The organism is Prevotella sp. ICM33, assembly GCF_000517825.1.
GTDB classification, from domain to species: domain Bacteria; phylum Bacteroidota; class Bacteroidia; order Bacteroidales; family Bacteroidaceae; genus Prevotella; species Prevotella melaninogenica.
In genome coordinates this window covers 1-110,790 of record NZ_JACD01000006.1, presented here as the reverse complement: position 1 = coordinate 110,790, position 110,790 = coordinate 1, and the positions used below count along the sequence as shown (strand labels likewise).

The following is a 110,790-nucleotide window of genomic DNA, read 5'->3' as shown; positions in this document are numbered from 1 at the left end:
GGCACCTATTGCAAGTCAATTAGGCGTCTTTTAGAAGCCAAAAGAGCATATATTGATTTCGAATTGCATGAAAATAGCTTACAAATATCTATCGATATAAGAACAACTTGTTTATAAAAGATGGATAGACATGATAATTGGTAGATATTTAACCCAAGTCGGTCATTAGAGCCTAAAAGGTTTTATATTATATAAAAAGGTGTATGCAACCTCTTTATATGATATTATAGAAGATAGAATGGCATCAAAACAACTCTAACAAACCGACTTATATATCAAAACTTGCACCTTCTTGTGTCAGGAAACTATTAGGAAATATTTCTTTAGCTTCATCTAATAGCTGCTGTTCATTACCATAACGGGCTGAGTAATGCCCTAAAAGAAGTTTCCCTGCAGCTGCATCCAGAGCCACCTGTGCTGCTTGCTGTGACGTACTATGCCAATAAAGACGAGCTCGATCAGCATCTTGCGCTGCGTATGTACTTTCATGATAGAGCGTACTTACCTCTTTTACAAGATTATGGAGTGTTTTAATGTATCGCGTGTCAGAGCAATAAGCATAGCTACGAGCAGGTGCAGCAGGGGTTGTTAGCTTATTATTAGGAATCACATCACCCTCTGGCGTTACCCAATCAGCCCCAGCCTTTATATTATTAATCTGACTGATAGGAATATGATAAAAGTCTATCATGTCACGACGAATATGTGGTAGTGTTGGTTTCTCACGGAACAGATAACCACAACAATCAATACGATGCTGCAAAGGGATTGTTTCAACCGTCAGACTCCTATCCTCGTAAACCACCTTATTCTGCTTTGTATCAACAGCATGAAACACTACTTCAAACTCTAAACCCTGACAAAAAAAGTTCAGTGTCTGGTCAAGAATAGGCTCAAACGCAGCGGGAGCGTAGATATGTAACGGAGCCGTACGCCCTGTCATACCAAAGGTTGAAATCATACCAGGCAAACCAAAACAATGGTCACCATGCAAGTGGCTAATAAAAACAGCTATAATCTTTGAGAAATGTATGCGCGACCGACGAAGTTGTATCTGTGTTCCCTCCCCACAATCAATCATAAAAAGCTTCTCCCTAAGCTCAACTACTTGGGAAGAAGCATTATGTTGCAAAGTTGGTAACGCACTACCGCAACCAAGAATATGTACTTTGAATGGTTCCATATAGACTACCTCATGTCTTCTCATTCCACCCTTTTAAGAGAGGAATGAAAAGATTAGTTTTCTAATAATAGTCGTCACATTCTCTTTAAAGAGAGTATAGCGAAGAACTTACTTACCCCTTGTAAAGACAAAAAGTCCCGATTTATTCTCTAATGACAATGTGTCCGCACCAAGGCTTTCTACGTCAAAGGTGTCTTTTGACAGAATCAGCTTACCATTCCATATTTTCCATGCTGTCCATGGATTCTTCTCAGACTGCAAGCTTGAAGTAACGCTTCCTCCTTCTTTTATCTCAAAGTTGCGATCAAGACTACTCCAGTTACCTAACAAAGAGGTAAGATTAATCGCTGAACGCATAAAATTATCACCATACTCTTTATAACCAATAATGGCAAATCGGTCACCATTAATCTTTCCACCTTTAACAACTTCAAATGTATCATTTGGGTTTACAAGATATTCAAGTGTATCACCATGATCGGTAAGCAGAACAATAGAGTTCATACCACCATCCACCATCGTACCATAGATAGTACTATCGTTTGTGGCAACAGAGTCTTCAGCCTCTTCAGTTTCAGACATCATAGACTTAGGTTTGCTATCCTTACAAGAGATTGCTACTGCAAGAATAAACAAAGACATGATAAAATAAAAGGTTCTTTTCATATTTACACTCCTCAATTTTTATCGTAATTTTAATTGTTAGCAGCCTTAGCTTGATTCCATAACTCATCCATTTCAGCAAGAGTTAAGTCTTTTATCGTAACACCCTTTGCCTTAGCAGCTTCCTCAATATAGTTAAATCGCTTGATAAACTTCTGATTCGTGTGCTCAAGAGCATTATCAGGATTCAAATGATAGAGGCGTGCTGCATTAATAAGAGAGAATAAAAAGTCGCCAAGTTCTTCTGTTGAACGTTGCTTATCCTCCTTCATCAGCTCGCTCTTCAGTTCTTCTAATTCTTCATATACCTTATCCCAGACCTGCTCTTTCTCTTCCCAATCAAAACCAACATTGCGTGCCTTGTCTTGGATGCGGTAAGCCTTAATAAGACTTGGCAGTGAATTGGGCACACCAGAGAGTACCGAAGTGTTTCCGTCACGTTCACGTTGCTTGCGCTGTTCCCATGTTGATTCTACCTGAGAAGCAGTATTAGGAGTTGTCGACTGTGCGTTCTTAGCAACCTGTTCTTCTTCATCTTTGTAAACTACTTGTCCTGCAGCATTAACTACCATATCAGAACGTGTCACACTCCAACCCGTCCAATCGATAAAATCATGTCGAAACATAAGTTTGTCGGATTGCGCATTGCAGACATCAGCAACATCAAACTCCCCCTTTTCTTCACCCAACATAGAATAGAAGATAACATGTTCCATGACGTCTCCAAGCTCTTTACAGATATTCTTTGAGTCATTTTTTAAGAGCGCATCAGCCAATTCAAAGGTCTCTTCAATCGTATTGGGACGGAGGCTTTCATTAGTCTGTTTACTATCCCATGGACACTCCTTTCGGAGTCGTTCTTGAATGTCTAAAAGTCGGGAAAAAGCTTTCAGTTTATCTTCTTTAGTATGCAAAGTCTTGATGTTTAAAGTTAAACATAAACGTTAAAGTACTCATCAGTGTACTATTATTGATGCAAAGATACGCTTTTTAGGCGGATTTTTTGTACTTTTGCATCGTAATTTTAAAGATAATAAAGAAATAATAATATACGAGACAATGGAATTAGCAAGCAAGTATGATCCACAAGTAGTGGAATCAAAATGGTACCAGTATTGGCTGGACAACAAGCTTTTCAGTTCTAAGCCTGATGGCCGCGAGCCTTACACTGTGGTTATTCCTCCACCAAACGTAACGGGTGTGCTTCACATGGGCCACATGTTGAACAACACGATACAGGACATCTTGGTAAGACGTGCCCGCATGGAAGGTAAGAATGCATGCTGGGTACCGGGCACTGACCACGCAAGTATTGCTACAGAAGCAAAGGTTGTGAACCGCCTCGCAGAGCAAGGTATAAAGAAGACTGACCTCACTCGTGAGCAGTTCCTTGAGCATGCATGGGATTGGACACACGAACATGGTGGCATTATCCTCAAGCAGTTGCGTCGACTTGGTTGCTCATGCGATTGGGATCGTACTGCTTTCACCATGGACGATACTCGTAGCAAGAGTGTTATCAAGGTATTCTGCGACCTCTATAAGAAGGGCTACATCTATCGTGGTGTACGCATGGTTAACTGGGATCCACAGGCTCAGACGGCTCTTTCTGACGAAGAAGTAATCTACAAAGATGAGCATTCTAAGCTTTATCACCTTAAATACTATGTTGCTGAAGAAGACCAAGCAAAGGTTGAACGCAAGGATGAAGGCAACGTAATGCATAAGGATGCGAAGGGTTACTATGCTGTTGTTGCGACCACTCGTCCAGAGACAATCATGGGTGACTCAGCTATGTGTATCAACCCAGAGGACGTTAAGAACACATGGTTGAAGGGTCTTCATGTTATCGTTCCATTGGTAAATCGTGTGATTCCAGTTATTGAAGACATCTATGTTGATATCCAGTTCGGTACTGGTTGCTTGAAGGTTACACCTGCTCACGACGTTAACGACCATGCACTTGGCTTGAAACACGGTTTGGAAACTATTGATATCTTCAACGATAATGGTACTATCTCTGAGGCTGCTGGCTTGTATGTTGGTCAGGACCGTATGGATGTACGTAAGCAGATATCAAAGGATTTGGAGGCTGCAGGCCTCATGGAGAAGGTTGAGGACTATGATAACAAGGTTGGTTACTCGGAGCGTACACACGTGCCTATTGAGCCAAAGCTGTCTACACAATGGTTCTTAAAGATGCAGCACTTTGCTGATATCGCCCTCGCTCCAGTCATGGACGACGATATAGAGTTCTATCCAAAGAAGTATAAGAACACATATCGCCACTGGTTAGAGAACATCAAGGACTGGTGTATCAGCCGTCAGTTGTGGTGGGGTCATCGTATTCCTGCTTACTACTTCAAAGATGCAGAAGGCAAGAATGCCACCGTTGTGGCAGAAACTACTGAAGAAGCATTGAAGTTGGCAGAGGAAATTAATCCTTCTGTAACAGCTGCCGACCTTGAACAAGAGAGCGATTGCATGGATACTTGGTTCTCAAGTTGGTTGTGGCCAATCTCTGTCTTCGATGGAATCAACAACCCTGACAACGAAGAAATCAACTACTACTACCCTACCAGCGACCTTGTTACAGGTCCAGATATTATCTTCTTCTGGGTAGCACGTATGATTATGGCAGGCTATGAGTATCGTGGTAAGTTCCCATTCAAGCATGTTTACTTCACAGGTATTGTACGTGATAAGCTCGGCCGCAAGATGAGTAAGAGTCTTGGTAACTCACCAGACCCAATCATGCTCATCGAGAAGTATGGTGCTGATGGTGTTCGTATGGGTATGATGCTCTCTGCACCTGCAGGCAACGACATCCTCTTCGACGAGACACTTTGCGAACAGGGACGTAACTTCAACAATAAGATTTGGAATGCCTTCCGCCTCGTTCAAGGTTGGGAGACAACTGATGCTGAGCAGCCATTGGCAAACAAGATTGCTGTTGAATGGTTCGAAGCGAAGTTGAAGGAAGTAAATGCTGAGATGAACGAGCAGTTCAAGAGCTATCGTATTTCAGAGGCTTTGATGACTGTTTACCGCCTTTTCTGGGACGAGTTCTCAAGTTGGTACTTGGAGATGATTAAGCCAGAATATGGCAAACCAATCGACAAGCTCACCTACGAAGCAACCCTTAAATTCTTCAATTCACTCTTGAAGATGTTGCATCCATTCATGCCTTTCATTACTGAGGAGTTGTGGCAACACATCTATGAGCGCAAGGATAACGAGAGCATCATGCGTGACGAACTCAAACTTGATGCACCAAGCAAGGAGGAATTAAAGCTCATCGAGGCTATTGAGCAGGTTAAGGCGATTGTCAGTGGTGTGAGAACCGTACGCAATCAGAAGAACATTGCTCCAAAGGTTGAGCTCGACTTGAACGTAATCGGTCAGAACAACTACGAGGCTTACAACAGTGTAATCATTAAGATGGCTAACTTGAAGGCTATTGAAGTGGTAACTGAGAAGAGTGGTGACGCATCAGGTTTCATGGTTGGTACCGATAGTTTCGCAGTTCCAGTGGGCGACTTGATTGACGTTGCAGCTGAGATTGAGAAGCAGGAGAAGGAGCTCAAGCATCTTGAAGGCTTCCTCACAGGTATCAAGAAGAAACTCTCAAACGAGAAGTTCGTAGCAAATGCACCTGAAGCTGTTATCGAACGTGAGCGCAAGAAGCAGAGTGACTCTGAAGAGAAGATTGCCGCTCTGAAGGCAAGTCTTGAAGAGTTGAGAAAGAAGTAATCTATTATCTCTTTGACTAATGGGTTCATTAGCCAAAGCGTTTTAGTACATATAAAAATAAAGAGGAATGCCTTTGCGTTCCTCTTTATTTGTTTCTACTCATAATCATCTACCACATTATTGATGAAGTCCATCATAGGCTTACCCGTCTTGCAGATATGTTCTAACTGTTCAACCCAGCCATCGCCCTCGAAGAAGTCATCAGGCACAGACACCCAACAGCAATAATCCTTCATTCGAAGATACTGAAGATGCTCATAATCCTTTGGAAATCCCTTTGGAACAGTCTTTAAAGCTGCAAGTCCAAAGCCTCTCTTACTTACTTTATCGTCGGTCCACTCGCCTTCATTAGGTCGTCCGAACAAATTAAGAAAGTCCTCATTCTCAACATCTTTACGCCATTCATCAATGTTTGCCATGATTTCATTGCGACATGAAGTCAATATATTCGTAGGCAACCAATAGCAACCAACAGCTACCAAGCAGTTCCCTGGCTGAAGATGTATATAATAACCGCCTCGCAATGCCTTTCTACCACGTGCACAGATGTATGCACCCAAGTGGCGTTTATACGGACTCTTATCAGGTGAGAAGCGTACATCACGATAAAAACGATAGGTACAATCCTTTGCCGTCAAGTGTGAAACCTCATCATCAAAGGTTGCCAAACAAGATATTATTTGGTCAATTCCGTTCTCGAAATCAGCCTTCACCGCATCGTATTCAGCCTTATGCTCCTGAAACCATTGCTTATTATTGTTCGCAGCAATACCTTTCAAGAAGTGTATTATCTTCTTTGTATTCATAATCTTTTGCGTTTTATCTTGTTTAATTTTACACTATCAATTCATTCACTTGTTAACTCGTCAACCGTCAACTATAAACCTACCATCAATTAACTCGTTAACTTGTAAACTCGTTAACTCGTCAACTATCCTATCCTACAACTTACTATTCTCCAACAACTTTGGACAGATATCATCAAAGGGACAATGCTCGCAATCAGGCTTAGCACTCTTGCAAACATAACGTCCATGAAGCAATATCCAATGGTGGGCATCCGAGACCTCCTCTGTAGGGATATTCTTCATCAGATAATCCTCAACCTTACGAGGCGTGTTAGCTGTTGAAGGAACCAGCCCCAAACGATGACTGACACGGTAGACATGCGTATCGACAGCAAGTGTTGGCTTACCAAACCACACTGCTTGAATAACATTTGCCGTCTTACGCCCTACTCCCGGAAGCGTAACGAGTGCATTAGGGTCAGAAGGTACCTCACCATCAAATTTCTCAACCAACATCTTCGACATCTCTACCAAATGTTTTGCCTTTGAATTTGGGTAAGAAACACTCTTCACATACTCAAATATCTCATCGGCAGTAGCCTCTGCCATCGCCTTTGCATCTGGATAATGACGAAACAATTCTGGTGTTATCGCATTGATTCGCTTATCCGTACACTGAGCAGAAAGGAGTGTCGCACAAAGAAGTTGGAAGGCTGAACCAAAATTTAGCTCAGTCGAAACATGCCCAACATTCTTGCGAAAATAACTCAGTGCATAATCATATCTTTCTTTTCTTGTCATCTTGTTCTTATGAACTTTACACAGTTATATTTATTGCAAAGTTACTAAAAACTAACAGATTATTTGGTCCTTTCCGAAACTTAATGTAATTTTGCATCAGAAATAAAAAACAAATCAATTATGATAACTCCAATGACAGGACTGATTGCACTGCTAATCATCGCACTGATTGGCTGGGTAGTCGCAGAACTTAAAGACAGGTGTGTTACATTCGTTCACTCTGAAGAAGAGGCTGAGGGCGAGGAAGAAATGAGAGAAGCTTACGAAGCACATGGTGGCAGAGAGCTAAATCTGAAAGACTTGCTTGCACATAACAGTACAAACGGCTACAAGTCTATCTAAGATTAATAGCAAATAACATAAAAGACGGGAATGATATGGTCGTATCATTCCCGTCTTCTTTATATTATATAATGTGGGATTGACCCTCAGAAGTTGGTTTTTATAGGAGTAAAACACACATAACTGCTTTGAAAAATCATTACATAAAAAGGGAGAAAGGAAACTTCTTTTACCATGAAAACATCAAAAAAGACTACATTCATAACCATCAGAGAATCAAATAGTTGCAAAAGCACATCATAAAAGGTGCTTAATTGCATTGCAAGATAACATCTAAAATACAACTTATTGAAAATAAAGAAGTTACCTTGTTGGCATAACTGAATAGGTAACGATTTGGAAACGAGCGAGCTACTTGGCTTTGCTGTTTTCTGCCTAACAAAGAACGCTTGTTATTCTGTCTGCAAAGATAATACTTTGTAACCGAATAACAAGCGTTTATGCTAAGAAATTCTTTGTTTTGCGTTTTTTTGTAAACTCGTATGGCTTATAGTTTTCTCCCTCGTTTCTTTCTGTTCGCTTGGTATCTGAGCTTGCGCTGCCATGCTGCTTCGGCATAATCATCGCCCTGTGCGGTTGGTGTAATCATCCCGCCTAAGCCTTCCAACACTTCATCGACTACGCTCATGGCAGTATCAGCCACTGCGTCAATGGGACTTTGCATTTGTGGGATGTCATTGTCTCGTGAGATAGAGGAACGGCTTTTGGGTACAAGTTGATAACCTGTATCAGGCTGTTCGTTCTTTTCTATCGGTTCCTGTATCGTTTGGTGTGGTCTTTTTAATGCTTCTTTGTTAGTTGGTTCAAAGTTATTCTTCAGGGAACGGTAGCCGAACTCCCTGCCTATTTCCGACGCCTTGAAAGATTGTCCTCTGTATGAGAAATTCAAGCCATAGACCTTTCCCTGCTTGTTCTTCACGCGCTCTATGGTAATGCCGTTCTTGTTTAATTCGTAGAGGAACATGGAATTTCCCGTGATGCCTGTACCTTTGTATTTATCAAGCAGGGTATAGCATATTCTTTGCAGTTCTTTCTTTGCTTCCTCCCTTGTGGGATTGGCTTTTACCTTTTGGTGTTTCCTCTCCGCCTTGACCTCCTTTGCGATAGTCAAGCCTTTCTCCCTGCTGATGTCCTCCGCCACCCTCGCTGCCCTGTTGCTCACAAAAGTGGTGTCATATACCTCTCCACACAGACTGATGCGGTTGGCGATGATATGAATATGCCTGTTATCGGTGTCCTTGTGGGTTACGGCTACCCATTGGTGATTGTCAAGCCCCATTCGCTTGGCAAACAGATGAGATATCCTCATCAATTCAGAAACAGGCAGTTTCTTCTCGTCCTGCGGAGCGATACCTATTTCGATACGGAGGAACTTGTTCCTGCATCGGCTGTTGTAGTCGCTGACCACCTTCATTTCCTCATGGATAGCCTTCGGCTCCCTGCTGCAAAGATTGTGGAAGGCAAGCCGACAACCGAGCTTGCCCTCCCTGAAAATATAGTCCAATGCCGTGCTTCCGTGCGCTATCGCCTTACACTTTCCTATCATCTCTCGTCAAATTTAAGACCTTATAAATATCATCATCAATCCGAAAGTGAGGGTCGAAAAAACGCTTAAATGCTTCTTTGGCACATATGGAAAGGTTCTTGGTTATCGGCACCCATGACTCGTCCTTTATCCTGATGAGGTTGGAAACCTGTGCGTAGTACATTCCCGTTCGGTGGAGTACGGCAATGGCTTCCTTTTCATTGTCGGTCATCTTGGGAACGGCTACCACTTCACCATTCAAAAGAATCTCACGGCAGTACTCGGAGAACTTCCGCCCTGTGCTTTCTGCTTTTGCCTTGATGCGCTGCTTCTCCTCCAAAGTACACCTAACCTTGATGAACTCCGTCTTGTTCATCTGTTTTTCTTCATTGTCCTTCTGCTGCCATTGGGTAGCTTTTCTTCTGTATTTCTTCATATAAGTTTCTCTGAAAGTTAAGCATTATGGATGATTCGTTGCTGCTTAATTTCTGAATGATGACCGATGAGAACGGAGTGATTACGGTCTAATCTCCCCGACTGTTTGATGAGGGGAGCAAGCGCAGTTTGTGGGTACAAACTGACGTCTTGCAATATCAGCTGAGATGCCGATAACACCTAAGGGTGTTGCTCCTACCGAAACTGGATGCACGACATTCCGTGTCTAACTGCGTTCGTGGCATTCCCACCTTTCTGTCTTTTAGACAATAACATAGTCTTCGCTTCTTTTGGAAAAGGGTCGAGGGTTTCAAGGAAAAGGGAGGGCCTTTCCAAGAAAAGCCCTCGCTCCTTTTTTCGTGCTTATAGCTTTCTCCACTTCTCTATATCCTCGTGGTATTCCTCCAAATGACTGCGGACGAGGTTCTCCACGAAACTTGAAAGGTTGCTGCCCCTGTCGCCCAATCTTCGCACGATGAGGTCTGCACGTTCCTGTGTTTCCTTGCTCAGATAGACAGCCTTTCTATTACTGAGTTTGGCAGGTAAAAGATAGGCTTGCTTGTAGGCTTCAAGCGTTTCCTTTCTCATTTTGGCACTGATGCGTTTCTGAACGGGTGCATTCTCTGGCAGCCTTGCTTGTTCAGTTTCGTGTGAAAGCTCGGTACACCGTGATACCTCTGTGTTCTGTAATGGCTCGACATCCTCTGATGGCTTACCGCTCCGTGTCATCTTTGTGTGCTGCTGGCTACTTCTTCCGAGCAGTTCTTCTTCGTTACCACCTAAATAATATGAAAGGTCATACTCTACCTCTGTTGTTTTCTTCTTTTCCATTTTTCTATCTCATTTTATGTTTAACTTGTTTTACCTTTATGGAGTTGCTTTGCATTTGCTGCATCACCTGTGATAGTTTCTTCTGTTGCTCACGTACCCTATGTACGTGATATTCGTTGAGGTCTTTGAAGTTCCTGTAATGCACTGACATATCCTCGACCTTGAAACCAGCCCTGATGAAATCATTGGTTGCCCTCTTTCCTGCATCATCATTGTCAAGGAAGGCACGGATATGGGTTAGGTGTCGGCCGTTCAGATAGCGGATAGCCCTTGCAACATTGCTTACGGAGTTCATCACGAGGCAGACACTCGTTACTTCTTCTTTCATTGAAAGGAGAGAAAGGAAATCTATAAATCCCTCGAACACGCATACAGGCTGTATCTTATCAGCGTCCTTGTCTCTCAACTTGTCTATGAATATCGGAGTAATGTCCTTCGGAGCAATCGTTCCCTTGAACGTACCGTTATCTCTAAGCTCATAACCTCCCGATTGATTGGCAAAGCCGATGGCTTGGTAATGATGGCCTCTTACCTCATAGCTGATACAACGTAGAAAGGGTGTAGCCTTTTCTATATTGATGCAGCGTTCTTCTGTGAGGTATTTCTGCAAATGGAGTGGCAAGGTGTCTGATATACCTATCAGTCTCCTTGCTCCACCATTTGTAGAGGCTGCCTGCCTGATACTTTCCTGCTTAGAAGTGTCTTGTACCCTCTCTCTTTGAAGGCTGTGCGCAGTATCATCGGGATCGTTTCGTCCCAATTGACGGATGGCTTCTAATAATGTGCAGCCCTCCAACCGCATATAAAGGTCGATAATACTGCCGCCCTTGCCTTCGGCATAGTCTATCCAAAGGTTCTTTTCTGTGTCCACCTTGAAACTTGGATGCATATCTTCACGAAGCGGTGAACGGTAGAGGGCATAAGATGGTGTCCTACGCACAGATTTGATACCTTTCCTTTCAAGATACTCCACTATGGGGTATCGCTTGATGAGTGATAAATCTTCTTCTTTCATTGTTATTATAATTATTTGGTTGAACATTTATTCATTCTGATTTTAATATCGGATTATATCTTGATTATGCTGATAGGGCAAACTTCATTTATTCTTTTTCGTTTCCTAAAGTTTTTCCCCTAAAAACTTTTTTCACTTTCTTCTTACTACATATATTTTGATTGTAAGTAATTGACATTCAGGTATGAGTTGTAGTAAACAACTATACTACATACGCTACTACATCAAACTACTACAGCTATTTACCAGTGGGCAGGGGTGGATTTTCCTAATCTTATACACATAGACAGGACTACAACCTTCACGCCTCTTGCTTACCTTTTCAAAGCCAGCCCTTTTGAGTGCTTCGCCCATACGTTTGAGTGTCAAAGGCTGATGGGTATAGATGCCTAAGTAGGCGAGTATTTCAGTAGTGGTCATATAAGTACAATGAGGATTGTCCTCTGTTGGCTTTTCAAAACAGCGTAATAGTAGTTCCATTTCAGCGGTCTGCACTTGGAAGTCCTCACTCTCCCTGTATAGCTCCGCTATCTCGTCATCATTGAACCAATAGCGGAAGCCTGATTTTAAAAGGGCTTTGGCTTCGGTATAGACGGCATCCATAGAAATAGCTTTAGCTCGTTCAATATCAATGGCAAGCACCTCAAAGGGCAGGAAGCGTCTGCTTCCTGTCGGGTCGGTCAAAAAATCGTTGCCGTTCACCGATGCTACGAAACTCGCCAAATGGGGATGTTCCTCCACATACTTGTCGTAGGGCATACGATATTTGACCATCGGGCAGGTGATGAGGTTCTTGAGTTCGTTCTCATCACGCTTGTTGAGGGCTTTGAGCTGGTCGTCTATGTTTACGATGAGGTTTTGCCCTATATAGGTGAGTGTATCTTTCTCCTGCGGATATATCTTACCTGTGTAGCTGTAACCTTTAAGCGCAGGCGGACAAAGCAAATCAAGAAAGGTAGTCTTGAACTTACCTTGTTCTCCTGTCAGTACAAGGCAGGTATGGTTACGGCATTCACGGTTGTCCATCGCATTGGCAACCACTGCCACAAGCCATTTGGTAAGGTACGGCAGCCACTTCTCGGAGTTACGGACGGTAACGCACGGTGCAAGATTGGCGATGGCGCATTGGTTTATCTCTATCTTGTACAGCACTTCTGAAGCATCAACCGTTGGCAAAGCCTTGAAATACTCCTGTATGGGATTGATACGGGGAGAAAAGCTGCTTTCAATGATGGAATAGAGATTATCAGCGGAAGTAATAATACCTTCCTCGCTATCAAGTTCCCTGCGAAAGGTATTGATGTCATAACGGCTGACCTTGCTATACACATTGGCATACTTGGGAGAAAACTCTGTTCTGCCAAGTACGGTGTTAAACCTGAAGTCATAATGGGTGGAGAGGTAGCTTTCTATCTCCTTGTTTTTGGAAGTTTGCCTACTATGCTTCGGCTTGTCTTCTGCGTGTATATTGCTATTGTCTGCGCATTTCTTCATAATCGTCCTAAAATGATTTATGAAAGTGAAGTTAAGGAGGATAATTCTGATAGCCAAGCATTCTCGGTGTGCTTGCATAATGTTGCATAGACTTGCTATAAAATTCCTTGTAGGAAATCATCAAACATCTTAGTTTTTAGTGGATTAAATGGAGAAATCAAAGGATAAAAGGAAATGATACAAATACCAATAATTGATTGGCTTTGTAACAAACCACATTCAAATGCGGTATTCTGCACATTTGGGTAGTGAGCTATAAGTAAAGGAATAACAAAGAACGGATAAGGCGAAAATAACAACCTATTTAAACAAAAAGCAATCCACAAAAAGATGTAAGCAAAAATTAAGAGCTTATCTCTATGTTCTCTGAAATCTTAGAACAAGGCAGAATACTTATGTCAAATGGTAGGTTGTACCTTTATAGCTATTGGCAGTGAAAGAAGAAAAGTGGGCGTATCAGCGTTGATAACGACATGGAATGAGGAAAAGAAATTCATCGTATTTCCTTTGTTTTCCCTGCTGTTCCTTAGTGCTTTGAGCATAAGGAAACTATCCCTACTTTTGCATCGTGATGGGGCGCAGAACGCTGCAACAAAAGAAAACAGTAACAACAAACAAAACAATAGAAGTATGGGGTATTTAATAATTACAGACCAGAACTGGCAAAAACTAAGGGACGAGATATTAAGTCTTGCCGACTGCTGCCACAAGACATTTGGAGAGAAGTCTAAGCATACCGACTGGCTGCACAATGGTGATGTGTGCCAGCTGCTTAACATCAGTAAGCGCACATTGCAGCATTACCGAGATACGGGCGTACTGCCCTTCTCACAGATCGGGCACAAGTGTTATTATAAACGTGAGGACGTGGAGAAGCTGCTCCTTGCGAAGACGGACAAAACTAAAAAGCAATAGAATATGGAAACAGCAAAAGATTTGAATTTTGGCTCGGACGAGATGCAGGTGGTGCTTACCGCACTGCACGATGTGGGCAGGAGAATAAAGGAAGTGGGAGAAACGCACAAGCCCCTGTTTGGTGGCGAGCATTTTCTCACAGGTAAGGAGGTATGTGAACGGCTGTATATCAGTCCTCGAACATTGCAAGATTATAGAGATAAGGGGATTATACCTTATACGCAATTTGCAGGGAAGATACTCTATAAGGCTTCGGACTTGGCGAGGTTACTGGAAGAGTATTACAAGGTATAACAATAAAAACACCTAACTAAACATAGCCTGTTAGGTGTTTTTTGCTTTAATCTTTCCTAAGATTCTTATAATATATTTACTTCTGTTTATAAAGTATATAAATCCAACTTTTTGAAAGTAAGAGCCAATTTGTCAAAGTATATTATAACTTTCCAGTACAAAAGTTCAAATCGCTAACATCTGCAAAATTGCCATCTTTTATCTCTTGCAAAAATAGCCGAGCACACATTTCGGCATCATCGCCAGCACGGTGGTGTGTACCATACGATATAGAGAAATGGTCGCAAAGATAGTCGAGCGAATTACAACCGAAATCATAGATATGTCGGGCGGCACAGAGCGAACAGTAATAATCAATGTCAGGACAAGGTAGATGGTGTAGTTGTAAGGCATGGCGAATACATCTCATATCAAAGGTTGCATTGTGGGCTACCAGTACTGGGCAATCCTTGAGATACGTTGTGATTTCCTCCCATATCTTTGAAAATGTAGGTGCGTAAGCTGTGTCTTGAGGGCGTATGCCATGTACCTGCATATTCCAATAGCTATACCTGTTATCTTCGGGACGCACCAACCACGACTTGGTTTCAACCACTTTTCCTCCTTTTACCACACATATACCTGCTTCACAGATAGATGAACGTTTGGCTGTAGCGGTCTCAAAGTCGATAGCTATAAAGTTTATATTGTTCATTTTTATTTCTTATAGTGGTATAATATATTTTCTGTAAATTGCTTCATCTCCTGTCGCACACTTTCAGGTTCTAACACTTCTGCCATATCTGTTTGCGCTAAAAGTGCTTGATAGAAATCGAACGTAGGACGCACATTCAACTCAAAAGTGATGGATTCATCATCTTGTGCTATGATGCGTTGAGAATGATGTAGGGGTAGACTTTCCAAATAGCAGCAATGAGGTTTCCATGCTTTAAGTACTATCCTTTCAATGGGGATATTCTTGTTGGCTATAATGCCATAACAACCCTCAAAATATTCCTCAATATCGAAACTTTTCTTCATCTTAAAGTGCTTATCGGTTAGCGCCATATCAAGCACTCTATCGAGGGCATAAAGTCGATAGTCGTCAGCAGGGCGGTTGCCACCATCCTCTTTGTTTTGCCTTTGGTTGCGTTCAGAGTAATAAGGACTACGAGCCAGCACATACCATCTACGGTTAATCACTTTCAGATAATAAGGCTCTATCTCAAAACTATTCTCTATAGGTTTACCAAATCCTTGATAAGTGATGTAAAGCATCTTTTCTTCTCGCATAGCCTGCATGATACTGGTTAGCCATTCATGTCCCGAAGGAATATCCTCGAAAAGTATTCGCCCTTCCAGCTTTTTATCAGCTTGCACTTGGTTAAGTACACTGTAACTATCAATCAGCCAAGAGCGTAAACATAGATGTCAGTAGTATTAGACAGAATTATTATACATTATTAAATACAAATACCGTACCATTGCTATGATAAAAATCAGATATACATCACTTTAAACCTATAAATCTATAATTTTACATAGTTAAGCCTTTTGTATCACCAAAACATCTTCAATCGATACAAAGACCTCTCTGCCATAACGGCTTTCCTGGTGGTTGTAAGTGTTGAATTTTGCGCCATTGTCAATATCAATATCCAGTACATTATTCCAGTATTGACCTTCTTGAAGAGGATACCCTGGATCAAGGCAGAAGAGACGCAAATATGCCTTTTGTTCTTCGTAGCCAATCACCGTTATGGCATGACCACCTTTTCGTTTCCAAGAAAAGCCAAGTTCTATTGGTGAATGTTCGTCTAACGAGGATTTGATAATAGCATATAATTCTTGCTTCTTTGCATTTTCAGTAGAATACCATGCGGTGGACACGCACTTTTTGAAGGCGTGCAACAATTCCGTATTCAAGACTTCTAACTCGTAACCTTCTCTGACCAATCCTTTGGCGTTATTCAAGAATGTGTCCACTAAACGACCTTTAGAACTACGGCCATCATGTTTTTTGTCCAAATCTGTAACATCTAATCGTTTTATCGAGCGGTTGATTATTAAGCACATCATCAGACTATAAACAGCACAAGCTCCATCCATATCACCCTGATGAAGGTGAATGAGGTCTTTAGTTCCTGTGGCGACAAGACCATTGGACGTAAGGGAAACCTTATCGATTATATGTATCATAAGCCAAATTACATAAGTTCGACGGCTGTCAGCTCACTACTGGTTTTATAATTGCCAATCAAGTCACCTCGAAAAACTTTTCCAGCCTCCAGTCTTTTACCTTTCTCAATCTTGTGAATATAGAGGAGGTCATTGGGTTGAAGGCTACTGTTTACAGCTTCAATTACCATCAATGCCTTTTTTTCTTTATGCTCAACGACTTTAAATTTGACTGTTCGATCCATGTACTTTACAAGTACCTCGGAGTCCAACTCTAATTCATGGATGTACACGGCGGAATCTTGAAATCCCCAAATACTATCTACGGAACGAGCCAAAAGATAATCATCCCATGTCGAGAAACCCAAGTATAAGGCTATGGTGTTAAGCGTATAAGAGTTGGTACGGTGGTCGTCATCGATATAACCCATTAATCGTTTGAGAGTAGTTACACCGATGGAACGCTGCGTTACGTCCAATATCAACTTGGCCAGCATGTCAAAATCCTTTGCCTGATCAAAGAGCAAACCAGATTTATCTTTTAGGTCGTCAATTACTATATTGCTTAATATCATTATACCGTTACTTTTATGAATGAATAATTATCATCCATGTCGGGAGCCATATCATCCAAACACTTCAGATTTACCTTGTCGCATGAAACTGCGTATTCTTCAACAGGGAGCTGCTTATGAAATCCATCAGAACATAAAAGAAACGTATCTCCTTCTGCAATAGATAGGACTTCAATAGGTATCTCTTCCTTAATTTCATCACCCATGATGGCACGAGTTACAATCGCTGCATACTTCTCATAGATAGAAGAAGTAATGGCCATTTTGTTTGAGAGTTGCTGAACAATAGAATGGTCTGTTGTGCAGAAATCCATTTTGCTCTTGCTAAATTTATACACTCTACTATCACCAAGCCATGTTATGTATGCATAGGTACCTTTAATAAAAAGCACCGCAATGACAGTTCCCATTTTTTTACCACCAATTTCCATCTGTTTAATCATAAAGGCATCATTAGCAAACACTATTGATTCCCTCAAAAGATTTTCAGGAGTATAATTGGTAGTATTCTGCTCCACATACTCCACAATACTTTCAGCCACAGTTTGTGAGGCTATCTCACCATGTGAGTAGCCCCCCATACCGTCAGCTAATACAAATATTGCAGAGTCTGCAGACAGTGAACGATGGATTACATAATCCTGGTTCACTGTTCTACTTCCTCTATTTGAATATTCTATTATGTTCATTCTTATTTTACAGCTTGTATAGTATCTCCACCGTGTTTGGTTACACGAGGACGAATGCTAATCTTTATCGGACGCTGAGTAATCGCTTTATCAGTCGCTTTGTTAGCCCATAGGTAGGCTTCACCCGAGCCCAATGCAGCCATTTCAGTAGCCGTCAGCGTTTGAAGTGGAGTTATAGCCTTTTGAACATGCTTCACCCATGCAGGTGAACTAAAGCGGTGCATCACTACCATCGAACTAAGTTCGATGATTTCTGTAGGCAAACTCATTGGATCCTGACTGGCTATCATGATTGAAACGCCCTTATGACGCATTTCACGAATCGCCGTAGTAATAGAATCTACTAGTTCCTTGTTGTTCATATACTTATGAGCTTCATCAAATACAATAAACTTATTGAATGCCTTACCATCCACAGTCATCACACTTGAGAATATATTGAGCATGACAACAAATAAGCCTAATGCTTCTTCTTTTTCGATAAACTCATCACGCAAGTCAACGATGATAAGTCTGCCCGGGCGAAGGTACTGCCGCAGCTTACAACCATCAGTAATATACTCTTCAGCAAAGTCCAATTTGGTATTGGCCAATGCTCTTTGAGAAGTAGAAAGGTGATCACTATTAGCAACGCCAGAACGTATATTGGCCAGTGACATATTGTGACGACAAGCCTTCATAATCTGTTTCAGTTCTTTGATATAAGCAGAATCATTGCCCATCGCAGCTAAGAGGAACAACCAGTCACGAACCGATAATTCGCCTGAATCAAAGCCAATTGAATGAACTTCCAAATCAGGATATTGAGCTTTGCGCAATTCGACCTGAGCTTCAGGAGCAAGAAGGACTACATCTTTTACTGAATTGGGCTCAGCACCGTATTCAGCTTTCAACTTGGCTAACTGCCCAGCTTCATCATTAGGATATACCATTGATGTGAACTCAGGCGCATAATCCATACTTTCACTGAAATGGAATATCACACCTGCCATGGGTGCTGGCAACTTGTTCACGTTAGAGAACTGTTTGAGCACCATTTCTGTTACAGAACCAATCGTATAGCTCTTTCCTGCGCCTTGCACACCAAAGAGGCTGATGGTATTGCACTCATTGAGGTCCATACCAATAACACGACCATTGGATACCATCTTGCCCAGAACACCGAATTGAGGCGATTCGCTATTCTTACCAATGATAACATCCACTACAGGTTCTTTGTAGTTTGGATCAACCTCCGGAACAACGACTTCATCGTCATGAGATGGTTGCGACGGTATATCCTCTACAGGAGTATCTGTCACAGGAACATCTTTCTCCGGCTTTTCTTCCTTGGTCGGTTCTGTTTCCGAAGGCTGTTCTTCAGCTTCTGGAGTGACTGCAGGAGGCGTTTGAGGTTGCTCAACGTCCTCTTTAGGTTTATCGAATACCACAGAATCGTTATGTTCCTTCTTCTCAGATTTTACTGATTCAGCTGGATCATTATCCACCTTTTTAGGCACAATAACTTCATAGTCAGAATCATCAGTCGGAGCAACCACTGTAACAGGCTTTACTGGCGATTCTTGAGTTGGGCTTGTTTGCTCGGCAGGAACGAAAGTGGGTTCGAAGAAGTTCACGAACTCATTGTCCTGAGCCTCCAATACCTGTGTTTTCAAGTTGCTATTCTCATCAAGAATTTGCTCGATAACAGGATTGCCCATCGTATAAATCACCGTATCACCATAGAAATCTTTCTTTTGGCGCTCAGCCTGCATAAAGTCGAAGATTACGCCAAGATGCTTAAATCGAATAGTATAGCCTTCGGAGAGTTTACTCAAGAACACCTTGTACTCATGAGCCTTGTCCGGATTTAGCTGGCCATATCTCAGTGAACGGTTAATATAGAACTCCAAGAGAGACTTCAACTCAAGCACTTTCAGCTCTCGATCAAGTCTATCATTGCCATCCACTGCAATCTCGAAGTGAGAACGCAGGGCGAAGATGGTATTCTCAATTTGATTTACAATCTTTTGATGAAGTTCGTCTGCTTGGTAATAAGCATTTCTGCATTTAATCTCAACCACATTGAAAAGGATTTCCTTACGGCTGGTATCAATCTTAACCACCAAGTTGTCGGCTCGTTCTTGCTTATCACTATCCAAATCGACAAATAGTTCCTTATGAAGGTCAATAGGAATCATGAAGGATTCTGTTGTGATGCCCTTCTTCTCCAAAAAACGCTTCGTCAACGTGGTACCAATCACCTCAAAACCTTTTCTCGACGTTGTATTCACCTGCATGATGAGTGAACTACTAATTGAACGAACATCCTCAAGAATCTGCTTGAAATTCTTCTTGTCCTCAATGTTGATGCCATACTGCTTGAACAGAGGAACCATCAGTGCTGCGATTTCACTAGTAGGTTTCGTCGTCAAGTAAGATGAGATACCAGTAGCTTCGTCGTTAGGCACATAATCCAACAGATATGGAACGTCAGAATCGCCAAGACAAGGAAGGTCATAGAACTCAGGTCCCATATTCTTGTCAAACGTAACCACCCAGTCACTGCTATCATGAATGAATGACAAGAGCATCATATCATTCTCCTTCAATCGCAACGTTGTGGCTGGCACAGACTCTTCAATGGTTGAAGACAACATCTTACCAATCACTTCCTGCAAGCGAGCAAACAAACTAACTTCAAGGTTGGCGGACTCTGAAACAGGATTAGGCAAGCTCTTGTTAGAATAGTATCTATTCCACACAAAGGTTTTACCCACAGGCTTCGCTTCTACAATATCTCTGCAGATAGTGCCATTCAAGAAGAAAGAACGGCTTAGTTCGCTTGGACGAGCAGGCTCCGTGTTCACAACAAACGGATTCACTAAGAAAGAAAGATGAGCCTGATAGTTATCATGCTTGTTGATAAAATCGCTCGTCTTATTCAAGGAGAAGCGAAGTTTAGGGAACAAGCGATTAGCAGAAGCTTGTGAGAAAACCTCTGCATAGTTTGCAACTGCTGATTCAGGGTCGAGCAAATCCTTGAATGCTTCACCAGATTGCAACATATTCTCATCGGTAAACAGTCTGATTTCATAAGCCAATTCATGACCAATACCAATCTTCTCCAGTCTAACCAACGCCTCTGCAAACGTAGCCGCATCACCTGCATTAAACAGGTTGATAACCAACTTATCAGTATAAGGGTGAGAAACGCTGTAATTAAAAAGATGGCGTACCACCAAATCCAAGTTCACATCGCTATCAATACGCTTTTCTCTTGCTACATTCAGCAACATCGAAACGTATGATTTCAACTGACGACTACCTGAAGAGAATGCCTCCTCTGACTGCGTAGGTTGTGCATAAGCACCCCAACCAAAGGTAAGTTCACCAATGTACTGATATGCTTCCTTTAGAGGGTCATCGCTAAGCACTATCGGTGCCACGTTCATTGGTATTTGCCCTTGGAAAAGCTTATCCAGTTTACGATACCAGGCTTTTCTATACTTAGGTACTTCAATTGTACGATCTTCCCAATCTTGATAAAGTTCGTACAGATTCACCATCCAAGCTAAACGCAACGGATGTAAAGGACTTACCAACTTAATTTGATTCTTGCTGCCGTCAGGCATTTCTACGGATAAGAGAACCGTATCGATGTTCTGCAGCTTAACCACATCGTCTGTATTTAAATCCTTCTCCAATTCCTCATTGAGCCAAGTATTGTACTCAGCAAGATAGGCTTTAATCAGACCCAAATTGGTTGTGAAGTCCAAAGTGCTTGTTAAGCCACTTTCGTCCTCGGCCGATTCTCTAATGATAGCAAAGAGGTCTTCTCTTAAAGCAATTAATTCATTGGGAATATTGACATCTGAGGCAGGCACAAACAGCGGTTCACGATTAGCCGTATCGTTCGGATTCATCAAGTAAGCATCTGTTGGATTTCCGCCTAACAGTGCCTCGACATGACCAAACACATTGGTATTCTTCAAGAAAGTAGATTCCAACTGAATTAACTTCTTTGACAGCTGTATCTGATAGGCATAAGCAGCACCAAAGTCAAAATGATAGGTATTATTCAAGTTACCATCCACCCACATATTACGGTCAACACCATCTGTAGGAATATCCAAGTCTTCATTCTTTGCCAAATGGGCCGAACGATATAGAATAATAGCTTGTGTAAAGCTATTTACCTTAGCTCGTTTATCAATTTGACCTTCGGGCACATCACCATCGTTTACAATGGTGAATACAGCAGATTCGTTGCAATATGCCACGTGGTGTTCCAAACGATATTGTTCCATTTGGAGGTTCGGGCTCTTTTCCTTTGCCTCTTCCCAAGCTGCTTGTACGAGGTCTTCTTTGAACTCTTTCTTCTGTTCGAGTACAATGCCATTCTCATCAAGCGCACGAACACGCAGCAAGTAATCACCTTCATCAAACATGCCATCTGCAATGTTCACAGACATCTTACGTGACGCACGCTTATTCGTGCCAACTTTGGCTTTCTTTATAACACCAACTTCTGAAAAATCGCTGATGTCAACCAGTGCTATTTCAAAAGAAACAATCGCAGGATTATCCTTTGGAGCAGGATCAGTAGTAATGGTAAAAGATACCTTCGACTTCTTCTCGGTAATGATGTTTAACACAAAATTGCCTTCGTCGTCTCTAACCAATTCTTTCTTCGAATCCTTACCCGTGTTCAAGTCAACCATTACCTTTACTGGGCCTGAAGACCCAGTTTCAAGCCATGGAATATTGGCATAGTTAAACTCTGGATGATTGCGCAGAATAGATTCAAACAAAGAATTAGCATCTTCTACAGAATCATCAGAGGTAAGAAAGCTCATAAGGGCACGTTGAATTGTTCCTCTCTCGATAGGAAGAGAAGAAATGCGATCAGCTGCAGTCAAAGAAAAATCAGAGATAATAACTGAAGCCTTTTCTTTGTTCAGCATGAAACGTCTGCGCACAGCATTCTCATCCCTGAGAAGCGCCATGTCAGGCCACATGCCAAACACAAATAATCCATTACCCCATGCTTCATCTGAGAACTGGTTTAGTTCCAAATAAAGTATGTACGAGATTACATCATTCTTGTAGGCATGAACCTCGTCTCTAAGCAGTTCAAATATCTGTGTCCAGCTATATTTCTTTTCCTCCGGAATCTCGTCAATCAACTTTAGAATGAAGGAATCCTGTAGGTCTGATGCTGACAAATTTTGGAACGTAGCATCACCATAAGAGTCTTCTGCTGACGTTCTGCTATTGGTCGGTACCAAGATGAGCACTGCCTTTGTGGGGTCATTTCTCAATTCAATAAGCTTGGTAGCATGGATAAATTCCTCTCCCTTTTCTTCTTCAGAGAGAATGAACACCGACAAATCCTTATTGATGGGGCGCAACAAAGGAAGCAGAACACGAAGTTCTTTCAGCGCGAGGCCTGTAATCTTCATACAATGCCCCGGACGAACTTGCTTCAACTTTGGTGCATACGTTTCAACAACATGTTGTATGAAACGGTCGTAATATAGAGTTCTTATTTCTTCCATTGTTTACATTTTATAGCGTGGGCGAATCTTCTGTAGGATGCAAGCGTCACTCATATCGGTATAGAAACCAATCTGACGTAGTTTATCCTTAAAAGCTTCAACATTTTTACGGAATGCTTCATTCATTTCCACATCCGCATTGACAAAACGCTTCTCGTTTACACCATTGATGATTAAGCCATACCGGTCACGAATTTCACTGATTAATTCGTCAATCGATAAAGAACGAGTTTCGTAACCACCAGTAGGCTTTTCCTTTAACACAAGGAGCTGCACCAATGTCTCTAAGAGCTTCGAGCCGAGTGCACCACGTCGTGGATGGCGGCGTGAGCGACTATCAGCCAAAAGCATAGATGAAGAGTTCTTCATTGCCACTGCATCAAGAAACTCATGTAAGTAGCGATACTGATAGTTACCCAAGTTTGATTTTTCTAATACATGAACCAACATATCGAAGTAGTCATCTTCAGGAAACAGCTCAAGCATTTCTCTGAAGTCTTCTTTATCAAACTCTTTCTCATCCGAGTTGGGAAGATCCTTCCGGATTCCATTCAAAACGGATTCATAGAAACCATCTGACTTATTGTTCTCTTCTTTCAGTATTCTCAGCGCTTCGTCAATAGAGCATGGTTTTCTGTCTTGAATGATGTCAGCCATGTAGGTAGAACGAATGTATTTGCCAATGCCATTCTGCATCCTTTCTACATCTTTACAGGCGTATGCAGAAACAATGCTGTCCAAATCGTCAGTCACATCAACGAGCATCGACCAGTCGTCTTCTACTTGACGTGAACCTGCATCCACCATCTTCGGAAGCAAGTAAATCAGTTTCATTGCATACAAAGCCAAATGAAAACCACAAAGGATTCTCAGATAGTCAATGAATACGGCTCTTGGGAGCTTATCCTTGTAAAGAAGCAACCGACGAATATCGTCATTGAACAACGTAGCCTGGTCACGGAGGAACGGCTGTGGAATAGCCTCTGCCACTTTATTTAATGTCTTACGCTCACGCAAAGGCTTGGTGATATAAAGAATACCTGTAGTATCTACATCCAGATCTTCACTTGATACGATTTCTCCCGTCTGCTTATCCCAACCCTTACTAAGGTAGCGTACCAATCCATGCATTACTTCCGGATTGCTTCGCAACATGAGATAAAGTTGATCTGAGGCACGGTAGTCACGACAGAATTTACTGTTCTGAACACGAAAACTTAGCAAATGAAGCGGCTTTAATGTTGAGACATGCTCTTTCACCACGTTGCCGCGATTCACCAACTCCAATAGCGAACTGCGGAGCCAGTCTTCCACGCCATCAGGGTTGTCGCTTACGCCATGCATCACACCTTGATTTTCCAAGGTCGCCAAGTTCTCTTTTAGTATGTCAATGGTATATTCTTTACGGAAAGCCATTGATACCGGAGCACCGTCAGCATACATCTTAATAAAAAGATTGGTCAGCACACGGTCTAGCTTTACCGACTTAACATCGACATAGAATATTTCCTTATTCAGGAAGGCCTGTACGCCTGTTCCTTTCTTTAGTTTTAATATCATATCATTGCACGTTAAGAGGTTCAATTACTATATGCTTTTGACCATCCAATCGTATAGCAGTGAACTTGCGATTATTCTTTGTCACAAGTATCTCCGAATACGTTTTTGCCTCCAGCAAATTCTTAAATATCTGAAGTTCTATGAAGCGACCACGCAAGTCGTTCACAGAAGGGCTAAAGCCTGCGTGAATGTATTCCAGCATTTCATACAAGTCGAGACTTACCGTCAGTTGGATAAACTTATCCTTTTTATGGCGGAATATCAAACTGTCGCTTTCATACTCGATGTACTTTGTCAAGTATTCAGTCTTATTCACATAGAGCTCGAACTCATCCAATGAGAAACGACGGTAGCTCTTTGAAATGGGGTCTGCCACATTTGAACTTGCCAAAAGAAGATAACCCTTAGTTAGCATTTCATTAGAACAGCCCTCACTGGCAGAAATTGCACTCGCAAGGTCTTGCATAGTTTTGGTCAATTCCTTTGGATCTTCAAGGCGCAACTGCTTTTCAAAAGCACTGGCATATCGATAAGGTAATCTTCTTCTGAAATCAATGGCTCCTTCAAAATATTGATGACGCACGAACGACTTATGACGACTTGTAACAGCCATACGAACATCATCCGACTTCACTTCGTATGCAGGGATAATTTGATTGCAATCATTGAAATCCTTCAGCAAAGAGCGTGTACGGTCGCTGAAGATAATATAATCGTTCGGACGTTTCGTGCGATAGTACAAATCACGGTCGAATGCCGGTAAAGCCACACCTGCAACGTCTGTTTCACGAAGTAACTTTACCAAACGGTCGTTCGATTCCAGTGTCGGCAGCTCGAAGCATTCTACCTTGTTGGGGTCCGGGTATGTAACAGGCGCAGTCAGGTTGAAATAGTAATATTGCCAATAGTACTCAGGTACATTGTCGGCATTTACCAATTCAATCAGTGCCTTTACTTCCCCACACGAATAGTCGCGAGTCAACATCCACGCAATCATCGAGCGCAAGTCGCGCATGGTGATATGGAGTTCACGTTTATAAACGATGGTGCGCACCAACCATTCCAAACGGTTGATGACCTCATCACCAGCGCTGGTATCTTGGAAGGTGTCCACATTGTATTTGATAAAGCAACGGTCGGCCACAGGACAGTTTTGACACTTACCCCACAATTCAGGGCGTGTCAACTTCTTCATCTGTTGTGCCAACAAGCTCGGAGTCTTTGTTTCAGCATCGCGAGCTGTTACAGAGCGAAGGTTCAAGTTTATCACCATCAAACCCGGCAATAACTCAGCATGACCTTCTTTATAGAAGTACTCCTCGATGTTGTCCTGCAGCACACGCAATTCAGGACGCATTGACAAAAAGTCCACCAAGCGACCCTCGTTGATAGCAATCACACGTCCTTCTTGAGCTTGCGTATAATCATTCAGACCATAAAAAGGAGAAAGGAACTCAGCCAATACATCATCATTAGCTTTGTCGTCTTCATCCTGTGAACCATCATAATTTGACTCGAATCGAACACCAGAAATATAGAATTGCGAACCATTGTTCGTGTCAAATTGCTGCTTATCCACGCCCTTATCTTCTATGCGATGAATAAAGGCAGTCTTACCATCACCTGCATTACCAGTAATGATAATCAATTTGTACTTCAAAGCTTCAATATCGGCAATTAACTCTCTGTCCAAGCGAGTTTCAGAATAAGTTAACGTATCAAACGCATGTTGAGCTACGCCAGCACGTGTACCTCCATTGCCATGGCGGCTTTGGCTATATAATGAGTTAATGTAGTCCACAGGATTCCCAACATCTTCTCCATTGTGAGTAACAGAAATGACAGATGAATCCTTTTGCATACCATCCAATCCGATAGTGTTCAGTGCATCCAGCATCTCTTGTGCTGTTTTGAAACGATTATTCTTATCGGTAATGATCGACTTCATCACAAAATCAGCCATCTCATTGGATAGTTTATCATTATAGTTTCGAATATCAGTAGGCAACTTGTGAATGTTTGGACGCAAGTTTCCACCAGGCCATGGATAAGCATGGGCAAGCAGTTCGTAAAGCGTGATGCCAAGCGCGAATGTGTCGGCAGAGCAATCCCAGTCAATCTTATTGCCTGAAACGATAAGGTCAGGAGCCATATAAGGGAAGGTTCCTCCAAACGACTTATCATCTGTCGTAGCCGAAATATTGAAATCAATCAACTTGTACAGCTGGCGTTTGTGCCACATAATGTTGCTGGGCTTGATGTCGCGGTGGTACACAGGAGGCTCTTTGCTTTGCATATAGACCAAAGCATTAAGAATCTGTGTTGCCATCTTGAAAATTTCATCAGCAGGAAGGCGCAAATCACCCTTTGTGTATTCTTGAAGGTTTTCGCCATCAAGCAATTCCATCAAAGTAAAGAATAAACCACCGGGAACGGTTCTGTCGTTATGTTTGAACTCTACAATGTTGGGATGATGTAATTCTTTAAGCGCATTAAACTCATTGATGGCATTATCAATAGAGGCATCCTTCTCGAATATCTTGATGGCCAAGAACTGCTTCTGCATGTCGTGCCATACCTTAAATACTCGTCCAAAGCCACCACGTCCTAATATTTCATGAAGTGTCATGCTGGGAGAAACTTTCATACCAGGCTTCATATCCTTCAGGTACAACGCCTTCTCCGCATGTTGGGTCGAAGTCGTATGAGAAGTTGCAATCGTTTTATGTACTTCTTCATCAATCGCCGCATTGAGGAAGTCAAGCACTTCATCCGCTGTTTGCCAACGTTTATCTGCATCAGCCACAATCGTCTTCTTTACAAACTCATCCATCCATGCAGGTAGCTCTTTCAGCACATGGCTGGGTAGATGGTCTTCAGGAAGTTCACCACCCAAAGCGGTCATAAATGTCAAGACGCTATCAAAAGGTAATTTGCCCACCATCAGTTGGTAGAATACTACACCTAAAGAGTAGATGTCGCTGGCAGACGTTACATCGCCATCCAATAGTTCTGGAGCAGTGAAAGGAGACGACTGATCGCCCGCTGAATTTACTGAGAAACTCAAGTCGATATGCTCTACAAACCATGACATTCTAAAGTTAGCCAAGGCTGCTCTGCCGCCTTCATACACATAAATATTCTCAGGACACACATTACGATGATATACCTGCACCTTGTGGGCTGCCTTCAAAGCGTTCGCCACATCCATGATGATGCTAAGCTTATCGGTCTGCTTAAAAGTCTTTTGATTGAGCTTTGCACGCAGAGAACTCTCATCTTGATAGCGACTTATCTCATAGTAGTAAGTCTGCTCTTCGTTCATCTGGCACTTTGTATTGACAATATAAGGAGAGTCGCCAATCTTCTCCTGTGCCATATAAGCATTTTGCACAGACAGGTTGAGCTGCTGTAGTTCCTTCGGGCTCTTATCGGCTACATCCAGAGGATATTCGCGCACACGGTAACGAGCCGTAGCGATAAACTGCGGAACACAGAGGTACTCCGTAAACTCTTCCGTTTCTTGAAGTTTCTCTTCGATGGTATAGTTGAAAATGGTGGTGCGTTCTGCACGTCTTCTTTCCACAGATTCTCCTGTAAGGAAATCGGTAAGTTGCGCCATCAATGGCTGAATGCCGTTTTCCGAACGTGCCACGAGTTCATGGTTGGAGATAAAATCAACAAGCGCATCCCCAAGTGTGAACGTCTGCTTGTAAGTGTCACAAGTTGGATCCAAACCAAACTTTGATTGCTGAGGATGGCTCAACGTAACCAAAGTAATGATTTGGCCAAAGTTCCAGTCGGGATGTTGATTCTTAATTTTAGAAGCGAGGATGCGGCTCTTTAGTCCGGCTGTCTTATGTGGGTTTGCCACTTCTTGACCATTACGGAACCAAGCATAGTCGTCGCCTTCGAGATTTCCTGCCCAATCCTTATTTTCAATATGGTAGAGGGCATGAGGAGTCACCACAATACAGTCATACTCCCAATACTTCATGATACGGTTTGGTCCCGTAATGGCAATGTTGCAGTTGGGAATGATGAAATAATTGTTGGGCAACTTCACGGACAGATAATCGAGCAAACGCTGTTCACCGGCGTTTACAGGTCCATCATCATGAGGAGGTCTTTTGATTATTGCCATAAATATGCTGCTTTTATTTGTTATTATCAAGTATGTTCTTTAGTCTGCCAATGAGGCGGTCACTCAATATTTGTCTCCGAAGTTCGGGATCGAGGTCCACATTCACCGACTCCCAAAGGTCAAACTCACCTTTATGATGGCAGTGCGGACACTCTATTTGTTCTTTATGATACCTTGACATGGGCTATATGTTTTATATTAGTTGGAAGATCTTAAACAATCCGTTATCTTATCTCAGCAAATGACCAGCAAATAGAATCTACGTTATAAAGCATTGATACTCCATGTTAGCCCTAGTACATGGTGCACTTCAGCAAATGGCCAGCAAATAGAAATCGGAATATAACCGAATTATAACCGAATTATAACCGAATTATAACCGAATTATAACCGAATTTCAATGTAATATGCTTGATAATGAACTACTTTGCAAATTCATCCATGAATTATAGCCGAATTATAACCGCAGTTTAGTCAATCCTATTTCGGTTATTCTCCATGTTCTTCCTTCTATTTGAAGTAAGTCTGATACCCCCATCTTAGAGAGCAAACGCCCTAAATACCTTTTCTTTGAAGTAGCATTCATTGAAGCAGGAAGGTTCTTGTGTAAGGCTTCATAAACATCTGCCAACTTAAACCCTTCATTACCAGCATCCCTTGCTAATTGCAGAATGGTTTGCTCAAGCAGTTTTTCCTCAAGCCCCTTTTCCTTGGTGTAATGTCCAATTTGATGCGTCAACTTAGCGACAGTTAGCGAAATAATATAGTTGGGCGAACGTCCTTCTATGAGTCCTTTCTCCTTCAAATGCTTGATGGCATCTTTGGTGACAGGACGATGCTTTTGAATGGCATCCAACCAAACACATTCTTTTAGCGTCAAGTCTGTGTTTGTTTTCAGTAGAGAACTATACTTTTCATCAAGCATCTTACCGTAAATGGTCACGTCAACGCTACGCTTATTATTATCGATGTCATAGTCAGGCATTGGGAAATAGCGATTACGCTGTTCAGCAAAAATCTTTTTGATGCCACGTCCTACGGTATCAATCATGTTGAAGTTTACCATACCTGTGCAAAGACATTCATTACGATAATGGCGCTGAGGGCCTTTATGCTCTAACGCATTCTCGATAGTACCGGGAATGAAGCTGCCGCCATTGCCATAGTACAGTTTGTCGTCGCCTTCCACAAACGAGATGCGTTCTTGAAGCGTATAGTCCTGATGAGCGATGCAATTATGGAGAGCTTCGCGTATGGTATAGTCGTCATACTGCTTCATGGTGTCAGGAAAGAGCGTACCACCAGGCAATTCACGCATGGTTTTGTTACGTATCTTGGCCAAAACTTTATCCACGGTCAAAATAAAGGGAATCGTGAAGTGTTCGTAGTCAATCACAGTCTCATCTTTATCTTCCCATGTCCATGTAATCTGCGCCACAGCGGGATGTATCTTCTGAAGTGAGAGAGGTTTGCCAAGTAGCAAGATGGCAGCACGTGTGAGTTGTCCGTCACGCATTACGCCACTATTAGAGAGAAATTCGTCTACTGTCCAACCATCTATTTCTTCAGCAGGAATCGAAGATTTATGTACCTTCTTATACATGATACGAGCGGTAGCAATAGCCAACTCATCAAGATCATCTATCGTTGCGTTAGGCACCAATTGTGCTGTCCAATCAGGATTTGGTGGCTGTTGGCGTATCTCGTCTTGTTTGGCTTGGTTGAGTGGTTTCAAACTCTCACCATCACGTCCGTATGCAATGCCCTTCCACTTCATTACGATGTTTCGAGGTGTGGCAGGAACCTTGAACAAGAGCACACGTTTGCCTTCCACCTCCAACGGAATAATCTCTCGAAAGATTAATCCGTCAGTGGTATGTTGCGACATATCTTGTTTCAATTTATTGAGTGCCACTTCACCATCTTTGAAGGAGGTACCAACAATCTCATGTTTCTTATCCCACACGCCAAACACAATCCAGCCAAACTCGCGTTCACGCAAGTTGGCTTCGTTGCTGAGGGCAGAGAAGTACTTGCCCAACTCATCCACATCAAAGTTGGTTTCAGCCTTCTTAAATTCTACCACTTCATTTTCGGCATGTTCCCAAAGGTGGGTGAATATTTCTATGTTTTCGTCCATACGCTAATTCTTTTTTGAGGAGGTCCAACTTTCAATTTCTTGTTCTACTATCAAGATGGCTTTTTCTTCTGCACAAAACGCGCGGTAGGTACAATCCTTATATTGTTTAATCAAAGCCGTAATCTCGTCGCTTAGCTCTTGGGTAGGCTTTACAACAGGAATTGATTCAACATGAAAAGGTTCAATACGTTCGATTACCGATCCATACTTCATTGATTGCATATAATCATTGGCTAAGGGCAGTTGAAGATATGCAAACAAGTATTCGGCTGTAAAAAGAGCGTCGTTAGATTCTATACGTATAATGTCTTGAGATCCGATAGCACCTTTGTCCTCATATTCTTTTGTTATGTATTTCACTTGACCTACAGAACCAGCGCAAGTAATCAATAACTGTCCCTCACGCAATTTCATCAAATCAACGAAAGGTGTTTTTGAACGAGAAAGGTGATCGCATCGCATAAAGGGATTAACACTGAATATTTCAGAGCCTTTGATGTATGGCAGACCTTCTTTCACATAGCATCGCTTAAATATCCCAGGTCTATAGATGTTTACATTACAGCTTCCAAGTTCAACGCAATAATCCTTCAGATATTCAAACATCAACACACTATTATTCATAAGAGCTGGAGGATCCAAACGGCATTGAAGAGAATTTCTAATGTCATGTATATTACGTGTGGCAGTGACACAGCCAGAAGTGGAAGCAAAATCATTATTGATATAATCAGACAATAGCTTTTTTGCAGTTTCCAATAAGCGGGTTGCTTCTTCTCGCAATCTTGCAGACTCTTGAATCAAATCATCTACTTCTTGCTGAAACGATTCAGGAAAAACAGGCACTAATATAGCCTTCGTCTGTATATCATTAATATGCTTAACCACACCCCCAAACTGAGATTGTGTAATCTGGTTATAACCATATATTCCCGAAAGAAATACATAAAGCGTCCCTTTGTTTACCTTATTGTCATTAGGTACAACCCGAATTAAATCGTGAGTTGCTATATGGTTTTCAAACGTTTTGTTTGTATAAGTTACATTGCCTAATGTACCAGAACATGTAATCAAAATCCAATCCTTTTTAAGAATCAAATTCTTTAGAGTCTTAGCTTGTTTATTTGATAAGAATCTACCCGTTTCAATGTTTGCTAATACAGTGTCAGATGCAGCTAAATAAGGCATACCATGTTCTTTGTCCTTTACAAAAACACGAGAAAAGATATTCCCTAAAAAGACTTGGCTCGCATTTTCACCCACAGTAGATAACTCATAAGGAGAGTGTGCAAGTTGTTCACGAGCCTGCACACCATCACTTAAATGAACGTCTGGGTCTATTCTATAACCAGAGCCAGAACGATGAAATACGTTCGAATTAATTATACCTATTTTCATTACTGATGCTCCTCCACAAATTTAGCATAAGCCGCAGCCACTTCGGGCAGATCGTCTGCCAAACGCTTGATGCGTTCACGGCGGCTGCGTACAATTTCGCGTCCGTTGTCGGCATAGGTTAGCCATTTCTTCTCGTGGGCAAAGAGAATCTCTGCACCATCTTCATCCTTCTTATAGATGGGCACACCACGACGGTCTTTGCCGACTTGCTCTACAATGGCCATAAACACATCGTAGTCTTCTTTATCCAAAGGAATTAGTAGTTCTTCGGCAGTCTTCTTTTGAAGGAAGAGCAACGATGCCTGTACACCCACCTGCGGCAAGAAGGTCTCAACGGGGAGGTCCACTGATGCCAAGAGCTTGAAGTGCTCTAAGATCCATTTACGCACACTCTCGGTGTTGGGGTTACCCAAAATGCCATCAGGTAGCACAATACCCATCTTGCCACCGGGCTTCAAGAAATTATAGCATGCCTCAATGAAGAGCACTTCAGGAGCATTGCTATTCAACGCATAGCGACGAGCAATCTCCACATCCACTTCCACTTTGGCTCCAAATGGCGGGTTGGTGAAAATCATGTCAAACTTGCCTTGTGCGTTGTCTGCCGACGTACCAAATGGGAAGTCCTTGTCCTTGCTGTATTTGATGCTCTCATTGACAGCTTCTGCAATAAGTGGACGGTCGGGCTTATCACCTTGCGGATAATCTAGTGAATTGATGTTGAAGATATTGCTATGACCATCACCTGCCATCACCATGTTCATGCGCGCTGCCTTCTTCAAGTCGGGGTCGAAGTCGAAACCGAAAATCATCTTTTCGGCATAGTTGCGTACCAAATCATCCACCTCGGGCGTATTAACACGTGCTGCCAAGCGCACATCGTCCAATTCAGGATAAAGGTTGCGTGTAATCTTGTGACGAACATGGTCGAGCACGGTCACCAAGAAACCGCCCGAACCACAAGCGGGGTCAAGTACACGGGTGTTTTGGTCGGGATCGAGCATCTCCACCATACACTTGATGATGTTGCGAGGGGTGAAGAACTGACCAGCCTCTTGTTTCAATGTGTTGCTCACAATGGTTTCGTAAGCCGTACCCTTTACATCAACCGTAGCATCAAGGAAAGAATACTTTGCCAACTCTGCTGCCACGAAAGCAAGGCCACGGTCGGAAAGCATAATCTGCTCCGAACCGTCAAAGACATCACGGAATACTTGGCTTTCTTTCAATTCTTCAAAAAGGCCACGAATGCGGTCGGCCACAGCCTTGCGGCCCTCTTCGGTAAACTGTTCTTTCACACCTACCCAAAAACGGCGACGGTAACTGATACCTTCTTTGGCATCCATATTGCGACGCTTTTCATCGTAGAGTTTGCAGAAAATGAGGTTCAACAATTCCCAAAAGGCCGTCTTCTTCATACCCTCATTGCCATAGATGTAGTCGTGGCAGCGCTTGAATGTCTTGATAAGCGACTCATTGGCCGGCTTACGCGGCATGGCACGGTCGCCCTGAGCTTCAAGGTCGGCAAGCGTTTGGCCATTGGCAGGAAAGTCCGAAATGTCTTGGGTCTCAGCTTGACCAAAGTCATCTTCCGTATAATAGCGATAATGCAAGTCCTCACCATTGGTCCAGCAGCCAAACTTACAGTCTGTGAAAGTAAGGATATTGTCGAGCATGGCATCCACGCCCTTCTTTGCATCGGTGGGCTTCACCTTTGCATCCTTAGCCACCACCACAAAGCGAATCAGATTCTCTACCACATGCGCCTTGCCAGCGTCAAAAATAGCCAAATCAACCGCTTGAGCCCGACTCTTATCAGAATCAGGTTCTTTATAAGTCACCCTAAAATCACGTTCCATGTCTTCAGGGGCAAATCCATATTCTTCAGCCATCATATCAATCATCGACTGAAGTGTGAGTTCTTTATCTGTAGCTTTCACAACCTTATTGGTGAGTGCACAAACCAGCTGGTTATCTTCCAATACCAGCTCGTCTTTTTCTTGTGCATTATCTACCGAAGTTGTCTTCTCTGCCATAATTTACAAAATTACTGTCTTTGTTCCACATAACCATATCCAAGTTTGTCCATCTGCTGATTTGCAGAAGATTAGTCTAGATTGGTCTTTATCTCACTCTTCGCAAGATGGAGCGCTCGCTGAGCCACACTGTCTGACTCGTCCTTTGTGACATTGATGATTTTATCTGCCGTCCACAAGGAACGCAGTTCATCCTCATCAACCTTGAGTATCTTCGCCATAGGCTCAATATACTCATCTCGGAAAGGTCGAATACCTCTCTCTATCCTGCTATACATCGGTGCATCCACACCAATTGCGTCTGCCATTTGACGCTGCTGTACATTCAGCTCTTCTCGGAGCTGCTTAATACGTGCGAGTAACATGTTTGAGTTTACCATGTGACCAAATTATATCATTAGTACTCTACAAAGATAACACATAATTGTCAAAAACAGACAAGTTTTATCCAAAATCTTCATTTTCAGCTTTATTTCCTTCATAAACATGCTATTCAGCATATATCTATGGCTATAACCTTATTATATAGCATCTTATCCATGTTAGTCCATGTTATATAGATTCCATGGTTATACGAAATGTTTGCTATAATTTTGCTTCCAAAAAGAACAAATAACCCCATAGCTGAACATTCTATCATCTTACTATTCTTAGGAGATATGCGATAGAATTCCTCCCAGCAATATATCAAATTTGGTATAAGTTTATAAATCTTTAATTTATTTTGGTTGCAAAGTTATATACTGGATATGCCAAAACGCAGCATATATTTAAAAAAGTAGTTATATTGTAGTTATTATATATCCTACATTATAACTACTCGTTAATCCTTTCTCTTTCACCGCTTTACCTTTAATGTAGTTATGTAGTTAGATATAACAGTGAAAGAAAAAGGATATAATCAGTAATCTGTATAACTGCCAATCAGCACCCCTGTACGCCACTTGTATCAACAATAATAGGAATGAATCTTGGCGCAGGAGATTGCAGCCTTTGGCAGAGATATTTCCTAAACATACCTGCCTCTATGCTGTCAAGATGAAAGGAAAGGGCGATGATAATGGGCAAGGGGCATAGTGGCGCATAACTCTCCACGTTATCCCCCTGCTTACTTACGCTACTGATGGCATTAGCTGCTTTTATCTCATAATGCTTCAAGCACATAGTCTGTTTTATAAGCCTGACCTTATGATTAATTTTCTGCCAACTAACATTGAAAAACCTTGCCAGTTCGCCCTCCGTCATAGCAACCTCTCCCTTTCCTTGACGAATAACACGCATACCATCGCTCCACTCAAAAAAACTTCGCACGATAGCTTTACTTATATTGTCATTGGACTGCTTTTCCTCTACCTTTCTCTGGTCGTCCTTTTGATGATGCTTTGCTTTCATATTTACACCTCTTTCATTGATTATCTGTTATCATTTTATGATGCCCGAAAGTTCATTTTCCCCTCTGACCTTACACCACTGTTTTATATGGTTCCTTTTCCATTATCTCATTAGTACACTTATGCTTGGCGATGAGCCTATCCATATCCTCCGAAATCTTGCAGTCGGTTACCTCCGCATAAATCTGCGTACTTACAATTGATGCGTGTCCCATCATCTTGGCGATGCTCTCTATGGGAATACCTGCACTTAGACACATCGTTCCGAAGGTATGTCTTCCCATGTGATAGGACAGACGTTGTTTGATACCACAAGCCTTGCCTACGATGCTTAACTTCGCTGCTAACACACTTCTGCTGCAATAAGGTTGAAAAATAAAGCGATTATCCATATCCGTGTTATTGCCTTCTTCTTTCACCGCTTGTAGCTGCCTTTGCTGCTCGATAATCGTCTTGGCAATGGGGTGTAACGGCACAATGAACTCCACCTTGGTCTTCTGACGCTCCTTTCTTATATACATCTGTCCGTCCGCTGCACTCTTGATATGCCCAAACGTCAAGTGTTCCATATCCGTAATGGCTAAACCTGTGAAGCAGGAGAAGATGAACATCCGTCTGGCAAGCTCGGCATCACTATCACATATCTTCATAGCCATCAGTTTTTTCACATCCCTCTTACTAAGAAAACGAATTGCCTTTTCTACCTTTTCATATTCTGCATGCTCAAATGGGTTATAACGAATGATGCGCTGACTTACCGCACGGAACATTAAACGGCTCAGCCAACAAAGATAGTTGTTGATAGAAGAACCTCTCAACCCTTTCTTTTTAAGAAAGAAGCGGTATTCCTCAAACAATTCCTCTGTTACGCTTCGGATTTCTATATCCTTACCGCCTAAGTCCTTTATAAACTCGCACAGCATTCTATTTGCATAGCAAAGGTTAGTGTATGTACCTTCTGCCTTTGATTTGCCCACACCTTCCTTTACCGATTGTAATTCTGCATTGCTAAGCTCCAACAAAGTGGTAGGAGAAGTTGCAATGCCCTGCAATCTGTTTTTAAGCAGTTCAGCACTTACCACTCCGTCTTTTAGGAGCAGTTCCTGATAGGTCTTTTCTACAAGTTCCCTGAATGATTGCAGGCGAAGATTGGTTTTCTTGTCCGTTGTTATTCCTTGTTTTGAGTTCCACTCCGCAGCCTTACATTCTTCGTTTGTGGTAATAACAGAGTTCTTGCCATCTATCGTGATACGGCAGAGTATAGAGGTCTGGCCGTTTGCTTTAGTCTTTTGTCTATTGATATAAAACAGTGTTTTGAATGTACTTCTCATAATGATTTTAGTTTTAATATGCCTATTGCTAAATACTCATCTGCATATCCTCCGTGAAAGAAAGGAAACGCTCAAACTCCACAAACAGCTTTTGTGGCGTAACCTTTGCATACCGTTCGGTCATACTCACGTTACTATGCCCCAACATCTTGCTCACCGTTTCTATCGGTACTCCTTGTTCAAGGGTAATGAGCGTGGCAAAGGTATGCCTTGCCGTATGCGTGGTAAAGGGAAAGGCTATGCCTGCTCTTAGGCGCAATGCTTTAAGATACGATTGATAGGTGGCATACTTCATCTGTGGCAGCAGCCTTTCCCTTTCATCGCTCTTGTATTTCTCTATTATCCTGATGGCTTCGGGTAGCAACTTGATACGGCAAAGTACTCCTGTCTTCTGCCTGTTGAACTTCAGCCAAAGACTTCCCTCATTATCACGGACAAGATACGACCTGTTTAACTCCATCAAATCGCAATAAGCTGCACCCGTATGGCAGGCAAAGACAAACAAGTCCCTTGCTGTTTCCATTTCCTCCTCCAACTCTCCAAACTGTATGTTCATTAGTTTGTCAAGCGAACACCTGTCAAGAGCTTTGGGTAGTTTCTTGTCGCCTTTGCTTACCTTGACTTTGTCAAACAACAAAATATCGGCTAATCCTTCACGGTAAGCCAATCTGCACACCGTTTTCAAATGGGTTGCAGCATTATAGAACGTACTTTCCTGAAACCCGCAAATCCCCATAAAGTATTGTTGGAAGTCGTAGATGAACTGCTCAGTAAGCTGTGAGAAAGCCAAATCAGAAACCTTATACCTACTTTTTATAAAGTTCTGTAAATGAGTACGAGTGGAATGGTAGCCAAATATGCTTTTTCCCTTTATGTCAATGCCTATATGGTTTTCTTTCTCTTTGATGAGTCTATCCAGTCTTTCAATAAGCATACACTTAGATTGAACGCTTCCTTGAAATTCCTCTTTTATATCAGTTGCATCAAATGGACAACCTTTGGATAGCAGAGACTGATAGGCTGTTTGGACGGATAGCAGAAGGATTTCCAATCTGCCGTTCACTTCCACCGCCTCACGGCTCTTTCCGCCCATTCTACGTTCACGGGGATTCCACAAATCGGGATTGCAGGACAGCTTGCAACTGAACTGCGCAATACTCTTTCCAAGCGTAATACGTCCCATAATGGGAGCTTTACCCTGCTTATCCTTTCCGCTCTTTTTGAGGTAGAGCAACACCTTCATCTTTTCTGTTTTCATACGCCTTAATTTTTATGGGCAAAGTTACCCGAATTAAAGCGTTCTTTACTTATGCAGAAAATTGCCGACCAATGCAACAGGCACACGAGAGAAAATAATTTCAGTTATCTACCTCTGCTTTTAGTTACCTACCTCAAATCTTGGTAATGATTTAGTAACTGAACTTTTGCTTAAATCCGCACTTTCCTGCCTTTTACAAATAGAGCAGTTTTATGCAAATTATTTCATATCCTGTTCATTATCAGTCAGTTTGCACAAACTTCGATTTTTCTTTATTTTCAAGGATTAGTTGCATTGCAAAAGGGCGTTAGTTGCATGCCAACTAACGCCCTTTTGGACCTCAATTAACGCCCAATTAGAACGCAATTAAGCATCTTTTAATTTTTAAGATGTGAATTTATTTTACAACATTCCACCTTGCAAGGCATCACCACTATGAAATACTCTCTATCAAAAGCCATATATTAAGTAAGGTGACAATGCCTGCCAACGAGTAAAGGAAGACCATATTCAACTTACTATTGGCATACTTACCCATCACACGCTTGGAAGATGTCAGACCAACTTGTAAGAAAACGGTGAAAGGAAGTTGGACAGAAAGGAACATCTGTGAGATAATCAATCCCTTAAATGGGTCACCAATAAAGAATATCATCAGAAGGGCAATACCTAATGAAAGCACAATTCCGGCAATAGAGTGCGTATCTTTTGCATTATATGACTCACCAAAAAGTCCAGAGAAGATACTACCCGCAGCCATTCCACTGGTTATCGTACTTGAAATACCCGCCAAAAGTAAGGCAATAGCAAATATATTCGCTGCATTATTACCTAACAGCGGTTGTAACATTGCTTGCGCCTGAGACAGTTCATCAACGTGCTGACCATGAGAGAAGAATGTACTTGCTGCCAAGAGAATCATCGCAGAGTTAATAGCCCAACCTACAATCATTGAAAAAAGGGTATCAACAAACTCATATTTCAACATGTGCTGGATACGCTTGTCACCCTCCAAATTAATCTCACGACTCTGTACAATCTCTGAGTGAAGGAAAAGGTTATGAGGCATCACAACCGCTCCCAACACACTCATGATAATCAAGAGAGAACCTTGTGGGACTGTTGGAACGAATGCTCCCTCAATAGCTGCAGGCCAATGAATATCAACGAGAAAGAGTTCATAAACAAACGAAAGACCTATCATTGACACAAAGCCAATGATAGCACGTTCCATCTTCTTATAGCTATTCGTAAAAAGCATTATCAATACAGCCACTGTTGTTAAGACAGAGCCTGTAGGAATACTAATACCAAAGAGCATTTGTAGTGCAATAGCACCACCAAGAATCTCTGCTAAAGAGGTAGAGATACTGGCAAGAATTGCACTCAAGATGATAGGACGACCTATCCATTTAGGTGCATACTTAACTGCTGCTTCACTGAGACAGAGTCCTGTCACAATTCCAAGATGAGCAACATTATGCTGTAAAGCTATAAGCATAATTGTCGAAAGGGTTACTACCCATAACAAAGCATAGCCATACTCTGAACCAGCAGCAAAGTTACTTGCCCAGTTTCCTGGGTCGATAAAGCCTACGGTCACCAACAAACCGGGACCAATAAACTTAAATATATCTAAGGCTCCCAACACACGTGGGTGGTCCTTACGTTGTAGTTCTTTTAATATATTCTTCATTCTAATTAAGTTTTATGCAAAGTTACAATATCTATATGACAAACTACAAGATGATAAGAGAATATTGAAAAAAATACAAACAATTAGGTAGGTGGATTTAAGGAAAGTTCGTTTCAAACTAAATGTATAATATTACCATATACTATTCTCCAATAAAACGAATAATAAAAGGTTGGTACGAAGCGTTAAAATGTACTTTGAATGGTCACAATAACACCTAAGTTTAAATCAGAAAGTCGCTTAAAAGAACTATAAAGAAAAATATAAGACTTTGTTTAAGAAACCTAAAACGAATCTACAAAATACTGTAAACAAAATTACAGAACCAAAAAGTTACTAAAAACAAAAATGCCCTACGCTTCACAGCGATGGGCATTCAATCTCAATAGGTATTAGTTTCTTTAAGGTAAAAAGATTGTATTCAGGATAACGTTTGCAAAGATAGGGCATTATTTTTATATGTGCAAACTTTTATGCAACTTTTTTATTAATAATGAAACATTTGTTATCAGACATACACCTATCTCTGAAAGCCGTTCACATTCACTTTTATTAAACACTTTAAAAAGATAAAGAAAATTGGTTTTATTTCGTTACTGAAAATATACAAAACATTATAAAACATTACTCGAAAAGCATTTTGCATGAATAATTTCAAACTGCATAAAAGAATATACATTATTATTTAGAACAAAGTGCATCATAAACAAGAAAAAATGAGTAACTTTGCAGCATAATAATAAATAGGAAAATATGACTACGATAGAGAACAACACCAATGAGGAGAAGCGTAGCTTGAGCTTCGTAGAACAACTGGTAGAGGAAGACCTCGCAAAGGGTAAGAATGGAGGACGTATTCAGACACGTTTCCCGCCAGAGCCAAATGGCTATCTTCATATTGGTCATGCGAAAGCGATTTGCATGGACTTTGGTGTAGCTGAAAACTATAAGGGAATTTGTAATCTTCGTTTTGATGATACAAACCCAAGCAAGGAGAATAACGAATATGTAGAGAATATCCTTCATGATATTAGCTGGCTTGGCTTCAAATGGGGTAACATTTATTATGCAAGTGATTACTTTGAGAAGTTATGGGACTTTGCTGTTTGGATGATTAAGAAGGGCTTGGCGTATGTTGATGAGCAGACTTCTGAGCAGATTGCGACACAGAAAGGTACACCAACAACGCCTGGTACTGCATCACCATACCGTGATCGTCCTATCGAGGAAAGCCTTGCTTTGTTTGAGCAGATGAACACACCAGAGGCTGTTGAGGGAAGTATGGTGCTTCGCGCGAAGCTCGATATGGCTAATCCTAACATGCACTTCCGTGATCCAATCATATATCGAATCATTCAGATTCCACATCATCGCACAGGTACAAAGTGGCATTGTTATCCAATGTATGACTTTGCACACGGACAGAGTGACTACTTTGAGGGTGTTACCCACTCTATCTGTACACTTGAGTTTGTGCCTCACCGTCCTCTCTATGATAAGTTTATTGACTTCTTAAAAGAAAGTGATGGCACCGATGATAACCTATCAGATAACCGCCCACGACAGATTGAGTTCAACCGCTTGAACCTTACTTATACAGTAATGTCAAAGCGTAAACTTCATACATTGGTTGATGAACATCACGTCAAGGGATGGGATGATCCACGAATGCCGACACTCTGTGGTATGCGTCGTCGTGGTTATTCTCCAGAGTCTATCCGTAACTTCATTGATTCTATTGGCTATACTAAGTTCGATGCACTCAATGATGTAGCGTTGTTGGAGGCTGCTGTACGTGATGACTTGAACAAGAAGGCGACACGTGTTAGCGCTGTTCTCGACCCTGTAAAGCTTGTTATAACCAACTATCCAGAAGGAAAGACTGAGGAGATGGAGGCTATAAACAATCCAGAGAATGAGGCAGATGGTTCACATACTATCACCTTCTCAAAGAATCTTTGGATTGAACGTGCTGACTTTATGGAGGATGCTCCAAAGAAATTCTTCCGTATGTCTCCAGGTAAGGAAGTAAGATTGAAGAACGCTTACATCGTTAAGTGTACTGGTTGTACTAAGGATGCTGAGGGCAATATCATTGAGATTCAAGCAGAATATGATGCTGACAGCAAGAGTGGTATGCAGGGTGCTGACCGTAAGGTGAAGGGTACTCTCCACTGGGTAAGTGCTGACCACTGCTTAAAGGCAGAGGTACGTGAGTACGACCGCTTGTTCAACGTAGAGAATCCTGCTGCTGACGAGCGTGATTTCCGTGAGCTTCTCAATCCAGAGAGCCTTACTGTACACACTGAGTGCTACGTTGAACAGTATCTCGCTGAGAAGAAACCGGGTGATTACCTACAGTTCCAGCGCACAGGTTACTTCATGCTTGACCCAGATACAACAGCCGACCACCTCGTGTTTAATAAGACTGTTGGCTTGAAGGATACTTGGGCAAAGAAGACCAAAGCATAACTAAAGTAAAATAAGATTTGGATATATACTATCAGAGTGATAAATTCAAGCAAGTCCTTCATAGATATGAAGAACTGCAAAAAGACAACATCAGCGAGTTCCTCGACCCTGAGGAACTGACTGATGTTGCTGAATATTACCACTATATTGGTGAAGATCATAAGGCTTTAGACGCTATCGATTATGCCACCCGCTTGTATCCAACAGCCACTACTCCACTTGCTTTCAAGGCACGTTTAGCATTATTCATCGACGAAGACCCTGAGATTGCTAACGAGATAGCAGATATGATTGTTGACAAGAGTGACTTGGATTATCTCTATCTTAAGGCTGAAATCATGATTGTTGACAATAAGGTAGGCGAAGCAGATGACTTCCTTCAAAGCCAGTATGACGAGGTTATCTCACAAGAAGACCGCGAAGATTATGTCCTTGATGTTGCTGCTCTCTTTTCCGATTATGAGGAAAATGAATATGTAGAGAAATGGTTGAGCCGCTCAACAAAGACAGAAGATAACGATTATAAGGAACTTCGTGCGCGTCTTCTCAAAAGCCGTGGGAAGTATAAAGAGAGTGAATCCATTCTCAATGAGTTACTTGATACCAATCCTTATTCTGGTCCTTACTGGAACCAGTTAGCCCAGAATCAGCTTTTAAGGAATGACATAAAGGATTCAATCACATCAAGTGAATACTCCATAGCTATCAACCCTGATGATGAAGAAGCTATCCTCAACAAGGCCAACGGACTCTTTACACTTGGGAATTATGAGGAATCTCTGAAGTACTACGAGCGTTATAAGAAGCTCTGCCATAATCAAGATACAACTGTCGTTGATGTTACTATCGGACATATACATCTCATGCAGGGCAATGCTTCAGAAGCGCAACGATATTATCATTTGGCTTTAGCAGAAACACAGAGCAAGAGTCTGACACTCATCCATATTGGTATTTCAACCTTTGACAATGGATATGTCGAATATGCTTACAACATCTTTAGTACGTTATTACCAGAAATGGATGACGACTGGGACATCGGCTTCGCATACCTCGCACGCTGTTGTTATGAATTAAAGCTAAAAAAGGAGTTCAATATATACTTGCGACAAGCCGTTGAAAGGAATCCAGAGGAGAGTATAGAGGTACTATCAGACCTCTATCCAGAAGGAACAAGCCCACAAGACTACCCCAATATTCGTATTTTATAACAAACAGAATTATAATTAATAACATATCATTATGAGTTTTATCACATCCATGCTTGGACATCTCAACTATGGCACCATCTTTATTTTGATGCTTCTTGAAAGTACGGTTATCCCTGTACCATCAGAATTAGTTGTTGCCCCAGCTGCCTATCATGCTGCCGCAGGCAACCTTGATATATGGTTGGTAATTCTTTTCTCCACTTTAGGAGCAGACGTTGGTGCAACTATTAACTATCTTGCAGGATGGTATCTTGGTCGCCCTATCATCTATAAGTTTGCCAATAGTAAGTGGGGACACTTGTGTTTATTGAATCAAGAGAAAGTTGAAAAGAGCGAACGATACTTCGATGAGCATGGTATGGTGGCTACAATCACTGGCCGTCTCTTGCCAGGTATTCGCCATCTTATCTCCATTCCAGCAGGATTGGCGAAGATGAGCTACTGGAAGTTCTTGCTTTATACTACTATAGGTGCAGCCTCATGGCACACTATTCTTGCACTTTTAGGACATTACATGCACTCTTTTGTACCAGAAGATCAGCTCCAAGAGAAGATTTTAGAGTATGGAGAGTATATTAAGTTTGGTCTTATCTTCTTGGTAATTGTTGTTTGTTTTTACTTCCTTGTTAAGTGGTATGTAAAGAAAAAGAAGAACAACAAGAACCATTCACAGCAGGTATAACCCTATATAATAATATTCTACCACAACACTTTTTTATGACTTCAAACGAGAAATACATAGAAGATATAGCTAACGAGCAACTTCTTTCAGATAAAGAAGAGCAGGAGTTAGCAGAGAAGATAAAGGTTGGTGACGCAAGAGCTTTGGAGAAGTTGACCAAGGCTAACTTGAAGTTTGTTGTTTCATTGGCTCATCAATACCATAACCGAGGATTGGGTGAAGACGACCTTATCAGTGAGGGAAATATTGGTATGATGTATGCCGCACAGAAGTTTGATGGTTCAAAAGGTGTACGCTTTGTTGTCTTTGCGGCTCCTTACATCCGTAAAGCTATGGAAGAGGCTATCAAAGAGCAAGCAACACTCTATAAACTGCCTAAGAACGAGACAAGTAGATTTGAACAGAAGCGTTCACATGCTATCTCTATTGACCAGCCTGTACCAGTAGGTAGCAATAATAACTTCACACTTCAGCATATCCTTGAGAATGAAAATGCCAAGCATGCTGACGAACATCTTAACCAAGAAATCCTCAGCAATGAAATCCAAAAAGGATTAGATGTACTTAATGAACGTGAAAAAAGGGTCATCACTTATATCTATGGATTGACTGGAGCACACTATACGATGGCAGAGATTGCGGAGGATATGGGATTAAAACGAGAACGTGTACGCCAGATTCGTGACAAGGCTTTGCGCAAACTTCATAAGAAGATGAAATAAAAGCAGCACAAAGCTGAATAGGATTCATCGAATAATAATCGTACGAAACCAGTCACGAAGAACACCACCATATTGGTCTTGGCTGTCAGCACAAAGTACTATAACTTGGCTTCCGTCTGCAAGGCGGGGGCCAAGACACATACCCTCATAGTTAGCAAGATTCTGACGAAGCAGTCCTAAGGAGGTTTTCCACGTTGCAATCAAAGTCTTCTGCATATACGGGCTATCTGTATCAAGTGCTTTTTCTTGACTGATAGTCACAGACTTCACTGGGTCAACACAATAAATCTTATTCTCTACAAACGAACCAATTTTACTTGAGGTTACCACAAATTCACGCTCTAAAACGAGTAATTCTCCATCATCTAAAGCTGCCATTGCTGGCACACCCATTGCATAATTAGACACAGAAGGCTGACTCTCCGCAGCATCCATCAAATAAGCATACTGTTCTTGAGGAACGAAAGAGTCATCGAAACTTTGAAAACGAAGTCTATTCTTCACTTGATTCTTTGCATTAGCTTGTTCTCCATCTATCTTCAACGTACTTTCAGAAGTCGTCCAAAAACGATGCGTATAGGCATTGTAAGTTAGTGCTTCAAAACTATAAGCAGGTATAGCCATACTGAAAACGGAGGGAATAGTAAGCTTCCGACCCGTCAGTTTACCATTCATTCCATATTCTAAGATACTATTATCTGTTTCACGGGATATAAACAACGTGCTGTCCTTAGGAAAGAAAGCTATGCCCTCTTCATCTTTATTCAACTCGCCCGATGATTGGAAGCCCTCATTCACAACGTCTTTAATATCTCCACTAACAGAATCTAACTGTATACGAAAGCGAAAGAAGCCACTTTCAGACGTCTTATCAGAAACCACTGCATAACGATCACCACCCAGCCATGTCAACCCGCTATAGTTTCCTTTAGGAACTGTACGCTGAAAGTAATGCTGTGGATTGAGTCTGACAAGCTGTTGAGCTTGTGCAAAAAGCGTAAATGGAAAACAGAAAACAAAGAATAAAATATGCTTGAGTTTTAGTTTCATAACCATGATTTTTTGGTTTTAAGCCGTCTAACAATGACTTCCTTTTATCTTAATCAATAAAGTCTTATTATACAAGATAAGGTCAATTAACATCCTTCCTATCCTTGGCACATACTGTGCGAAGGCTTCGCACGAAGCGTGCGGAGGGTGAACACCAATGGTGCGGGGACCTAACACAGTACAAACGAACCTCAGAAAGAGAACGAAAAGTTGGTTAACTCAATCAGACAACAGCCTTCTTAATCGTTAAACAAGCTATTAGTACATCTCACATAGCCCTCTTGTTATAAAAGAGATATGCGTAGGTCTCGTTTATAAAACAAGTACCTACGCAAGCTATTAATTTACGAATTCAAATTGAATAAGCCTATCCTTCTCCTGTAAACTGCTTCAGACGCTGCTCTTCAGAAAGGCGACAAATAAGCAATTTACCATCCTGTTCAGCTACAATATAGCCGTCAAGACCTTGGATAACAACCTTACGCTCCTCCGTTGTATGAACAATACAGTTCTTACTATCAAACAGATGAACATCTTTACCAATAACAGCATTACCGTAAATATCATGCTGTGTCTGGGCAAGCAACGATCCCCAAGTTCCTAAATCACTCCATCCAAAGTCTGCAGGGCATACAAATATCTCTTCAGCCTTTTCCATAATAGCATAATCGACAGAGATATTCTCACACTCTGGATAAACCTCATCAATTACGTGTTGTTCATCGGCTGTATCTAAGACATCCATGATACGCTCGAAAATTCTTGCTATACTTGGCTGATAAATACGGAAAGCATTGACAATAGTAGAGGCACTCCAGATGAAGATTCCTGCATTCCAGAAGAAGTTATTCTGCTTGATATATTGTTCTGCTGTTGGTAAATCTGGCTTCTCACGGAACTGATCAACACGATAAATCTCACGATTACGCGCTGAAGCTGTTGAAAGGTCAGCTTGTATATAGCCATAACCCGTCTCTGGGCGTGTTGGTTTCATACCCAAAGTAACCACAGCATCCGTTTCTGCAGTAAACTTCAAACAGTTAGAAATAACACGTTTGAACTCAGTTTCATTGGTCACAATATGATCACTTGGTGACACCACGATATTAGCCTTTGGGTTCTCTTTCTTGATACGCCAACTCACGTATGCAATACAAGGTGCTGTATTACGACGGCAAGGCTCGCTCAAGATATGATTCAAAGGTATCTCTGGGAGCTGTTCATGAACTAAAGAGACATACTTTTGGTTCGTGACAACCCACACATTGTCAGAAGGAACAACACCTGCAAAGCGATCATAGGTCAACTGGATGAGTGATCTACCTACTCCTAAGACATCAATAAACTGCTTAGGACGGTCTGCAGTACTCATCGGCCAGAATCTACCTCCTACGCCACCTGCCATAATGACGAGATGATTATCAGTTTGCGCCATAACTTATTATCAAAAAATTAATATGATTGCAAATATACAAATAAAAATGAATAACGACAATTATTAATGTCGCTTTTTCTTTTTTAGTGATGCTAAGCAAGGATTACTGCGGTAATAAAGCTATAAAATCAGAAATCAAACAGATTCAGACTTCTATCTTCAGTAGGCTTTTCTTTAGGAGTTTCTACCTCATCATGAAACTGAAGAATCAGTTGTTGAGACAACTGGTTATTCTCATTTAGCCTATAAACTCCTTTCCTACTCTTTTCTATAAGAGAGTTGCAAGACTTGCTATTCTTCAAGAGATACATCTGTACATACTTGTGTACGTCTTCTTGATTAAGCGAATTGAAAAGCGAATTACAAGCATTAAAAACATGACGGGAGACTTTCTGAACTGAAAGTCCCTCGTTTCCTGCTTCAGCAAGAACTCGTAATATTTCCTTATCGTATTGCATACAAAAAGGGAGCCTATACCTTTATCATACAGACTCCCCCTCCTGTGTTATAATAATTACTCTAATTATGCAAGAGCAACTTTGTCGTTTTCACCTTTAACTTTGCCCTCCTTAAAGAGCCAACCAATGCCAAGATAAACCTCCTCAGTGCTAATATTAGCAGCCTTAGCAATCTCAGCAACTGTCAAAGCCTTGGCTTCAGCAGCAAGAGCATTATAAACATCGCCAGCCTTAAAACCGACATTCTCTGCATTAATAGCTACAACTGACTTCTTAGCAGGAGCTTTCTTAGCAGGAGCCTTCTTTGCTGCTTTAGGAGCAGACTTAACTTCTTTCTTTTCTGTCATAGTTTTACACAATTAAAGTATAGTTCAAACAATCGAATAATTATTTATATGTATCAATCTACTTAAATAATGCAAACATACAAAAGAGTTGTTAGCTTTCTTCTGGTGAATGCTATTTATTTGTTGCAAAAGTACATCAAATATTCCAATGTGTCAAATACTTACGACGAAAAGTAACAGATAATGAACGCTTTAACTCCTTCAGAGAGATTTTATTGACTTAAGTCAACCAAAAAGAGTGTTATGCCTTCAAATCTAACTTGATTTCCAATTCGTCCAACTGCTTCTGATCAATAAACGAAGGAGCATCCAACATGACATCACGTCCACTATTATTCTTAGGGAATGCGATACAATCACGAATTGAATCGAGACCTGCCATGATGCTAACAAAGCGATCAAGACCGAAAGCAAGACCTGCATGAGGTGGTGCACCATACTTGAAAGCATTCATCAAGAAGCCAAACTGTGCCTTAGCACTCTCTGGTGTAAAGCCGAGAACCTCAAACATCTTCTCCTGCAACTGAGTATCGTGAATACGAAGTGAACCACCACCAACTTCGATACCATTGCATACAAAGTCGTATGCCTTTGCTCGTACCTGCTCTGGATGCTCATCCAACAACTTGATATCATCAGGATTAGGCATTGTAAATGGATGGTGAGTAGCCATCAAACGCTGCTCTTCATCACTCCATTCGAACAATGGGAAGTCGACAATCCAAAGACACTTAAATACGTTCTTATCGCGAAGTCCTAAGCGATCGCCCATCTCAAGACGCAGAGAACAAAGCTGAACTTGTGTCTTTCTAACATTGTTACCAGAAAGAATCAACACAAGGTCGCCATCCTTAGCACCTGTTGTTTCCTTAACTTTTAGCAACTGCTCCTCTGTATAGAACTTATCAATAGAACTCTTAATAGTACCATCTGCATTGTACTTAATGAATACAAGCCCCTGAGCACCTACCTGTGGACGCTTCACAAAGTCGGTCAATTCGTTAAGTTGCTTGCGGCTATAGTCAGCACAACCAGGAACAACAATACCTCCAATGTAAGCAGCCTCATCAAATACAGAGAATGAACCTGTACCCTTCAAGTCGTCCATCAACTCTACGAACTCCATGCCGAAACGCAAGTCTGGCTTATCAGAACCATAACGCTTCATAGCATCATGCCACTTCATCTGCTCCAACTTAGGAAGCTCTACACCGCGAATCTCACGGAAAAGATGACGTGCCATCTCCTCAAACAGATTGATAACATCATCCTGATCAACGAATGACATCTCACAGTCTATCTGTGTAAACTCTGGCTGACGGTCGGCACGTAAGTCCTCATCACGGAAACACTTAGCAATCTGGAAGTAGCGATCAAAACCCGCAACCATCAACAACTGCTTCAATGTCTGTGGACTCTGTGGGAGTGCATAGAACTGACCTGGGTTCATACGTGATGGTACAACGAAGTCGCGTGCACCCTCTGGTGTTGAGCCAATGAGGATAGGTGTCTCAACTTCCATAAACTGTGCTGCATCGAGGAAGTTACGAATAAGAATCGTCATGCGGTGACGTAATTCCATGTTCTTGCGCACTGCCTCACGACGAAGGTCTAAATAGCGATATTTCATACGGAGGTCATCACCACCGTCTGTGTTATCTTCAATTGTGAAAGGAGGAGTTTCTGAACTACTAAGCACCTTCAACTCCTTAGCAATAATCTCTATATCACCTGTAGGAATCTTGCTATTCTTACTCTGACGCTCATTAACAACACCCTTAACTTGAATGCAATATTCACGTCCTAACTTGTTAGCTTCGCCACAAAGGTCTGCATTATCGGCCTCATTGAAAACTAACTGGGTAATACCATAGCGGTCACGAAGGTCGACAAAAGTCATACCTCCCATTTTACGTGCGCGCTGTACCCATCCAGCGAGGGTCACTTCCTTGCCTGCATCCGAAAGGCGCAGCTCTCCACAAGTATTTGTTCTATACATATCTTATTATATGTTTATTATATTTCGCTTCTGCAATTATCCCCAAAAGGGAAATCAAACGTAATTGTTTGATTTTGATAATCTCCTGCAAAGATACGAACTTTAAATTAAAAATGGGAAACACCTTATAAAAATATAAAGAAAGTTCTGTGGAATTATTGTTAAGTCTGCTATCTGAAAGGCGTTAAAATAACAATATCTCCTTAATTATTGTGAAATTATAATGAAACTATAAACTTTCTCATTACTTTTGCATCGAACTTAATAAATATCAATTAAACAAAGACGACATGAAAAAGTTCTTATTAATGACAGTGATGTTAGTTTTCGGACTGACATTTGCAGTAGCACAGAATCAGGCAGAAATTAAATTTGATAAGGTAACTTACGACTTCGGTACTTTCTCTGACGACAACCCAGTGCATAAAACAACATTCACATTCACAAATGTTGGAAAGGCGCCATTGGTAATTAATCAGATCGTTGCAAGTTGTGGATGCACTATTCCTAACTACGATAAGAGACCGATTGCACCAGGTCAGAAAGGTACGATTGACGTGACATACAACGGAACTGGTAAGTTCCCTGGACACTTCAAGAAGAGTATTACCGTACGAACAAATGGAAAAGTAGAAATGACCCGACTATATATAGAAGGTGTCATGACTGGTAAATAAAAAAACAAATTAAAATAATAGAGCCAACTTTTACGCATCTGTAAAAGTTGGCTCTATTGTTTTGTAAACACTGAATGACTAAGTGTTTTGTCATAAAAATTCACAAGTCCTATTTATATTGATGCTTAATTGCATTCGAATTAAGCACCAATTGACTTCTAAAAGATGCCCTTTTGGAGTCTAACTAACGCCCTTTTGAACCCTTATTAAGCACCTTTAACAACACAGCTTTACAACAAACTGATATACTGATAGTTACAAAGTCGATAAAAAGACGTACATCCTTAGGCTCTTAAGAGTAAATTACCCTAATCGTTGTAAAGTATTTTCACAACTTAATCTTCATCTGGAGTATGAAGAATAATACTTGTTGCACCAATCGTAAAGAGCGTACCACCTTCAATAACACGACGCTCACGGTCGCCAAGAATCACATTGTCTACAAACGTACCCGTATAAGAAGGACCATCACGCAACACATATTGCAATTTACCATACTTATTCTTACTAATAGTAATAGAGCAGTGCGTCATGTCAACACTTGGGTCAACCGTCTCAATCGGACAGTTAATTGGATTTCCCTTCATATAACGTCCGATAACATTTTCACCCATCTGTAGAGGAATTACTTGGCGAAAATGAAAGACGTTTTCAATCACGTGAAGAGAGCCATACTTGTTCTCTGATTCTTCATCTGCAGGAGTATCGTTTTCCTCTTTTTGTGTCTTACGAAGTTTAGAAACTCCTATACGGATTCCAAACTCCTTACTACACTGAGGACACTGGAAAACAAGACGTTGTCCCGACTTATATTTTGTTTCATCAAAAGTTATGAAGTTATCACACTTCGGACATCTTACACGCTTCATATATAATAAAAGTAATTTTAATAAAAATGCCCCTCACCTCAGAAGAGGATAAAGAGGCTCTCATGGAGAAACATACAAGGCTAAACATAAATAAGCAATGAAAAGCCTTCTCTCTAAACTTTATTGTATTGGATTCTATGTGAAAGAAAAATATATCTGCCCTACCCTTTCATTGTATGTGAGCCTATCTTACTTTCCAATTTCTATCACCCAAGCTTCCTTAAAATCTGTAGTTTTATTGATAAACTTCATCTTTTCATAAGCTTCCTTTTGACTTGAGAAATAGCCATAAAGAACCTTTATGCTTTCAGCTCCTTCATAGACACGCGCATCAGAAAGTCCACTCTTTTGCAATTTATGTACAAAAGCACGTGCATTACTTTCTGTTACATGGCTTGCCATAACAATTGCCCAATAATGAGAAGTAATAGTAGGAGTTGTCTGCTGCAGCTTAACACCTGACACTTGATTGGTAGGCGTTAATGTATTTAGTTGCTGAGAAGCATTTGACGTATCGTCAGAGTCGAAGATATTATAAAGAACTCCGCTCTTTATTTGCTGTTTATCATTTGCACCTTGACGGTTAGAGCCAGGGAAAGCTACAAGGAAGACCGCAGTAAGGAAGACTGCTGCAGCAGCTACATTGCGCACTGCACGCATACTGATACTAAGACGTTTATTCGCGGTATCTGAGTCATCAACAAAGACAACACCCTGCTTTTGTGTCTTAACCTCAATCGTTGTAGGTGCAGACTGCTTCTCAGCAACAAACTTAGTGAAGTTAAAGCTACTCAAACCATAATATAATGGCGTAAGAATACCACTTTCAAAAGGTTCAAACTCTAAATTACCTTCACTATTTCTTGATAGACTTCCAAGGTCATTCAGTTCAAATAATCCTTCCTCATCTAATGCTTGATAAATCTCATCAACCTCCTTTTCTATCTGTGCTAAAGCCTCAGGATAGCTTAATTCATAGGCATCAACATAAGATTGTACCAACAAAGAGTCGTTCATTCGCAGCTGTGCATTAAAGCCGAGTGTGCGATAAGGTGGCAGAAACAAGCCATCCTGCTCATCATATCTTGCTGAAACATGATGGGCAACAAAGCCACCTAAGCCTGGGACAATGACACAGTCATTCTCCAACAGAAGTATCTCTATATGTCGGTCGAGTTTTATCACGCTTGCAAAATTAAGTATTTTATTTGGAAGTGGCAAGTCCCCAACGTTAAATTCTTATTTGAATAATGAAAAAGGGAATAATCCTTCCGATAATCGATAAAACTTACTATCTTTGCAATAAGAACTAAAAATAAAGTAATGGAGTTTATTAAGACAGAAATTGATGGCGTTTGGATTATTGAACCTAAGGTGTTCAATGACGACAGAGGTTATTTCTTTGAATCATTCAAACAGGCTGAATTCGACAAAAACGTTGGTTATCATGTTGATTTCATACAGGACAACGAGTCTAAATCAAGCTATGGTGTTCTGCGTGGACTACATTATCAAGAGGGTGATACCGCACAGGCTAAGCTGGTGCGTGTAATCAAAGGTAAGGTAGTTGATGTGGCTGTTGACCTTCGCAAGAGCTCACCTACATTCGGAAAGTATGTTATGGTTGAGCTGTCTGACGAGAATAAGCGTCAGTTCTTCGTACCACGCGGCTTTGCACATGGCTTCCTCGTTCTTTCTGATGAGGCAATCTTTACTTATAAGGTGGACAATGTTTACTCTCCACAGACTGAAGCAAGCCTTCGTTGGAATGATGAGACAGTAGGTGTTAAGTGGCCTATCGATGCAAAGGATGTCATACTTTCAGACAAAGACCTTAACAAGGGACTGTCTTTGAAGGACGCAAAAGTATTTGAATAAACACCAAAATCATTTACAATATCGGGCGCAGTGATAATGCGTCCGACATAACAAATTTATTTACGAACGTACAATCGGAGCGTTCTACTATGTATCAGTAAAGATGAAACAGAAGTTATTTGTCTGCATATTGACGTTACTGGTTCTTTTAACGGCTTGCCACAATCGTGGAGCTGACTATCAACGGCAAAACGAGGACAAGCAAGCAAAAGAGATGTTGCAGGGCTTATGGACCAATGGAGAGAACAGTGATCCTGCTATGTTAGTAAAGGGAGATAGCATCTTCTACCCTGACTCTGCAAGTATGCCTGTACGCTTCTGGATTTATCAAGATACAATCTACCTGCAAGGTCAAAACATTCATGGCTATAAGATAGAAAAACAGGCTGCTCACCTACTGAAATTTGCCAACCAAAATGGTGATGAAGTAAAGTTGATAAAGAGTAATGATAAAGCGCTCTATTCTGCTTTTAACTATCATGTTTACGCTATGAACACCTTTTTGGAGCAATCACAAGATACCGTTATCCGTACAGACTTAGGTTATTTCCAAAGTAAAGTTCATGTACAAACGACCTCCGACAAAGTGGTTAAATCGACTTATAATGATAATGGAGTAGAAGTTGACAACATCTATCTTGATAATGTTGCATCACTGAGATTGTACAATCATGGTACTCCTGTCTTTGCACATGACTTCCGTAAACAGGAGTTCCAATCGCTTATCCCTAAGACTTTCCTCTCTGGTAGCATCCTGCGTAAGATGTATTTCACGCATGCTGATGCCAAAGCACTCTACTATTATGTCATTATCGGAATCCCTGATGCCGACACAACATACGTTATCGAACTGAGAGTAACTCCTGATGGAAGAATGAGTAAGAAGTTAAGGTAATATTGATTATCACTGACAGATAATCAAAAGAAAAACAAATCCATATCCGCACTTAGTTACGTTTGTGATTAAGTGCGTTTTTTTAATACAACCTAATTAAACAGAAAGAAGAAACTACACTATATAAAATACTATTTATCAAACGCATACGTCTTCCTAATCACAAAGAGACTTATGCCAATTAGATAACTTTTGCATACTTCTCGACGATAAGTTACCTTTATCCTTACAATAAACTTGTGTGGTGTTAAGCCTCCGCACGTATAGTGTTAAGCCTCCGCACCACATGTGCGGAGCACCCGCACAACAAGAGAAAGATGTATATAAGTTCGTCTATTACTATCCATTTCACACGAACATACCGATAAAAGGACATGTACACGGTGTGTTTATCACAAGTTACTCAGATTTTATCAAGAATTAGCAACATTGTTCAAAAGTAATTATTATATTTGTATCTGTTTTAATACCTTAAGTATAAGATGCTGGTCTGAAAGCAAACAAATTCTTATCCATACAAAACTGATGTATTAAGAAATCTTGCTAACTTCCACCTTATTCAATAATAAAATCAAAGACTATCATACTCTTGATATATAAAACAAGCACATGGACATATTGTCACACTTTAGAACAATAGAAGAGCTAACTAAAACACTCTCACGCGAACAAAGACTACTGAGTGAGATGTTTGAAAAGCGAAAGCTGATAAAATTCCCCAAAGGAATAGCACTGGAGTTAGTTGGAGGGAATGAGAGCCGACTAAGTAGGCTCATTGACTATGGTGTAGTAGTAGAAACCGGCAATTCTCTTGAAATAGAGAGCGACTATCTTAATTTCTTCGAGGAGGTACTGAATGTGAATGAGGAAATAAGTGTGTTAAGTGTGCAGGAATGTATCAACACACTAAAGGAGCATATCACTTATTTCCTACAAGAGACGAACGTAAATCGGAAGGCTAACTACCAAGATAGTGTACGCCAACTCTTGAAGAAGACTGGCTTTAGGACGTTGAAAAATGTGGTGGATCTGAAACGAAACATGGACAACACCTATAAGCAAGAACCAAACTATCTCAACAAGAAAACGAGACTCCAGAACCTTGATGAGAAAAGTCATAGCATACGCTCGATGATACGTGAATGTGAAAAGCTAATGGACAATGAGCAAGCCTTCTTCATTATGGCCAATGACCCACACATGGCTAAGACTTGTAGCAATGTAAGACACGATTTCGTTGAAGCCTATCATGCACTGATGGAGATAGATAGGCAGATTATTGTCTATATCAATCAAATAGACCAACAGAACCAGCTTTACAAGAAGATACGCAAATTAAAGTATCTGAAAGACCAAGTTCTCATCAAGACAGAAACTAATATTACACAAGTATTAGAAGATAACAATCCGCTATGGATGGAGTCTCGGCAATATAGCAAGATTCGTCTTTCATTAGAGGCATTAAGAGAGAATGATGAGATAGCAAAGGTTTTAAGGAGAATAGCAGAACGTAATGGTATACAAAAGACGTCACGAACAGAGGCAGAACCACTTACAAAGGAAGACTTACAAGAGCAAGTACAACTTCTGAAAGAGATTGATCCTACTGAAGTGTGGAATGCCTTTGCTGCCTCAAGCTACAATCTCTTTGAATTTATCCTCAGATACAACTACACGACAAAACGTGAAATAGAAGATCATGCAACCCTCTTTTGTCAACTTGTCATCCTACACCCCGATGAATGTAAAATGACAGGAGAATACGCAACTTACCAAAACATTGAATATCCAATCATCTATGCGAAATAACACTCAACGAATATATGAACGATTAATCCGCGGAGAATTCCTCTCTGTTGATAGTTCTGACAACTCTATCCGCCATCTATACGATGACTTAGAAGATAACTTTGAAGATTATGCAGACTACTTTAAAGAAGTTGGTCTACAATTAGAACAAGGTAATGGTTACTTCTACTTCTCTCGTATAGGGGAAGGAAAACAAGCTATAGAACAAAAGTTAGAAAGTTTTTCTAAGTGGCTTGATTATCTTGACTTTCTTAAATGCTATAACCAAGCATTCTCTGCAGGCTACCAATTTCGTAAAGGACACCTGATAGAACAAATCAGTTTAGATATTGAATTGAAGGAAAAAGCTAACCACCTGTTTAAGAAGTATGGCGCAGGCTCAAATCAAGAAATAGTGAACAAGCTACTCCAAGAGATGCAAAACATGGGATTTGCTGAATGTGTCAATATTCAAGATGAGACTTTTAAGATAACCTCTGCATTCCGTTATGCTGAGGAATTGGTTAACATGATTCAAATAGCTAACGAAGATGAAATACCTGAATAGAATCATATTTATCAATAGTGCTAATATTCCTTATGCTGAAATATCAGTAGATGGCAACGTGCATTTCACTGGAACGCAGGGTGTAGGAAAGAGTACAGTACTAAGAGCACTACTATTCTTCTACAATGCCGACAAGCATAAGTTGGGTATTCAACAAGGCCAGAAGTCGTTTGACGAGTTCTATTTCCGCCAATCTAACTCGCATATCCTCTATGAGGTAATGCGTGATAATGGAGCATATACCATATTAGTCAACCGATACCAAGGACGTGCTTCTTGGCGGTTTATTGATGCACCATACCAAAGGGAGTGGCTCATTGATAATGATAAACAGGTGTTGAGTGACTGGGTCAAGATACGTGAACGTATTGATAAGAATGTGAGTGTGTCAGCAAGAATCGACTCTGGGGTAATGTTTAAGGACATTATCTTTGGTAACACACACGACCACAAGTTTACTCGCTATGCCTTAGTACAGAGTTCTCACTATCAAAATATACCCCGAAGTATTCAAAATGTATTCCTTAACACGAAGTTGGATGCTGACTTTGTGAAGAATACTATCATCCAGTCAATGGCTGACGAAGACCACCCTATTGATTTACAAACGTACAGAAGACTGGTAACAGACTTTGAAAGAGAATACGATGAAATAGACTGTTGGTTCCGACAGACACGTGACGGAATTTATCCCGTACGCCAGCAGGCACTGAAAATAGCTGAACAGGGCCGTAAGATTGTTGCGTTTGATCAGCAACTACTTGATGTATGGCACATGCTGAACTATGTTGTAGCGGACGATGAACAACAAATACCACTATTAGAAAGTAAACTTGTAGATGTAAGAAACAATATTGAGAAAGAGAGTAAACGTCAGAAAGAACTTAAAGCAGACTATGACAAAGAAAAAGACTCACTCAATCAAGACCTTGGAGGGAAGAATAGTAAACTAAAAGAGATAGCTGAGAAACGAAAGTATTTTGATGCTATCAATATAAAAGAAAAGGTTGCACTTAATGCTCGTGAGAAGTCATTAAAGTATGAGGCGGATGAGAAACAAACGCTATTGGACGATTTACTCAAAACGAATGCGTCAATAGTAGAGAAGTATAATATCGCCAAAGCGAAACTTGAAAATGCTCATCAAGCATTTATCAATAGGCTGAGAGAGACTTTATATACAAAGCAAACAGAGCTACAACAAGAACGAAATCGCTATGAAGAAGAGCGTTCTAAGAACAGAAACCTGGTTATGAATGCGTATCGTGCTTGGTCACTCGAATCCAAAGAACGTCTTCACAGTCTTACTGCTGAACAGTATAGAGCTGATAGTAGACTTAAAGAACTGCGCCAATGGCACCCAAAAGAGGATGACATCAAGCTGGTAAAGGAGCAACTGCAACAATTAGATATCAATGAAAAGGCTAATGAGGAACAACAGAAAACAGTTAGAATTCAAATAGAAAAGCTGACTAACGAATTCGAAATGAAAGAGGCTGAATTAAAACAAGCCTCTTTGCAGGAACAAAAACGATTGGAAGACAATCGTGCGATATGCCGTAATGAGATTGCAAGAATCAACGACTTGCTGTCACATCTGGATGAATCGCTGTATCATTGGTTGTGTGAGAATGCTGAAGGGTGGGAAGATACGATTGGAAAAGTTGTAGATGAAGAACGAATACTCTACGCCCAAGGACTTGAACCAACGTTAGACTATAAAACGGACAACCTATTTGGAGTAAAGCTCAACTTGGAAAATATTGAGCCTACCCATCGTACTCCTGATGAGTATCGAGCAGAGAAAAAGAAATTAGAAGAACGACTTCAACTTCTGAATAGACAGTTATCACAACTGCCAATAACCCTCCAAGAGGAAATATCTAAACTTGGTAAGAAGTATGGTAACCTACTTAAACCATTGCGTCAGGAATCTACTCAGCTAAGAGTGGAGGCTGAACAAATACCTACCAAGAGACAGAACCTGCAGAACCAACGGCATAAATTAGAGATGGAAGAGCAGGAAATAATCTCAAGCGAACAAGAGTTACGCATGCGTGCATTCAATGATGCCACTCTTAAAGTTGATGCTGAGAAAGAAAGACAAGCTAAGAATGATGCTAAGAACGAAAAGGACTTGAAGGAACTTGATGCAGCTTTCAATAGGTCTGTAAAGGCACTTAATAATGAACTTAATGCCTTTCAAGAGCAACAAAAGTCTGAATCTGAATTGCATAATCAGGAGTTTGAAATTCAAAAAACTCAACTTGACAAGCAACAGAAAGCTGAGCTTGAAGGCAAAGGAGTAGATATCAGACTATTGAACGAATATCGCAAAGCACTTGATAAGCTTAACAAGCTACTTCAACAGATAGAAACAGACCGCAATGATGTAATCAAATACGAAGATGCGGTGGATACTCTCTTCTCCAAAGAGGCTGATATTAGAAATAATATAAAGGAGATTGGGCAGCGACTTATTATGTTGCAACAACGTTACGAAGACAAACGAATACGCATAGAGAAGAAGAGACAGGGATTTGAAGACCAACAGAGAGCGATCCAAAAAGACCTCGCTCATAGACGAGATGGACTAAATCAATATCATCAAGTTATAGAAAATGAACACTTAGTATCCAACGATTATCTCGCTGATAATAAGGTAAAGTCTACGCATTTAGACTGTCTACAGCTAATAAGTCAGCTGAGAGGCACCATTAATCAGAAACGAGAAGCCATTGAGATACTAAAAGGAACTGTCGTAAACTTCAATCGTAACTTTAAGCCTCAGAATGCTTTTCACTTCAACACAATGCCTATCACAGACGCAGATTATATGCAGATTGCAGTTGACTTACAAGAGTTTATCGACAATAATAAGATAGAAGAGTATCGAAGACGTACCAGTGAACATTATAAAGACATCTTAGGACGTATTTCAACTGAGGTCGGCGCATTGATGAAACGTAGATCAGATGTAGATGGAGTAATCCTTGACATCAATCGAGACTTTGTTGAGAAGAACTTTGCTGGAGTCATTAAAAGTATAGAATTAAGAGCAAATGAGTCGTCAGACAAGCTTATGCAGTTGCTTATATCCATTCATAATTACTGCATTGAGAATGCTCTTTCTATAGGAGAACTTAACCTCTTCTCAAGTGATAATCGTGATGAAGTAAACCGAAAGGTTGTAGACTATCTGAAAAGCTTATCTCATCAGTTACAGAACGAGCCAACTCGTAACATCGTATCATTGGGTGATGCCTTCCGTTTACAATTCCGTGTAAAGGAGAACGACAATGATACAAGCTGGGTAGAACGTATTAATAACGTTGGTTCAGACGGAACAGACATCTTAGTGAAGGCAATGGTTAACATCATGCTTATCAACGTATTCAAGAAGAAGGCAGCCCGTAAGAGTGGTGATTTTATCGTCCATTGTATGATGGATGAGATTGGTCGTCTACATCCAAACAATATTAAAGGCATCTTACAGTTTGCCAACTCACGTAATATCCAGCTAATAAACAGTTCACCAACATCCTATAATCCGTACGATTACCGGTACACCTACCTACTAAGCAAGCATGGTGTAAAGACGAAAGTTGAGAAACTTTTAAAGAGAATATAACATCGAAAGACTATGGCAGTAAGTGCATCTATACAAGCGTTAATAGCTGGTGAGACCGTTGCAGGCTCAAGGATAAGCAATAGACTACTGACAGAACTTATCCAGGAAGGTCTATTGCAAATCATTATACATGGGTCGAGAAAATCGTATCGTGCCAACAATATCGAAGCATTAAAAAGATTTCTCATTGATAAAGATGAGAACTATCGAATATTAGATGTCGGTAATTCCGAGTCAAGAAGTTCTATGGCAAGCGAGACAGGAAACTCTAAACTCGTGACTATACGTTCGTGTCCAGGGTTCCCAGTGAATACGTATGAGTCGATTGAATGTCAATTGAATAAAGAACCATTTATCATCAATCCACAAGAAGGATGTTTCTTTTTTGTTTCTGATTGGAGAACTTTTGCAATTCCAGATGATGTCATTATCATTGGAATTGAGAATATGGAGAATTTCAGAAAAGTTCGTCAACAAAGACTCTTCTTCGATGAGTACCTACATAAACATGGACATTCAAAAAAAGTACTGTTCGTCTCACGCTATCCACAATCAACCGATCTTAGAGAATGGCTGGTAACTATTCCCAATCCATATATCCACTTTGGCGACTTTGATTTGGCTGGTATTCATATATTCCTGTCTGAATTTCAGAAGCATTTAGGCACAGAACGCACATCTTTCTTAATCCCAGAAGATATCTCCTCACGGTTAAGATGCGGCTCAACAAGGCGTTATAACGAACAATATGCTCGTTATAAGGATATTAAATCAGACAGAATAGAGATTCAACAATTGATAGACCTCATTCATCATGAGCGTAAAGGCTATGATCAAGAGGGTTACATTTCTCAATAATAAGGACTTACGACACAAAGAGAGCAACCTATCCAAAGACCTTACTTACCAATACAGAAGTGCTTAAATATATTTCCAAGCACTTCATGTGGGGTAATCTGCCCACCTGTTATATCAGCGAGTTGATGAAGACAGATGCGTAAGTCTTCACTAACAAGGTCACCACTAAGTCCAAAGTCGAGAGCTTCTATGACACGTAAGATAGATTCGTCAGCATGCGTTAATGCCTCATAATGACGCGCAGAAGTAATGATAACACTATTCTCACTTATCTCAGGGATATCAGCAGCTTCATAAATAGCCTCCTCCAAAGCCTTAATATTTTGCTTTAACTTTGCTGATATATAGACCGTATGTAAGTCATTGTCTACTTGCTTAGGCTCTACCGTTTTACTATCGATTTTATTGAAGATAGCTATCAAGTGTTTACCCTGTGTCAGACGTTGCATTTCAGCACACTCTTCTGCTGTTGATTGCTCATCAACAACCCACAAAACAATGGCAGCCTCATCCATCTTTTGATAAGCACGCTCAATACCTAACTTCTCAATTTGGTCATCAGTGTGACGAATACCTGCTGTATCTATGAAACGGAAGGTAACACCTTTGATTTCCGTTGTATCTTCTATGACATCGCGTGTCGTACCATGAATATCTGACACAATAGCTTTCTCCTCATGAAGAAGGCAATTCAAAAGAGTAGACTTACCCACATTTGTCTTACCAACAATGGCAACAGGCACACCTTTCTTCAATGCCTTACCTGTCTCAAAAGAGTTTGTAAGTGTTCTTATCTTTTGATGTATTGTCTCAGCCAGTGCTTTCAGTTCTGTACGATCAGCAAACTCAAGTTCCTCATGGTCAGAGAAATCAAGTTCTAATTCTAACAAAGAAGTCATCTTTAAGAGCTGTTCGCGCAAGAGTGAAAGCTCCGAACTAAAATGGCCCTTCAGTTGACTCAATGCCACTTGATGCGTAGCACGATTTGAAGCAGCGATAAGATCGGCAACAGCTTCCGCCTGACTAAGATCCATCTTACCGTTCAAATAAGCCCGCTGTGTATACTCTCCCGGCTGTGCCTGACGACAACCTGCATCAATAAGTGCCTTTACAACCTGATTAAGAATATAAGCAGAGCCATGACAAGATATCTCCGTACTGTTCTCACCCGTATAACTATGGGGAGCACGGAAGACACTAACCAGAACATCATCAATGGTATTTCCCTCCTTATCGAGGATTTCACCATAATGTAAGGTATTCCCTTTCGCATCTGATAAGTGTTTCCCACGGACACCATGAAACACTTTGTCTGTTATTTCTATAGCCTTCTCACCACTCACACGGATGACACCTATAGCTCCACCCGGCTGAGTAGCAAGACTACACACTGTATCAGATGCTGATAAAAATATACCCTTTGAATTCATTTTACTATTGTTATATATCTATATCAAGTAAGAGAGGGACATTACATGAGCCTTCTACATCCTGTAATGGACAGCAGTCAACAACCTTACTGATTAATTGTTTGCTAATGAGAAACAAGTCTATTCTATACCCTTTCTTATTCTTTCTATAGTCAGACCCGAATGGAAAATAAGTAAATCCCTCACTTTTAGTACTGGGATATAGGCAACGATAGACATCAATCAACTGTTCTTCTTGAACAAACCTTCCAATTTCTGCACGTTCTTCTTTACTAAAACAAGCTAAAGAAGTGTTTATAACAGCCTTATCCCAAGCATCTATATCTTGTTGCACAACATTGAAATCACCACATATAACACATGGCTTATTTTGCTGTAATTGGTGAATAAGACTTTGAAAACACTTATACCAATGGTGCCTATTATCTCTTGTTGTTGCTGTTGCCCCTGCATAAGGAACATAAACACATACAACATAAATCTCTTTTAACTCTGCAACAATGACATTCCCTTTGTCGTAATATGCATCAAAGTTATCATATGTAACAGATATAAGAGAGCTTGATTTTGACAAAAGAGCAGTACCTAAATGTGCAAAGTCTGTTGACTCATTCCAATACTGCCGATAGCTTTTAAAGTCAAAATTGGCATATCGCGTTCTTACTTTGGTTTCTTGTAGACATACTATATCAGGAGTACAGCTTCCCAACATCTTCTGGAGATTTGGTAAAGCTGTCCTAATACCAAAAGTATTCCAAGAGATTATCCTCATAAAGAGTCCTATATTCTCTCCAACACCTTCTCAATCAAGCCGTCGATAGTATTCTTATAGCTTGCATTTGCTTCTTTGGCAAGACGGTTGGCGATAACCATACAAACCGTTACAGCCTTATGCCCCATAAGCGTTGCAAGACCAGCAAGAGCCGAAGACTCCATCTCGAAGTTAGTTACCTGCATACCATTATAAGAGAAGTTTTCTATCTTCTCATTCAATTTAGGGTCCTGCAATGGCAAACGAAGCTCACGTCCCTGTGGTCCGAAGAATCCTCCACAAGCAATCGTAACACCACGTACCATATCATCTGCAGCAATAGTGTCAAGCAATTCCTTGTCAGCACAAGCCACATAAGGATTACCCAACTGCGAATCCCATTCAACCTGCTTCTTGAATTCCGCTTCAAATTCAAGGTCAGAAGCCTGATTACGACCTGCATAGAAGTTCAACAAACCATCAAAACCAATACTCTTGGCAGACGCAATGTAGGTACCAACAGGAGTGTAAGGCTGCAATCCTCCACAAGTACCGATTCGTACGAGTGTCAACTGACGCAACTGCTCATTCTCTGTACGTGTCTTGAAATCAATATTAGCAAGCGCATCTAATTCGTTTAAAACGATATCAATATTGTCACAGCCAATACCTGTACTCAAAACCGTAATTCTCTTTCCCTTGAAAGTACCTGTGATAGCACAGAACTCACGATTAGAAACCTCGCATTCTTTATTCTCAAAGTGTGAAGCAACGAGTGCTACACGTCCAGGGTCACCAACAAGAATAACTTTATCTGCAAGATTCTCTGGCTTCAAGTGCAAGTGGAAGATACTTCCATCCTCATTTATAATCAGTTCTGAAGGGGCAAAATATTTCTTCTCCATAGTCGAAAGTTGATTTGGTAATATTGTGATTGATCATGTTAAAAAAACAAAGGTAAGCATAAAAGAAGAGATAACCAAACGTTGTAAAGGAAAAAACACATCGGTAGGAAGCCTTACAAAAGGGCTAATAACATAGTTTCCGCCCCAAAAAGGAGATATATAACATCGCAATTAAGCATCAGCACCAATGGTGCGGAGCGTCAGCACCATTAGTGCTGAGCATTAACACCATTGGTGCTTACCTACAAAACAAGGCTTAACGAGCCCCAATATAGCAAAAGAAAACGATGAGATAAAGGACATTACCTTATGAAACAAGCCACTAACAACTAACATATAAGATATTTGCTTACCATACAACATTATATAGAAAATTATCTTTTAAAATTACGATGGGAATTAAATGTTTTTCTTATCTTTGCAAAAATAACAAACTAATGCACGATGAACAGAACCAACAAAGTATTACTCATTTATACAGGCGGTACCATTGGTATGGGACACAACCAACGGACAGGTGCATTGGAGCCATTAGACTTCAACCATCTTGTTGATAACGTTCCCGAGTTCAAACTAATTCCTACGGAGGTTGACACCTATCAGTTCGATCCACCTATCGACTCTTCTGACATGTCACCAGTGCGATGGAAGCAGTTGGTGAAAGTTATTTCAGACCGATATGATGAGTATGATGGTTTTGTTGTTTTGCATGGTACAGACACGATGTCTTACACAGCCTCTGCCTTATCATTTATGTTTGAAAACCTCACAAAGCCAATCATCCTTACTGGTTCACAACTTCCAATAGGTCAGCTACGTACGGACGGTAAGGAAAACCTCATGACAAGTCTTGAATTGGCATCTGCCCATCACTTGGATGGAACGCCAATGGTACCAGAGGTTTGTATCTACTTTAGCGGTCATCTCCTACGAGGCAATCGCTCAACGAAGCAGAATGCAGACGAGTTTAATGCGTTTGACACTTTTAATTATCCTCATCTCTGCGAGGCTGGTGTCAACTTCAACTTTAAAGAACACAGTATATTAAAGCCAGACTTTACAAAGCCAATGGTGCCACACTTCGAGTTGGATAACAATGTGATTATCTTCTCTCTCTTCCCTGGTATTGAGGAGCATTTGATTCATCACATGTTTGATGCACCAGAGTTGAGAAGTATTGTCATGCGTTCATACGGAAGTGGAAACGCTCCACAGCAACCTTGGCTTATGAACATACTTCGTAAGGTTTCAGAACGTGACGTTATTGTGGTTAATATCAGTCAGTGTATCAGCGGACAAGTTGAGATGAATCGTTACGATACGGGTTATCAACTCAAAGATACTGGTGTAATCAGTGGTTATGATAGTACGGTTGAGGCTGCTGTAACAAAGTTGATGTATCTGCAAGCTAAGTACAACGACACCGAAACAATTCGCAAATATATGAACCAGTCGATTGCAGGTGAAATCACTATCTATAATTGATAGACTACTGCAAACGACTTGATAGAAAAACAAAACAGCCCAATATTTCCCACTCTTCCTACAAATCAACATGCATTGAAAGGAAGAATAAAAGGAAATATTGGGCTGTTTTATGTTTGTTAGAACTTATTGCAACGCTCGAAGAAACCAATTTCTTCAAGTTCTTTCTTCATGCGTGCCTCTTCTTCATCTGTCATATTCTGGAATGGAACACGGTTAGGACCAAGGTCAAAACCCATCAACTTCATGATGCGCTTACCACCAACGATATTGCCACGGAAGTGACAAATGACGTTGATAACCTCTTGTGAGAAGTTTTGTTTCTCACGTGCTGTTTCAATATCACCCTTGTTCCATGCCTCGATGATACCTGTCAATTCACGACCATTATAGTTGGTTGTGCCACCGATACCACCCTTCGCACCGCCTTGAGCCAAACTTGGGAGAATCGTTTCGTCCTGTCCATGCAGCATATCAAACTTACCATCCTTGTAAAGACGGCACTGGTTGTACTCATAAAGACTCTCGAAGGTGTACTTAATGCCTGCAAAGTTAGGGATACGACCATCGACGGCTTTCAAGAGTTCGAGCATAGATAAGAATGCACCATTGAATGCTGGGATGTGGTAGTAGTAGAAAGGAAGTGAGGGAGCTGCGGCTGCAATCGTCTCACAATACTTCACTAACTCCTCGATACGACCAATCTTTGGGAATGGAGGAGCCATAGCTCCGATACCCCATGCACCAATCTTCTCTGCATGTTCTGCCAAGCGTATGCTCTCACGCAAGCAACAACTACCCACGTGTACGATTACCTTGAAGCCCTCTGGTGCAGCCTGCATCCAGCGTTCTGCCAACTGCATACGCTCCTCAGTTGTGAGCATATAGCCCTCACCAGATGAACCATTAATAAACACTCCCTTCAAACCGTTCTTCTGCAACATGGCTGCATAAGCCTCAATAGGCTCAAGATTGACATCGCCATTAGCATAGAATGGCGTGAACGGTGCGTCAATTAATCCAATAATCTTTTCCATAAACATTGTTGCCCTCCACCTTTAATCCTCTAAAAGGGGGTTGTATGCGTGGGAAAGGCGATTATATATGATAATAATAAGCAATTATAAGCGATTCGTTACTCCATATTGTCGGTTGTTGGTTTCAAGCAAGAGAGCTGTAAAACCAAAGCTAAGACAACAATACCTCCCAAGATAGCAAAGCCATTACCAAGGTTACCACCATCAGTCCACTTACCTAATACCTGTGTAACAGCAGCACCAGCGAAGACTCCAGTCATGTTCATAATACCATAAGCAGTACTGCGATACTTTGAAGAAATGAACTGACAGAGGATTGGCATATTGTTAGCATCAAACATACCATAGCCAATACCAAAGCATAAACCTGCTCCGACGACAGCTACAAGACTATGACCAAAACCCAATAACATAAGGGCTGGAACAGTAAGACCAAGTCCAATGGCGCTGGTATAGACACGTCCTCGCAAGTTACGCTGTACCCAACGGTCAGAAACAACACCTCCCATGATAACACCGATAAACGATGATACAGCGATAGTTATCGTTGACATTGGTCCTGCACTTGACATTGGAATATCCAAACTATTAGCAAATAGCGTTGGCAACCAGTTCTTTGTTGCCCAACCTGGGAGACTTGGCACGGCAAAATAGAAGAGTATTACCCAGAAAGCCCACGTCGAGAAGACAATAGACAAGCCACGGAAAGGGTTCTTACTTAACTTAGTCTCACCTTCTAAAACCGCTTTCTGTCCATGCTTAGGATTCTCTTTCAAGAATAAAAGTAATACAAGTGAATAAACAATACCGATAATACCAAACCAATGAAAGGCTGCATGCCATGAGAACATCGCTGCCAACGTTGCACCAAAACCTCCAACTGCCTGACCAACATAAAGTCCTGTCATGTGAATACCTATCGCTAATGAGCGTGATTTTCCCTCATGCCAATCAGCAATGAGCGACAAAGCTGCAGGAATATAAAGTGCTTCGCTAATACCCATAAAGGCACGGAGCCAATAAAGTTGGTCGAAACTCTCAGCATAACCCATAAGATAAGTCACAGCAGACCATACAAAGATGCTACCAACAACAAGCCACTTACGATTAACTCGGTCGGCAATAATACCTGCGAATGGACTTACAATACCGTAAATCCACAAGAAAACAGCCATCAATGCACCAAAAGCCTCAGCGTGATTTAGTTCTGCAATATCGACTTTCATAGCTTCCTGCATCGTCGACAACATCTGTCGATCCATATAATTCAGTAAGGCTACAAACCAAAGGAGGGCAACAAGTACCCAAGGATAGTATTTTTTCATAAAAGATTACAGCCCTCCCCGCATATCAATCATCTTACATAAGTAAGCAATGAATGTCATAGAGAACAACGGGCGATTAATAAATTACTTTAATTAGGAGCAAAATTTCACCAATAGATATTAGCGTTTCGGGTACTTTACTATCTTATTACTACGCACTCTTGGCTTCAACTCGCCACCAATCACGTACAAACCATGATCTGTCTGTGCCAAGGCTGCACCAGCACGTGCCGTTTCTGAACTCTTATAAAGTACCTTCCAGCTATCTTTGTTATAGTATAAAGTGTATGGATTAAAGTGATACCACTCAATAGGATGACTCAAATAATCCGGTTGAGGATGATTGACAGCAGAGAGAAAAACATCTTTGTTTACGCCTCCCATTACTAAAAGCTGGTCTTTAGTTAGGTTTATACCTGTACCACCTCCAACAAATAGAGGCTCTCCTTGGTCGTCTTTCGGACCTTCAACCAACTCCCACTCATCAGTCGTCTCGTCATATACACAACCATCCAACGACAACTTTGCTTCCTCACCATTTGCTGCAGGAGCGAAACCACCGAAAAGACAGAAACGATTATCACCCATACACCCTGCCACTGGCTGCACACGTACCATACCGGGGAAAGACTTTATGTCCTTCCAACCAGCTGAGATATTATCTAAATCAAGGCGCAAAACACGATTAGAAGCCTTACCATCCATTGCTCCTCCTGCTATATAGAGATGTTTACCGACCAAAGTACCAGCCATATTATCCACTGAGCAAGGCATAGAAGGGAGAGTCGAAACTTCAGCTTTACCATCAACAAGAGTTACACGATAAACATTTCCATAGCTTCCGTTGTTATTCATTCCGCCTACAACAATCATACTGTTGTCGCAAGTCACAGTAACACCATAAGCCAAAGGTTCAGGCAAGTGACCAACCAACTTCCAATTCAGTTGATCTCCATTGTCAGTTTTGGTAACATAAATCCCACTGTAATAAACCTTCTTACTATCAGGAGCCAACGTATTTACTGGAAAGTTACAACCACCAGCCATAACAAGTTGGTCATCAATTCTACCTGCATAACAAGCAGAAACGCCATGTTCGATTCCTACTTCATCCGTAGGAAAACCATGCATCACCATTAAGCTATCGGCATCAGAGGCGTTTGCACCCAATCCCGTCAATAAAGTTATCGTTGTCATTATTAGGTTTTTAATTCTCATCGTTTTAGGTTAAAATATCGCTTGGGTTACCCCCTTCTTACAATAATACAACTTTACAACAGTATTTACGTACGTATAATGTAAATTTCCATGCCATAATCAATTTGCTTACTAACCATAAACGACCTACATTCCCTTTACTATTTAATTGAAAAAGACCGAGATAGCTGAGGCAATATGATAGCATAAAAACAAATTCTTTTCATGAAAAGAAAGAATTATTTTCATGAAAAGAAATATTTTTCATCACGACAATAAATATTTTTTTTCATGAAAAGAATTCGCTCTTATCTCAAAGTTGGTACGATAGCAAGGTAAACGACATCGTGGTCCGTACAGTTTTCAAACCAATGGAAGTGTCCTTCTGGACAATAATGTAACTGTCCTACCCTTGCAACTTCCGTTGTATCGTCATAATGAACAGTCAGTTCACCACTAATAACATACATCACCTCAAAAGAGCCAACATGCTGATGCTTTCCACTATTTGCACCAGGACGTAAGGTTGAGTACATGATACGTGCCTGATCATCTACAAAAGCACGCACATCCAATTTTCCTTCACCGCCTTTAAAGCCTTCAATATGCTCTTCGGTAATCTTGTCAAAATCAATAATCATAATGTATGGTTTTTAATTCTTATATGAAGATAGTGCAAATGGATGCTATGAATGGTTACTCACAGATTACCGAATGCAGTCTATCAAGCACAAAGGTAACAAAAAAAGCAGAGACCCCAACAAGAGTCTCTGCTTTTTATATTGTTTTATCTTACATCTTAGAATGTGTAACGCAAGCCGAGCTGACCACGCCAACGGCTATAGTAATCGCTATAGTTACGTGTTGCATAACCACCAGTGAACTGGTAACGACCATTTCTCTGATAGTTAACTGGACTATAGTAAACACCGAAACCATCACCATAGGTATGACCCCAGTTCTTATTCAGCATGTTACCAGCATTGATTATATCGAAGCTCAACTCAAGAGAATTAATCTGACCACCCACCTTGAAGCTATACTTCTGTGCGAAGTGAACATCGAAGTGATGTTCGAAAGCGAGGTTATCAGCATAACGCTTGTAGAATTCACCACGATGATTCTTCATGTATGAGTCATTGCCAATCCAATGCTTCATCATTGCACGCTGCATATCAGCAGTCAACTTAGGTGCGGTAAAGTTATCACCAAAGACTGTTTTCGTAAGTGCATTAGCAGAGAAGTTAGTCTCTTCAAACTGCATCTTATCAATCTGAGCATCTGTTGGGATAAAGAAGAGGTCGTTACCATTTGCGCCATCTTCGTTAACATCACCATAATAATAGATACTATATGGAGAGCCACTCTTAGCCTGATAGATAAGACCTACAGTAGTCTGCCACTGCTTCTGTGCACCATAGTTTATGTGATAGTAAGCAGAAGCCTGAATACGGTGAGGAATATTGTAAGCAGAATAGCCCAACTCTGGGTCGTTAGGGTTACGATAAGTATAATTATATCTCCAGTTACTCTCTGCAACAGATGAGCTACCATTATTGACACTCATAGCCTTTGTCCAAGTATAACTTGCCATCAAGTCAAGTCCGAAGTCGAAATGCTTCTCAGCCTTCAAACTCAAGTTCATTGTATAACCCTTTGAAGTATTGCTGAGTTTATAAACATTTGTATAAGGACTTCCTGCAGTTACCTTAGAGAAAAGTGGACGATTGTCTTCTACTGGAGCACCTGCACTACCATAGACTTCACCAAAGGTCTTACCAGTCTGCTCGTAAGCAAGATTCTCATAAAGGATATCATTCAATGTCTTTGAGTAGATAGCCTCGGCTGTCCAGTTAATTCCCAAAACATTAAAGTCAAAACCAAGGTTGAAACGAAGGTTCTGTGCATACTTGAAGTTACGATCGTAAACATTGATAGTCTGACTTCCTAATGCCTTTAACTTATTAGCATTTGCCTCCTGTCCATTAGGGTCAAGCAACAAATCCAAGCCTGTTGGAGCGTTAACATTGAATGATGAAATCTGAATACCAGTATTTGCATAGTTGTTGCTAATCCAAACAAAAGGTATACGACCAGTGAACACACCAGCACCACCACGGAGAATAAATCTACGATCTTTCTTGATATCCCAACGGAAACCTACACGTGGGCTAAAAAGAGGAGTACTTGCCAAACGCTGATTAGTCTTAACATTCCATCCCTTTGTCTCTGCATACTGAGCAAATGGCTCATTTGCTGTAGGGGTATCCATGATAATTGGAATATCCATACGCAAACCATAAGTCAACTGGAAGTTTGTGGTTGCATCCCACTTATCCTGTGCATAGAAACTCAACTGAGCCGCACCGAATGAAGATTCCCAACGTGGGTTACCTGTTACGTCAACATTTGCATGACCATAACGATACAAGTTAATGTATGACTTCTTTGGATCGATAGTTCCATTAACATAATCATTGTAGTAGCTTACGAAAGAATCATAGTTCTTGAAGGTATAACTACCAAAGAGATCCTGAAGGAAGAGATTTGTAAACTTATACAATTCGTTGTGAGTACCGAATGTAAAGGTATGATTACCCTTATACCAAGTCAAGTTATCTTCCAATGTATAGATGTCCTGATCCAAGCGGTTAGCCATAGAAGAACGGTCAATACCTAAGTTTACTGCACCACCACCGACGTTATTGATAGTAACATTAGGATATTCACCAGAGATAGCACGATTGTCTCTTACACGTACATAGCTTGCACGAGCCTCATTAGCAACAGACGGAGAGATACGACTCTGCAACTCTGCAATGAATGAATTGGTAGTACTTTCAAATGGGAAAGCATAGCTACTACCATTAACAGCTGTTCGTGAACCAGCATTATTCAACTGAACTGCATCAACAAGACTCCAACGAAGAGAGGCTTTATTGGTCTCATTGATATTCCAGTCGAGCTTCAAACCTACCTTATTACTCTTTGTATAAATATCACTGTTAGAAAGTGCTATTGGGAAGTTTACACCTTGACGATTAGCGATATCAGCAATCTTAACCAAGATATCATTTGCCTTTGTAGCATCAACAGCTGATTGCTCAGAACCTAAAGTATAAAGATTAGGATAGGTTTTGTTGGTTTTTTCATAGTTTGCAAAGAAGAATAACTTATCTTTGATAATCGGACCACCCAAGGTTACACCGATATTATACTCCTGTTGCTTATTGAACTTTGGAGCATAACCACCATCTGCGAGAGGATATTTTGATCCAACCAAGTTCTGATTGTTACCAAAGCCATAAACACTACCGTGGAAATTATTGGTACCACTCTTTGTAATAGCATTGATAGCACCACCCGTGAAACCACCTTGACGAACGTCGAAAGGTGCAACATTCACCTGAATCTGCTCAATGGTCTCCATTGAGACAGGCTGTGCACCAGCTCTACCACCATTCGTACCATCACTTGAAAGACCGAACACGTCATTGTTAGCAGCACCGTCAATCATGAAAGAGTTGTAGCGGTTGCTTGTACCAGCAAAAGACATTGCGCCACTATTCGTTGTTGTCAGCTGTGGATTGAGACGAGCAACATCCGCAATACCATGGGTAATACTTGGCATATCCGCAATCTGCTTAGAGTTGATACTCTGTGCTGCACCTGTTTTAGTTGCATTCACACCAGCACTACCCTTCACTACAACCTCCTGAAGTTCCTTGGTGTCGTCTTGAAGAGAACAAGAGAGATCTTCCGTCTCACCCAGACGAAGTGTTACATTATCAAAAGTCTTTGTCTTCTGACCAATGTAAGCTATGGTCACCTTGTAAGGACCACCGACGCGCATACCTTGAATAGTGTAACGGCCATCGATGTTCGTCACAGCACGGTAAACAGTTCCTGAAGGTTGGTGGGTCGCTGTAATGGTAGCACCAATAACATCTTCACCCTGAGATACAACCTTACCACTGATTCCAGAAGTTGTAACCTGTGCCATGACAGTAGTTGTCATTGCAAGCAACAACGTAATCAAGAAAAGTAATCTTTTCTGCATAGTTTAGCTAAAAAATTTAATATAAATAATAACGTTATTTAAATGTATGCTGCAAAATTAAGCATTTTTTTTGATACAAACACAGGAGAACAATGAAAAAAAAATAATTCTATTGCACTCGATAAACTTTTTTATCATATAACTTGATTATTAGTGTTCTATTACCTATTATTTGTCTTGTTGCATTTCAACTAATGTCCATAAAGGACGATTCTATCCATTATTTGCTGTCGTATTGATGCTCCGCACATCATGTGCGGAGGCTTAGCACACATTGTGCGAAGGCTTAACACCGATGGTGCGGGATATGATAATTTCAATTACACATATCTATTTTTAGAAGTCTTCACCATCTATTCAAACTTTATACACACAAAAACAGCTTACACTCTACGTGCAAGCTGCGACATCATAACGGCACTAAGTCCTGCGGTCTCTGTGCGTAAACGGCTGTTACCCAATGTAACACTCTCAAAACCATGTTCCAAAGCAAAACGTACTTCATCAATAGAGAAGTCGCCTTCTGGACCTACCAATACGGTAATATCCTCTGCAGAAGAAGGCTGTTCTTCCTGTGAAATAGCAGTAAAGAAGTCTGTGCGTGGAATCTCTGGATAACAATGACAGATAAACTTCCGCCCACTGTTGGAACAATTTTCTATGAAACGACGAAAAGGTGTCATCGGATTTACAACAGGTTTCCAGCCCTTACGACTTTGCTTTACAGCAGAAATGACAATCTTTTCTATACGATCAACACGCAATGTCTTACGTTCAGAGAACTTACAATCTAAGAAGCTGATTTCGTCAAAGCCTACTTCAGTAGCCTTTTCTGTCATCCATTCTATGCGCCCCATGTCTTTTGTTGGAGCAATCGCAAGATGAATCTTTCCACGCCAAACAGGTTCTTGTTTCAGCGTCTCTTTAATAGTATAAAGGCACTTCTTCGATGATACCAGTGCTACTTCCGCTTTGTAAAAGCAGCCTTCACCATCCATAAGGAACATTTCATCGCCTTCTTTCAACCGAAGTACACGTATTGCATGAACTGCTTCCTCAGCTGGCAACTCCGTTTCTACGGCTGCATTAGGGACATAAAAATATCTTGCTTCTTTCATTCTCTGGTTTTATAACATCGTCTTCTTTAAAAAGAATGTTCTATATAGCAATTCGGTATTCTTGATTAGCTTTCTTAATCAAGGTTCCTTTGCCCTATTCTTCATTTCATCTCTAAGCATAGAAGCAAGTTCATAATTCTCATCTTCTATAGCTTTCTCCAAGGCATGATGCAACATCTCAAAGGTTAAAGCATTTAAAGGTAATGCCATCTTGTTCTGACTTACACTGCTATCAACACTCTGACGCTTGAATAGATGCTCTTCCATAAAGATGTTCAACTTTGCCACAAGTGCCAATAAGATTGCATCAGAAGCACGTATAGGGGTAAGCGTTAAGTCATCTTTATTTACCAAAAGAGCCTTATATTGTCCATCAACAATAGAATTAAAGAGTATCTCATAGTGCTCACTTATCATCATTGGATTCACACTACAAAGCACTTCTGGCAACAATCTTTCTGTAACAGACTTCTCGCCTGTTCGCAAGCCAAGTTCATACTCCATATGTTTATCACACACAATGGCAATCTGCCTTGTGTGTGTAAGATCAGACAGAACGAGAAGTCCTAACTCCGGACCTCCTACTATCTGTGATACACCTTCATATATAAGTTGAACTTTACTCATTAATTCTATACGATTTATCAGTATGCAATTATGCTTTCTTTGGTCGGAAGATAATAGCAAACAAGACACCTACAACAAAGGCATAGCCTGCAAAGATGAACCAACAAGACTGCCAATCACCTACAGTCAGTGTATCTGAGCCCACAGTCTGTGGATGTGTATAGGCATTTACAATAGCTTGGGCTGCCAATGTTCCTACTGTTGCACCAACACCATTGGTCATCAACATAAACAAACCTTGTGCTGAAGAACGAAGAGCTGGCTCCGTACTATTATCTACAAAGAGTGAACCGGAGATATTGAAGAAGTCGAAAGCTACACCATAGACAATCATTGAAAGTACGAACATCAAGATACCTGGGAAGCCTGGATTACCAACTCCAAACAAACCAAAGCGCAATACCCATGCAAACATAGCTATCAACATCACATTCTTAATACCATAATGACGCATAAAGAATGGAATCAGAAGAATACAACAGGTCTCACTAACCTGTGAAAGACTAATCAAAATATTAGCATGCTGTACTCCGAAAGAGTTTGCAAACTCTGGTTGAGCACCAAAACTAAAGAGGAATGGATTGGCAAAGCTATTGGTAATCTGAAGACTTACACCCAATAACATTGAGAAGATAAAGAAGATTGCCATCTTCTTCTCCTTGAATAAGGCGAAAGCACGTAAGCCAAAGGCATCCACAAAACTCTTTTGTTCAGTGCCTTTATTAACTGCACACTTAGGTAATGTAAAGGTATAAAGGAAGAGAAGGATACTTACCACACCAGAAGTAATAAACTGATTCTGATTGCTTTGGAAGCCTAAGATATCTACCAACCACATGGTAAGGATAAAACCAATCGTACCGAACACGCGGATAGGTGGGAAAGCTTTTACCGTATCCATACCCGCATCACTCAAAGCGCTATAAGCAACAGAGTTTGAGAGAGCCAATGTTGGCATATAAAAGGCAACTGAAAGCGAATAAAGAGTGAAGATAGTAGAGAAGTCTGCATGGTCACCAACGCTCAAGCCATAGCCTGCTGTGGCAAACATAAACAAGCCTGCAAGCAGATGACAGAAGCCTAACAAACGCTGAGCAGGTACCCAACGGTCAGCAACAATACCCATCAAAGCAGGCATAAAGATAGACACTACACCTTGCATTGAGTAGAAATAGCCAATCTCAGGACCAATACCGATATTACCAAGATAGCGACCCATAGAGGTCAAATAAGCTCCCCACACTGCGAACTCCAAGAAGTTCATCAATGCTAAACGTACCTTCAAATTCATGCTATAAGCTATTATTTTATGAGCACAAAAGTACTGATTTTATCAGAAACTGCCAAATGTGCAATCGTTTTTTACTATCGAAAATCTTTCCCTGTCCAGTTAAGTACCTGCGACTTTAATATCTCTGTGACACGCTTGACATCCTTCTTAGAAAGCAATGGATAGTTCCAACTTACTGACAATGAGTTGTTATCTGCTGACAATCGATATTCTTTTAGGCGAGGAAACATCAATGTTTTCAAATCAGCAAAGTCTTCATCGCTCATTGATTCGGGTTTTACAATATTTGCTTTATAGTCTACAACTACCTCTTTAGGTTGCCATTGTAGGTTGAAAAGACTCAACTTACTCTCTGCAGCAGGTGCCATCCATGTCTGAACTAAAGCCAACGTGTTATTATCCAACAGCTTGATTTCCAATCGTGTTGCCTCGTTTGCCTTCAATAAAAGATAGTTATTGGTCATGCGTTCAATCCGAACAGAATCGCCGAAAGTACTCAAGACGGCTGGTTCTGCCTTCATTTCAACATAGTCAGCCAGCTCTGTACGCTGGCTCTTGCTCAAATAAGGCAGTATACTATCAGGCATTTCTATCCATACCTCACGCAGACTTTGGGCAGAAATACCCAACCAACAAGTAAGGAAACATATAATTATCAATATCTTTTTCATATCGAGAAACTCCTTCTTTTCTGTTTTTTAAATGATTATATCATCTCTTGAAAATCCCTGCAAAGATACAAAAAAGAAAGAAGAAACGAATAAAAAGGCAAATCGTTTTGTCATCTCTACCTTTTCTTTTACCTTTGCCGATAGAAATCAAAGCTAAAGAAAGAAATATGAAATGTCGTAATTGTAATAATGAGGTGAGTGAGAAGGATAAGAATTGTCCTTACTGCAATACTCCATTGAATAATAATGATACAGATAACGGACCAACCTTAGGGCGCGGTATGGTTGCTTTTATTATTCTTGGAACAATTTTCCTTGTTGCCTTCGGATTCTATTATTACGGTCAACACAAGAACGATCCAGAGTATACACAGACTGCTATTGAACCAGATTCAAACTTAGCAGACAACAATAAGGCTAAGTTCGACACAGTTGTTAAGGACACAACAGCCAACGATTCTACCCAGAAACAGGAAGAAGAACAGGCTGAGAAGGTATTCAACAGTATTCGTAGAAGTCATCGTTCAAGTCGCAAGAGCAGTAGCAACGAGGCTTCTTCAAGCAGTTCTGATAATCAGAACAGCACCTCCGAGCCTTCTTCTAATGAGCCACAACCTATTACTCCATCGGTTTCCAAACCACGTGTTGAATCTATTGAAACTGATTAATGAAGATTATTCGGACGAAATATCTACCGCCCAAGAATTATGATGCTATCAACATTCTTGGGTTTCTTTTTGTTCATCCTGGCGTTAAACTAACGAAGGAGATAATCAATCATGAGCGTATTCATACACGACAAATGTTAGAAATGCTCATCCTTCCCTTTTATTTATGGTATGTCATAGAATGGCTTATACGCCTACCAATGGCAGGCCGTGCTTACATGAACCTCTCCTTTGAACGGGAAGCTTATGAGAATATGAACAACCTTAATTATCTATCACATCGACGCCCCTTTGCTTGGATGCGGTATTTAAAGGGGAAATAACTGATTATTGAGATAATAACCTTATTGGACTTATTAGCCTAATTGGGCTTATAAGGCTAATTAGCCCAATAAGCCAAATAGCTTCCTAATCAATCCCAACAACCTCTAACACATCCCCTTCAACCTTAAACTTCACATCCTTCCCAGCGAAAGGCATACCATAAACACGTGCTGCATCATGTTGATATTGTGGGCGTGGGTCTTGCAAAAGAACCTCCTTTAGGGCAGCAAGTACCTCTACATCAAACAACTTAGAATACTCCTCTGCAATAACAACAGACAATAGTTTCCACTCTTTCTTATCGGTAAAACCACCTCTTGCCTCTGGGTGACTATCGACGTAAGAGATATAAGGTTTTACATCATAAATAGGTGTACCGTCCATCAAATCAGCCCCAACAACTTCAATCACTCCATCCACTATTCGTTTAATACGGACAGAAGACAGCCCAAGACCATTTGGACGAAAAGGCGAACGTGTGGCAAACACGCCTAAACGTTCATTCCCACCCAACCGTGGAGGACGAACAGTCAGTTTGCCCTCATCAGTAGACTTATTCGCAGAAAAGCCCCAAATTAACCACAGATAATCAAAGTCTTCCAGTCCACGCAAAGCCTCCTCACGTTGATATTGAGCTTCAAACACAATCTTACCCACCAGATTGTCAGCCAGTCCACTTTGCCGAGGAATACCGAATTTTGACGTCAAGGGAGAACGAAAAAAAGCAATAGGTCTAATCTCTTTCATACTGACAAAGATAATATTTTATGCTGAATTGGTACAAGATAAATGATTTTTATTTATCTTTGCAAGCAAATAATACTATTAAACAATGGAAAATAACCAGAATCAAAACATTGACCTTCCTGAGAATGCCTTTAGGGAGTTGAAAGATGGCGAAGAGTATAAGCCAGTCATGTCTCCACAAGAGACGTATCGTGAAGTAAGCCCATGGTCTATCACTTGGGGTATTCTCATGGCAGTTCTCTTCTCTGCTGCCGCAGCTTATCTTGGTTTGAAAGTTGGACAGGTATTTGAGGCTGCTATCCCAATTGCCATTATTGCTATTGGAGTATCATCTGCCACAAAGCGTAAGAACGCATTAGGCGAGAATGTCATTATCCAGAGTATCGGAGCCTGTTCAGGTGCTGTTGTTGCGGGAGGTATCTTCGTTATGCCAGCTATCTACATGCTTGAGTTAGAAGCCGACTTCTTCAATATCTTCATTGCAGCTGCTTTAGGCGGTGTCTTGGGTATTCTCTTTTTGATTCCTTTCCGTAAATACTTTGTTAAGGACCAGCATGGTAAATATCCTTTCCCTGAAGCAACGGCTAGCACACAGGTACTCGTGAGTGGCGAGAAAGGTGGAAGTCAGGCAAAACCTCTTCTCCTCGCTGGTCTTGTAGGTGGACTCTATGACTTCACAGTTGCCACTTTTGGATGGTGGAATGAGAATGTAACGAGTCGTATGATTGGCTTTGGCGAGACGATAGCAGACAAAGCTAAACTCGTTTTCAAGGTTAATACGGGCGCAGCCGTCCTCGGTCTTGGTTATATCATCGGTCTGAAATACGCTTTCATCATCTGTGTTGGTTCGCTAACAGTATGGTGGCTTATCGTACCAGGTATGGCACTCATCTTCCCAGATACCGTACTGAACCAGTGGGACCCATCAATCACTACAGCCGTAGGACAGATGGCACCAGAAGTTATCTTTAAGTCATACGCTCGTTCAATCGGTATCGGTGGCATTGCGATGTCAGGTATTATCGGTATCATCAAGTCATGGGGTATCATCAAGAGTGCGGTTGGTTTGGCTGCACGCGAGATGAAAGGTAAAGGCAGTGGACAGGAAGAAATCCTCCGTACACAGCGTGATATTTCCTTTAAGATTATTGCTTTCGGAAGTATTGCCACCCTCATCATCACCTTCCTGTTCTTCTATTTTGGTGTGATGGACTTCAACCTGCTGCATGCAGTTGTGGGTATTCTTCTCGTTGCAATCATAGCCTTCCTATTCACAACTGTTGCTGCAAATGCCATTGCGATTGTAGGAAGCAACCCTGTATCAGGTATGACATTGATGACCCTCATCCTTGCATCTGTCGTTATGGTAGCAGTTGGACTGAAGGGTAACGCTGGTATGTTGGCAGCTCTATTGATGGGTGGCGTTGTTTGTACAGCCCTTTCTATGGCAGGTTCATTCATTACCGACTTAAAGATTGGCTATTGGCTCGGCACAACTCCAAAGAAGCAGGAAACATGGAAGTTCCTCGGTACGATTATCTCTGCTGCAACTGTAGCGGGTGTGATGATTGTTTTGGATAAGACTTATGGCTTCAACTCTGGCAAGTTGGCTGCACCACAGGCAAACGCAATGGCAGCTGTTATCAAACCATTGATGAGTGGACAAGGTGCACCTTGGGTTCTCTATGGCATTGGTGCAGTTATCGCACTCATCCTCGACCGTTGCAAGGTCCCTGCTTTAGCTTTCGCTTTGGGTATGTTCATTCCTTTAGAGTTGAATATTCCTCTCTTGGTGGGTGGCGCCGTAAACTGGTATGTAACCACTCGTTCTAAAGATGAAGCTGTCAACAAGGCACGTGGCGATAAGGGAACCCTCTTAGCATCAGGCTTCATTGCTGGTGGTGCGTTGATGGGTGTCGTTTCTGCCCTACTGAAGTTTGGTGGTATCGAGTTCGATTACTCATCTTGGTGGGAGAATCATCTCTCTGAACTTCTCTCACTTGTGGCTTACGCTGCATTGATTCTCTACTTCATTCTTGCAACCAAGCTTAGCAAAAAGGAGTTAGCAGACCAAAACTAAAATTATTTTTTCGGTCATAACACATACGAAAAGAGCCATATCAATTCACGCTAACAGTGTTTGATATGGCTCTTTCTGTTGTCATCAACCTACGTTGTAAGGAGTCTACAACATTATAAGGTGGCTTCAAGAAATACATCAATTCAAACCACATTGTAATAAAAAAGTCACTACTTAAAAATCAATAGATGCTTAATTGGGTTCGAAAAGACGCCCAATTGGCTTGCTAAAGATGCCCTTTAGCAACGTTACTAACGCCCTTTTGAAGTCCAATTAAGCACCTTTTACAATTCTATTTTATAACCATTTGATTTCAAGTTAGTTACAAAAGCAACAAAAGATAGTATTTTTTAGGTGAGATTAGGGCAAATAGACAAGCATAAGTGTAAACATATTTCGCAAATCATGTGCATAAATTTCTATCCTTTCAAATCAAGAAAAGAAGGGGAAAGATGATTAGGGTTTAACAAGACATACCTTAAATGTAATATTCTGCAGCATCTACTAATCCCGAACGCATCGCATAGCGGATAGCTTCATGAACATTATTCACACCCAACTTACGAAAGATATTCTTTCTATGTGTGTTGACCGTGTGGAAAGAAGAAAAACGTTTCTCAGCAATCTCACGTGTCGTAGCACCTAAAGCAATCTCCTTAAGAATCTCAGTCTCTGTTTTTGTCAACGGGACAATCTCCTTATCAACTAACGCTGTAGGGGCCAAAATCATGTTAGTAGCGTGCTGACAAAGAAAACGTTGACCCTGCAACACATAGTCAAGACATTGTTCTATTTCAGCCATCTTAGCATCCTTCATAAGCACACTAATCCGATTGCTTGCATTAACAAGGTGACGAATAAAATCAACACTCAACTCCTCACTCCACAATATAAGATGAGCAAGCGGAAAACGCTGCCCAATATTCAGAAGGTCAGACTCACTGGAAATATCAAACAAGGTATAATCTAATATCACAACCGCTTCGGGACAATCGTTTAAAAGGAGAATCAACTCAGACTTATCCCTTGCCACGCGGCAAGATATATTATCCCTTTTAGAAAGCACATAAGCCATTCCAGCCTGTGTGATATCTTGATTATCTGCGATGATAATATTCTTCATGTTTCTTGTTTGTATTTAATATCATTCCGACAAGTGCAAAAGTAGACAAAAAAGTCGAGAAATTAAAAAAAATATTGTAAGTTTGCAAGATAATTTAAACACATGACCTAAAATGAAAAAACTGCTTTTTCTTGTAGCTGGATTGCTGATTGCAGCAGCAGCGAATGCGCAGATACAACGACCAAAGTTGGTGGTTGGTCTTGTTGTCGACCAAATGCGTTGGGATTATCTTTACTATTACAATAATGAATATGGTAATGATGGTTTGAAAAGATTGCTCAACCAAGGCTTCTCTTTTGAGAATACACATATCAACTATGCACCAACAGTGACTGCGATTGGACATAGTTCTGTCTATACTGGTTCTATTCCTGCCTTCACAGGTATTGCTGGCAACTCTTTCTATCAAGATGATAAGAGTGTTTATTGCTGCGAGGATAATACGGTAAAGAGTGTTGGCTCCGATAGCAAAGAAGGTCAGATGAGCCCTCGCCGTATGCTTACATCTACCATCGGTGACGAACTTCAAGTTGCAACAGACTTCCGTTCAAAGGTGATTGGTGTAGCATTGAAAGACCGCGCATCAATCCTTCCTGCTGGTCATGCAGCCGATGCCGCTTATTGGTGGGACACTTCAGCAGGTCGCTTCGTATCTTCTACCTTCTATATGGATAAGCTTCCACAGTGGGTTGAGGACTTTAATGCAAAGAATCACACAGATCCTAACTTTGACATCAAGGGTTCTCCACAGGGCGTTACCATGACTTTCAAGATGGCTGAGGCGGCTCTAAAGAATGAGAAACTCGGTAAAGGAAAAGAAACTGACATGCTCACTGTGAGTATCTCATCAACAGATATCATCGGACATAGATTCTCTACACGTGGAAAAGAGAATCACGAGGTTTACATGCAGTTAGATAAAGACTTGGCTTGGTTCCTTAAGGTGCTTGACAAAGAAGTGGGTGAAGGCAACTATCTGCTCTTCCTTACAGCTGACCATGGTGCTGCTCACAACTACAACTACATGCGTGAGCACCGCATTCCAGCAGGCGGATGGGATTATAAACAGACTGTAAAAGACCTCAACGCATATCTACAAGGAAAGTTTGGTATCAGTCCTGTAATGGGCGAAGACAACTATCAGTTCTACCTCAACGACTCAACTATCGAAGCAGCTGGTAAGAAGAAGCAGGAGATTATAGACGAGTCTGTAGAGTGGTTGAAGAAAGATCCACAGTTCCTCTACGTCTTTGACGAGGAGAAGATAAGCGAGACAACGATGCCAAATTGGATAAAAGAACGTATGCAGAATGGTTATTTCCGTGGCCGTTCAGGTGAGATTGGTATTGTAACACGCCCACAGTTCTTCGGTGGTAAGGATAGACCGGACTTCCGTGGAACACAGCATGGACAGCCATTCCCATATGACACGCATATTCCTTTCCTCCTCTTTGGATGGAACGTGAAGCATGGTGCAAGCAATATCGAGACACATATCGTAGACATTGCACCAACCGTATGTGCCATGTTACATATCCAGATGCCAAATGGTTGTGTAGGTAAGGCAAGAAATCAATTCTAAATATAAACGATATTCTCCACTGACATCTCTGGCATTGTCTATTATAGGGAACGCCAGAGACGTACACGTGGACATTATGTTATGCACATTGCAATTGCAGGAAATATAGGTAGCGGTAAGACAACACTCACAACAATGCTTGCCAAACGTTATGGTTGGAAGCCAAGATTTGAGTCTGTTGACTATAACCCCTACTTAGAAGATTATTATAAGGACATTAAGCGTTGGTCGTTCCCTATGGAAGTGTTCTTCCTAAAGGAGCGTTTTAAGGACTTGCTTGAGATAAGTCGGAGTGATGAGTCAGTAGTACAAGACCGCTCTATCTATGAAGGTGTCTACGTGTTTACGGAAAACAACTATGCCATGGGTAATCTTGATAATCGTGACTATGAGACTTATATGGAGCTATTTGAGGACATGACAGATGCTGTTCAGTTCCCTGACCTGATGATTTATCTTCGTGCTTCGGTCAGTCACCTTGTTTCTAACATTGAGAAACGTGGACGAGAGTATGAACAGAAGATGCCTTTGGACTATCTTGAGAACCTCAATAAACGCTATGAAGAGTTTATCAAAGAGAAGTATAAAGGGCGTGTTCTGACGATAGATGTCGACAACCTCGATTATCAACATCAACCAAAAGACTTTGGTTTCATTACTGACAAGATTGACAGAGAACTCTTCGGCTTATTCTAAGATACTTACAAAGGAATCCCTACCCTGATTAAAAAGTAGGCTCTTAAAGTACTGAAAGGGATTTAATACGGACAAAATAACAAGAAATCATAAGCCCATAGCACTGACGTTAACCACACCTACGATAAAAGGTGGGCGTGAGGTGGGCAATTAGATACACACATATTATGCATATAGCAATCGCAGGAAATATTGGAGCAGGTAAGACTACACTCACCAAAATGCTCGCGAAACGTTACGGATGGATAGCTCACTTCGAGCCAGTCGACAACAATCCGTACTTGGAAGACTATTATAATGACATGACTCGTTGGTCGTTTAATCTGCAGATTTACTTCCTCAACAAGCGTTTTCGTGATGTTGTAGAGATTTCACAATCAAAGGATACAATTATCCAAGACCGTACTATCTTCGAGGATGCACGTATCTTTGCACCGAACCTATATGATATGGGATTGATGTCAGAGCGTGATTTCAACAACTACACCGACCTCTTCGACTTGATGCTCTCACTGGTTAAACTGCCAGACTTAATGATTTACATCCGTTGCTCTATCCCACGCCTCATCGATCACATCCAACAACGTGGCCGAGACTACGAACAAACGATGCGTATTGACTACCTCCGTGGTCTCAACGAGCGTTATGAGGAATGGATTAAGACCTACAAAGGACATCTGATGATTGTCGATGGTGACACAACTGACTTCCAAGACAACCCACAAGACTTCAAACGTGTCACAGATATGATTGATGACCGACTCTTTGGCTTCTTCCCAATGGAATAAGAGGAATAGTCTTTCTTTGGCACAATGTTTGTTCTGTAATAAATACAAAAATATTAATCAAGCCCCGCTTAGAAGTTAAGTCTTATTTAAGGGGCAACATACAATATATTGATATGGAAAAAGTAAAAACCCTTATAATTGGTAGCGGTCCTGCAGGTTACACTGCTGCGATTTATGCTGGACGTGCTAATCTTCAGCCAGTACTCTATTCTGGTCTGCAGCCAGGTGGTCAGTTGACCACCACAACCATTGTAGAAAACTTCCCAGGTTTCCACGAAGGAATCGATGCTAACCAACTCATGTCAGAGATGCGTGAGCAGGCTAAGCTCTATGGTGCTGACCTTCGCGATGGTTCTATCGTAAAGGCAGACCTCAGTAGTCGTCCATTCCACCTCGAAGATGAGCGTGGCAACCAGATTGAAGCTGAGACAGTAATCATCGCAACAGGTGCAAGTGCAAAGTACTTGGGCTTACCTGATGAGGAGAAATACCGTGGTCAGGGTGTGAGTGCATGTGCTACTTGCGACGGTTTCTTCTATCGTAAGCGCACCGTAGCCGTTGTTGGTGGTGGTGACACTGCTTGCGAAGAGGCTATGTATCTCTCTGGTTTGGCAAAGAAGGTCTACATGATTGTGCGTAAGCCATATCTCCGTGCGGCAGAGATTATGCGTAAGCGCGTGACAGAGAAGGAGAATATTGAGATTCTTTACAATACCAATACACTCGGTCTCTTTGGTGAAGACGGTGTAGAGGGTGCACATTTGGTACGCTTTAAGGGTGAGGAGAACGAGGAGAAATTCGATATCAACATCGATGGTTTCTTCTTGGCTATTGGTCACACTCCTAACACCGACCTCTTCAAAGGTCAGGTAGAGATGGACGACCACGGCTTTATCATCACCAAACCAAAGTCTACAGCAACCAATATCGAGGGTGTTTATGCAGCAGGTGACGTGGCAGACCCAACCTATCGTCAGGGTGTCGTAGCAGCTGGTACAGGTGCAATGGCAGCTATTGAGGTTGACCGTTTCTTGCAGAAGCAGTAAACAAAACAAATATAAAGAAGGGTGTTTCAGAATCCAACAAATTGGATTTTGACGCACCCTTTGTTATCTCTTGCATTTTTATTAATCATATTTATAAACACTAAAAACTATGCGTAACATTTTATCCATATTGTGCACACTGATTCTCCCGACCATTGTTGAAGCTGCCTCTTGCGGCTTACTGATAACAGGAACAGCCTCTTGCACAAACAAGACCAAGACAGCTATGACACAAACAGATTCTATCATCGCTCCTAAGACGAAATTCACACGTCCTGACGATGCCACCTTACGAAAGACGCTTACTCCCGAACAGTATGCTGTAACACAGCAGGCTGCCACCGAACGACCTTTCACCAACGAGTATGACCATGAGTTCAGAGAGGGTATCTATGTAGATATCACAACTGGCGAACCGCTGTTCTCGTCTACTGATAAGTTCGATTCTGGTTGCGGTTGGCCTGCTTTCTCAAAGCCAATCGACAAGAAAGTCGTTACAAATCATACTGACACATCCCATGGCATGGTGCGTACGGAAGTGAGAAGCAAGACAGGTAAGGCGCACCTTGGGCACGTCTTTGATGACGGACCAGCAGCGACCGGGGGCAAAAGATATTGTATCAACAGTGCTTCGTTACGTTTCATCCCACTTGAAGAGATGAAAGCAAAAGGCTACGGAGCCTATATTAAATTAGTTAGACCAATGAAAGAAATATACGTAGCAGGTGGTTGTTTCTGGGGAACAGAGCATTATCTCAAACAGATAGAAGGCGTTACGGCTACCGAAGTGGGCTATGCCAACGGTATTATCAAGAACCCAACGTATGAAGATGTTTGCACAGATAAGACGCAGTTTGCCGAGGCTGTACACATCACCTACGACCCTAAGGTTATAAGTTTGGACTTCTTATTAGGCTTATACTTTAAGTCTATCGACCCAACAAGCATAAACAAGCAAGGAAATGACCGTGGTAGTCAGTATCGTACAGGCGTTTATTACACCGATCCAGCCGACCTCCCAACGATCAAAAAAGTATTTGAAGAGGAACAAAAGCAGATTCACGGAAAGATTGCCGTTGAGGTGAAACCGCTCAAGAACTTCTACACAGCAGAAGAATATCATCAAGATTATCTTGACAAACATCCAACAGGCTATTGCCATCTGCCTGCAGCGCTCTTTGAGTATGCCCGCAAGGCTAAGATGAAAAAGTAAGAAAATGCTCTGGCAGAATTATTAAGTTCTCTGCCAGAGCATTTTTATTTATAGCTGTCTGATAAACTTAAAGGGACGATTCTCTCATGTACTATCTATCGTCTAACAACAAGTTGTCTTTTACCTAACGATATCTTACAATGGTATTAAGCCTCCGCACCACTCGTGCTAAGCCTCCGCACCATCCGTGCGGGACGTCCACACAAGTATAAAAGAGGATAAAACAAACTCTTTAGTGCCATCGCTTATTGCATAGAAAACAAATGACAAACTTGAAGGAGAAATTGTTTATTATGCTATGCGCAAGGTTATTGAATACGCACAACTCGTATTCCGAGATTAGCTGGACGAGCCATCATATAATTATAGAGCGTCTCTACAGGGTCAACAACCTTATTACCGTTCTTCCTAAGATTAGAAGCATTCATGAGATGGAGTCCATCCTTATGCCATACAGCAAAGCCAAGATGTGTTGTATCCAACTCTCGCTTATTAGTAACAATCGCAAGAATGTCACCATCTCGCACTACCTCTCGAAGTAGTTTGCTATTGTTAAGCAGACTCTTAGGGATATAGCGTAGCTTTGTTCCGTTGGTAGCATCCTCCAACTTCTTAAGTTCTGCCACGCGTTCAGGATTGTTCTTCAACATATCATAGAGTCTTGCGTTCTGACTCATATAGTTGATTTTCAACGTCTGAACAGCTGTGAAAGGAGGATTAGGCGTGTCTATCTCTCTGACAAAGCCCATTCGCTCATTATCTTCCAACCACCAATGGAAATAGTGCAGACGATTTACGTAACTCATCTTACCACCACGATAGCGGACTTGTTCTAACTGACGCACATAGTCTGAGAAACGTGTTTCGCCCTTCTTAACACAAAGTGTAAGAGCAGTAACAGCCTCAACATAAGTCGTACAGTCTAATCCATGAAGATTAATAACCAGTTTCTCATCCTCGTTGATATCTAAGGTATGGGCAACATAAGGCACCCCGATAAACTTTCGTGCAATCTTAATAATAAGCTGATCATTGGTAAGTTGCTGTCTTTGTGGTACAAACTCTTGCAACAACTGACAAACCAAAGCACTATCAGCCTTTGTATACGTGTCTATATAGGTGGGTAGTGTGTCATTCTGTTCGACTACAGATGCCTCAGGAACAGCACTTGTCATCTGTTCTGATGTCACAACTGTATCAGCAACTTGCTGTGTCTTTGCCTTCTGTTCGGGCTTTGCACCACAAGCAGAGAAGGCAAAGAGAGCAGAGAATATAAGTGAATATTTTAGTGTCATATTAATAAGTTCTAATTCAAAAAACAACATATCGTTAGGCTACTAACGTTCTAACAATGTCTATTCTATTTCTCCTTCTTTCTTCCAAAGTTAAAACCTGCATAGAGATTAATACTTCCAAAGAAGTTATTAGTAGAGAAATTACTGCGACGATAATTATAGGCATGAAGGATAGTACTCATACCAACATACCATTTGCTATTGTTCCACACCACACCAAAGCGTCCAATACCATCAACGTTAATATTACTAAACTTAAAATCATTAATAGAAAAGGAACGCTGAGTAACGTCTCCCTTACTACTTTTATAAGCTAAAGCCAACGAAAGTGAACCAGCCAAGACCCAGTTACGAGCAAAAACCCAGTTATAGGCATAGCCACCACTGATAGAAATATCAGTGTACTTGACCTCACTAAACATCAATGTACTGTCTATCGGATTGGCAGGAACCTGATTACCAAGACGATTTGAGATGACTCTATTAAGTTCTCCCCAATTGACATCAAGGCTATGCTGCGTATAGCCAATGCCCAATAGCGGACTACCTGCTGAACGACGTTGTATCGTACTTTGGCTGAAAGCTGCTGGATAAGAGAATCTACGATGATTGAAGATATAATAAATATTGAAACCCTTAATGGTTGAAGTCAATCCACCAAAGTCAGTACCACGTATTGCATCCGTGTTAATATCCTTCCCAAGATACAACTGTCTGATTTTATAATCATTGCCTGTCTTACGATAATAAATATCGAGTCCGAGCATCGAACTATATAAACTTAAATCATATTCTTGTCGAGGATTGTTGTTCTTGTTCCAGAAATCTAAATGCTTTATATCGAGTGTGTAACCCAAGAATATCCAACGCCAACCGAAATAAGGTCCTATACGTACCGTAGCCTCTGGTGCAAAGGTAATACTTTGCTCTTTCGAACTACTCAAACGATACACCTCATAGGTATTTGTATTCTGCAACATAAAAGCAAAATTATACTTTTGAGGCTCAATATAAGAAGTATCTATCTCGTTGAAATGCTGGAAAAAGCCACCGCCTTTGCCCGACTTCTGTTTGAACATGCGCGAAGTTTCACCTCTGCGCATCCATCGCACAGAGTCTGTTTCCTGCTTGCTTGAAAGGATATCACCACTATCTTTCCTAACAACTAAGCTATCAGATAGAGTCGTTGATGAAAACGCATAAGCCTTTGTTCCTCCTAAAAACAATAGGAGGAAACTCAGAACCAAGTAGTCGTTGAAAGTTAGCTTCATCTGAATAATTAAACAAAAACAAATGCCCTCAAGGGCTTTTCCTATATCTTTCCGAGGATGCGATCCATCACCCAGTTGGTTGGAGTGGCACTAACACTCGTACAATCACATGCTCCATAACCCTGCATATCCTCAATAACAGACTTAATAATAGGGAGTTGAACGTATGGAGGATTAGCGACCTCAATATCTCTTTCACCCTCACTTGTACAGAGGTGGATTGGTGCATAAGTATAAACAGAGAAGGATAGTCTACCTTTTGAACCATAAATCTCTATACGATCCTCACGCGCACTCTCATGGGCAGCAAAGCACCAAGCACCACTACCAGTCAAACCATTCTCAAAACGGAACACAGCATTTACCGTATCTTCGAGGTTGTAGAGCCCTGCACGATTAGCTGTGTAGCCATGCGCCTTGATAATAACACCAAATAAGTTTTGTAGTAGGTCGAGCTGATGAGGAGCAAGGTCATAGAAATAACCGCCACCAGAGATATGCGATTGTAGACGCCACGGCAGTTGCACGTTCTTTTCGTAATCCAAATCGCGTGGAGGAACAGCAAAACGCACTTGCACAGTAAGTATCTTACCTAATTCACCACTATCAACAATCTCTTTTACTTTCTTGAAGTAAGGAAGATAACGACGATAATAAGCGACGAAACATGGCACTCCTGTCTGCTCTGACACACGATTAATACGCACGCAATCCTCGTAAGAAGCCGCCAAAGGTTTCTCTATATAACAAGGCTTTCCAGCACGCATTGCCATGATAGCAAAGGTTGCATGGGCAGAAGGAGGTGTAGCAATATATATTGCATTTACGTCAGGATCGTCTACCAAAGCCTGTGCATCGGTATACCATTTCCGTATACCCTGACGCTCAGCATACGAACGCGCCTTTAACTCGCTACGGCTAAACACTGCGACAACATGCGAGCCCATCACTTCATTGAACGCAGGTCCAGACTTCTTTTCTGTCACCTCACCGCAGCCAATAAATCCCCAGTTGATTTGTTTCATTTACACATCAGTTATCTACAAACGCATCGACAAGAGTAAAAAAGCTTGCTTCTACTTTGCCGAGTGCAGCATATTTTCTGCAAAAATACGAAAAAACTATCAACTGACCATTCATAGCTATTAACTTTTTAGTAACTTTGCAGGAAAAGCTGATTATATCACATACTCTTCAAAATATGATTATCAAGAATTCAGAATTCACTATATCTTCACCTTCATTGTCAAAGTGTCCAGAAGATACAAAGGCAGAATATGCTTTTATTGGACGTTCAAACGTAGGAAAGTCAAGCCTTATCAATATGCTTTGTAACCATAAAGGCTTGGCAAAAACCTCATCAAAACCGGGCAAGACGCTACTTATCAATCACTTTATTATCAATAACGAGTGGTACTTAGTCGACCTTCCTGGCTATGGATATGCCAAAAGTTCAAAGACTGTAAGAAATAAGTTGGAACAGATGATTGCCCAATATATCCTCCAACGCAAACAACTTGTGAACGTATTTGTACTGATTGATATCCGTCATGAACAACAGAAGATAGACCGTGAGTTTGTTGACTGGTTAGGTGAAAGCAATGTTCCTTTCTCTATTATCTTTACAAAAGCAGACAAGCTATCACCTGCCAAGGCTAAGTCAAACGCCCTTCTTTGGATGAAAAAACTACAGGATAGATGGGAAGAACTTCCTCCTTACTTCATTACGTCAGCTGAAAACAAGACTGGAAGAGAAGAAGTATTAAACTATATTGACGAAATCAATAAGACTTTATAATAGGACTTTATGGCGCAGATACCCTATCTTGATGTCCAAAATCTAACAAAGAGCTTCGGTGCACAGGTCCTCTTTAAGGATATCTCTTTCTCTATTGCAGAAGGACAGCACGTTGGACTCGTAGCACAAAACGGTACAGGAAAGTCTACTCTACTCTCTATTCTAACTGGAAAAGAGGGTTATGACAGCGGTTCTATCATCTATCGCAATGATTTGCGAGTGGGAATGTTAGAGCAAAGTCCGTATTTTGACCCAGAAGAAAGCGTCTTGGATGCTTGTTTCAACCATGAAGGAAATCCTGAAAGGCTCCTAAAGGCAAAGCAAATCCTCACCATGTTGAAGCTCTATGACTTAGAACAACCAATGGGACAACTAAGCGGTGGGCAGCAGAAGCGCGTTGCTTTGGCAAATGTTCTTATATTGGAACCAGACTTCCTTATACTTGATGAGCCTACCAACCACCTTGACTTAGAGATGATTGAATGGTTAGAAGGCTATCTTTCTCGTGGTAACAAGACCATCTTTATGGTGACACACGACCGTTATTTCCTTGATAACGTGTGTAATACTATCTTAGAATTAGACAACAACACGATATACACCTATCGTGGCAATTACTCTTACTACTTAGAGAAACGTCAAGAGAGAATCGACAACACCCGCGCTGAGATTGCACGTGCAAACAACCTCTATCGTACGGAATTAGAGTGGATGCGCCGAATGCCACAGGCTCGTGGACACAAAGCACGCTATCGTGAGGAAGCTTTCTATGAATTAGAAGCAAAGGCTAAGCAGCGAATTGAAGAACGACAGGTACGCTTGAAGTCATCAAGTGTGTATATCGGAAGTAAAATCTTTGAGTGTCAATATGTCTCAAAGAGGTTTGATGACAAGATAATACTGAACGACTTCTACTATAACTTCTCACGATTTGAGAAGATGGGTATCGTTGGTAACAATGGTACTGGCAAGTCAACCTTTGTAAAGATGTTACTGGGAGAGGTTGCACCTGATAGTGGTAAGTTTGATATTGGTGAGACAGTGCGCTTTGGTTATTTCTCACAAGAAGGCTTAAAGTTCCGTGATGATCAAAAAGTTATTGATATTATCACAGACATAGCAGATTATATTGACCTTGGAGGAGGCAAACACATGACGGCTTCACAGTTCCTCAACTACTTCCTCTTTTCACCAGAACAACAGCATAACTATGTGTATAAGCTCTCTGGTGGTGAGAAACGCAAGCTCTATCTCTGCACAGTCCTAATGAAGAATCCGAACTTCTTAGTCCTCGACGAGCCTACCAATGATTTGGATATCCAGACTTTACAGATTCTTGAGGAGTATCTTCAAGACTTCCCAGGCTGTGTCATCGTGGTATCACACGACCGATATTTTATGGATAAGGTTGTTGATCACCTCTTAGTATTCAAGGGTGAAGGAGAGATTCAAGACTTCCCTGGTAACTACACGCAGTTCCGTGACTTTCAAAAGATGAAGTCTAAGGAAGAAGAACAGCAGAAACCAACAAAGAATAGTAGCCCAACAGCAAACGAACAGAAGAAGGATTATCGTAACAATACAAAGCGTAAGATGTCTTTCAAGGAGAAGCGGGAATACGAACAACTTTCTGATAAGATTGCACAATTAGAAGAAGAGAAACAACAACTTGAAGAAGAACTCTGTTCTGGCAATCTCTCTGTAGACGAACTTACAGAAAAGAGTAAACGTCTACCTATCTTAAAAGATGAGCTGGACGAGTTAGAACTTCGCTGGTTAGAGTTGGCTGAACTTGCTTAACACCCTCAACCCTACTCTACCCAATGAGGTTTCTCATTATAAAGAGGTGAATAATTCACTCCACGATATACATGGAAGAGTCTCCACTTTTCAAAAGACAATTCTTCATATCGGATATCCCGACTCATAAAAAGGTGTTCCCCTAATTTCTTTTAGGGTAATTCCATGAAATGAATGAACTATTCCTATTATCTTTGCTGCATAACAAATAAGATAATAACTAAAAAAGATGATTATGGAAAAGAAGAACTTTTATCGCCAGCTTCGCCTTAGTTGCGTAGTCCTTATGGCAGTCTTTGCACTCAGTGCTTCAGCACAGTCTTCACGTCAAGTACGTCCTTACTCTTTCAATAAGAAAGGTGTATTCTATGGTCGTCAACCAGTTATGGGAATAGACATACGCACCTTCGTTGACCTTGGGTATGGTTATGCAAAAGATAGATATAACGTTTATTTTGAAGGACAGATTCTTCCATTCGTTGACCCAATGACCTTCCGTCTTAAGGTACCAGGAAGTGTTTACCAAGGTGGCTATCCAGGCGATTATTCTGATGACTATCCAGTTAATCCTCGTGATGGGTACGACCCTTATTATAATGAAGGTTACGTCGTTACTTCTAATGCAGTTCTTTACAATGGCAGAAAGATTAGCGCCAGTGCAAGAAGCTTCAAGGACTTAGGATGGGGCTATGGGAAGGATGCCTTCGATGTCTATTATATGGGTGACAAGGTAAGCGGCGCCAGCAGCTCCAGCTTCAAAGTACTCAAAGATGGCTATGCAGAAGATGCATTTGACACCTATTATCGTGGAAAAGTAGTAAGATAATGATTCAATTATGATAGATCAGATACTTTCTTATAACAAAAGGTTTGTGGCTGAAAAAGGCTACGAACCTTTTATTACATCTGGGCAACCAGATATGAAGTTAGCTATTGTCAGTTGCATGGACACCCGTTTGACGAAGTTGCTACCCAATGCACTCGGCTTAAGAAACGGAGATGCAAAGATTATTAAGGTTGCTGGCGGAACCATTCTTACCCCCTACGACTCTGTAATGCGCTCCCTTCTTGTGGCTATCTATGAGTTGGGTTGTCAAGAGGTTATGATTATCCATCACTCTGGTTGTGGTGCTTGCAACATGAATGCCGATCATTTTCTTCACCTAATGCGCGAACGTGGAATCACGGACGAAGCTATTAAAGAGGCTGAGCAGCAGATTAATCTAAACGAATATTTGGACGGTTTTCATGACACAGAGGCAAGCGTACGCCGTACGGTGAGCACTGTTCAGCAACACCCACTCGTACCAAAAGACATTATTGTACGTGGTTTTATCATAGACTCACGCACAGGCGAACTATCACCCGTCGACTAACAAAGCATCAAAATAGCTGAGACCCTTGTTGATAATCGCATATCACACAAGGGTCTCATCAATTACATACTTGACATTTAGATGTCACTGAGAATTCTCCCAGCTGCTTGTAGATTAAGATAACGTTTACATAGTTAGTTTTAATGTCATCTCCGACATTCTGATGCAAAGGTAAATATTTCTGTTAGAACAACCAAAAATTATCCTATTTTTGTTATATTTTAGTAAAAATATCACATCAGAACCTCTTTAATTCTTAAATTTCTACATAAAATACAATAATTATTCATTCTATGTATAAATAAACTCTTTTCGTCATTTGAGTATCCTATTTAATTACATCTTACACTGAAATGTGTAATACTCATCATTCGCTATTATTTAAGAATGAAATATAGTCTAAGAAAAATTACACATATTAGCTACCCATTAGCCACTTACGAACCTTCTTAATAATAACCACAACGCCTCTCTTTACTTACTTTTAAGATACGTGATAGAAGTCCGCACATATCGTGCTGATGCTCCGCACATATGGTGCTGATGGTAAACACCACTGGTGCGAAGTACTAAATACCATGCAATCTATTGTCGATGTGGAACAAACTTATTGTTAGAAGTAAGCATGAGTAACCATCCACACATTTAAGTAAAGAACCAGAAAAAAACTGGGACACACAAAATAATGTACATCCCAGCATTAGAAACCATTTTAAAATACTATAATTTTCACCTATATATATTCTACTTCGAGCCTAAGGAGAATTTAACAGGTAACGTATACTTTGTAGCAACCTTCTTATTACCATTTCTACCAGGATTCCACGCTGGCATCTTTGACACTACACGAAGGGCTTCCTTATCAAGAGAAGGACTAACAGAACGTACAATCTCTGGCTTAATAACCTCACCCTTAGCCGTTATGACAAACTGTACCATAACACGTCCTTGCTCTTTTCTACTTACCGCATCTTTCGGATAACGAAGATTCTTTGATAGCCATTGATATAAATTACCTTTAAATGTAGGCATGACTTCTGTAACTATAAATACTCGTTCAGACTCTTTCGTTGGCTTCTTTTGAAGTTCAACACTTGCCGTAAGCTTTGTTACATTACGTGCTATAGTCTCGATATTACTTACCGCCAATAGCATTGCTACCAATGGAATATAAAGCATATACTTTGCTTTAAGGATTCCTTTTGTTTCTTTTTTGTTCATCATCTTGATTCGTTTTTTAATAGGTAAAACATTAAAATTATTTGTTATTGTAGCTACATTCTTCCTATATGTTAACCCAAGCAGATGGTACTGATACTCTTTATTATCCTTACCATTAGCAAGAACGCTGTTATCAGCAAGATATTCAAGATTTAATCGCACTTCACGTTTGAGCAACCAAACGAAAGGATTAAACCAAAAGATAATACAAAATAGTTCTGAAAAGATTATGTCTATTGAATGGAGTTGCTGGCAATGTGTCAATTCATGCATCATTATCTCCTCTATCTCATCACTCTTATGCCTCTCTGGATTGATGAATATCCAATCAAAGAAGGAGAAAGGACCTTCGTCATCGGTTAACAGATAAACTTCTGTATCACATATATAAGAACTTTGACTATTGTTCTTTAGCAATATAATAGAAACCAACTGGCACAAAAAACGTAGTAATAAGACACAGGCAACAACACTATAGACAATCAACACTATCAACTCCCATAGTAGGACTTCACCACCCTGCGAGGAAGTAGACACAGCTGGTAAAACGACTGTTGCATATTCATTGGCAATGGATGTCATCCCTTCGCTGTTGCTTAGCCATACTGAAAAATCCATTACTGGTACCAACATGGCAACAAGATACATTCCGATAAGCGTAGCCCTACGCCATGAAAAGAAGGTATCTCCTGTGAACATCAACTTATAAAAGCTGAAAAGTAAGATAAGGGCTATATTCAATTTCAATAAATACATTATCATAATCGTCAAAACGTTAAGTTATTATTATTGGAGAAAAGAATAAATACGTATTTCTCGGCTACACCTCTTTCCCTTTTTCAATCTCATTTATAATATCTTTCAGTTCTTCTGGCGAGATGTTATCCTCCTTTGCAAAAAAGGAAACCATTTCACGGAAGGAACTCTTAAAGTACTTATCAACGAAGCCTTTCATGAAATCTGCTTTATACTTCGACTGTTCAATCTTCGGAACAAAGTGATAGGTCAGTCCATGCTGCTCAGCGACTACATATCCCTTACGCTTCAGATTGTTCATGATTGAAGCCACTGTAGTATAAGGAGGTTTAGGATCTTCCAACTTTTGCAGTACATCTTTGATAGTGCAGCTTTTTAAGCTCCATACCTGCAACATTATTTCTTCTTCTTGTTTAGTTAGTTTCTCCATAAATTATATATCTAAAAAGTTCACGCCACAAAGCTACGAATAATTCGTAAGAAAGTCAAGTATTAGATAGTGAAATAAAGTTAATTAGACAATATTTCACATTATATTTCAATGTAATACGAAATATTAGTAAGAATACATGATTAGTAAAATGTCAGCTTTTACATTAGGTTTACCCTGTAAATAATAAGGTTGTTCCTTTGGAATTATCCCCTCTATTAATAAGAAAGTTATGGTTTTTATTCAACATCTCTTGTCTTTATGCTTGTAAAAGTGTACATTTGTACTTACATATTAAGCTTAAAACAAAATGATTAGAAAACTATATACCTTCCTTGCTGTGGCAGCCTTAATGTTGAGTAGCTGTAAAAAAGGGTCACAAGATAAACCGAAAGCAGATAGTCATGACATTAAGACTATCCCGACAGAGATAACTGACAAAGGCGATCAGGCTGTTAAGAATGCAAACAAAAGGGATGCTGGCTTCATCAGTAACAGAGCAAACGAGGTTACACTGACGATTCCTTGTTTGGGAGTTGTCAACATGGACAACCTTGACCTACTGCCCCCTCCTAACGAGATAAGCAAGAAGGATTCTACCATCATTAAACAACTAAATAACGGAGAGGTATTCTTATTACAACCAGGAACTAAAGGTATTATGCTAACGGACGCAGGCTCAAAGCTATTAGTTCGCTTCCAAATGGGCGAATTATGGGTTTGGAAGTCAGCTACAAAATAAGTACGTCCGTTCTATCGGTCCTCGATAGAAATCCTTTACTACGTCCTATCATTAGCTAAGCCTAACTATCAGGCTAACTCTTAACCTAAAATATACAAATAAATCACCTTATCAAAAGATGAAAAGAAGCCTTTTTCTTGTTTTCTTATTGCTGACATTTACTGCTCACCTACATGCTATCACAGTAAACAACCCTGTTGATTACGTAAGTACTTTAGTGGGTTCAGCCTCAAAACCAGAACTTTCAACGGGTAACACTTACCCCGCTATTGCCCTACCATGGGGCATGAACTTCTGGACTCCACAGACTGGAAAGATGGGAGATGGCTGGACTTACACCTACGGAGCCGATAAGATTCGCGGAATCAAGCAAACACATCAACCAAGTCCATGGATTAACGACTACGGACAGTTCTCTGTCATGCCCGTCGTAGGTAAGAAACTCTTTGACGAGGAAGGACGTGCCAGCTGGTTTTCACACAAAGCTGAGACTGCTACTCCTTATTACTATAAGGTTTATTTAGCAGACCACGACGTCACTGTAGAGGTGAGTCCTACCAGTCGTGCTGCTGTAATGCGCTTCACCTATCCACAAACAGAAGAAGCTTATTTCGTTGTAGATGCCTTTGACAAGGGTTCTTCCGTAACGATTATGCCTGACAAACGTACTATCGTGGGCTATACAACCAAGAATAGCGGTGGTGTACCAGCAAACTTCAAGAACTATTTTGTGCTGCGCTTCGACCATGATTTCTCTTTCGTTGGCAGTATCGAAGATGGGAAACTATCAGAGGGCAAGACTTCTGCAACCAGCAATCATGCCATGGCTGTTGTCGGATTCCACACCAAACGAGGCGAACAAGTTAATATACAGGTAGCCTCATCGTTTATTAGTGACGAACAAGCACAGCACAATCTCAAGGAAGTGGAGGGCAAGACATTCGACGAGGTGAAGTCAGAAGGCAGAAAAGAATGGAACAATATCTTAGGACGTATAGAAGTGGAAGACGATAATATCGACCATCTTCGCACTTTCTATAGTTGCCTCTATCGCTCAGTACTTTTCCCACGTTCGTTCTATGAGTTAGACGAACAGGGTAATCCTATCCATTATAGTCCTTATAATGGCAAAGTACTATCGGGTTATCTCTTTACTGACACAGGTTTCTGGGACACCTTCCGTTCGCTCTTTCCATTGCTCAACCTCGTCTATCCTTCAATGAATGAGAAGATGCAAGCGGGCTTAGTCAATGCCTATAAGGAGAGTGGATTCCTTCCAGAGTGGGCAAGTCCGGGGCATCGTGATTGTATGGTGGGCAACAACTCGGCTTCGGTCGTTGCTGATGCTTACATCAAGGGATTGCGTGGCTACGATATAGAAACACTTTGGGAAGCTGTTGTGCATGGTGCAAATGCTGTTCACCCAACCGTTAGCTCTACTGGACGTAAAGGCTTTGACTATTATAATCGCTTAGGTTACGTACCCTATAACGTGGGAATCAACGAGAGTGTTGCCCGCACATTAGAGTACGCCTACGATGACTGGTGTATCTATCAATTGGGATTAAAACTCGGAAAGAGTGCTAAGGAACTCAAACCTTTCAAACTCCGAGCAATGAACTATCAGAAGGTTTTCGACAAGGAAACGGGTCTGATGCGTGGACGTAATGAGGACGGTAGCTTCCAGTCGCCATTTAATCCTTTCAAATGGGGTGATGCCTTCACGGAAGGAAACAGCTGGCATTACACGTGGAGCGTATTCCATGACCCTGCTGGGCTGGCAAAGTTGATAGGAGGATACGATAAGTTTAATGCAATGTTAGACAGTGTCTTCCAACTACCACCTACCTTTGACCACAGCTATTATGGCTTTACAATTCACGAAATACGTGAGATGCAAATCATGAACATGGGTAATTACGCACATGGAAACCAACCTATCCAGCACATGATTTACCTCTATGACTACAGCGGACAGCCTTGGAAGGCGCAGTATTGGGTGCGTGAGGTGATGGACCGACTCTATACCGCGCAGCCTGATGGCTATTGTGGCGACGAAGATAATGGTCAGACATCAGCTTGGTATGTCTTCTCTGCTCTCGGCTTCTACCCTGTTTGTCCTGGTAGTACACAATATATGATTGGTACCCCCTACTTTCGTAAAGTCAAGATACAGTTGGAGAATGGTAAGACTGTCACAATTCGAGCTGAAAAGAATAACAAAGACAATCGCTTCATTCAGCATATTACAATGAATGAGCAGCCTTATCCACATTATTATCTTGAGCATGAACAGCTGTTATCAGGTTCTATAATCGACTTCACAATGGGCAACAAACCTGCGAAATAGGAAGCTATCACATCCCCTTTGCACTCAATTAACAGATTTTGTTTCTATTTGAACAAATCTGTTAATTAAGAGGCAGCATGTTAATGAGTTCTATAAAATCATTTAAAACGGTATAAACAATTCCCTGCTATTATAATTTCTTTACGTATATTTGCAACATATTAATCCAAAAATGAATATATAACAATGAAGAAAAACTTTTTTTCTAACCACGCTTTATGTGCTGGTTTAGTATTAGGTGGACTGTTTACATTTTCCAGTTCATACGCTGCAAACAATGAAGTAAAGGATAATAACAACGTAGTAGCTGCAGCACCTATAACCAACTCTAAGATTGTTGGTACTTGGGAGCTTACAAATAAGGGTAGCTATGCCATTGTGCGCAATCCAAGAACACATAAGGAATATAAGGTAGGTTTCACGATTGACAGATATGACGACTATAAGTTCCTCCCTGTTGACTTCGCTACAGGTGAGTCTGTTAATCTTCGAACGCTTGTTGGTCACGATGATAACGACCTTGATGATGAGTTGCACCGTTTCGATTTCTACCATGATGGAACCATGAGTGTTATAGAAAGAGAAGACAATGGCAGATGGAAGCGTGATGACGATATCGGTGTTTATGGTTTCCGCCGTGATGGTTTCTTTATGAAGATAGACGGTAAGATGCGCAAGAACCTCCAAATTAGATTCTTGAACAACAATGAGTTTGAGCTAACTCAGACCAAATTCAATGACAGCGACTTGAGAAGAGTAGTCGTTAAGAAGGTTATGAGATATGTTCGTGTTACAAGAAAGTAAGACATAACTAACTCAAACTTATAATATACACCCCAATTAATAGTAGCTTGAACTTATATAAAGCTCTGTTAATTGGGGTTTCTTTTTTTTCTTTAAGATAAGGAGTGATAAAGTAAACCCCTATTACATAATAAATCACACGAAGAAACAAAGCAGACGAAGTTAAAAGTAACACCCCAAAACACCCCTGTAGGCAACATATTTTAGTCTAAAAGGCAAAGAAATATATTGACAAAAAGATTAAAGAAAAGGTAGGAAAATGGATTAAAAGTGACTTATTTCATCACCTTTGCAAGTTATTTGCTATCAAGTAGTTGCAAATTAAGATTTCAAAAGGTGCTTAATAAGGCTTCAAAAGGGCGTTAGTAAGAGGCTTAAAGAGCATCTTTTAGAAGCCTAAAGGGCGTTAATTGCAAGCCATTTTATGGTCTTTACAAAATCAGTTTATGAAAAATTAGGACAAAGAGGAATACTCGGAAACTTGAAATGGTTAGGTTTTCTTTTGCATTTAGAATCTTAACAAATATCACACAGAGAAAAGGAGATAACTGAGAATTGTCAAAAAAAGCGATAGAAGTTACCGAAGCAACGTCGATACTTAAAACAACGGAGGTTATTTGCGAGTTTTATGTACAAAGCATGAATTCCTTTAAGGTATCAAGAATCTGTACGCATCACCTCTGCCTCTCTTTAAGCCATCACCAACTCCATGATTTTGAGTTTAGATCCTTCCGCTCTATTTCTCCGTGTGACTTATTACGTAATAGCTTCACTTTACTACTCCAACTTCTGGAAGAATCAAAAATATAGCTCAAAAAGCCCCGAAATACAGTTTTTTTGTGTAAGTTTGTACAGCATTTTAAAACTGAGTTAAAAATAACATAACACAAACAACAAAATATGAAACGTAAGACATGGGTTAAAAACCATAAGTGGATTGGCATCATCATAACATTCTTCTTAGTAATGTTCTGCCTTTCAGGTATTGTCCTCAATCATCGTCAACTCTTTTCTGATATTAATGTAAGCCGTGGAATATTGCCTGGTCATTATGAATTTAACCAATGGAACAACGGATTACTACGCGGAACATTACGCTACAAAGATAATAAAAACAAAGATAAAGTGTTCATATATGGCGCAGCGGGTGTCATTCAAACTGATACAACTGCTTCTCACTTCACCGAATATAACCAAGGTCTACCTGCTGGTGCTGACTATCGACAGATGCGAGGAATGGCTAAAACCCCACAAAATGACCTGTTTGCGGTTAGCGTCATGGACTTATATAAACTGGGGAAGAACGCATCTTGGCAAAAAATAGACTTACCTAAGCAAGAGGATGACGAACTACTGACAGATATCACCACCCATGGTGACACGCTCATCGTTCTTTCTCGTTCTCACCTCTACTATGCTACAGCTCCTTATAAGAAGTTTACTTGTCTCACACTACAAGCTGGTGAGGGGAATGAGGGGAAGGTATCACTGTTCCGTCAAATATGGTTATTGCATAGTGGTGCACTGTTTGGAACCGTAGGAAAGCTCATTGTAGACGGAATTGGAGTCGTCTTAATTATCCTTTGTGTGACAGGTATATGGTATTGGATTCGTCGCAAAACAGTATCAATGGTCGTTTGGCATACAAAGATTGGGCATTACACATTCGCCTTGACGCTATTTATCGCAATAACAGGATGGGCATTACGTCCTCCACTGATGATTCTTCTTGCCACGAACAGTACAAAGCCATTGCCTGGCACGACTTTAGACAATGATAATCCTTGGAATGACAAACTGAGAATGATTCGATATGATGAGCAAGCTCACGACTGGCTCATCTCGACTTCGGAAGGTTTCTACTCTCTTAAGAATCTCTCTTCCAAGCCAACACCTATCACCACAGCACCCCCAGTGAGTGTTATGGGTCAAAACGTTTGGCAATACGCAAACAACAAATCATGGATAGTAGGCTCCTTCGATGGCCTGTTCTACTGGGATCGTAAGAATAACGTCGTACTTTACTACAATGATGCTATGGTCTCTACTCCCGGTATACCGGGTACAGCACCAGACGAACAGACAATCTCTGGCTATAGTTCTGATTTCACAAACAAGGAATGTATAGCAACCTATTTCCAAGGTTCATCCTTCGCAAAACAGCCAGAAGAATTGAAAGATAAGCCCATGTCGCTTTGGAGTCTTGCTTTAGAGGTACACACAGGTAGAATCTATGCCGGTGCATTAGGCTCCTTCCTCTTCATTTTCGTCATCGGTATCCTCATCATCTTCACCCTCGTGTCTGGTAAAAAGGCATAGGGATAGAATTTATCCGTAGTAACTTGGAGTGTACTGGAGACTTTTAGTATTTGCCATATTCATGTATTGCAAATAGTCTTCAGCACTCTTATGAATTAATTTACAAATTACATCATTTTAAATAATGCTGTAACGTACATGTAATTTCCCTATACAATGCTTTTAGTCTCTACCACAAACATGGTATTTTTCAGATAAATAGGTATTTTGAAGCATTATTTGAAATAAATACAATATATTTCTTTGTGGTTTGAAGATAAATATATATCTTTGCCGACAAATCCAAATAATAGGGATAAAATAGATTAAAGAAATAGGATAAAACTAAACTTAATCTATAAATTGCGGGATAATTCCACAAGCACAAAGTATAAAATCAAGACATAAAGTCAATAAAAAAAAGATTATGAATAAAGTAAAATTATTATTAGATTTCGTTCTTAATACCGCAGCATCGCTGAAGGGTACAGGTATTCATTTGATACGTATAGCCATCTTTATCATCTTCGTATGGATTGGTGGTTTGAAGTTCTGGAACTATGAGGCAGAGGGTATTGTACCTTTCGTTGCTAACAGTCCGTTTATGAGCTTCTTCTATACAAAGCAAGCACCTGAATATAAGGATTATAAACTCAAAGAGGGTGAGTTTGATAAGGTTAAGCATGAGTGGCATGAGGCAAACAACACTTATACATTCTCACACGGCTTGGGTATTGCAATTATGTCATTTGGTATCTTGACATTATTGGGTATTTGGTTCCCAAAGGTTGGTTTTGTAGGCTCAGGACTGGTCATTATCATGACATTCGGAACGCTATCCTTCCTTGTCACGACACCTGAAGTTTGGGTTCCAGACTTAGGTAGTGGTGAACATGGATTCCCGCTACTAACTGGTGCAGGTCGACTTGTCATTAAGGACGTATGTATTTTAGCAGGTGCCGTTGTTGTATTAGCAGACTGTGCACAGCGAATCTTGAAAAATAATAAGAGATAAACGATTATAAAAAAGGGGATGTTACAGTACATTCCCTTTTCTTTTATATAAATACAAAGAAGAACACAGCCTTTAATCATCTGAAAGATACACATTCATTATAGTGCTTTAATCCAAATCAATCGTTGATATTACAAGGCTATTCAGCCTCAACACCATTGGTGTTTACCCTTAGCACATTATGTGCGGACCGTTAACACGATATGTGCGGAACATCAATACGTTGGTTGGAGATGGTAAGAGAAGGAGGCATTATGCTCATTATAAGACACGAAAAGACGTTAATAAAAAGCTCTTCCGAAAGCACGAAAGATTATTAAGCAAGCAAACGCTATGATAAAACACACTGAGAAACACATCGGAAGCATAACTTTTCCATAAAGTAAATAAGATATTCTGTTACAATCTCAGAGTATTTCGTTATCTTTGCAGATAAAGTAGAATCTAATGACTACAAGATATAACATAGGGATAAAGAAGCATTTTCTTAGTAGCTGCCTTTGCCTGATACTACTATTTATCATCTCAAGCTGCAAGGAAACAACTACTTCACGGTCGTTATCAGAGCAGGAATTTCACTATGATGACCGCTTGTCAACACTGGCTATAGATAAAAAAGGATACTGGATTGGCGGTGAGACGGGTGTTATATGGCATGTTGACGGACAAAACAGAAAGCGTTTTTACACTGGACTTGACCGCATTTATGACATTGAACGCGCCCCCAACCAGACTAATCAGATATGGATAGCATCACGTAATGCCGGTTTACAGTTATGGAACATAGCTGCCGACACGCTTGTCCACAAGACGACCTTTGAGATTCCAAGCAAAGGTAACCGATACTCTCCATATAATATTGATATAGCAGACGGTACACTCTTTGTTGCCACTTCTCAAGGACTTTTCTCTATGCCGCTTAATCAACAGCAGCAAGGATTAAAGCCCCTTTACCCTATTCATAAAGAAAAGGCAGGTCAGTACTATGAACCTTTCTTAGTAAATAATCTCTGTCATGTTGGAAATAAGTGGCTTTTTGCAGCAACACAAGCTGGTGTTATAAGCATAAACCTCCAAACAAAGAAGACAGAACTGCGTCATAAAGGGGAGAATATACGTAATGTTGCTATTTATGATGGCAAACTTTATATCTTATCTGATAATCAGCTGACGATTGAAGGCTTCAATGGAGCTGATAGTAAGACCTTTTCGCTTCCTCAATCGGTTTTGTCTTTTTATAAAGCAAGTTCAACTTACTATTTTATTACTTCATCCAGCATTCTGTTATCAGACAACTTAAAGCGTTTTGTTACCATTCCATTACGTAACAATATTCCAGACAATCCGCATCAGATATCCATTGCAGACGATGGCAATGGCTTTTCTGTGCTACTGACAAAGAATGCAGTATGGCGTATTCCACACCATCTTGGCTTCTTTAACGCTAATCCTCCGGTCCTTGCTGCATGTCTTTCCGACAAATCCCTTATCTATGTTAATAATCAACATGAGCTATTCTGCCAGAAAGCAGGTGAACAGATAGCAAAGAAGATATACGACTTTGAAAATGATGAGTTGCCAAAGGAGATGTATGCCAATGGTGAGGACATTTATTACTATAATGCTAATAATCAGTTATTCAGACTGAATCTTGGTAATCATTACCTGATTAATCAGCTCTTTAAACGTCCACAACTGCTGGCGCAAACCAAGACACGCATCACATCTATGGCATTTCTGCCGAAACAAAGCAAGATACTACTTGGCGTGCAAGACTATCTATTATCCATTGATACCCAAAACGGTAAGACAGATACGATAAAGGCAATGGATAACAGATATATAACAGCTTTTCATCAAGTGAAAAACGGTGAAGGGATATATATTGCCACACTCAACCATGGTGTATTCTTTGGAAAGCATGGACAGATAAAACAAGTTGCAGGAACACATGATAAAGTATTTATCAGTAGTCTACTGACATACGATGAGCAGAAACCTCATCTCCTATTGCTCACCAATCATCATCTACTGATTCAAGGTTCTGACTCTATTCAGACAGATGGAAGCTGTAGAATGTTCTGTATCAATGACAGTGTTGTCTATACGATACCAGAGACAGGCATCCATAAATATATCATAAAAAAGGGACAGCTGATTGATTGTGGTAGTTACTTTGCAGACATCCACTTCAATGCTCAGGCAGGTGTCATCCTTGACAACGCCCTATATATAGGCTCCGACCTCGGCGTTTTGCAGTTAATTCCAGGAAAGGAAGAGGTGGCTAAATGGATTACCTTTGACAATAAAGTGCCAAGTTTACAACTTATTGGTATCATTCTCTTTACCCTGATCTGCATTCTCGGTATTATCTTCATTAGTTATCGTAGGCATCAGATATTGACTTATCGCCAACTTCAGATGAGTAAAGACGACCTACACCAACGTCTGGAAGCTTTAGAATCCTTAAAAGACAAGCTGACAGAGGTAGAGCGTAATACCCTCGATAGTATTAATAATGAGATTGATAGCATTAATATCAGCTCACAAAGTCTGCGTAATAACAACGAACATTTTGCAAAACTATCAGCACGAATAGCCCGGCTAAACCGTGATACAGCTCTTCAGATGGTGAAATATCTGAATGACCAAATAGCTCGAATCAAGCAATTTGAGGTCTATGAACGTGACACTATGGTGCATGAATCAGAAGAAGCACGCAATACGGACAATATTGAGGTTATCATTGAACAATGCCGAAAGAATGAAGTATGGCTCAATCATATCCAAGAACTTAAAGAACGACTCAATAAATTCCATCGTTCTACTCAAGACACACTCGTGCTAAAAGGACTGAATGATGGTATGAAAGAGCGTCTTCACCATATTCTTAATGAATCAAAACAACATCCTGTGGCAGAAGTTTATTCTGATTTCATTGCTGTTAAGCATCAATACGAGAACATTTTCACACAGGATGGCTTGAAGATTATTCGTAACTATATATCTGATAGTATCAAACGACTAAAAGAGTTTGAAGGTTATGAGATAATGACTAAGGCACTGTCGGACGAATTGCAATCGATAGAAAACGACATTGACAACCGCGACCGCATAGTACTCCTTCGCTTGTTACAGACGATTGATAATCGTATCAATCAAATTAAACATCTGAAGACACTACAAAAACTAATGCAGGAATATGCTGCTGTACACGAGAATGTTGTGCAGGAGAATGAGGAAAGACGCATGAAAAAGTTTAACTCAAAACTCTTTGCTGACATCGACTCTGCTACACGTGACATCACTGACCAAATAGCAGAGGTGTCAGACGAGTTCTTCAAGAGTTTTGCCATGACAGATAAAGAAGTCTGCAAAGAGATATTCCACTTTACTGCAGCCAACAGTCAGCAGGTACGAGTCTTGATTTTGCTCCTTGCAATGCCACGAGTAAAGCGCACACTCTTACCAGGAATGTTAGGTATCTATGGCAACTTAAATCCTGTTGTCAGTCGTCTTTATCATAGTAAGATCGGTGATAACAATGCAATTCTTACTGCCTATTGCAAAGAGAATCCATCCAGTATCGTCTATTATATTTTAAAATTATCAGAATAAGAGTAATAACTGATAATCAATATGTTAACAATAGTTGCATTCGTTTATTTTATCTAAAAAACGAGATGCAACTATTTTGTTTATAACATTTCTTCTACCTTTGTAGCAACATATTACTATTGTATTTTAATTAAACCATTTTATAAATTTAAAACTCTACCAAAATGACAAAGAAAACCTTAGTTGTTGGTTTGCTGGCAATGTTCTCAGTAACCACTTTCGCACAGACAGCGGCAAAGAAGATTAAAGACGTCCGTACACAACCAGACCTCTATTATCTTCAGGATGGACAGCAAGCAAGCTCACTCGAACTTCTTCCAGCACCTCCACAGCCAGGTAGTATTCAGTTCCTTTATGACGAAGCGCAGTACCAATGGGGTAAGATGCAGCGCAATACTCCTCGTGGTGATCAGGCAGCAGCTGATGCACGTGTAGGTGGCGATGGTGTTCCAAACGCTTTCTCTGAGGCTTTCGGTATTAAAATTAGCAAGGAGACAACTCCAGAGATTTATAAACTTGTTTTGAATATGCGTGAAGATGCAGGTGATTTGGCTACACGTAGCGCTAAGGATCACTACATGCGTGTTCGTCCATTTGCTTTCTATCACGAGATGACTTGTAACCCAGAGCAGCAGCAAGAGCTGTCAACTAATGGTTCTTATCCATCAGGTCACACTGCAATCGGCTGGGCTACCGCTCTTGTTCTGTCAGAGATTAACGTTGATCGTCAGAATGAAATCCTTGAGCGTGGCTATCAAATGGGGCAGAGCCGTGTAATCTGTGGTTACCACTGGCAGAGCGATGTAGATGCTGCCCGTATCATTAGTGCAGCCGTTGTAGCACGTCTTCATGCAGAACCAGCGTTCCAGGAGCAGTTGGCAAAGGCAAAGAAAGAGTTTGCTAAGCTGAAGAAGGAAGGCAAGATTGCTAAGAGTACATTTAAGACAGCAAACTAAGTCTTACGAAATATAAGGTGTCATAGGAGTTAAGCCAGTAGGTTTACATTAACTTTTTAGTTGATGGCTTAACTCCTCTTTGACTCTTTCTTATAGCTCTAACTCTTAGTTAGAAACCTAATTTATAGAAGATTGATAATAAAAATACCTTTATGAAAAGAATTATCCTTATTACTACCTGTGCATTGATGACTTGTGCAAGTGCCTTTGCTCAGGAAGAAGCAGAACCAAAGTTGGTAATAAAACCAACTGGTCGTATCCTTATGGATGCAGGTGTTATGCACTCAACAGATGAGACACTTGATAACCAGCTCAATGATGGTGTTGCTATTCCAGACGTACGTATGGGCGTAAGTGCCACATATGGTAAGTGGAAAGCAAAGGTTGATGTTGGTTATGCACGTCAAAGTCTTTCATTAAAAGACATTAGTCTCGACTATAATTTCAACAAAGAGAACTTGATTCGTATGGGTTACTTCGTACACCAGTTTGGTTTACAGAGTGGTACATCATCAAGTTTCAAGGTTTCAATGGAAGAGCCATTGGCTAACCAGGCATTCTTTAACAGCCGTCTGATTGGTGCGATGTATGTTCATGCTGGCGAGAAGTTCCATGCTACTGCATCAGTATTTGCTGAGAATGACGCGATGAAGATGACAACCGACAAGCTCGGCAACGAGGCATGGGGTGCAATGACACGATTGGTATGGCGCCCATTGACTGAGCGTGGTAAGATTTTCCACATCGGTATCAGTGGTGCATATGAGTCTCCACGTTATAACAAGACAGCTGCTCTCAGCCATAAGTCATACACCTTGAGAGCTCCTTTCCCAACACGTATAGCAAATGTTGCAGCACAGGAGGCTACAATCTCAGACGCTAAAGCACTGTGGAAGTTCTCTCCAGAAATGAACTTTGCTATTGGTAACTTCGGTTTCGAGGCACAATACTTCTACGTAGGCATCAAGCGCGACAACGCTATGCCAAACTATAACGCATGGGGTGCATATAGCAATGTACGCTACTTGCTCAAGGGTCAGGGTTATACTTATACCAAGGCTGATGCGGGTATTGCTACTCCAGACCCAGGTTCTTTGGAGCTTGTTGCAGCTTACAACTACTCTACCTTGACTGATAAGGATGCCAATATCTTTGGTGGTAAGGTAAATGATTGGTCATTGACCTTCAACTACTACCTTAATAAGTATATGATTTGGCGTGTTCGTGGTTCTATCACTCGCGCAACAGATAACGCTGCATTCAACAACAACACATTCTCTATTCTTGAGACACGTTTGCAGATTAAATTCTAAACTAATTCAGAATTCATAATCCATAATTCATAATTATGATTACCATTATAATTCAGAATTCATAATCCATAATTCATAATTATGATTAC

General features: G+C 40.8%; 89 protein-coding genes. 36 read left to right on the top strand and 53 right to left on the bottom strand.

Features of this window, described 5'->3' with window-relative positions:
* Positions 1 to 268: 268 nt before the first annotated feature.
* From HMPREF1505_RS01390 to mazG, 3 genes are all read right to left on the bottom strand, one after another.
* Positions 269 to 1,183: a ribonuclease Z gene (locus HMPREF1505_RS01390; protein ID WP_036921406.1), complete on the bottom strand. Its 915-nt coding sequence runs from the start codon at positions 1,181 to 1,183 to the stop codon at positions 269 to 271.
* 108 nt (positions 1,184 to 1,291) lie between these two features.
* Positions 1,292 to 1,849 (bottom strand): lipoprotein, encoded by a 558-nt coding sequence (locus HMPREF1505_RS01385; RefSeq protein WP_036921404.1) that lies wholly within the window; start codon positions 1,847 to 1,849, stop codon positions 1,292 to 1,294.
* A 29-nt stretch (positions 1,850 to 1,878) separates the two neighbouring features.
* The gene (mazG, locus tag HMPREF1505_RS01380; protein WP_036921400.1) at positions 1,879 to 2,760 is read right to left on the bottom strand and encodes a nucleoside triphosphate pyrophosphohydrolase; all 882 of its coding nucleotides are present in this window, start codon (positions 2,758 to 2,760) and stop codon (positions 1,879 to 1,881) included.
* 145 nt (positions 2,761 to 2,905) lie between these two features.
* Here mazG and HMPREF1505_RS01375 point away from each other — a divergent pair, with 145 nt between their 5' ends.
* On the top strand, positions 2,906 to 5,599 hold the full coding sequence (locus HMPREF1505_RS01375) for a valine--tRNA ligase (protein WP_036921398.1): 2,694 nt from the start codon (positions 2,906 to 2,908) through the stop codon (positions 5,597 to 5,599).
* Between the two features lie 95 nt (positions 5,600 to 5,694).
* On the opposite strand, the gene HMPREF1505_RS01370 is transcribed toward HMPREF1505_RS01375, so the two are convergent.
* Complete coding sequence (locus HMPREF1505_RS01370; protein ID WP_036921395.1) at positions 5,695 to 6,405, bottom strand: DUF2461 domain-containing protein; 711 nt, start codon at positions 6,403 to 6,405, stop codon at positions 5,695 to 5,697.
* A gap of 135 nt (positions 6,406 to 6,540) precedes the next feature.
* Entirely contained in the window at positions 6,541 to 7,188 is a 648-nt protein-coding gene (gene nth, locus HMPREF1505_RS01365) for an endonuclease III (RefSeq protein ID WP_013265335.1), read from the bottom strand.
* A gap of 120 nt (positions 7,189 to 7,308) precedes the next feature.
* On the opposite strand from nth, the gene HMPREF1505_RS01360 reads away from it, so the two are divergent.
* The gene (locus tag HMPREF1505_RS01360) at positions 7,309 to 7,530 is read left to right on the top strand and encodes a hypothetical protein (protein ID WP_036921392.1); all 222 of its coding nucleotides are present in this window, start codon (positions 7,309 to 7,311) and stop codon (positions 7,528 to 7,530) included.
* A 487-nt stretch (positions 7,531 to 8,017) separates the two neighbouring features.
* Here HMPREF1505_RS01360 and HMPREF1505_RS01355 read toward each other — a convergent pair whose 3' ends face one another.
* The 5 genes from HMPREF1505_RS01355 to HMPREF1505_RS01335 form a co-directional block, all read right to left on the bottom strand.
* Positions 8,018 to 9,076, bottom strand: a complete 1,059-nt coding sequence (locus HMPREF1505_RS01355; RefSeq protein ID WP_036921390.1) for a relaxase/mobilization nuclease domain-containing protein — start codon at positions 9,074 to 9,076, stop codon at positions 8,018 to 8,020.
* On the bottom strand, positions 9,060 to 9,491 hold the full coding sequence (locus HMPREF1505_RS01350; RefSeq protein ID WP_036921388.1) for a hypothetical protein: 432 nt from the start codon (positions 9,489 to 9,491) through the stop codon (positions 9,060 to 9,062). The genes HMPREF1505_RS01355 and HMPREF1505_RS01350 overlap by 17 nt, the downstream gene beginning before the upstream one ends.
* A 362-nt stretch (positions 9,492 to 9,853) precedes the next feature.
* The gene (locus HMPREF1505_RS01345) at positions 9,854 to 10,321 is read right to left on the bottom strand and encodes a DUF3408 domain-containing protein (RefSeq protein ID WP_008448421.1); all 468 of its coding nucleotides are present in this window, start codon (positions 10,319 to 10,321) and stop codon (positions 9,854 to 9,856) included.
* Positions 10,322 to 10,325: 4 nt separating this feature from the next.
* Positions 10,326 to 11,336 carry a toprim domain-containing protein gene (locus HMPREF1505_RS01340; RefSeq protein WP_036921425.1) on the bottom strand — a complete coding sequence of 337 codons (1,011 nt, stop codon included), beginning with the start codon at positions 11,334 to 11,336 and terminating at the stop codon, positions 10,326 to 10,328.
* Between the two features lie 219 nt (positions 11,337 to 11,555).
* Positions 11,556 to 12,830 carry a VapE domain-containing protein gene (locus HMPREF1505_RS01335; protein WP_369758951.1) on the bottom strand — a complete coding sequence of 425 codons (1,275 nt, stop codon included), beginning with the start codon at positions 12,828 to 12,830 and terminating at the stop codon, positions 11,556 to 11,558.
* A 630-nt stretch (positions 12,831 to 13,460) separates the two neighbouring features.
* On the opposite strand from HMPREF1505_RS01335, the gene HMPREF1505_RS13675 reads away from it, so the two are divergent.
* On the top strand, positions 13,461 to 13,745 hold the full coding sequence (locus HMPREF1505_RS13675) for a helix-turn-helix domain-containing protein (RefSeq protein ID WP_036921422.1): 285 nt from the start codon (positions 13,461 to 13,463) through the stop codon (positions 13,743 to 13,745).
* A gap of 3 nt (positions 13,746 to 13,748) precedes the next feature.
* Positions 13,749 to 14,039: a helix-turn-helix domain-containing protein gene (locus HMPREF1505_RS01325; RefSeq protein WP_036921383.1), complete on the top strand. Its 291-nt coding sequence runs from the start codon at positions 13,749 to 13,751 to the stop codon at positions 14,037 to 14,039.
* 142 nt (positions 14,040 to 14,181) lie between these two features.
* Here the strand turns inward: HMPREF1505_RS01325 and HMPREF1505_RS01320 are convergent, their stop codons facing one another.
* From HMPREF1505_RS01320 to HMPREF1505_RS01245, 17 genes are all read right to left on the bottom strand, one after another.
* Positions 14,182 to 14,733 carry a 3'-5' exonuclease gene (locus tag HMPREF1505_RS01320; RefSeq protein WP_036921380.1) on the bottom strand — a complete coding sequence of 184 codons (552 nt, stop codon included), beginning with the start codon at positions 14,731 to 14,733 and terminating at the stop codon, positions 14,182 to 14,184.
* Between the two features lie 2 nt (positions 14,734 to 14,735).
* A complete protein-coding gene (locus HMPREF1505_RS01315; protein ID WP_051412284.1) occupies positions 14,736 to 15,398 on the bottom strand; it encodes a YafY family protein in 663 nt (220 codons plus the stop codon).
* 165 nt (positions 15,399 to 15,563) lie between these two features.
* Entirely contained in the window at positions 15,564 to 16,217 is a 654-nt protein-coding gene (locus HMPREF1505_RS01310) for a hypothetical protein (protein ID WP_036921377.1), read from the bottom strand.
* An 8-nt stretch (positions 16,218 to 16,225) separates the two neighbouring features.
* Positions 16,226 to 16,693, bottom strand: a complete 468-nt coding sequence (locus HMPREF1505_RS01305) for a hypothetical protein (protein WP_231480315.1) — start codon at positions 16,691 to 16,693, stop codon at positions 16,226 to 16,228.
* A gap of 77 nt (positions 16,694 to 16,770) precedes the next feature.
* Positions 16,771 to 17,460: a PP2C family serine/threonine-protein phosphatase gene (locus HMPREF1505_RS01300; protein ID WP_036921372.1), complete on the bottom strand. Its 690-nt coding sequence runs from the start codon at positions 17,458 to 17,460 to the stop codon at positions 16,771 to 16,773.
* A 2-nt stretch (positions 17,461 to 17,462) separates the two neighbouring features.
* A complete protein-coding gene (locus HMPREF1505_RS01295; RefSeq protein WP_036921370.1) occupies positions 17,463 to 23,000 on the bottom strand; it encodes an ATP-binding protein in 5,538 nt (1,845 codons plus the stop codon).
* Positions 23,001 to 23,003: 3 nt separating this feature from the next.
* Positions 23,004 to 24,560, bottom strand: coding sequence for a hypothetical protein (locus HMPREF1505_RS01290; protein ID WP_036921368.1), 1,557 nt, complete (start codon positions 24,558 to 24,560; stop codon positions 23,004 to 23,006).
* Position 24,561: 1 nt separating this feature from the next.
* On the bottom strand, positions 24,562 to 28,704 hold the full coding sequence (locus HMPREF1505_RS01285; protein ID WP_036921365.1) for a serine/threonine protein kinase: 4,143 nt from the start codon (positions 28,702 to 28,704) through the stop codon (positions 24,562 to 24,564).
* Between the two features lie 13 nt (positions 28,705 to 28,717).
* Positions 28,718 to 28,885 (bottom strand): CpXC domain-containing protein, encoded by a 168-nt coding sequence (locus tag HMPREF1505_RS12740; RefSeq protein WP_081722904.1) that lies wholly within the window; start codon positions 28,883 to 28,885, stop codon positions 28,718 to 28,720.
* A 276-nt stretch (positions 28,886 to 29,161) separates the two neighbouring features.
* The gene (locus HMPREF1505_RS01280) at positions 29,162 to 30,844 is read right to left on the bottom strand and encodes an RNA-binding domain-containing protein (RefSeq protein WP_036921362.1); all 1,683 of its coding nucleotides are present in this window, start codon (positions 30,842 to 30,844) and stop codon (positions 29,162 to 29,164) included.
* Positions 30,845 to 30,847: 3 nt separating this feature from the next.
* A complete protein-coding gene (locus tag HMPREF1505_RS01275) occupies positions 30,848 to 32,242 on the bottom strand; it encodes a restriction endonuclease subunit S (RefSeq protein ID WP_036921359.1) in 1,395 nt (464 codons plus the stop codon).
* Complete coding sequence (locus tag HMPREF1505_RS01270) at positions 32,242 to 34,278, bottom strand: class I SAM-dependent DNA methyltransferase (RefSeq protein WP_036921356.1); 2,037 nt, start codon at positions 34,276 to 34,278, stop codon at positions 32,242 to 32,244. The genes HMPREF1505_RS01275 and HMPREF1505_RS01270 overlap by 1 nt, the downstream gene beginning before the upstream one ends.
* Positions 34,279 to 34,349: 71 nt before the next feature.
* Positions 34,350 to 34,658: a helix-turn-helix domain-containing protein gene (locus HMPREF1505_RS01265; RefSeq protein WP_081722903.1), complete on the bottom strand. Its 309-nt coding sequence runs from the start codon at positions 34,656 to 34,658 to the stop codon at positions 34,350 to 34,352.
* Between the two features lie 544 nt (positions 34,659 to 35,202).
* Positions 35,203 to 35,670, bottom strand: coding sequence for a hypothetical protein (locus HMPREF1505_RS01260; protein ID WP_051412283.1), 468 nt, complete (start codon positions 35,668 to 35,670; stop codon positions 35,203 to 35,205).
* Positions 35,671 to 35,740: 70 nt separating this feature from the next.
* Positions 35,741 to 37,000 (bottom strand): site-specific integrase, encoded by a 1,260-nt coding sequence (locus HMPREF1505_RS01255; RefSeq protein ID WP_036921350.1) that lies wholly within the window; start codon positions 36,998 to 37,000, stop codon positions 35,741 to 35,743.
* A gap of 28 nt (positions 37,001 to 37,028) precedes the next feature.
* On the bottom strand, positions 37,029 to 38,258 hold the full coding sequence (locus HMPREF1505_RS01250) for a site-specific integrase (protein WP_036921349.1): 1,230 nt from the start codon (positions 38,256 to 38,258) through the stop codon (positions 37,029 to 37,031).
* Positions 38,259 to 38,691: 433 nt separating this feature from the next.
* A complete protein-coding gene (locus tag HMPREF1505_RS01245) occupies positions 38,692 to 39,954 on the bottom strand; it encodes an Nramp family divalent metal transporter (protein ID WP_036921347.1) in 1,263 nt (420 codons plus the stop codon).
* Between the two features lie 753 nt (positions 39,955 to 40,707).
* Between HMPREF1505_RS01245 and HMPREF1505_RS01240 the strand changes: the two genes are divergently transcribed.
* Genes HMPREF1505_RS01240 through HMPREF1505_RS01225 form a run of 4 tightly spaced genes read left to right on the top strand, consistent with a single transcriptional unit; the run spans position 40,708 to position 45,041 of the window.
* Positions 40,708 to 42,426: a glutamine--tRNA ligase/YqeY domain fusion protein gene (locus HMPREF1505_RS01240; protein WP_036921345.1), complete on the top strand. Its 1,719-nt coding sequence runs from the start codon at positions 40,708 to 40,710 to the stop codon at positions 42,424 to 42,426.
* Between the two features lie 17 nt (positions 42,427 to 42,443).
* Positions 42,444 to 43,637, top strand: a complete 1,194-nt coding sequence (locus HMPREF1505_RS01235) for a hypothetical protein (protein WP_036921343.1) — start codon at positions 42,444 to 42,446, stop codon at positions 43,635 to 43,637.
* 31 nt (positions 43,638 to 43,668) lie between these two features.
* Positions 43,669 to 44,319, top strand: coding sequence for a DedA family protein (locus tag HMPREF1505_RS01230; RefSeq protein ID WP_004359927.1), 651 nt, complete (start codon positions 43,669 to 43,671; stop codon positions 44,317 to 44,319).
* A gap of 35 nt (positions 44,320 to 44,354) precedes the next feature.
* Positions 44,355 to 45,041: an RNA polymerase sigma factor RpoD/SigA gene (locus HMPREF1505_RS01225; protein WP_036921340.1), complete on the top strand. Its 687-nt coding sequence runs from the start codon at positions 44,355 to 44,357 to the stop codon at positions 45,039 to 45,041.
* 24 nt (positions 45,042 to 45,065) lie between these two features.
* On the opposite strand, the gene HMPREF1505_RS01220 is transcribed toward HMPREF1505_RS01225, so the two are convergent.
* The 5 genes from HMPREF1505_RS01220 to aspS form a co-directional block, all read right to left on the bottom strand.
* Entirely contained in the window at positions 45,066 to 46,097 is a 1,032-nt protein-coding gene (locus tag HMPREF1505_RS01220; protein WP_081722902.1) for an esterase-like activity of phytase family protein, read from the bottom strand.
* Positions 46,098 to 46,458: 361 nt separating this feature from the next.
* Positions 46,459 to 47,526, bottom strand: coding sequence for a mannose-1-phosphate guanylyltransferase (locus tag HMPREF1505_RS01215; RefSeq protein WP_036921337.1), 1,068 nt, complete (start codon positions 47,524 to 47,526; stop codon positions 46,459 to 46,461).
* A gap of 128 nt (positions 47,527 to 47,654) precedes the next feature.
* Entirely contained in the window at positions 47,655 to 47,984 is a 330-nt protein-coding gene (locus tag HMPREF1505_RS01210; RefSeq protein WP_004359936.1) for a hypothetical protein, read from the bottom strand.
* Positions 47,985 to 48,049: 65 nt separating this feature from the next.
* A complete protein-coding gene (locus HMPREF1505_RS01205; protein ID WP_036865141.1) occupies positions 48,050 to 48,331 on the bottom strand; it encodes a winged helix-turn-helix domain-containing protein in 282 nt (93 codons plus the stop codon).
* Between the two features lie 241 nt (positions 48,332 to 48,572).
* On the bottom strand, positions 48,573 to 50,330 hold the full coding sequence (gene aspS, locus HMPREF1505_RS01200; protein WP_004359940.1) for an aspartate--tRNA ligase: 1,758 nt from the start codon (positions 50,328 to 50,330) through the stop codon (positions 48,573 to 48,575).
* Between the two features lie 290 nt (positions 50,331 to 50,620).
* On the opposite strand from aspS, the gene HMPREF1505_RS01195 reads away from it, so the two are divergent.
* On the top strand, positions 50,621 to 51,007 hold the full coding sequence (locus tag HMPREF1505_RS01195) for a DUF1573 domain-containing protein (RefSeq protein WP_013265279.1): 387 nt from the start codon (positions 50,621 to 50,623) through the stop codon (positions 51,005 to 51,007).
* A gap of 335 nt (positions 51,008 to 51,342) precedes the next feature.
* On the opposite strand, the gene HMPREF1505_RS01190 is transcribed toward HMPREF1505_RS01195, so the two are convergent.
* Together HMPREF1505_RS01190 and HMPREF1505_RS01185 are read right to left on the bottom strand one after the other, a co-directional pair.
* Positions 51,343 to 51,876 carry an FHA domain-containing protein gene (locus tag HMPREF1505_RS01190; RefSeq protein ID WP_036921332.1) on the bottom strand — a complete coding sequence of 178 codons (534 nt, stop codon included), beginning with the start codon at positions 51,874 to 51,876 and terminating at the stop codon, positions 51,343 to 51,345.
* Positions 51,877 to 52,065: 189 nt separating this feature from the next.
* Positions 52,066 to 53,097, bottom strand: a complete 1,032-nt coding sequence (locus HMPREF1505_RS01185) for an SPOR domain-containing protein (RefSeq protein WP_004359945.1) — start codon at positions 53,095 to 53,097, stop codon at positions 52,066 to 52,068.
* Positions 53,098 to 53,199: 102 nt separating this feature from the next.
* Here HMPREF1505_RS01185 and rfbC point away from each other — a divergent pair, with 102 nt between their 5' ends.
* From rfbC to HMPREF1505_RS01155, 6 genes are all read left to right on the top strand, one after another.
* Positions 53,200 to 53,754, top strand: coding sequence for a dTDP-4-dehydrorhamnose 3,5-epimerase (rfbC, locus tag HMPREF1505_RS01180; protein WP_036921329.1), 555 nt, complete (start codon positions 53,200 to 53,202; stop codon positions 53,752 to 53,754).
* A gap of 103 nt (positions 53,755 to 53,857) precedes the next feature.
* On the top strand, positions 53,858 to 54,649 hold the full coding sequence (locus HMPREF1505_RS01175; RefSeq protein ID WP_036921327.1) for a DUF4738 domain-containing protein: 792 nt from the start codon (positions 53,858 to 53,860) through the stop codon (positions 54,647 to 54,649).
* Positions 54,650 to 55,258: 609 nt separating this feature from the next.
* Positions 55,259 to 56,458 (top strand): hypothetical protein, encoded by a 1,200-nt coding sequence (locus tag HMPREF1505_RS01170; RefSeq protein WP_051412282.1) that lies wholly within the window; start codon positions 55,259 to 55,261, stop codon positions 56,456 to 56,458.
* On the top strand, positions 56,448 to 57,005 hold the full coding sequence (locus tag HMPREF1505_RS01165; protein WP_036921324.1) for a hypothetical protein: 558 nt from the start codon (positions 56,448 to 56,450) through the stop codon (positions 57,003 to 57,005). Before HMPREF1505_RS01170 ends, HMPREF1505_RS01165 begins: the two co-directional genes overlap by 11 nt.
* Entirely contained in the window at positions 56,989 to 60,636 is a 3,648-nt protein-coding gene (locus tag HMPREF1505_RS01160; protein WP_036921321.1) for an ATP-binding protein, read from the top strand. The genes HMPREF1505_RS01165 and HMPREF1505_RS01160 overlap by 17 nt, the downstream gene beginning before the upstream one ends.
* Positions 60,637 to 60,648: 12 nt before the next feature.
* Positions 60,649 to 61,494: a hypothetical protein gene (locus HMPREF1505_RS01155; RefSeq protein WP_036921319.1), complete on the top strand. Its 846-nt coding sequence runs from the start codon at positions 60,649 to 60,651 to the stop codon at positions 61,492 to 61,494.
* A 41-nt stretch (positions 61,495 to 61,535) separates the two neighbouring features.
* On the opposite strand, the gene mnmE is transcribed toward HMPREF1505_RS01155, so the two are convergent.
* Genes mnmE through HMPREF1505_RS01140 form a run of 3 tightly spaced genes read right to left on the bottom strand, consistent with a single transcriptional unit; the run spans position 61,536 to position 64,580 of the window.
* The gene (mnmE, locus tag HMPREF1505_RS01150) at positions 61,536 to 62,924 is read right to left on the bottom strand and encodes a tRNA uridine-5-carboxymethylaminomethyl(34) synthesis GTPase MnmE (RefSeq protein WP_036921316.1); all 1,389 of its coding nucleotides are present in this window, start codon (positions 62,922 to 62,924) and stop codon (positions 61,536 to 61,538) included.
* A 10-nt stretch (positions 62,925 to 62,934) separates the two neighbouring features.
* Positions 62,935 to 63,696, bottom strand: a complete 762-nt coding sequence (locus tag HMPREF1505_RS01145) for an exodeoxyribonuclease III (protein WP_036921313.1) — start codon at positions 63,694 to 63,696, stop codon at positions 62,935 to 62,937.
* An 8-nt stretch (positions 63,697 to 63,704) separates the two neighbouring features.
* Positions 63,705 to 64,580, bottom strand: coding sequence for a nucleoside phosphorylase (locus HMPREF1505_RS01140; protein ID WP_004359955.1), 876 nt, complete (start codon positions 64,578 to 64,580; stop codon positions 63,705 to 63,707).
* Between the two features lie 444 nt (positions 64,581 to 65,024).
* On the opposite strand from HMPREF1505_RS01140, the gene HMPREF1505_RS01135 reads away from it, so the two are divergent.
* On the top strand, positions 65,025 to 66,065 hold the full coding sequence (locus HMPREF1505_RS01135) for a type I asparaginase (protein ID WP_013265844.1): 1,041 nt from the start codon (positions 65,025 to 65,027) through the stop codon (positions 66,063 to 66,065).
* Between the two features lie 119 nt (positions 66,066 to 66,184).
* Here HMPREF1505_RS01135 and HMPREF1505_RS01130 read toward each other — a convergent pair whose 3' ends face one another.
* The 9 genes from HMPREF1505_RS01130 to HMPREF1505_RS01090 form a co-directional block, all read right to left on the bottom strand.
* Positions 66,185 to 67,102: a dihydrodipicolinate synthase family protein gene (locus HMPREF1505_RS01130; protein WP_036921309.1), complete on the bottom strand. Its 918-nt coding sequence runs from the start codon at positions 67,100 to 67,102 to the stop codon at positions 66,185 to 66,187.
* 98 nt (positions 67,103 to 67,200) lie between these two features.
* Complete coding sequence (locus HMPREF1505_RS01125) at positions 67,201 to 68,427, bottom strand: MFS transporter (protein ID WP_036921308.1); 1,227 nt, start codon at positions 68,425 to 68,427, stop codon at positions 67,201 to 67,203.
* A gap of 120 nt (positions 68,428 to 68,547) precedes the next feature.
* Positions 68,548 to 69,624 (bottom strand): cyclically-permuted mutarotase family protein, encoded by a 1,077-nt coding sequence (locus tag HMPREF1505_RS01120; protein WP_036921305.1) that lies wholly within the window; start codon positions 69,622 to 69,624, stop codon positions 68,548 to 68,550.
* Between the two features lie 308 nt (positions 69,625 to 69,932).
* Positions 69,933 to 70,265, bottom strand: a complete 333-nt coding sequence (locus tag HMPREF1505_RS01115; protein ID WP_036865172.1) for a cupin domain-containing protein — start codon at positions 70,263 to 70,265, stop codon at positions 69,933 to 69,935.
* A gap of 158 nt (positions 70,266 to 70,423) precedes the next feature.
* Positions 70,424 to 73,684 carry a carboxypeptidase regulatory-like domain-containing protein gene (locus tag HMPREF1505_RS01110; protein WP_036921302.1) on the bottom strand — a complete coding sequence of 1,087 codons (3,261 nt, stop codon included), beginning with the start codon at positions 73,682 to 73,684 and terminating at the stop codon, positions 70,424 to 70,426.
* A 383-nt stretch (positions 73,685 to 74,067) separates the two neighbouring features.
* On the bottom strand, positions 74,068 to 74,802 hold the full coding sequence (locus HMPREF1505_RS01105) for a 16S rRNA (uracil(1498)-N(3))-methyltransferase (RefSeq protein ID WP_036921300.1): 735 nt from the start codon (positions 74,800 to 74,802) through the stop codon (positions 74,068 to 74,070).
* 78 nt (positions 74,803 to 74,880) lie between these two features.
* Entirely contained in the window at positions 74,881 to 75,429 is a 549-nt protein-coding gene (locus tag HMPREF1505_RS01100; RefSeq protein ID WP_036921297.1) for a bifunctional nuclease domain-containing protein, read from the bottom strand.
* Between the two features lie 28 nt (positions 75,430 to 75,457).
* Positions 75,458 to 76,720 (bottom strand): nucleoside permease, encoded by a 1,263-nt coding sequence (locus HMPREF1505_RS01095; protein WP_036921295.1) that lies wholly within the window; start codon positions 76,718 to 76,720, stop codon positions 75,458 to 75,460.
* Positions 76,721 to 76,794: 74 nt separating this feature from the next.
* The gene (locus tag HMPREF1505_RS01090) at positions 76,795 to 77,391 is read right to left on the bottom strand and encodes a DUF3256 family protein (RefSeq protein ID WP_036921293.1); all 597 of its coding nucleotides are present in this window, start codon (positions 77,389 to 77,391) and stop codon (positions 76,795 to 76,797) included.
* 167 nt (positions 77,392 to 77,558) lie between these two features.
* On the opposite strand from HMPREF1505_RS01090, the gene HMPREF1505_RS01085 reads away from it, so the two are divergent.
* Both HMPREF1505_RS01085 and HMPREF1505_RS01080 read left to right on the top strand, forming a co-directional pair.
* Positions 77,559 to 78,059, top strand: coding sequence for a zinc ribbon domain-containing protein (locus HMPREF1505_RS01085; RefSeq protein WP_036921290.1), 501 nt, complete (start codon positions 77,559 to 77,561; stop codon positions 78,057 to 78,059).
* Positions 78,059 to 78,382: a hypothetical protein gene (locus tag HMPREF1505_RS01080; RefSeq protein ID WP_036921287.1), complete on the top strand. Its 324-nt coding sequence runs from the start codon at positions 78,059 to 78,061 to the stop codon at positions 78,380 to 78,382. The genes HMPREF1505_RS01085 and HMPREF1505_RS01080 overlap by 1 nt, the downstream gene beginning before the upstream one ends.
* 85 nt (positions 78,383 to 78,467) lie before the next feature.
* Here the strand turns inward: HMPREF1505_RS01080 and tsaA are convergent, their stop codons facing one another.
* Positions 78,468 to 79,130: a tRNA (N6-threonylcarbamoyladenosine(37)-N6)-methyltransferase TrmO gene (gene tsaA / locus HMPREF1505_RS01075; RefSeq protein ID WP_036921284.1), complete on the bottom strand. Its 663-nt coding sequence runs from the start codon at positions 79,128 to 79,130 to the stop codon at positions 78,468 to 78,470.
* A gap of 85 nt (positions 79,131 to 79,215) precedes the next feature.
* On the opposite strand from tsaA, the gene HMPREF1505_RS01070 reads away from it, so the two are divergent.
* A complete protein-coding gene (locus HMPREF1505_RS01070) occupies positions 79,216 to 81,210 on the top strand; it encodes an OPT family oligopeptide transporter (protein WP_036921280.1) in 1,995 nt (664 codons plus the stop codon).
* 478 nt (positions 81,211 to 81,688) lie between these two features.
* Here HMPREF1505_RS01070 and HMPREF1505_RS01065 read toward each other — a convergent pair whose 3' ends face one another.
* Positions 81,689 to 82,333, bottom strand: a complete 645-nt coding sequence (locus HMPREF1505_RS01065) for a response regulator transcription factor (protein ID WP_036921277.1) — start codon at positions 82,331 to 82,333, stop codon at positions 81,689 to 81,691.
* Positions 82,334 to 82,445: 112 nt separating this feature from the next.
* Between HMPREF1505_RS01065 and HMPREF1505_RS01060 the strand changes: the two genes are divergently transcribed.
* From HMPREF1505_RS01060 to HMPREF1505_RS01040, 5 genes are all read left to right on the top strand, one after another.
* Positions 82,446 to 83,915: an alkaline phosphatase family protein gene (locus HMPREF1505_RS01060; protein WP_036921274.1), complete on the top strand. Its 1,470-nt coding sequence runs from the start codon at positions 82,446 to 82,448 to the stop codon at positions 83,913 to 83,915.
* Positions 83,916 to 83,996: 81 nt separating this feature from the next.
* Complete coding sequence (locus tag HMPREF1505_RS01055; protein WP_036921271.1) at positions 83,997 to 84,611, top strand: deoxynucleoside kinase; 615 nt, start codon at positions 83,997 to 83,999, stop codon at positions 84,609 to 84,611.
* Positions 84,612 to 84,778: 167 nt separating this feature from the next.
* Positions 84,779 to 85,399 carry a deoxynucleoside kinase gene (locus HMPREF1505_RS01050; RefSeq protein ID WP_036921267.1) on the top strand — a complete coding sequence of 207 codons (621 nt, stop codon included), beginning with the start codon at positions 84,779 to 84,781 and terminating at the stop codon, positions 85,397 to 85,399.
* A gap of 113 nt (positions 85,400 to 85,512) precedes the next feature.
* Positions 85,513 to 86,445 carry a thioredoxin-disulfide reductase gene (gene trxB / locus HMPREF1505_RS01045; protein ID WP_036921263.1) on the top strand — a complete coding sequence of 311 codons (933 nt, stop codon included), beginning with the start codon at positions 85,513 to 85,515 and terminating at the stop codon, positions 86,443 to 86,445.
* Positions 86,446 to 86,554: 109 nt separating this feature from the next.
* Positions 86,555 to 87,658 (top strand): bifunctional methionine sulfoxide reductase B/A protein, encoded by a 1,104-nt coding sequence (locus HMPREF1505_RS01040; protein WP_036921260.1) that lies wholly within the window; start codon positions 86,555 to 86,557, stop codon positions 87,656 to 87,658.
* A gap of 308 nt (positions 87,659 to 87,966) precedes the next feature.
* On the opposite strand, the gene HMPREF1505_RS01035 is transcribed toward HMPREF1505_RS01040, so the two are convergent.
* The 3 genes from HMPREF1505_RS01035 to HMPREF1505_RS01025 all read right to left on the bottom strand — a co-directional run bounded on the left by HMPREF1505_RS01035 (position 87,967) and on the right by HMPREF1505_RS01025 (position 91,249).
* Positions 87,967 to 88,953, bottom strand: a complete 987-nt coding sequence (locus HMPREF1505_RS01035) for an N-acetylmuramoyl-L-alanine amidase-like domain-containing protein (protein ID WP_036921411.1) — start codon at positions 88,951 to 88,953, stop codon at positions 87,967 to 87,969.
* Positions 88,954 to 89,018: 65 nt separating this feature from the next.
* A complete protein-coding gene (locus HMPREF1505_RS01030; protein WP_036921256.1) occupies positions 89,019 to 90,224 on the bottom strand; it encodes a DUF4421 domain-containing protein in 1,206 nt (401 codons plus the stop codon).
* A gap of 41 nt (positions 90,225 to 90,265) precedes the next feature.
* Positions 90,266 to 91,249: a Gfo/Idh/MocA family protein gene (locus HMPREF1505_RS01025; RefSeq protein WP_036921253.1), complete on the bottom strand. Its 984-nt coding sequence runs from the start codon at positions 91,247 to 91,249 to the stop codon at positions 90,266 to 90,268.
* 176 nt (positions 91,250 to 91,425) lie between these two features.
* Between HMPREF1505_RS01025 and yihA the strand changes: the two genes are divergently transcribed.
* The 4 genes from yihA (at position 91,426) to HMPREF1505_RS01005 (ending at position 95,198) form a co-directional block, all read left to right on the top strand.
* Positions 91,426 to 92,022 carry a ribosome biogenesis GTP-binding protein YihA/YsxC gene (gene yihA, locus HMPREF1505_RS01020; RefSeq protein WP_013265673.1) on the top strand — a complete coding sequence of 199 codons (597 nt, stop codon included), beginning with the start codon at positions 91,426 to 91,428 and terminating at the stop codon, positions 92,020 to 92,022.
* Positions 92,023 to 92,031: 9 nt separating this feature from the next.
* Complete coding sequence (locus tag HMPREF1505_RS01015; protein ID WP_036921249.1) at positions 92,032 to 93,822, top strand: ABC-F family ATP-binding cassette domain-containing protein; 1,791 nt, start codon at positions 92,032 to 92,034, stop codon at positions 93,820 to 93,822.
* A 235-nt stretch (positions 93,823 to 94,057) separates the two neighbouring features.
* On the top strand, positions 94,058 to 94,648 hold the full coding sequence (locus tag HMPREF1505_RS01010; RefSeq protein WP_155948902.1) for a DKNYY domain-containing protein: 591 nt from the start codon (positions 94,058 to 94,060) through the stop codon (positions 94,646 to 94,648).
* Positions 94,649 to 94,658: 10 nt separating this feature from the next.
* On the top strand, positions 94,659 to 95,198 hold the full coding sequence (locus HMPREF1505_RS01005) for a carbonic anhydrase (RefSeq protein WP_036921246.1): 540 nt from the start codon (positions 94,659 to 94,661) through the stop codon (positions 95,196 to 95,198).
* A 744-nt stretch (positions 95,199 to 95,942) separates the two neighbouring features.
* On the opposite strand, the gene HMPREF1505_RS01000 is transcribed toward HMPREF1505_RS01005, so the two are convergent.
* Entirely contained in the window at positions 95,943 to 97,181 is a 1,239-nt protein-coding gene (locus HMPREF1505_RS01000) for a TonB family protein (protein WP_036921243.1), read from the bottom strand.
* 58 nt (positions 97,182 to 97,239) lie between these two features.
* Positions 97,240 to 97,605, bottom strand: a complete 366-nt coding sequence (locus HMPREF1505_RS00995; protein ID WP_036921241.1) for a BlaI/MecI/CopY family transcriptional regulator — start codon at positions 97,603 to 97,605, stop codon at positions 97,240 to 97,242.
* 310 nt (positions 97,606 to 97,915) lie between these two features.
* Between HMPREF1505_RS00995 and HMPREF1505_RS00990 the strand changes: the two genes are divergently transcribed.
* The 8 genes from HMPREF1505_RS00990 to HMPREF1505_RS00955 all read left to right on the top strand — a co-directional run bounded on the left by HMPREF1505_RS00990 (position 97,916) and on the right by HMPREF1505_RS00955 (position 110,701).
* Positions 97,916 to 98,347, top strand: coding sequence for a hypothetical protein (locus tag HMPREF1505_RS00990; protein ID WP_036921238.1), 432 nt, complete (start codon positions 97,916 to 97,918; stop codon positions 98,345 to 98,347).
* A 118-nt stretch (positions 98,348 to 98,465) separates the two neighbouring features.
* Positions 98,466 to 100,697: a GH92 family glycosyl hydrolase gene (locus HMPREF1505_RS00985; protein ID WP_036921235.1), complete on the top strand. Its 2,232-nt coding sequence runs from the start codon at positions 98,466 to 98,468 to the stop codon at positions 100,695 to 100,697.
* Between the two features lie 186 nt (positions 100,698 to 100,883).
* Complete coding sequence (locus HMPREF1505_RS00980) at positions 100,884 to 101,501, top strand: hypothetical protein (RefSeq protein WP_036921234.1); 618 nt, start codon at positions 100,884 to 100,886, stop codon at positions 101,499 to 101,501.
* A 900-nt stretch (positions 101,502 to 102,401) separates the two neighbouring features.
* On the top strand, positions 102,402 to 103,820 hold the full coding sequence (locus HMPREF1505_RS00975; protein ID WP_036921232.1) for a PepSY-associated TM helix domain-containing protein: 1,419 nt from the start codon (positions 102,402 to 102,404) through the stop codon (positions 103,818 to 103,820).
* A 406-nt stretch (positions 103,821 to 104,226) separates the two neighbouring features.
* On the top strand, positions 104,227 to 104,814 hold the full coding sequence (locus HMPREF1505_RS00970) for a DUF417 family protein (RefSeq protein ID WP_036921230.1): 588 nt from the start codon (positions 104,227 to 104,229) through the stop codon (positions 104,812 to 104,814).
* Positions 104,815 to 105,261: 447 nt separating this feature from the next.
* A complete protein-coding gene (locus HMPREF1505_RS00965) occupies positions 105,262 to 108,432 on the top strand; it encodes a hypothetical protein (protein ID WP_231480313.1) in 3,171 nt (1,056 codons plus the stop codon).
* Between the two features lie 164 nt (positions 108,433 to 108,596).
* Complete coding sequence (locus HMPREF1505_RS00960) at positions 108,597 to 109,388, top strand: phosphatase PAP2 family protein (protein WP_036921227.1); 792 nt, start codon at positions 108,597 to 108,599, stop codon at positions 109,386 to 109,388.
* 152 nt (positions 109,389 to 109,540) lie between these two features.
* The gene (locus HMPREF1505_RS00955; RefSeq protein WP_036921225.1) at positions 109,541 to 110,701 is read left to right on the top strand and encodes an OprO/OprP family phosphate-selective porin; all 1,161 of its coding nucleotides are present in this window, start codon (positions 109,541 to 109,543) and stop codon (positions 110,699 to 110,701) included.
* Positions 110,702 to 110,790: the final 89 nt, after the last annotated feature.

Coding starts and splice junctions, on each gene's coding strand:
- HMPREF1505_RS01050 (WP_036921267.1), top strand. CDS start 84,779: ATGCATATAGCAATCGCAGGAAATATTGGAGCAGGTAAGACTACACTC.
- HMPREF1505_RS00975 (WP_036921232.1), top strand. CDS start 102,402: ATGAAACGTAAGACATGGGTTAAAAACCATAAGTGGATTGGCATCATC.
- HMPREF1505_RS00980 (WP_036921234.1), top strand. CDS start 100,884: ATGAAGAAAAACTTTTTTTCTAACCACGCTTTATGTGCTGGTTTAGTA.
- HMPREF1505_RS01340 (WP_036921425.1), bottom strand. CDS start 11,336: ATGAAAGAAGAAGATTTATCACTCATCAAGCGATACCCCATAGTGGAG.
- HMPREF1505_RS01090 (WP_036921293.1), bottom strand. CDS start 77,391: ATGAAAAAGATATTGATAATTATATGTTTCCTTACTTGTTGGTTGGGT.
- HMPREF1505_RS01285 (WP_036921365.1), bottom strand. CDS start 28,704: ATGGCAATAATCAAAAGACCTCCTCATGATGATGGACCTGTAAACGCC.
- HMPREF1505_RS01390 (WP_036921406.1), bottom strand. CDS start 1,183: ATGGAACCATTCAAAGTACATATTCTTGGTTGCGGTAGTGCGTTACCA.
- HMPREF1505_RS01210 (WP_004359936.1), bottom strand. CDS start 47,984: ATGCAATACGATAAGGAAATATTACGAGTTCTTGCTGAAGCAGGAAAC.
- HMPREF1505_RS01240 (WP_036921345.1), top strand. CDS start 40,708: ATGACTACGATAGAGAACAACACCAATGAGGAGAAGCGTAGCTTGAGC.
- HMPREF1505_RS00995 (WP_036921241.1), bottom strand. CDS start 97,605: ATGGAGAAACTAACTAAACAAGAAGAAGAAATAATGTTGCAGGTATGG.
- HMPREF1505_RS00985 (WP_036921235.1), top strand. CDS start 98,466: ATGAAAAGAAGCCTTTTTCTTGTTTTCTTATTGCTGACATTTACTGCT.
- HMPREF1505_RS00960 (WP_036921227.1), top strand. CDS start 108,597: ATGACAAAGAAAACCTTAGTTGTTGGTTTGCTGGCAATGTTCTCAGTA.
- HMPREF1505_RS01135 (WP_013265844.1), top strand. CDS start 65,025: ATGAACAGAACCAACAAAGTATTACTCATTTATACAGGCGGTACCATT.
- HMPREF1505_RS01255 (WP_036921350.1), bottom strand. CDS start 37,000: ATGAGAAGTACATTCAAAACACTGTTTTATATCAATAGACAAAAGACT.
- HMPREF1505_RS01000 (WP_036921243.1), bottom strand. CDS start 97,181: ATGATAATGTATTTATTGAAATTGAATATAGCCCTTATCTTACTTTTC.
- HMPREF1505_RS01005 (WP_036921246.1), top strand. CDS start 94,659: ATGATAGATCAGATACTTTCTTATAACAAAAGGTTTGTGGCTGAAAAA.
- HMPREF1505_RS01275 (WP_036921359.1), bottom strand. CDS start 32,242: ATGAAAATAGGTATAATTAATTCGAACGTATTTCATCGTTCTGGCTCT.
- HMPREF1505_RS01335 (WP_369758951.1), bottom strand. CDS start 12,830: ATGAAGAAATGCGCAGACAATAGCAATATACACGCAGAAGACAAGCCG.
- HMPREF1505_RS01325 (WP_036921383.1), top strand. CDS start 13,749: ATGGAAACAGCAAAAGATTTGAATTTTGGCTCGGACGAGATGCAGGTG.
- HMPREF1505_RS01310 (WP_036921377.1), bottom strand. CDS start 16,217: ATGATACATATAATCGATAAGGTTTCCCTTACGTCCAATGGTCTTGTC.
- HMPREF1505_RS01025 (WP_036921253.1), bottom strand. CDS start 91,249: ATGAAACAAATCAACTGGGGATTTATTGGCTGCGGTGAGGTGACAGAA.
- HMPREF1505_RS01140 (WP_004359955.1), bottom strand. CDS start 64,580: ATGGAGAAGAAATATTTTGCCCCTTCAGAACTGATTATAAATGAGGAT.
- HMPREF1505_RS01030 (WP_036921256.1), bottom strand. CDS start 90,224: ATGAAGCTAACTTTCAACGACTACTTGGTTCTGAGTTTCCTCCTATTG.
- HMPREF1505_RS01350 (WP_036921388.1), bottom strand. CDS start 9,491: ATGAAGAAATACAGAAGAAAAGCTACCCAATGGCAGCAGAAGGACAAT.
- HMPREF1505_RS13675 (WP_036921422.1), top strand. CDS start 13,461: ATGGGGTATTTAATAATTACAGACCAGAACTGGCAAAAACTAAGGGAC.
- HMPREF1505_RS01225 (WP_036921340.1), top strand. CDS start 44,355: ATGACTTCAAACGAGAAATACATAGAAGATATAGCTAACGAGCAACTT.
- HMPREF1505_RS01230 (WP_004359927.1), top strand. CDS start 43,669: ATGAGTTTTATCACATCCATGCTTGGACATCTCAACTATGGCACCATC.
- tsaA (WP_036921284.1), bottom strand. CDS start 79,130: ATGAAAGAGATTAGACCTATTGCTTTTTTTCGTTCTCCCTTGACGTCA.
- HMPREF1505_RS01205 (WP_036865141.1), bottom strand. CDS start 48,331: ATGACAGAAAAGAAAGAAGTTAAGTCTGCTCCTAAAGCAGCAAAGAAG.
- HMPREF1505_RS01345 (WP_008448421.1), bottom strand. CDS start 10,321: ATGGAAAAGAAGAAAACAACAGAGGTAGAGTATGACCTTTCATATTAT.
- HMPREF1505_RS01370 (WP_036921395.1), bottom strand. CDS start 6,405: ATGAATACAAAGAAGATAATACACTTCTTGAAAGGTATTGCTGCGAAC.
- HMPREF1505_RS01100 (WP_036921297.1), bottom strand. CDS start 75,429: ATGAGTAAAGTTCAACTTATATATGAAGGTGTATCACAGATAGTAGGA.
- HMPREF1505_RS00965 (WP_231480313.1), top strand. CDS start 105,262: ATGACTACAAGATATAACATAGGGATAAAGAAGCATTTTCTTAGTAGC.
- HMPREF1505_RS01295 (WP_036921370.1), bottom strand. CDS start 23,000: ATGGAAGAAATAAGAACTCTATATTACGACCGTTTCATACAACATGTT.
- HMPREF1505_RS01085 (WP_036921290.1), top strand. CDS start 77,559: ATGAAATGTCGTAATTGTAATAATGAGGTGAGTGAGAAGGATAAGAAT.
- HMPREF1505_RS01175 (WP_036921327.1), top strand. CDS start 53,858: ATGAAACAGAAGTTATTTGTCTGCATATTGACGTTACTGGTTCTTTTA.
- HMPREF1505_RS01110 (WP_036921302.1), bottom strand. CDS start 73,684: ATGCAGAAAAGATTACTTTTCTTGATTACGTTGTTGCTTGCAATGACA.
- rfbC (WP_036921329.1), top strand. CDS start 53,200: ATGGAGTTTATTAAGACAGAAATTGATGGCGTTTGGATTATTGAACCT.
- HMPREF1505_RS01355 (WP_036921390.1), bottom strand. CDS start 9,076: ATGATAGGAAAGTGTAAGGCGATAGCGCACGGAAGCACGGCATTGGAC.
- HMPREF1505_RS01105 (WP_036921300.1), bottom strand. CDS start 74,802: ATGAAAGAAGCAAGATATTTTTATGTCCCTAATGCAGCCGTAGAAACG.
- HMPREF1505_RS01360 (WP_036921392.1), top strand. CDS start 7,309: ATGATAACTCCAATGACAGGACTGATTGCACTGCTAATCATCGCACTG.
- HMPREF1505_RS01170 (WP_051412282.1), top strand. CDS start 55,259: ATGGACATATTGTCACACTTTAGAACAATAGAAGAGCTAACTAAAACA.
- HMPREF1505_RS01250 (WP_036921349.1), bottom strand. CDS start 38,258: ATGAAAACAGAAAAGATGAAGGTGTTGCTCTACCTCAAAAAGAGCGGA.
- HMPREF1505_RS01015 (WP_036921249.1), top strand. CDS start 92,032: ATGGCGCAGATACCCTATCTTGATGTCCAAAATCTAACAAAGAGCTTC.
- HMPREF1505_RS01145 (WP_036921313.1), bottom strand. CDS start 63,696: ATGAGGATAATCTCTTGGAATACTTTTGGTATTAGGACAGCTTTACCA.
- HMPREF1505_RS01300 (WP_036921372.1), bottom strand. CDS start 17,460: ATGAACATAATAGAATATTCAAATAGAGGAAGTAGAACAGTGAACCAG.
- HMPREF1505_RS01375 (WP_036921398.1), top strand. CDS start 2,906: ATGGAATTAGCAAGCAAGTATGATCCACAAGTAGTGGAATCAAAATGG.
- HMPREF1505_RS00955 (WP_036921225.1), top strand. CDS start 109,541: ATGAAAAGAATTATCCTTATTACTACCTGTGCATTGATGACTTGTGCA.
- HMPREF1505_RS01195 (WP_013265279.1), top strand. CDS start 50,621: ATGAAAAAGTTCTTATTAATGACAGTGATGTTAGTTTTCGGACTGACA.
- HMPREF1505_RS01065 (WP_036921277.1), bottom strand. CDS start 82,333: ATGAAGAATATTATCATCGCAGATAATCAAGATATCACACAGGCTGGA.
- nth (WP_013265335.1), bottom strand. CDS start 7,188: ATGACAAGAAAAGAAAGATATGATTATGCACTGAGTTATTTTCGCAAG.
- HMPREF1505_RS01125 (WP_036921308.1), bottom strand. CDS start 68,427: ATGAAAAAATACTATCCTTGGGTACTTGTTGCCCTCCTTTGGTTTGTA.
- trxB (WP_036921263.1), top strand. CDS start 85,513: ATGGAAAAAGTAAAAACCCTTATAATTGGTAGCGGTCCTGCAGGTTAC.
- HMPREF1505_RS01155 (WP_036921319.1), top strand. CDS start 60,649: ATGGCAGTAAGTGCATCTATACAAGCGTTAATAGCTGGTGAGACCGTT.
- HMPREF1505_RS01055 (WP_036921271.1), top strand. CDS start 83,997: ATGCACATTGCAATTGCAGGAAATATAGGTAGCGGTAAGACAACACTC.
- HMPREF1505_RS00970 (WP_036921230.1), top strand. CDS start 104,227: ATGAATAAAGTAAAATTATTATTAGATTTCGTTCTTAATACCGCAGCA.
- HMPREF1505_RS01265 (WP_081722903.1), bottom strand. CDS start 34,658: ATGGTAAACTCAAACATGTTACTCGCACGTATTAAGCAGCTCCGAGAA.
- HMPREF1505_RS01220 (WP_081722902.1), bottom strand. CDS start 46,097: ATGGTTATGAAACTAAAACTCAAGCATATTTTATTCTTTGTTTTCTGT.
- HMPREF1505_RS01070 (WP_036921280.1), top strand. CDS start 79,216: ATGGAAAATAACCAGAATCAAAACATTGACCTTCCTGAGAATGCCTTT.
- HMPREF1505_RS01190 (WP_036921332.1), bottom strand. CDS start 51,876: ATGAAGCGTGTAAGATGTCCGAAGTGTGATAACTTCATAACTTTTGAT.
- yihA (WP_013265673.1), top strand. CDS start 91,426: ATGATTATCAAGAATTCAGAATTCACTATATCTTCACCTTCATTGTCA.
- HMPREF1505_RS01095 (WP_036921295.1), bottom strand. CDS start 76,720: ATGAATTTGAAGGTACGTTTAGCATTGATGAACTTCTTGGAGTTCGCA.
- HMPREF1505_RS01165 (WP_036921324.1), top strand. CDS start 56,448: ATGCGAAATAACACTCAACGAATATATGAACGATTAATCCGCGGAGAA.
- HMPREF1505_RS01320 (WP_036921380.1), bottom strand. CDS start 14,733: ATGAACAATATAAACTTTATAGCTATCGACTTTGAGACCGCTACAGCC.
- HMPREF1505_RS01130 (WP_036921309.1), bottom strand. CDS start 67,102: ATGGAAAAGATTATTGGATTAATTGACGCACCGTTCACGCCATTCTAT.
- HMPREF1505_RS00990 (WP_036921238.1), top strand. CDS start 97,916: ATGATTAGAAAACTATATACCTTCCTTGCTGTGGCAGCCTTAATGTTG.
- HMPREF1505_RS01080 (WP_036921287.1), top strand. CDS start 78,059: ATGAAGATTATTCGGACGAAATATCTACCGCCCAAGAATTATGATGCT.
- HMPREF1505_RS01010 (WP_155948902.1), top strand. CDS start 94,058: ATGGAAAAGAAGAACTTTTATCGCCAGCTTCGCCTTAGTTGCGTAGTC.
- HMPREF1505_RS01035 (WP_036921411.1), bottom strand. CDS start 88,953: ATGACACTAAAATATTCACTTATATTCTCTGCTCTCTTTGCCTTCTCT.
- HMPREF1505_RS01245 (WP_036921347.1), bottom strand. CDS start 39,954: ATGAAGAATATATTAAAAGAACTACAACGTAAGGACCACCCACGTGTG.
- HMPREF1505_RS01280 (WP_036921362.1), bottom strand. CDS start 30,844: ATGGACGAAAACATAGAAATATTCACCCACCTTTGGGAACATGCCGAA.
- HMPREF1505_RS01040 (WP_036921260.1), top strand. CDS start 86,555: ATGCGTAACATTTTATCCATATTGTGCACACTGATTCTCCCGACCATT.
- mnmE (WP_036921316.1), bottom strand. CDS start 62,924: ATGAATTCAAAGGGTATATTTTTATCAGCATCTGATACAGTGTGTAGT.
- HMPREF1505_RS01270 (WP_036921356.1), bottom strand. CDS start 34,278: ATGGCAGAGAAGACAACTTCGGTAGATAATGCACAAGAAAAAGACGAG.
- HMPREF1505_RS01305 (WP_231480315.1), bottom strand. CDS start 16,693: ATGCTGGCCAAGTTGATATTGGACGTAACGCAGCGTTCCATCGGTGTA.
- HMPREF1505_RS01260 (WP_051412283.1), bottom strand. CDS start 35,670: ATGAAAGCAAAGCATCATCAAAAGGACGACCAGAGAAAGGTAGAGGAA.
- HMPREF1505_RS01060 (WP_036921274.1), top strand. CDS start 82,446: ATGAAAAAACTGCTTTTTCTTGTAGCTGGATTGCTGATTGCAGCAGCA.
- HMPREF1505_RS01385 (WP_036921404.1), bottom strand. CDS start 1,849: ATGAAAAGAACCTTTTATTTTATCATGTCTTTGTTTATTCTTGCAGTA.
- HMPREF1505_RS01115 (WP_036865172.1), bottom strand. CDS start 70,265: ATGATTATTGATTTTGACAAGATTACCGAAGAGCATATTGAAGGCTTT.
- HMPREF1505_RS01160 (WP_036921321.1), top strand. CDS start 56,989: ATGAAATACCTGAATAGAATCATATTTATCAATAGTGCTAATATTCCT.
- HMPREF1505_RS12740 (WP_081722904.1), bottom strand. CDS start 28,885: ATGTCAAGGTATCATAAAGAACAAATAGAGTGTCCGCACTGCCATCAT.
- HMPREF1505_RS01290 (WP_036921368.1), bottom strand. CDS start 24,560: ATGATATTAAAACTAAAGAAAGGAACAGGCGTACAGGCCTTCCTGAAT.
- HMPREF1505_RS01120 (WP_036921305.1), bottom strand. CDS start 69,624: ATGACAACGATAACTTTATTGACGGGATTGGGTGCAAACGCCTCTGAT.
- HMPREF1505_RS01215 (WP_036921337.1), bottom strand. CDS start 47,526: ATGGCGCAAACTGATAATCATCTCGTCATTATGGCAGGTGGCGTAGGA.
- aspS (WP_004359940.1), bottom strand. CDS start 50,330: ATGTATAGAACAAATACTTGTGGAGAGCTGCGCCTTTCGGATGCAGGC.